The sequence below is a fragment of the Micromonospora aurantiaca ATCC 27029 genome (assembly GCF_000145235.1).
Classification (GTDB): Bacteria; Actinomycetota; Actinomycetes; order Mycobacteriales; family Micromonosporaceae; genus Micromonospora; species Micromonospora aurantiaca.
Window position 1 is genome coordinate 2550001 of the sequence record NC_014391.1, and the last position, 115343, is coordinate 2665343.

At 72.5% G+C, this 115343-nt stretch carries 63 protein-coding genes, 1 tRNA gene, 2 rRNA genes and 2 pseudogenes (2 of these 68 only partly in view); 48 read left to right on the plus strand and 20 right to left on the minus strand.

The window, feature by feature from the left end:
* A 23S ribosomal RNA gene (locus MICAU_RS11970) occupies positions 1-1569 on the plus strand; it begins 1541 nt to the left of the window's first position.
* A gap of 79 nt (positions 1570-1648) precedes the next feature.
* Positions 1649-1765, plus strand: a 5S ribosomal RNA gene (gene rrf, locus MICAU_RS11975).
* Between the two features lie 94 nt (positions 1766-1859).
* Here rrf and MICAU_RS32445 read toward each other — a convergent pair.
* Entirely contained in the window at positions 1860-3557 is a 1698-nt protein-coding gene (locus MICAU_RS32445; RefSeq protein WP_157547407.1) for a hypothetical protein, read from the minus strand.
* A gap of 57 nt (positions 3558-3614) precedes the next feature.
* Between MICAU_RS32445 and MICAU_RS32860 the strand changes: the two genes are divergently transcribed.
* Positions 3615-4577 carry a Replicase polyprotein 1ab gene (locus MICAU_RS32860; protein WP_218917886.1) on the plus strand — a complete coding sequence of 321 codons (963 nt, stop codon included), beginning with the start codon at positions 3615-3617 and terminating at the stop codon, positions 4575-4577.
* On the plus strand, positions 4574-5644 hold the full coding sequence (locus MICAU_RS11995; protein ID WP_013285575.1) for an HAD-IIA family hydrolase: 1071 nt from the start codon (positions 4574-4576) through the stop codon (positions 5642-5644). Before MICAU_RS32860 ends, MICAU_RS11995 begins: the two co-directional genes overlap by 4 nt.
* A gap of 13 nt (positions 5645-5657) precedes the next feature.
* Here the strand turns inward: MICAU_RS11995 and MICAU_RS12000 are convergent, their stop codons facing one another.
* On the minus strand, positions 5658-5993 hold the full coding sequence (locus tag MICAU_RS12000) for an SCP2 sterol-binding domain-containing protein (RefSeq protein ID WP_013285576.1): 336 nt from the start codon (positions 5991-5993) through the stop codon (positions 5658-5660).
* 111 nt (positions 5994-6104) lie between these two features.
* Between MICAU_RS12000 and MICAU_RS12005 the strand changes: the two genes are divergently transcribed.
* The 5 genes from MICAU_RS12005 to MICAU_RS12025 all read left to right on the plus strand — a co-directional run bounded on the left by MICAU_RS12005 (position 6105) and on the right by MICAU_RS12025 (position 12858).
* Entirely contained in the window at positions 6105-6686 is a 582-nt protein-coding gene (locus MICAU_RS12005; protein ID WP_013285577.1) for a phasin family protein, read from the plus strand.
* A complete protein-coding gene (locus tag MICAU_RS12010; protein WP_013285578.1) occupies positions 6683-6910 on the plus strand; it encodes a hypothetical protein in 228 nt (75 codons plus the stop codon). The genes MICAU_RS12005 and MICAU_RS12010 overlap by 4 nt, the downstream gene beginning before the upstream one ends.
* A gap of 21 nt (positions 6911-6931) precedes the next feature.
* Positions 6932-7780, plus strand: a complete 849-nt coding sequence (locus MICAU_RS12015) for a TlyA family RNA methyltransferase (protein ID WP_013285579.1) — start codon at positions 6932-6934, stop codon at positions 7778-7780.
* Positions 7777-8661 carry an NAD kinase gene (locus tag MICAU_RS12020; RefSeq protein ID WP_013285580.1) on the plus strand — a complete coding sequence of 295 codons (885 nt, stop codon included), beginning with the start codon at positions 7777-7779 and terminating at the stop codon, positions 8659-8661. Before MICAU_RS12015 ends, MICAU_RS12020 begins: the two co-directional genes overlap by 4 nt.
* Before the next feature lie 468 nt (positions 8662-9129).
* Positions 9130-12858, plus strand: coding sequence for a S8 family serine peptidase (locus MICAU_RS12025; protein ID WP_013285581.1), 3729 nt, complete (start codon positions 9130-9132; stop codon positions 12856-12858).
* A gap of 46 nt (positions 12859-12904) precedes the next feature.
* Here MICAU_RS12025 and MICAU_RS12030 read toward each other — a convergent pair whose 3' ends face one another.
* Positions 12905-13879: a helix-turn-helix domain-containing protein gene (locus tag MICAU_RS12030; protein ID WP_013285582.1), complete on the minus strand. Its 975-nt coding sequence runs from the start codon at positions 13877-13879 to the stop codon at positions 12905-12907.
* A gap of 79 nt (positions 13880-13958) precedes the next feature.
* On the opposite strand from MICAU_RS12030, the gene recN reads away from it, so the two are divergent.
* The 9 genes from recN to MICAU_RS12075 all read left to right on the plus strand — a co-directional run bounded on the left by recN (position 13959) and on the right by MICAU_RS12075 (position 27022).
* Positions 13959-15716, plus strand: coding sequence for a DNA repair protein RecN (gene recN, locus MICAU_RS12035; protein ID WP_013285583.1), 1758 nt, complete (start codon positions 13959-13961; stop codon positions 15714-15716).
* A 118-nt stretch (positions 15717-15834) separates the two neighbouring features.
* Positions 15835-17013: a putative cytokinetic ring protein SteA gene (steA, locus tag MICAU_RS12040; protein ID WP_013285584.1), complete on the plus strand. Its 1179-nt coding sequence runs from the start codon at positions 15835-15837 to the stop codon at positions 17011-17013.
* 27 nt (positions 17014-17040) lie between these two features.
* Positions 17041-17982: a copper transporter gene (locus MICAU_RS12045; RefSeq protein WP_013285585.1), complete on the plus strand. Its 942-nt coding sequence runs from the start codon at positions 17041-17043 to the stop codon at positions 17980-17982.
* A gap of 61 nt (positions 17983-18043) precedes the next feature.
* Positions 18044-18907, plus strand: coding sequence for a hypothetical protein (locus tag MICAU_RS12050; protein ID WP_013285586.1), 864 nt, complete (start codon positions 18044-18046; stop codon positions 18905-18907).
* Between the two features lies 1 nt (position 18908).
* A complete protein-coding gene (murJ, locus tag MICAU_RS12055; protein ID WP_013285587.1) occupies positions 18909-20606 on the plus strand; it encodes a murein biosynthesis integral membrane protein MurJ in 1698 nt (565 codons plus the stop codon).
* A complete protein-coding gene (locus MICAU_RS12060) occupies positions 20603-21736 on the plus strand; it encodes a glycosyltransferase family 4 protein (RefSeq protein ID WP_013285588.1) in 1134 nt (377 codons plus the stop codon). The genes murJ and MICAU_RS12060 overlap by 4 nt, the downstream gene beginning before the upstream one ends.
* Positions 21736-24285, plus strand: coding sequence for a hypothetical protein (locus MICAU_RS12065; protein ID WP_013285589.1), 2550 nt, complete (start codon positions 21736-21738; stop codon positions 24283-24285). The genes MICAU_RS12060 and MICAU_RS12065 overlap by 1 nt, the downstream gene beginning before the upstream one ends.
* Before the next feature lie 366 nt (positions 24286-24651).
* Complete coding sequence (gene pyrG / locus MICAU_RS12070) at positions 24652-26382, plus strand: CTP synthase (protein WP_013285590.1); 1731 nt, start codon at positions 24652-24654, stop codon at positions 26380-26382.
* Between the two features lie 34 nt (positions 26383-26416).
* Entirely contained in the window at positions 26417-27022 is a 606-nt protein-coding gene (locus tag MICAU_RS12075; protein ID WP_013285591.1) for an NUDIX domain-containing protein, read from the plus strand.
* Positions 27023-27085: 63 nt separating this feature from the next.
* Here the strand turns inward: MICAU_RS12075 and MICAU_RS12080 are convergent, their stop codons facing one another.
* Positions 27086-27337, minus strand: coding sequence for a TM2 domain-containing protein (locus MICAU_RS12080; protein WP_030274369.1), 252 nt, complete (start codon positions 27335-27337; stop codon positions 27086-27088).
* A gap of 288 nt (positions 27338-27625) precedes the next feature.
* Between MICAU_RS12080 and ald the strand changes: the two genes are divergently transcribed.
* From ald to MICAU_RS12125, 9 genes are all read left to right on the plus strand, one after another.
* Positions 27626-28741: an alanine dehydrogenase gene (ald, locus tag MICAU_RS12085; RefSeq protein ID WP_013285593.1), complete on the plus strand. Its 1116-nt coding sequence runs from the start codon at positions 27626-27628 to the stop codon at positions 28739-28741.
* Positions 28742-28752: 11 nt separating this feature from the next.
* Positions 28753-29724, plus strand: a complete 972-nt coding sequence (locus MICAU_RS12090; protein ID WP_013285594.1) for a site-specific tyrosine recombinase XerD — start codon at positions 28753-28755, stop codon at positions 29722-29724.
* Positions 29725-29918: 194 nt separating this feature from the next.
* A complete protein-coding gene (locus MICAU_RS12095) occupies positions 29919-30842 on the plus strand; it encodes a ParA family protein (protein WP_013285595.1) in 924 nt (307 codons plus the stop codon).
* Between the two features lie 41 nt (positions 30843-30883).
* Positions 30884-31972: a segregation and condensation protein A gene (locus MICAU_RS12100; protein ID WP_013285596.1), complete on the plus strand. Its 1089-nt coding sequence runs from the start codon at positions 30884-30886 to the stop codon at positions 31970-31972.
* Positions 31973-31976: 4 nt separating this feature from the next.
* Positions 31977-32978: an SMC-Scp complex subunit ScpB gene (gene scpB / locus MICAU_RS31895; protein WP_013285597.1), complete on the plus strand. Its 1002-nt coding sequence runs from the start codon at positions 31977-31979 to the stop codon at positions 32976-32978.
* The gene (locus MICAU_RS12110; RefSeq protein WP_013285598.1) at positions 32965-33735 is read left to right on the plus strand and encodes a pseudouridine synthase; all 771 of its coding nucleotides are present in this window, start codon (positions 32965-32967) and stop codon (positions 33733-33735) included. Before scpB ends, MICAU_RS12110 begins: the two co-directional genes overlap by 14 nt.
* 171 nt (positions 33736-33906) lie before the next feature.
* Positions 33907-34587 (plus strand): (d)CMP kinase, encoded by a 681-nt coding sequence (gene cmk, locus MICAU_RS12115; protein WP_013285599.1) that lies wholly within the window; start codon positions 33907-33909, stop codon positions 34585-34587.
* Positions 34584-35990 (plus strand): ribosome biogenesis GTPase Der, encoded by a 1407-nt coding sequence (gene der / locus MICAU_RS12120; protein ID WP_013285600.1) that lies wholly within the window; start codon positions 34584-34586, stop codon positions 35988-35990. The genes cmk and der overlap by 4 nt, the downstream gene beginning before the upstream one ends.
* A gap of 147 nt (positions 35991-36137) precedes the next feature.
* Positions 36138-36211, plus strand: a tRNA-Pro gene (locus MICAU_RS12125).
* 75 nt (positions 36212-36286) lie between these two features.
* On the opposite strand, the pseudogene MICAU_RS33570 reads toward MICAU_RS12125, so the two are convergent.
* Positions 36287-37212: pseudogene (locus MICAU_RS33570) on the minus strand (tyrosine-type recombinase/integrase); the annotation flags it as partial.
* On the opposite strand from MICAU_RS33570, the gene MICAU_RS31905 reads away from it, so the two are divergent.
* Complete coding sequence (locus MICAU_RS31905) at positions 37166-37807, plus strand: hypothetical protein (protein WP_174361707.1); 642 nt, start codon at positions 37166-37168, stop codon at positions 37805-37807. The pseudogene MICAU_RS33570 and the gene MICAU_RS31905 overlap by 47 nt on opposite strands.
* A 15-nt stretch (positions 37808-37822) precedes the next feature.
* Here MICAU_RS31905 and MICAU_RS33670 read toward each other — a convergent pair whose 3' ends face one another.
* Positions 37823-37891: a hypothetical protein gene (locus tag MICAU_RS33670; protein WP_143025388.1), complete on the minus strand. Its 69-nt coding sequence runs from the start codon at positions 37889-37891 to the stop codon at positions 37823-37825.
* A gap of 824 nt (positions 37892-38715) precedes the next feature.
* Here MICAU_RS33670 and MICAU_RS12140 point away from each other — a divergent pair.
* Positions 38716-39771: an IS110 family RNA-guided transposase gene (locus tag MICAU_RS12140; protein WP_013285601.1), complete on the plus strand. Its 1056-nt coding sequence runs from the start codon at positions 38716-38718 to the stop codon at positions 39769-39771.
* Positions 39772-39825: 54 nt separating this feature from the next.
* On the opposite strand, the gene MICAU_RS32455 is transcribed toward MICAU_RS12140, so the two are convergent.
* Positions 39826-42126, minus strand: coding sequence for a tetratricopeptide repeat protein (locus MICAU_RS32455; protein ID WP_167545739.1), 2301 nt, complete (start codon positions 42124-42126; stop codon positions 39826-39828).
* A gap of 417 nt (positions 42127-42543) precedes the next feature.
* On the opposite strand from MICAU_RS32455, the pseudogene MICAU_RS12145 reads away from it, so the two are divergent.
* From MICAU_RS12145 to MICAU_RS12155, 3 genes and pseudogenes are all read left to right on the plus strand, one after another.
* A pseudogene (locus tag MICAU_RS12145) lies at positions 42544-43927 on the plus strand (IS1380 family transposase).
* A 467-nt stretch (positions 43928-44394) separates the two neighbouring features.
* Complete coding sequence (locus MICAU_RS12150; RefSeq protein WP_013285603.1) at positions 44395-45777, plus strand: IS1380 family transposase; 1383 nt, start codon at positions 44395-44397, stop codon at positions 45775-45777.
* A gap of 212 nt (positions 45778-45989) precedes the next feature.
* On the plus strand, positions 45990-46652 hold the full coding sequence (locus MICAU_RS12155; RefSeq protein WP_041798974.1) for a hypothetical protein: 663 nt from the start codon (positions 45990-45992) through the stop codon (positions 46650-46652).
* A 731-nt stretch (positions 46653-47383) separates the two neighbouring features.
* Here MICAU_RS12155 and MICAU_RS12160 read toward each other — a convergent pair.
* Complete coding sequence (locus tag MICAU_RS12160; protein WP_013285605.1) at positions 47384-48334, minus strand: DUF6615 family protein; 951 nt, start codon at positions 48332-48334, stop codon at positions 47384-47386.
* 170 nt (positions 48335-48504) lie between these two features.
* Here MICAU_RS12160 and MICAU_RS32460 point away from each other — a divergent pair, with 170 nt between their 5' ends.
* From MICAU_RS32460 to MICAU_RS12175, 4 genes are all read left to right on the plus strand, one after another.
* Complete coding sequence (locus MICAU_RS32460) at positions 48505-51423, plus strand: hypothetical protein (protein WP_157547409.1); 2919 nt, start codon at positions 48505-48507, stop codon at positions 51421-51423.
* 1042 nt (positions 51424-52465) lie between these two features.
* A complete protein-coding gene (locus MICAU_RS12165) occupies positions 52466-52786 on the plus strand; it encodes a hypothetical protein (protein WP_244879749.1) in 321 nt (106 codons plus the stop codon).
* A gap of 472 nt (positions 52787-53258) precedes the next feature.
* Positions 53259-53618, plus strand: a complete 360-nt coding sequence (locus tag MICAU_RS12170; protein ID WP_083791297.1) for a transposase — start codon at positions 53259-53261, stop codon at positions 53616-53618.
* Positions 53615-54541, plus strand: a complete 927-nt coding sequence (locus MICAU_RS12175) for an IS3 family transposase (protein WP_013285608.1) — start codon at positions 53615-53617, stop codon at positions 54539-54541. The genes MICAU_RS12170 and MICAU_RS12175 overlap by 4 nt, the downstream gene beginning before the upstream one ends.
* Here MICAU_RS12175 and MICAU_RS12180 read toward each other — a convergent pair.
* The 3 genes from MICAU_RS12180 to MICAU_RS32945 form a co-directional block, all read right to left on the minus strand.
* Positions 54507-55169: an FAD-dependent monooxygenase gene (locus MICAU_RS12180; RefSeq protein WP_013285609.1), complete on the minus strand. Its 663-nt coding sequence runs from the start codon at positions 55167-55169 to the stop codon at positions 54507-54509. The genes MICAU_RS12175 and MICAU_RS12180 overlap by 35 nt on opposite strands.
* A 118-nt stretch (positions 55170-55287) precedes the next feature.
* On the minus strand, positions 55288-55437 hold the full coding sequence (locus tag MICAU_RS32940; RefSeq protein ID WP_218917881.1) for a hypothetical protein: 150 nt from the start codon (positions 55435-55437) through the stop codon (positions 55288-55290).
* Positions 55437-55583 carry a hypothetical protein gene (locus MICAU_RS32945; RefSeq protein ID WP_176921682.1) on the minus strand — a complete coding sequence of 49 codons (147 nt, stop codon included), beginning with the start codon at positions 55581-55583 and terminating at the stop codon, positions 55437-55439. The genes MICAU_RS32940 and MICAU_RS32945 overlap by 1 nt, the downstream gene beginning before the upstream one ends.
* A 298-nt stretch (positions 55584-55881) precedes the next feature.
* On the opposite strand from MICAU_RS32945, the gene MICAU_RS12185 reads away from it, so the two are divergent.
* The 3 genes from MICAU_RS12185 to MICAU_RS12195 all read left to right on the plus strand — a co-directional run bounded on the left by MICAU_RS12185 (position 55882) and on the right by MICAU_RS12195 (position 59525).
* Positions 55882-56496, plus strand: coding sequence for a TetR/AcrR family transcriptional regulator (locus tag MICAU_RS12185; protein ID WP_013285610.1), 615 nt, complete (start codon positions 55882-55884; stop codon positions 56494-56496).
* A gap of 301 nt (positions 56497-56797) precedes the next feature.
* On the plus strand, positions 56798-58210 hold the full coding sequence (locus tag MICAU_RS12190; protein WP_013285611.1) for a glycosyltransferase family 2 protein: 1413 nt from the start codon (positions 56798-56800) through the stop codon (positions 58208-58210).
* A 91-nt stretch (positions 58211-58301) separates the two neighbouring features.
* Entirely contained in the window at positions 58302-59525 is a 1224-nt protein-coding gene (locus tag MICAU_RS12195; RefSeq protein ID WP_013285612.1) for a glycosyltransferase, read from the plus strand.
* A 133-nt stretch (positions 59526-59658) separates the two neighbouring features.
* Here the strand turns inward: MICAU_RS12195 and MICAU_RS12200 are convergent, their stop codons facing one another.
* The 4 genes from MICAU_RS12200 to MICAU_RS12215 form a co-directional block, all read right to left on the minus strand.
* The gene (locus MICAU_RS12200; protein ID WP_013285613.1) at positions 59659-60219 is read right to left on the minus strand and encodes an NADPH-dependent FMN reductase; all 561 of its coding nucleotides are present in this window, start codon (positions 60217-60219) and stop codon (positions 59659-59661) included.
* A gap of 11 nt (positions 60220-60230) precedes the next feature.
* The gene (locus MICAU_RS12205) at positions 60231-61166 is read right to left on the minus strand and encodes an ROK family protein (protein ID WP_013285614.1); all 936 of its coding nucleotides are present in this window, start codon (positions 61164-61166) and stop codon (positions 60231-60233) included.
* A gap of 8 nt (positions 61167-61174) precedes the next feature.
* On the minus strand, positions 61175-61528 hold the full coding sequence (locus tag MICAU_RS12210; RefSeq protein ID WP_013285615.1) for a DoxX family protein: 354 nt from the start codon (positions 61526-61528) through the stop codon (positions 61175-61177).
* 91 nt (positions 61529-61619) lie between these two features.
* Entirely contained in the window at positions 61620-62051 is a 432-nt protein-coding gene (locus tag MICAU_RS12215; RefSeq protein WP_013285616.1) for a type II 3-dehydroquinate dehydratase, read from the minus strand.
* A 332-nt stretch (positions 62052-62383) separates the two neighbouring features.
* On the opposite strand from MICAU_RS12215, the gene MICAU_RS12220 reads away from it, so the two are divergent.
* The 3 genes from MICAU_RS12220 to MICAU_RS12230 are packed head-to-tail and all read left to right on the plus strand — an operon-like array spanning position 62384 to position 65406.
* On the plus strand, positions 62384-63547 hold the full coding sequence (locus MICAU_RS12220) for a DegT/DnrJ/EryC1/StrS family aminotransferase (RefSeq protein ID WP_013285617.1): 1164 nt from the start codon (positions 62384-62386) through the stop codon (positions 63545-63547).
* Positions 63544-64674, plus strand: coding sequence for a Gfo/Idh/MocA family protein (locus tag MICAU_RS12225; protein WP_013285618.1), 1131 nt, complete (start codon positions 63544-63546; stop codon positions 64672-64674). The genes MICAU_RS12220 and MICAU_RS12225 overlap by 4 nt, the downstream gene beginning before the upstream one ends.
* A 36-nt stretch (positions 64675-64710) precedes the next feature.
* Positions 64711-65406 carry an HAD-IA family hydrolase gene (locus tag MICAU_RS12230; protein ID WP_013285619.1) on the plus strand — a complete coding sequence of 232 codons (696 nt, stop codon included), beginning with the start codon at positions 64711-64713 and terminating at the stop codon, positions 65404-65406.
* Positions 65407-65493: 87 nt separating this feature from the next.
* Here MICAU_RS12230 and MICAU_RS12235 read toward each other — a convergent pair whose 3' ends face one another.
* Entirely contained in the window at positions 65494-69195 is a 3702-nt protein-coding gene (locus MICAU_RS12235) for a non-ribosomal peptide synthetase (protein WP_013285620.1), read from the minus strand.
* 127 nt (positions 69196-69322) lie between these two features.
* Positions 69323-72931, minus strand: coding sequence for a non-ribosomal peptide synthetase (locus tag MICAU_RS12240; protein WP_280512928.1), 3609 nt, complete (start codon positions 72929-72931; stop codon positions 69323-69325).
* A gap of 896 nt (positions 72932-73827) precedes the next feature.
* On the opposite strand from MICAU_RS12240, the gene MICAU_RS12245 reads away from it, so the two are divergent.
* Complete coding sequence (locus MICAU_RS12245; protein ID WP_013285622.1) at positions 73828-75018, plus strand: ATP-grasp domain-containing protein; 1191 nt, start codon at positions 73828-73830, stop codon at positions 75016-75018.
* A gap of 100 nt (positions 75019-75118) precedes the next feature.
* Here the strand turns inward: MICAU_RS12245 and MICAU_RS12250 are convergent, their stop codons facing one another.
* Complete coding sequence (locus MICAU_RS12250) at positions 75119-76159, minus strand: 3-dehydroquinate synthase family protein (RefSeq protein ID WP_013285623.1); 1041 nt, start codon at positions 76157-76159, stop codon at positions 75119-75121.
* Positions 76140-76973: a hypothetical protein gene (locus MICAU_RS12255; RefSeq protein WP_244879750.1), complete on the minus strand. Its 834-nt coding sequence runs from the start codon at positions 76971-76973 to the stop codon at positions 76140-76142. Before MICAU_RS12255 ends, MICAU_RS12250 begins: the two co-directional genes overlap by 20 nt.
* A gap of 224 nt (positions 76974-77197) precedes the next feature.
* Between MICAU_RS12255 and MICAU_RS12260 the strand changes: the two genes are divergently transcribed.
* The 3 genes from MICAU_RS12260 to MICAU_RS12270 all read left to right on the plus strand — a co-directional run bounded on the left by MICAU_RS12260 (position 77198) and on the right by MICAU_RS12270 (position 94588).
* Entirely contained in the window at positions 77198-92038 is a 14841-nt protein-coding gene (locus tag MICAU_RS12260; RefSeq protein WP_013285625.1) for a type I polyketide synthase, read from the plus strand.
* 70 nt (positions 92039-92108) lie between these two features.
* Positions 92109-93671, plus strand: a complete 1563-nt coding sequence (gene mhpA / locus MICAU_RS12265) for a bifunctional 3-(3-hydroxy-phenyl)propionate/3-hydroxycinnamic acid hydroxylase MhpA (RefSeq protein WP_013285626.1) — start codon at positions 92109-92111, stop codon at positions 93669-93671.
* A gap of 29 nt (positions 93672-93700) precedes the next feature.
* Entirely contained in the window at positions 93701-94588 is an 888-nt protein-coding gene (locus tag MICAU_RS12270; RefSeq protein WP_013285627.1) for a class I SAM-dependent methyltransferase, read from the plus strand.
* A 66-nt stretch (positions 94589-94654) separates the two neighbouring features.
* On the opposite strand, the gene MICAU_RS12275 is transcribed toward MICAU_RS12270, so the two are convergent.
* On the minus strand, positions 94655-95416 hold the full coding sequence (locus MICAU_RS12275; protein ID WP_013285628.1) for a thioesterase II family protein: 762 nt from the start codon (positions 95414-95416) through the stop codon (positions 94655-94657).
* 289 nt (positions 95417-95705) lie between these two features.
* On the opposite strand from MICAU_RS12275, the gene MICAU_RS12280 reads away from it, so the two are divergent.
* Positions 95706-101270, plus strand: a complete 5565-nt coding sequence (locus tag MICAU_RS12280) for a type I polyketide synthase (RefSeq protein WP_432205795.1) — start codon at positions 95706-95708, stop codon at positions 101268-101270.
* A gap of 44 nt (positions 101271-101314) precedes the next feature.
* On the plus strand, positions 101315-115343 hold the 5' portion of the coding sequence (locus MICAU_RS12285) for a type I polyketide synthase (RefSeq protein ID WP_013285630.1). It continues 5219 nt past the right edge of the window; only the first 14029 of its 19248 coding nucleotides appear in the window; its start codon is at positions 101315-101317; its stop codon lies beyond the right edge, outside the window.

The following is a 115343-nucleotide window of genomic DNA, read 5'->3' on the forward strand; positions in this document are numbered from 1 at the left end:
GAACCTCGTTGTGCTAACCACCCGAACTGCCGGCGGTCTTCGGACCAATGGTGGGGAGCGTGGGAACCTGGCGGGTAGTAGTCAAGCGATGGGGTGACGCAGGAAGGTAGCTGAGCCCGGCCGGTGGTTGTGCCGGGGTAAGCGTGTAGGCCGTGCCGTAGGCAAATCCGCGGCGCATATAGGCTGAGACGTGATGCCGAGCCGATTCAGGTGAAGTCAGTGATCCTGTGCTGCCGAGAAAAGCCTCTAGCGAGTTCTTAGCGGCCCGTACCCCAAACCGACACAGGTGGTCAGGTAGAGAATACCGAGGCGATCGGGCGAACTGTGGTTAAGGAACTCGGCAAATTGCCCCCGTAACTTAGGGAGAAGGGGGGCCGGAGACGTGAAGCCCCGCGCGGGTGGAGCGTTGTATGGCCGCAGAGAGCAGGGGGAAGCGACTGTTTACTAAAAACACAGGTCCATGCGAAGAAGTAATTCGATGTATATGGACTGACGCCTGCCCGGTGCTGGAACGTTAAGGGGACCTGTTAGCTCTCACGAGCGAAGCGGAGAACTTAAGCGCCAGTAAACGGCGGTGGTAACTATAACCATCCTAAGGTAGCGAAATTCCTTGTCGGGTAAGTTCCGACCTGCACGAATGGCGTAACGACTTCCCCACTGTCTCAACCACAGGCCCGGCGAAATTGCATTACGAGTAAAGATGCTCGTTACGCGCGGCAGGACGGAAAGACCCCGGGACCTTTACTATAGCTTGACATTGGTATCTGAATTAGCTTGTGTAGGATAGGTGGGAGCCGGTGAAGTCCATACGCCAGTATGGGTGGAGGCAATCTTGAAATACCACTCTGGTTGATTTGGGTATCTAACTTCGGACCGTTATCCGGTTCAGGGACAGTGTCTGGTGGGTAGTTTAACTGGGGCGGTTGCCTCCTAAAGGGTAACGGAGGCGCCCAAAGGTTCCCTCAGCCTGGTTGGCAATCAGGTGTTGAGTGCAAGTGCACAAGGGAGCTTGACTGTGAGACTGACAGGTCGAGCAGGGACGAAAGTCGGGACTAGTGATCCGGCACTGGCATGTGGAAGCGGTGTCGCTCAACGGATAAAAGGTACCCCGGGGATAACAGGCTGATCTTCCCCAAGAGTCCATATCGACGGGATGGTTTGGCACCTCGATGTCGGCTCGTCGCATCCTGGGGCTGTAGCAGGTCCCAAGGGTTGGGCTGTTCGCCCATTAAAGCGGTACGCGAGCTGGGTTTAGAACGTCGTGAGACAGTTCGGTCCCTATCCGCCGTGCGCGTAGGATACTTGAGAAGGGCTGTCCCTAGTACGAGAGGACCGGGACGGACGAACCTCTGGTGTGCCAGTTGTCCCGCCAGGGGCACGGCTGGTTAGCTACGTTCGGAAGGGATAACCGCTGAAAGCATCTAAGCGGGAAGCTCGCTTCAAGATGAGGTATCCCACCCACATTTGTGGGGTAAGGCCCCCAGCTAGACGACTGGGTTGATAGGCCGGAAATGTAAGCCCGGTAACGGGTTCAGTTGACCGGTACTAATAGGCCGAGGACTTGACTACTAAGCTGCTACGCGTCCACTGTGCAACTCTGAACAAACCACCACCCATGTTGTTGGGTTGGTTGACATGTTCATAGAGTTACGGCGGTCATGGCGGAGGGGAAACGCCCGGTCACATTCCGAACCCGGAAGCTAAGCCCTCCAGCGCCGATGGTACTGCACTCGGGAGGGTGTGGGAGAGTAGGACACCGCCGGACAATCTTCCAGTCGAGGGCCGCCCCAGCAGGGGCGGCCCTCGACTGCGTTAGCGTTCTCGGCGGAAACGCCATCAGGAAGGATGTACCTGTGAGCTCAGGACCCCAGGGCGGGGACCGCCCCCGTCGTTACGAGGATCGCGCCGACCGCGGCCAGGGGCGTGGTGACGCCGGCCGCGACGGCCGTCGCGATGACCGTCCCTCGTACCGGGGCGGCCGCGACGACCGCCCGGGTGGCTTCCGTGGTGGCGACCGTGACAGTGGCGCCCGCGGCGGTGACCGTCGTGAAGGCGGTTTCCGCGGTGGCGATCGCCGCGAGGGCGGTTTCCGCGGTGGCGACCGTGACGGCGGTTTCCGCGGTGGTGAGCGTCGCGAGGGCTTCCGTGGCGGTGACCGTCGTGAAGGCGGCTCCGGCGGCGGTGACCGGCGCGAGGGCGGCTTCCGTGGCGGCGACCGTGAGGGTGGCTTCCGGAGTGGAAGCCGTCCGGGCGGCGACCGTCGTGAAGGCGGCTTCCGGGGCGGCGACCGTGACGGCGGTTTCCGCGGTGGTGAGCGTCGAGAGGGTGGCTTCCGGGGCGGCGACCGCCGCGAAGCCGGCACCCGCGACGGCAGCTTCCGCAGTGGTGACCGCCGTGAGGGCGGCTTCGGCGGTGGTGACCGTCGTGAGGGCGGTTTCCGTGGTGGGGACCGTCGTGAGGGCGGCGCCCGTGACGGTGGCTTCCGGGGCGGCGACCGTCGTGAAGGTGGCTTCCGCGGTGGTGACCGTGAGGGCGGCTTCCGCGGTGGTGACCGGCGCGAGGGCGGTTTCCGTGGCGGTGACCGTGAGGGCGGCTTCCGCGGTGGCGACCGCCGTGAGGGCGGTTTCCGTGGTGGGGACCGTCGTGAGGGCGGCGCCCGCGAGGGTGGCTTCCGTGGCGGTGACCGTGAGGGCGGCTTCCGCGGTGGCGACCGCCGTGAGGGCGGCTTCGCCGGTGGCGACCGCCGTGAGGGTGGCTTCCGGGGCGGTGACCGCCGCGAGGGTGGCTTCCGTGGTGGGGATCGTCGTGAAGGCGGTGCCCGCGAGGGCGGTTTCCGCGGTGGCGACCGTGAGGGTGGCTTCCGTGGTGGGGATCGTCGTGAAGGCGGCGCCCGTGAGGGTGGTTTCCGTGGCGGTGACCGTCGTGAGGGCGGTTTCCGCGGTGGCGACCGCGACGGTGGTTTCCGTGGCGGTGACCGTCGTGAAGGCGGGTTCCGTGGTGGCGACCGTGAGGGTGGCTTCCGTGGTGGGGATCGTCGTGAAGGCGGCGCCCGTGAAGGTGGCTTCCGTGGCGGTGACCGTCGTGAAGGCGGTTTCCGCGGTGGCGACCGTGAGGGTGGCTTCCGTGGTGGGGATCGTCGTGAGGGCGGCGCCCGTGAGGGCGGTTTCCGGGGCGGCGACCGTCGCGAGGGCGGCTACCAGGGCGGCGACAACCGCCGGGAGAGCTACGCCGGCGGCGAGCGCCGCGACGGCGGCTTCCGCGGCGGCGACCGCGACCGTGGCTTCCGGCGCGACGACCGGCGCGATGACCGGCGGCCGGGCGGCTACCGGGGTGAGCGGGACGGTGAGCGCCGTGGCTACGGCGACCGGCCGGGCGGCGACGACCGCCGGACCGGCAACTACGGCCCGCAGCGGGAGCGCCAGGACGAGCGTGGCGAGGGGCGTACCGGTGAGGCGCCGGAGCTGCCGGACGACGTCGTCGCGAGCGACCTCGACTCGGCCGTCCGGGCGGAGCTTCTCTCCCTGGCCAAGCCGGTGGCGGAGACTGTCGCCCGGCACCTGGTCGCGACCGGTCTGCTGATCGACGAGGACCCGGTGCTGGCGCTGGCGCACGCCATGGCGGCCCGCAGGCTCGCGTCGCGGATCGCCGCCGTGCGGGAGGCCGTCGGGCTGGCCGCGTACCACGCGGGTGAGTGGCAGACCGCCATCGCCGAGCTGCGGACGTACCACCGGATGAGCGGCCTGCAGAGCCACCTGGCGGTGCTGGCGGACTGCGAGCGGGCGCTGGGCCGGCCCGAGCGGGCCATCGACCTGTTCCGCGGCGCGGACCGGGACAAGCTCGACCAGGCCGTCGCGATCGAGCTGCTGATCGTGGCCGCCGGGGCGCGCGGCGACCTCGGGCAGAAGGACGCCGCGGTGGCGATGCTCCAGGTGCGCGAGCTGACCGGCGACTCGACCGACCCGTGGGCGGCGCGGCTGCGCTACGCGTACGCGGACGCCCTGCTGGCGGTGGACCGGCGCGAGGAGGCGCGGGAGTGGTTCTCCCGGGCCGCCGACGTCGACTCCGAGGGGGAGACCGACGCCGCCGAGCGGCTGCTGGAGCTGGACGGCGTGGTCATCGAGGGCGACGACGAGCCGGAGGACGACACCGACGCGTCCGAGGCGTCGGCCGAGGACGTCCGCGACGACGACGAGGACGAGGACGACGATGACGACCTCGACGACGACGAGGACGACCTCGACGACGATGACGATGACGACGACGATGACGACGACCGGGATGACGACGCGCCGCTGAGCGGCGACGACGACACCTCGGGCGTCGACGGGGACGCGGCACGGGCCGGCTACCGGGACCGGGACGCCGGCGATCTGGCCGACGACGAGCTGACCGACACCGAGGCCGGCTCGCTCGCCGCCGACACCCCGACCACCACCGCCACGACCGAGGATCCGGCCACCGCACCGGCCGCCGACGCCCAGGCGCCGGCCGCCGACGTCACCCCGGCCGGCAAGGCCGACCGGCCCGCGCCCGATGACGCCGCGGACGGCGAGGGCGAGGCGGCGGACCGCCGATGACCGGGTACGCCGGTGACACCGCCTCCGGCGCGGATCGGGGCGAACCCGACCGCGCCGGGGCGGGCGGTCGGCTGGTCGACGCGTACTCGCTCGTCGTCTTCGACCTGGACGGCGTCATCTACCTGATCGACCGGCCCATTCCCGGCGCGGTCGAGGCGGTCGGCCGGCTGCACGCCGAGGGGCGCGCGGTCGCGTACGCGACCAACAACGCCTCCCGCCGCTCCAGCGAGGTGGCCGACCTGCTCACCGGCATGGGCGTCGCGGCCCGGCCGGCGGAGGTGCTCACCTCCGCGGCGGCCACCGCCGAACTGCTCCGCGACCGGCTGCCCGAGGGCGCACCCGTGCTCGTGGTCGGCGCGGAGGCGCTGCGCGCCGAGCTGCGCGCGGTGGGCCTGCGGCCGGTGTCCACTGCTGACGAGGAGCCCGCCGCGGTGGCCCAGGGCTACGGCCCGCAGGTCGGCTGGTCCGACCTGGCCGAGGCGTCCCTGGCGGTACGGGCGGGCGCGCCCTGGTACGCCACCAACACCGACCGCACGCTGCCCAGCCCGCGTGGCCCGCTGCCGGGCAACGGCTCGCTCGTCGCGGTGCTGCGGACCGCGCTCGGCCGCGACCCGGACGTGGTGGTGGGCAAGCCGGAGCCGGCGCTGTTCACCACCGCCGCGCGGCGGGCCGGGACCGGGCGCACGCTCGTGGTGGGCGACCGGCTGGACACCGACATCGAGGGCGCCCGCCGGGCCGGGCTGGACAGCCTGCTGGTGCTCACCGGGGTCAGCGACGCCGCCGAGCTGCTGGCCGCACCCGAGGAGCGCCGCCCCGCGTACGTCTCGTTCGACCTGGCGGGCCTGTTCGACCCGGCCGCAGTGGTGGCGGTGCCGGGCCGGGCCGCAGACGACGGCTGGTCGGTGACGGAGGCCGGCGCGGACCTCGTGCTCGACGGCGCGGGACCGCCGCTGGAGGCCCTCGCGGCGCTCTGCGCGGTGGCCTGGTCGACCGGGGCCGGGCCGCGCGTCCGGGCGCAGTCCACGGCGGCGGAGGAGGTCCTCGCCGCGTTCGGTCTGGACGACTGAGGCGCCGGGCCGCTCAGAGCAGCTTGCGGAGCTTCATCAGGTCGAACGGGTTCGCCTTGATCGACACCCGCCGGGAGGCCACCGCCGACATGACGTCGAGCCGGCCGTGCACCAGCGCGACGAGGTCGTCGCTGCCGGTGCTCAGCGCGATCTTGGCCTTCGGGTCGTCGCCGTCGGACAGGTCGACCAGCCGGCCACCCTCCAGCCGCCCGTGGAACGCGGTGCCGAGGTCGGTGATCCGGCAGGCCAGGGTGCGGTCGAGGTCGATGCGTCCCTGTGCCTCGGCGTTGCGGTCCAGCCGCGCGGCCAGGTCGTGCAACGCCTGCCGGCACTCGTCCACGCTGGCCACATCGTCTCCTCACCACGAACCACGCCGTTCCCGGCACCGTACCGCAATGGGGTGTCCGGGGTGCCCGGTAGCGTGGCACCTGCACACCTCGCCCCGCGGAAGGACTCAGGCATGCAGGACGCGTGGCGCGCCTACCTCGAGCTGGCCATGGGCCTGACGGAGGCGCCCCGGAAGAAGGCACAGGACGCGGTCATGCGCGTCGTCGGCCAGGGCGGCGCGACCGCCGCCCAGCTCCAGACGCTCGCCGAGGAACTGGTCGCGACCGGCCTGGCGAACCGGGAGTCGCTGACCAAGCTGGTCCGCTTCGAGGTGGACCGGGCGCTGGGCGCGGTCGGGCTGGCCACCGCCGACGAGGTCGCCGAGCTGACCCGCCGGGTGCACGACCTGGAGCGGCAGCTGCGCGAGGCGCGCGGCCACCTCGGGCCGGGCGACACGCCGCCCGCCGCCGCGCCGTCCGGGGCAGCCGAGCCGCCGAGGACCGGTTCGCCCGCCGCCGAGTCCTCCCCGGCGACGACGCCGGCCAAGGCCCCCGCGACGACGCCGACGAAGGCGGTGGCGAAGAAGACGGTGGCCAAGAAGGCGATCGCGAGGAAGCCGCCGGCCACCGTGGCCCGTACCCCCGCCGACGGCTCGCCCGCCGCGCCCGCCCGGCCGGCGAAGAAGGCCACCGGGCGCCGGGCGGCCGGCTCGTGACCGCGCCCCGGCCCGGCCCGCCGCCGGGTCCGCGGCCCGGACCGCCCCCGGGGGTACGCCCCGCGCCGGCCGAGGAGATCGGCGAGGCGCGGCACCCGGCGGTGGACGCGGCCGTACTCGGCATGGCCAACGCCGAGGCGCTCGCCCCGGCCGACCAGATCGCCCAGTACGAGGCGGCGTACGAGACGCTGCGCGAGACCCTCGCCACCATCGACCAGGCCTGAGCAGAGGCGGAGACACACCTGATGGCTCGTCGTACCCGGCTGGACGCCGAACTGGTCCGGCGCGGGCTGGCCCGCTCCCGGGAACAGGCCGCCGCGCTCGTGGAGGCCGGTCGCGTCCAGCTGCGTGGAGTGCAGGCGCGCAAGCCCGCGGCGATGGTCGACCCGGCCGACCCGCTGCTGGTCACCGGCGAGGACCCGGCACAGGAGTACGTCTCCCGGGGCGGCCACAAGCTGGCCGGCGCGCTCGCCGCGTTCGCCCCCGGCGGGCTGACCGTCACTGGCCGGCGCTGCCTGGACGCGGGCGCGTCGACAGGCGGTTTCACCGACGTGCTGCTGCGCGGCGGCGCCGCCGAGGTGGTCGCCGTGGACGTCGGCTACGGGCAGCTCGCCTGGTCGCTGCGGACCGACGAGCGGGTGCGGGTGTTCGAGCGCACGAACGTGCGTACCCTCACGCCGGAGGCGATCGGCGGCCCGGTCGACCTGACGGTGGCCGACCTGTCGTTCATCTCGCTGCGGCTGGTGCTGCCGGCGCTTGCGGCGTGCACCGGGCCCGGCGGTGACCTGGCGCTGATGGTGAAGCCGCAGTTCGAGGTCGGCAAGGAGCGCGTCGGCGCCGGCGGTGTGGTCCGCGATCCGGCGCTGCGCGCCGAGGCGGTGCTGGACGTGGCCGCTGCCGCCGCCGGGCTGGGCCTCGGCCTGGCCGGTGTCGCGGCCAGCCCGCTGCCCGGGCCGAGCGGCAACGTCGAGTTCTTCGTATGGTTGCGCGGGGACGCGCCCGCCGCGGATCCGGAGCGGGTCCGCGCGGTGGTGGCCGCCGGCCCGCAGGGCGCCGCCGAGACGGCGGCCACGACCGAGGAGGTGTCCGGGTGAGCCGTACCGCGCTGCTGGTCACGCACACCGGCCGTCGACGCAGCACCGAGCACGCCCGCGCGGTGGCAGCCGACCTGATCGCCGCCGGGTTCGAGGTGCGTGTGGTGGCCGAGGAGGCCGACGACCTGGACCTGCCGGGCGTGGTGCCGGTGACCGGCCCGGAGGCCGCCGAGGGCGCCGAGATCGTGTTCGCGCTCGGCGGGGACGGCACGTTCCTGCGCGCCGCCGAGCTGGCCCGCCCGGCCAAGGTGCCGCTGCTCGGGATCAACCTGGGCAAGGTCGGGTTCCTCGCCGAGGCGGAGATCGACGACCTGGACACCGCCGTGCGTGACGTGGTCGACCGCAACTACACGGTGGACGAACGGCTCACCCTGGACGTCACAGCCGAGTTCGAGGGCGGGCCGACCATCGAGTCGTGGGCGCTCAACGAGATCAGCGTGGAGAAGGGCGAACGCGCCCAGATGCTGGAGCTGCTCGTCGACGTGGACGGCCGGCCGCTGTCCCGGTACGGCTGCGACGGCGTGATCTGCGCGACCCCCACCGGCTCGACCGCGTACGCGTTCTCAGGCGGCGGGCCGGTGGTCTGGCCCGAGGTGGAGGCGCTGCTGCTGGTGCCGATCAGCGCGCACGCGTTGTTCAGCCGCCCGCTGGTGACCGCGCCCACGTCGACGTTCGTCATCACCGTCGACCCGTTCACCACACTGGCCGTGCTCTGCTGCGACGGGCGGCGCGTCTACGACCTGCCGCCGGGCGCCCGGGTGACTGTGCGCCGGGGCACGCTGCCGGTGCGCATCGTGCGGCTGCGGGCCCGCCCGTTCACCGACCGGCTGGTGGCCAAGTTCGACCTTCCCGTCCAGGGCTGGCGGGGCAACCGTCGCTGACCAGCGGCTCAGCGGAAATCTCCGTTCGGCCCACCGGTCCCGGCGCTCGCGCGCGTTACGGTGGGCGTACGGGCCGCGAAGAGGTGAGTCCGGGCGCGGCGGTGAGGCCCGCCGCTTCCCGGATGCGGCCCACCTGTCGCGGGCTCGGCCAGGGGGTGGTCGGGGCCGCGACGGTCGGGACGCCGGAGCGTCGTAGCCGGCCGCGGCGGGCGGACCGGCACGCCGTGTCCGGTCGGGTGTCGACCCCGGCCGGGCCGACAGGTCGCAGGGCCGCCGCCGGAGGAAGCGGCGGCACGCGAGCTGGGCGACACGGTCTCCGGCGTCCCGGCCTCCACTCCGTCGTGCTCGTGTCCACCTGGCGACATGTCGCCGGTGCGGCGGCCCGTACCCGGTGACCAGGTGGCGGACGCCGTCGCAGACTCCGATCGCCGGTCTCACGAGGCCGGCCTCGGAGTAGAGGAGCGTCACATGCACCGGTTCCCCCGCTGGCTCGCCGCCGGCGCGGCCGGGGCGTTGGTGGTCGGGCTCGCCGTACCGGCGTCCGCCGTACCGCCCGCCCGGCCCGCCGGCCCGCCCCCGGGCACATCCGCCCCGGGCGCGAAGCCCGCCCGCGTCACGCTGATCACCGGCGACCAGGTCGAGCTGGTCCAGGCCGCGCCGGGCCGGATCGCCGCCACTGTCCACCCCGGGCCGGGCCGGGACCGGATCGTCTTCCAGACCACGCAGGCCGACGGCGGGCTGCGGGTGCTCCCCGCCGACGTCGTGCCGTACGTGTCGGCGGGCGTGCTCGACCCGGACCTGTTCGACGTGCAGGAACTGGCCGAGCAGGGCTACGGCGACGCGGGCCTCACGGCGCTGCCGCTGATCGTGCGCTACCGGGAACCGGCCGCCGGGCGGGTGCGCCCCCTCGCCGTCGCCGCCGAGTCCCGTCCGCTGTCCAGCATCAACGGCGCCGCGCTGCGTGTCGACAAGGACGACCTGGGCGCGCTGTGGACGTCGCTGCGGGAGACGCCGCAGGCCCGCACCGCGGGTGCCGGACCGGTCCGGCTCGGCGCGGGCGTGGAGCGCGTGTGGCTGGACGGGCGGGCCCGGGTGGCGCTGGAGCACAGCGTCCCGCAGATCGGTGCGCCCGCCGCGTGGGCGGCCGGGCGCGACGGCGCCGGCGTGCGGGTCGCGGTGCTCGACACCGGCGTGGACGCCGACCACCCCGACCTGGCCGGCCGCGTCGCCGAGGCGCGCGACTTCACCGGCGGCGGCAGCGCCCGGGACGGCCACGGCCACGGCACCCACGTGGCGGCCACCGTCGCCGGCAGCGGCGCGGCCTCCGCAGGGCTGCGTAAGGGCGTCGCGCCCGGCGCGCGGCTGCTGGTCGGCAAGGTGCTCGACGACTCCGGCTCCGGCTACGACTCCGGCATCATCGCCGGCATGGAGTGGGCCGCGCGCTCCGGCGCCAAGGTGGTCAGCATGAGCCTCGGCGGCGCGCCCACCGACGGCACCGACCCCATGAGCCAGGCCGTGAACGATCTCACCGCCTCCACCGGCGCGCTGTTCGTGATCGCCGCCGGCAACGACGGTGAGCCGCGCAGCGTCGGCTCGCCCGGCGCGGCCACCGCCGCGCTCACCGTCGGCGCCGTCGACCGCGACGACGTGCTCGCCGACTTCTCCAGCCGTGGCCCGCGCCTGGGCGACAACGGCCTGAAGCCGGAGATCACCGCGCCGGGCGTCGGCATCGTCGCCGCCCGCGCCGCCGGCACCACCATGGGTACGCCTGTGGACGACGCCTACACCCGCGCCTCGGGCACCTCGATGGCCACGCCGCACGTCGCGGGCGCGGCCGCCGTACTCGCCCAGGAGCATCCCGGATGGACCGCCGCGCAACTGAAGGACGCGCTGGTCAGCACCACCCGGCCGAGCACCGGCGCGACGGTGTTCGAGCAGGGCGCCGGGCGGGTCGACGTGGCCCGTGCGCTGCGCCAGCGGGTGTACGGCACGGCCACCGCCGACTTCGGCCGGCTGACCACCGGCGGGCCGGCCGCGACCCGGACGGTGCGCTACGTCAACGGCACCGAAGCCGCGCAGACGCTGCGTCTGGCGCTGGAGCTGCGCAACCTGGACAGCGGCGCGGCCGAGACCGACGGCCTGACACTCGACGCCGGCACGGTGACGGTGCCGGCCGGCGGCGGTGTGGACGTGCCGCTGCGCGCCGACCCGGCCCGGCTGGACCGGGGCCCGCACGGCGGCTGGCTGGTCGCCACCGGCACGGACGGCGTGACGGTGCGTACCGCGGTCGGGCTCACGCTCAGCGGCCCGCAGCACACGGTGACGCTGCGCGCGCTGGACCTGGCCGGGCGGCCCGGATCGTCGCCGGTGGTGACGCTGTTCGGCGAGCACCCGGAGTCGGACGCGATGGGCTGGCTCGGCGTCGGCGACGAGTGGCGGATCCAGGTGGAGGAGGGGCCGTACCTGCTGCACGCGCTGATCGAGCACGGCGCGCCGCTGGACGAGCAGCTCACCCTGGTCACCGACCCGGAGCTGACAGTGGACCGGGACCTCACGGTGGTGCTCGACCCGCGGCGCGGCACGCCGGTACGGATCGAGACGCCGAAACCGTCCGAGCAGCGGGCCGTCCTGAGCTTCTACCAGCACCGGGTGTTCGGCAACGGCCGGCAGGTCGACCACGGCGTGATGACGTTCAGCACCGTGCAGCAGCTCAACGTCACCCCGACCCGGCAGGTGCGCCGCGGCGAGTTCGAGTTCTCCTCGCGCTGGCAGCTCGTCGCACCGATGGTCGACATCGACGTCAGCGGCGTGTCCGGCGCGCTGGACGTCAACCTGATGGGTCAGTCACCGGCCCCGGCCGGGCGGCAGCGGCTACGCCTGGTCGCCGCCGGCACCGGCGCACCCGGTGAGCTGGCCGGCGTGCGGGGCGCGGCGGCGCTGCTCACCGCGTCCGCGGACCGGTCCGAGGAGGAGCAGGTGGCCGCCGCGGCGGCGGCCGGCGCGAAGGCGGTGCTGATCGTCCGGCCGGCGGACCAGAGCGCGTGGACGGTGTGGCGTCCGACCGGGGAGCGGCTGCCGGCACCGGCGCTCGCGGTGGCGTACGACGACGGGCAGCGGATGCTCGCGGCGGCGCGTACCGGCCGGGCCCGGATGGACCTGACGCTCACCGTTGACAGCCCGTACCTCTACGACGTGTTCCAGGTGTCGAAGGGCCGGGTGCCGGAGCGGATCCTCCACCGGGTCACCGCCGCGAACACGGCCGAGGTGACCGCGCGCTACGGCGACACCGGCGGCCTGGACTGGGCCACCGAGCAGCGGTTCGGGTGGCGGCCCTGGCAGGAGTTCTCCTGGAACGACGACCAGCGGATGGTGCGTACCGGGACGACCCGGCGGGAGTACGTCAGCTCCGGTGACTCGTGGTGGCAGCACCGGGTGCTGCACCGGCTGATGTTCTCCACCATGGGGACGCTGACCGGCGGCCTGTCCGACCGGCCCCGGCGCTACGCGGCCACCGACCGGACCACCGAGTCGTGGCACACGCCGCTGGTGCGTCCCGCCGTGCCGGCCGGTGCGGCCGCGCCGAGCCGGACCGCTGACACGCTCGACCTGAGGGTGGCCGAGTTCGTCGACGCCGACGGTCACGCCGGCGTGGACAACCGGTCGGAGGAGCAGGACACGGTGACCCGCCGGGTCAGCCGGGACGGGCAGCCGATCGCCGACCTGTCCGCCGGCTGGGCGCCGGTGCCTGCCACCGCCGGTCCGGCCCGCTACCGCCTCGACGTGACGACGGCACGGTCGTCGGCGGAATGGCGGTGGGCGACCCGTACCGAGACGGCGTGGGAGTTCACCTCGGCCCGCCCGTCCGGTGACGCGGCCCGGCCGCTGCCGCTGCTCCAGGTCGACTACCGGGTGCCGGCCGACCTGCGCGGCGAGGTGCCCGGCAGGCGGAAGCACACCGTCGGGCTGACGCTGCGCCACCCGGCCGGCCTGCCTGCGCCGGCCGGCACGACGGTACGCGCCGAGGTGTCGTTCGACGGCGGACGCACCTGGCGTACGGCGCCGGTACGCGGCTCCGGCACCCGGTTCACCGCCGAGGTGCCGGCCGGGCGCGGCACGGTGTCGCTGCGCGTCTCGGCGCGGGACCGGTCCGGCAACACAGTGACGCAGACCGTGATCGACGCGTACGGGCTGCGATGAGACGCCGGGGCGGGGCGGTCCTGGGGCCGTCCCGCCCCGGCCCCGGTCAGATCCAGCCGCGCCGGGCGGCCTGGAACGCCAGCCCGGGCCGGGTGTCCACACCGGCGGCGGCCATCAGGTCGGCCAGCCGCCGCTGCACGGTACGCCGGCTCACCCCGAGCTGTGACGCGATCGACTTGTCCGGCACCCCGGCGACGAACAGCGACAGCAGCCGCGCCTCGTCGCCGTCGGGCTGGTAGCCGGTGGCGGCCCGGTCGGCGGGCGTGCCGAGCGGCGTCGCCATCAGCCAGTGGCTCTCGAAGAGCGCCAGCAGGGCGTCCAGCAACTGGCTGCGGCCGATCACCGCGGCTGTCGGCTCCCCGCCGTCGCGGTCGGGCACCAGCGGGCACACCGCGGTACGACCGTCCACCACGGCCAGTCGCACCGGCAGCCGGTCCAGCACCCGGGCCTGCTCCCCGGCGCGTACGCCCCGCTCCACGTCCGCGAGCGCGCCCGGCTCCAGCAGCATGGCCCGTTCGTAGATGGCCCGGTAGCGCACGCCGCGGGCGAGCGCGTCGAACTCCTCGACGTTCTCCGGTCCGGGCATCGCCAGCGGGTTCGCCCGGCAGAACCAGAGCACCTCCTCGCGCGCGCCGTTCTGCAGCTCGCGCAGCCGTTCCCGCAGCCCCCGCGCGCCGGTGACCACCTCGACCAGGTGCGCGGCGTCGTGGCGGCGCATCCCGGCCCGGTAGTCCTCGGCGAGCCGGCTGACAGCGGCGCGGGCCTCCTCCAGCGCTGACTGGCGGCGCAGCAGCGCCTCGCCCAACGGCACGTCCGGCGCGAGCGGCCGCAGCGGCGCGTCCGGTTCCGGCCCGGTCGGCAGCACGAGACCCTTGTCCCGCAAGGCGTCCAGCCGGGCGGCGACCTCCGCGCGGGGCCGTCCCAGCCGCTGTGCGAGCTCACCGGCCCGGGCCGTGTTCGCCCGTACCAGGCTGCGGTAGAGCTCCTCCTCGTCCGGGGTCAGGCCGATCTCCTCCAGCACGGGGCTGAACTGTACGGGTGCCTGCGGCTCGCCCTGCCGGCTGGTCAACTGTCACACGGCGGGGCTACTGTCGGGTGCTGTGCTGGAAGAGCTGCGCATCACCGGACTGGGCGTCATCGAGGACACCACGCTGCCGCTGGCCGCGGGGATGAACGTCATCACCGGCGAGACCGGCGCCGGCAAGACCATGGTGGTGACCGGCCTCGGCCTGCTCTTCGGCGGCCGCGCCGACGCCGGCCGGGTGCGCGCCCAGCCGGGCCGCGCGGCGGTGGAGGGCCGGCTGCGCCTGAGCGGCCGGGTGGCCGAGGCGGTGCACGCCCGCATCCTCGATGCAGGCGGCGAGCCCGACGAGGACGGTTCGCTGCTGCTCAGCCGCACCGTGACCATCGAGGGCCGCTCCCGGGCGCACCTGGGCGGGCGCGCCATGCCGGTGTCCACGCTCGGCGAGGTCGGCGAGCAGGTGCTCGCAGTGCACGGCCAGTCCGACCAGCTGCGGCTGCTGCGCCCGGCCGAGCAGCGTGCCTCGCTCGACCGGTTCGCCGGGCCCGAGCACGAGAAGCTGCTCGACGCGCTGCGCGAGACGTACGCCCGGTGGCGCACCGTCGTCGACGACCTGGCCGACCGGCGGCGCAACGCCCGCGAGCGCAACCAGGAGGCCGACCTGCTGCGCCTGGGCCTGGACGAGATCACCCGGGTCGACCCGCAGCCGGGGGAGGACGACGAGCTGAAGGCCGAGGCGCAGCGGCTGGAGCACGCCGAGGGGTTGCGTACCGCCGCGCAGGTGGCGCAGCAGTGCGTGGCCGGCGGTGTCGAGGCGACCGACGAGACGCCGGACGCGACGGTGTTGCTCGGCACCGCGCGGCGCACGCTGGAGGCGCAGGCCGGCACCGACCCGGCGCTGGGTGAGCTGGCGGCCCGGCTGGAGGAGGCGGCCACGCTCGTCACCGACGTGGCCGCGGAGCTGTCGGCCTACCTGGCCGCGCTGGACGCCGACCCGGCACGCCTCCAGACCGTCTACGAGCGGCGGGCCGCGCTGCGCGCGCTCACCCGCAAGTACGCCGACGACGTCGACGGCGTGGTGGCGTGGGCCGAACGGGCCCGCACGCGGCTGTCCGATCTGGACACCTCCGACGAGTTGCTGGACGAGCTGGACCGCGAGGCGACCCGGCTCGCCGGTGAGGTGGCCGACCTCGCCGGCCGGGTGTCGGCGTCCCGGCGGGAGGCGGCGGTCCGCTTCGCCGAGGAGGTGACAGTCGAGCTGGCCGGGCTGGCGATGCCGCACGCCCGCATCGAGGTGGCGGTGCTGCCGCGACCGGCGGGCCGGTCCGAGCCGAGCCTGCCTGTCAACGGCGTCGAGACCGGCGTCGGCGCGGACGGCGCCGACGAGGTGGAGCTGCGGCTGCTGGCGCACCCGGGCGCACCGGCGCTGCCGTTGCAGAAGGGCGCGTCCGGCGGTGAGCTGTCCCGGGTGATGCTCGCCATCGAGGTGGTCTTCGCCGGTTCCGGCGGCCCGCCCACGCTGGTGTTCGACGAGGTCGACGCCGGTGTCGGCGGCCAGGCCGCGGTGGAGATCGGCCGTCGGCTGGCCCGGCTGGCCCGCAGTCACCAGGTGCTCGTGGTCACGCACCTGCCGCAGGTCGCCGCGTTCGCCGACCGGCACCTGGTGGTGGCCAAGGACACCGGGGGAGCGGTCACCACGAGCGGGGTGCGGGTGGTGGAGGACACCGAGCGCGCCCGGGAACTGGCCCGGATGCTCGCCGGTTTGCCGGACTCGGATCTGGGTATCGCCCATGCCGAGGAGCTCCTGGCCGTGGCGGCCAAGGAAAGGCGTCCGTGATACCCCGATTGTGAGCGCAAGCACACCGGCGCGGGTTCCGGTGTGCTTCCCTGGGTAGGCGGCCCTGCTCAGGCATGTCGCGACAGCAAAACCTGCCTCACATGCCAGGATGGTCACGATGCGTCTACCCACACTGCGCCGGAGCCGGAACCCGGAGCCGGGCTCCATCGTCGGCACCGCGCGCCTCGACCGCCGGACGAAACGGCTGGTCGGGCGGCTGCGACCCGGCGACATCGCGGTCATCGACCACGTCGACCTGGACCGGGTGGCGGCCGACTCGCTCGTCGCGGTGGGTGTGGCGGCGGTCCTCAACGCCAAGCCGTCGGTCTCCGGCCGCTATCCCAACCTCGGCCCGGAGGTGCTGGTCTCGGCCGGCATCCCGCTGCTGGACGACCTCGGCGAGAGCGTCTTCGAGCAGGTCCGCGAGGGCGACCGGGTCCGCATCGAGGGCAACACCGTCTTCGCCGGCGACGATCCGGTCGCGCACGGCTCGTTGCAGGACGCCGAAACGGTGGCCAAGTCGATGGCCGACGCCCGGGAGGGCCTGTCGGTGCAGTTGGAGGCGTTCGCCGCCAACACGATGGACTACCTGCGCCAGGAACGCGACCTGCTGCTCGACGGCGTCGGCGTGCCGGAGATCCAAACCCAGATCCAGGGCCGGCACTGCCTGATCGTGGTGCGCGGCTACGACTACAAGGCCGACCTGGACGTGCTGCGCCCGTACATCCGGGAGTTCAAGCCGGTGCTCATCGGCGTGGACGGCGGCGCCGACGCGCTGGTCGAGGCGGGCTACACCCCGGACATGATCATCGGGGACATGGACTCGGTCACCGACGACGTGCTGCGCTGCGGCGCCGAGGTGATCGTGCACGCCTACCCGGACGGGCGGGCGCCGGGCCTGGCCCGGGTCAACGGGCTCGGCGTACCGGCGATCACCTTCCCGGCGGCGGCCACCAGCGAGGACCTGGCCATGCTGCTGGCCGACGAGAAGGGCGCGTCGCTGCTGGTGGCGGTCGGCACGCACGCCACCCTGGTGGAGTTCCTCGACAAGGGGCGCGGCGGCATGGCGTCGACGTTCCTGACCCGGCTGAAGGTCGGTGGCAAGCTGGTCGACGCCAAGGGCGTCAGCCGGCTCTACCGGCAGAGCATCTCCGGGTCGTCGCTGCTGCTGCTGGTCCTGTCGGCGGTGGCCGCGATGGCCTCCGCGGTGGCGGTCTCCACCGTCGGGAAGGCGTATCTGGGCGTGGTCTCCGAATGGTGGGACAATTTCGTGTTCCAGCTCGGCCAGCTCTTCTAGCTCCCCGACGATCAAGAGGCTGCAAGCGTGATCAACTTTCGCTACCACGTGGTGTCCCTGACCGCGGTGTTCCTGGCGCTGGCGATCGGCCTGGTGGTCGGCACAGCCGCCCTCAACGGGCCGGTCGCCGACTCGCTCCGGGAGAACGTCAACGGCCTGCGCAAGGACAACTCGCTGATGCGCCAGTCGGTCAACAGCATGCAGAAGCAGCTGGAGACCGAGGAGGACTTCGCCGCCGAGATGGCCCAGCTCGTCCTGCCCGGCAAGCTGACCGGCCGCCGGGTGCTGGTGCTCACCCTGCCCAGCGGCCGGGACCAGGCCGAGGGCGTGGTGAAGATGCTCCAGACCGCCGGCGCCGACGTCACCGGCCGCATCGACGTGCAGGACAAGTTCGTCAACCCGGACAGCAACAACAACCTGCTGGAGCTGGCGGTCACCGCCGCCCGCCCGAACAGCGCCCCCACCGGCAACCTGCCCGGTAACGGGCACGGCGTGGAGACCTCCAGCGCGTTGCTGGCCAACGTGCTGGTGGACCGCCCGGCCGGGAGCCCGCCGGTCAGCGACGCCGACCGGCGCGCCGTGCTGGAGCAGTACGCCACCGCCGGCTACCTCACCCCGGCGGACCGGATCTCCACCGCCGCCGAGGCGGTGGTGATGGTCACCGGCCAGCCGTACGTGGACAAGGACTCGGCGAAGAAGGACGAGTCGGTGGTGAAGATCGCCGAGCAGTTCGACCGGGCCGGCGCGCTCGTGGTCGCCGGCATGGGCTCGACCGGCGGCAACCTCGTCTCCGTGGTCCGCGGCGACCCGGTGCTGTCGCAGACCATCTCCACCGTCGACAACGCCAACACCGTGCAGGGCCAGCTGGTCACCAGCCTCGCCCTGGCGCAGCAGCTCACCGAGAAGAAGACCGGCCAGTACGGCGTGGGCGACAACGCCGCCGCCCGGGTGCCTACACTGCCCCGGTGACCGCTCCGGGCCGCCCGGTCCGTGCCCGCGTCGCGTTCGAAGTCCGGATCGAGGAGGTCCCGTGAGACTGGGTCGGCTGCTGGCCGTGGGCGCGGGAGCGCTGGCCGCCCGCTACGTGCTGCGTCAGACGCGTACGTCGCCGGGCGGGCCGGCGTTGGAGCGCACCAACTACCGGGGCCGCACGGTGACCCTGGCCGCCGGTCCGGCTTTGGCCGTCGGCGCGGCCACCGGGGCCGCGCTGGGCGCCGGTAGCGCCCCGGCCGGCGCCGCCGCGCTCGTCGCCGGGCTCGGCGCGGGCGCTGTCGGCCTCTACGACGACGTGGTCGGCGCCCGCCCCGAACAGAAGGCCGCGAAGGGGTTCGCCGGGCATCTCGCCGCGCTGCGCGAGGGTCAGGTCACCGCCGGGATGGTCAAGGTCGCCGGGGTGGGCGTGGCCGGGCTGGGCGCCGCCGCGCTGCTCGCCGCCGACCGGCGGGTCGCCGCGCACCCGCGCCGCCAGCGGGCCGGTGCGTTCGGCCGCGGGCTCGACGTGCTGCTCGGCGCCGGCGTGGTGGCCGGCACCGCCAATCTGGTCAACCTGCTCGACCTGCGGCCCGGCCGGGCGTTGAAGTCCGGCATGCTGCTCGGCGCGCCGCTGACCGCCGGCCCGTACGGCGGCCTCGCCGCGGGCGCCGTGGGCGCGTCGGCCGCGCTGGTCGGCGACGACCTCGGCGAGCGCGTCATGGTGGGCGACAGCGGCGCCAACGCGCTCGGCGCGCTGCTCGGCGTGAGCCTCGCCGCGCGTACGGGGCCGCTGGGCCGGGCCGGCGTGCTGGCCGTGCTCGCCGCGCTCACCGCGGCCAGCGAGAAGGTCAGCTTCACCCAGGTCATCGCGCGGACCCCGGGACTGCGGCACCTCGACGAGCTGGGCCGGCTCCCGGACTGACGTGACGAAACCGGCTCCTCTCGCCGCCGCCGGCCGGGTCGCCGGGGCGGCCGCCCTCATCGCCGTCCTCACCGTCCTCAGCCGGCTCGCCGGCTTCGGCCGTACCGCCGTGTTCACCTGGATGCTGGGCCCCACCGATCTCGGCGGCGCCTACCTGGTGGCCAACTACGTCCCGAACTTCATCTTCGAGATCGTCGCCGGTGGGGCGCTCGCCAGTCTCGTCGTACCGCTGCTGGCCGGCGCCGTCGAGGCGGGTGACCGGCGCGCGGTGGCCGCCACCACCGGCGCGCTGCTGACCTGGACGCTGAGCCTGCTGGTCCCGCTGGCGGTGCTGCTGGCGCTGTTCGCCGACCCGCTGCCGGGCCTGATCGGGAACGGTCTCAGCGAGGCCCAGCAGGCGTCCGGGGCGCGGATGCTGCGGGTCTTCGCGCCGCAGCTGCCGCTGTACGGCGTGGGGATCGTGCTGACCGGTGTGCTCCAGGCGCACCGCCGCTTCGCCTGGCCGGTGATCGCGCCGCTGCTGTCGAGCGTCACGGTCATCGCCGTCTACCTGGGCTTCACCGCGCAGCAGGGGCGGCTGGCCACGATCGGGGAGGCCGGGCGCGGCGGCGAGCTGCTGCTGTCCGCCGGCACCACGCTCGGCGTGGTGGTGCTCTCACTGTCGCTGCTGATCCCGGTGCGCCGCCTGCGGCTGCGGATCCGGCCGGGCTACCGCTTCCCCGCCGACGCCCGCGCCCGGGTCGGCGGTCTGGTGGTCGCCGGGGCGGTCACCGTGGCCGCCCAGCAGATCGCCCTGGTCGTCGCGCTCAACCAGGTCACCTACGGCCGGACCGCCGACGTCAGCGTCTACAACCTCGCCCAGACCGTCTACTTCCTGCCCTGGGCGGTGCTGGCCGTGCCGCTCGCGGTGGCCGCGTACCCGACGCTCGTCGCGGCCCGGGCCACCGGCGACGAGCGCGCCTACCGGGAGACCCTGGCCCCGGCGGTACGCGGGGTCGTGCTGCTCAGCCTGCTCGGCGCCGCCGCGCTCGTCGGCACCGCGATCCCGGTCGGGCACTTCTTCTTCTCCGATGCGCTCGACGCGCGTACCGCGGCGGCAGGGATCGCCGGTTTCGCGCCCGGCCTGGTCGGCTACGGCCTGTTCGCGGTGCTCACCCGCGCGCTGTACGCGCGGGGAGAGACCCGCGCGGCCACAGTGGCCACCGCGCTCGGCTGGCTCAGCGTGCCCGCGCTCGCCGTGGTGTCCGCGCAGGTGGCGCCGCTGGCCGACCGGGTGCTCGCGGTGACGCTGGCGACCTCGGCCGGCATGCTGCTTCTCGGCGTGCTGCTGATCGCCGCGGTCCGGCGGGCCGCCGGTGGCGAGGCGCTGGCCGGTGCCGGCCGGGCCGGTGCCGCCGGGCTGCTCGCGGCCGTCGTCGCCGGTGCCGGCGGAGCGGCCGTCTCGGCGGGACTCGCCGGGCTCGGTGACGGCACCCCGACGACACCGTGGGCCCTCGCGCAGGGCATGCTGTCCGGGGTCGTGGTCGGTGTCCTGTTCCTCGCCGTCGCCTGGCTGACCGACGCCCGCGACCTGCGGCCGCTGCTCGCGACCGTGACCCGCCGGCTGCGCCGGCGACGCCCGGCCGGCGGGGACGACGGCCCGCCGGCGCAGCAGCACCCCGGCGAGCGGGGTGACGGAAGGGAGACCGTTTCCTCATGACGGACGCCTCGCCGGCACCGCGCTGGCCCGGGTCGGTGGCCCTGGTGCTCGCCTCCAGCACCGGCGGGGTCGGGCAGCACGTGCGCTCGATCACCCGAGGGCTGACCGAGGCCGGCGCGTCCGTGCTGGTCTGCGGCCCGGCCGCCACCGAGGAACAGTTCGACTTCACCGGCGCCGGGGCCCGGTTCACGCCGGTGGAGATCCCGGCCAGCCCCACGCCGGGCGACGCGCGCGCGGTCACCGCGCTGCGCCGGGCGCTCGCTGACACACCCGTCGACGTGGTGCACGCGCACGGGCTGCGCGCCGGCCTGGTGGCCGCGCTCGCCCGTCCCGCCGCGCCGCTGGTCGTCACCTGGCACAACGCGGTCCTCGCCGGTGGCCTGCGCGGCGCGGTGTCCCGGCTGGTCGAGCGGGTCGTCGCCCGGTCCGTGCGGGTCGCGCTGGGCGCCTCCGCCGACCTTGTCGACCGCGCCGCCGCGCTCGGCGCCGCCGACGCCCGCCTGGCCCCGGTCGCCGCGCCGGCGCTGCCCGCGCCGCGGCGCCGCCGCACGGCGGTACGCGCCGAGTTCGCCGTCGCCGCCGACCAGCAGCTGATCCTCTCGGTGGGCCGGCTGCACCCGCAGAAGCGGTACGACGTGCTGATCGACGCCGCCGCCCGCTGGCGGACCCGTACTCCCGCCCCGCTCGTGGTGATCGCCGGCAGCGGTCCGGCGTACCTGCCGCTGGCCGCCCGGATCTCGGCCGCCCGCGCGCCGGTGACGCTGCTCGGGCACCGTACCGACGTGGCGGACCTGCTGGGCGCCGCCGACCTGGCGGTGGTGACGAGCGACTGGGAGGCTCGCCAGCTGTTCGCGCAGGAGGCGCTGCGGGCGGGCGTACCGCTCGTCGCGACCGCCGTCGGCGGGCTGCCGGACCTGGTCGGCGACGCGGCGGTGCTGGTGCCGCCGGGCGACGTGGACGCCGTCGACGCGGCCGTGCGCGACCTGCTCGACGACCCCGTACGCCGGGCCGATCTGGGCCGTCGCGGCCTGGCGCGGGCCGCGACCTGGCCCACCGAGGCGGACACCGTGGCCGCGCTCGCCGGCCTCTACGCCGAGCTGACACCCCAGCTCTCCACCGGGAACCGCTGATGCTGCGCAGACTGACCCCGGTGCTGCTGACGCTGGTCGTGGTGGCGCTGGGCATCACCGCGCTCTCCGCCCGCCCGGACGAGGGTGCGACCCGGCCCGGGGCCGACTTCGTGGTGCTCGTCGGCGCGGCGGGCCTGCGGTGGGACGACGTCGACCCGGAGAACACGCCGACGCTGTGGCGGATGGCCGAGCAGGGCGCGATCGGGTCGCTCTCGGTACGCTCCGCGCACCGCCCCACCTGCCCGGTCGACGGCTGGCTCACGCTCGGCGCGGGGAACTTCGCCGCCTGGCCCGGCGCCCGCCCGGGCGGTGGCTGCCCGGCCACCGGTGTGACAGTCGAGCGGCCCGACGGCATCGGCGCGAACCTGCCCGACCAGCCCAGCGCGGTGGCGCACAACCAGGAGCAGCTCTCCTGGGGCGCCACACCCGGCGCGCTGGCCGAGTCGGTGCGCTGCTCGGTGGCCGTCGGTCCGGGCGCCGCCGTGGCCGCCGCCCGCCCGTTCGGCCGGGTCGACAGGTACGCGCCCACGCTCCCGGAGAAGCCGGCGGAACTGCTCGGCTCCTGCGTGCTGAGCATCGTCGACGTCGGCACCGTCGACGACGACGACCCGGAGGTACGGGCCGCCCAGGCGCGGCAGGCCGACGCCCGGCTGGCCCGGGTGCTCGCCGCCCGGCCGCCGCGCTCGCTGGTGCTCGTCGCGGGCGTGTCCGACACCGACTCCCCGGCGCGGTTGCACGTCGCGATCGCCGACGGACCCGGCTGGGAGGGCGGCTGGCTGACCTCGCCCAGCACCGCCCGGTCCGGCTACCTGCAACTGATCGACCTGGCCCCGACCGTGCTCGCCGTGCTCGACAAGCCGATGCCGGAACGGGCGTTCCTCGGCCGGCCCGCAGTGACTGTCGACGACCGGCCGGACGACCTGCGGGCCGCGATCGAGGCGCCGGCCGACGCGGACCGGGAGGCAGCCGCCCAGCGCCGCGTCGCCGGCTGGTTCTTCACGCTGCTCGCCGCCGCCCAGCTCGCCCTCGCGGTGGCGGTGCTGCCGCTGCTGCGCCGCGCCCGCCGGCTCGCCGGACCGCACGGGCCGGAACCGGTGTCCCCGCGGATCGTGGCGGTGGTGGAGCTGCTGCTGATCGCCGCCGCGCTGGCAGTGCCCGCAGCGTTGCTCGCCGACGCCGTGCCCTGGTGGCGCGGCGACCACGCGGGCCTCTGGTACGCCTCGGTGACTGCGCTGCTCATCGTCGGCGGCACCGCCGCGGTCCGGTTCAGTCCCGGACACGAGCGCACGCTCGGTCCGCTCGGGGCGGTCGCCGGGCTGGCCACGCTCGTCGTCGGAGTGGACGTGCTCACCGGCTCCCGGTTGCAGCTCAACGGCGTGGTCGGCTACTCGGCGCTGGAGGGTGGCCGGTACGCCGGGCTCGGCACCGTCGGGCTGGGCGTGTTCATCGCCGGGGCGCTGCTGTGCGGCGGCTGGCTCGCCCAGCGGTTCCGCAAGGGCTGGCGGCCGATGGTGATGGTGACGGTCGGCGGGCTCGCCGTGGTGATAGTGGGCAGCCCGTACCTGGGGGCCGACTCGATCGGCGCGATCGCGCTCACCGCCGGGGTCAGCGTCGCGGCCGCGATCTGCAGCGGCGGCTGGCTGACAGTGAGCCGGCTGGCCTGGGCGACCATGGCCGCGCTGGCGGTCACCGTCGGCTTCGCCCTGGTCGACCTCGGCCGTCCCGCCGACGAGCGGGGCAGCCTGGGCCGGTTCCTGGCCGCTGTGGGCGACGGCACCGGCGGGCTCACCGTGCACCGGTCCAGCAGCTCCAACATCCAGACGCTGGTGAACAGCCCGCTGACCGTGCTGGCCCTGGCCGGGGCCGCGCTGGTCTGGCTCGCGCTGCTCCAGCCCTGGGGCGGGCTGATGCGGCTGTTCGGCATCTACCCGGCGATCCGGGCGGCGATGGCCGGCACCGGCGTGGCCGTCGGGCTGGGCGGCCTCCTCGGCGGGTCGGCGCTGGACGTGGCCGGCGCGGCGGCGGCCCTCGTGGTGCCCATGGCGGCCCTGGCGGCGCTGCGGGTGCTCGACCACTCCACCGACCGTACGGTGCCCGACAGCGGGCGTGGCGGCGGCGAGACGGGCGCGGTCCCACCGGGCGGACCGGACGACTCCTCCAGGGGCGGCGCGGCCGGCGGCCCGGCCGGCGACGGTGCGGGTGGCGACGGTGCGGGTGGTGGTCGGTCGGCTGCCGACGGCTCGGCCGGTGACGGTGCGGACGGCGACGGCGCGGCCGGCGACGGCGTGGCCGGCGACGGTGCCGGCGACCCGGGGGAGGCCGGGGAGCCGGCCGGACCGGACGGGCAGGACTCCTCAGGCACGGAGGCGCCGGACGGGCCGCGCCCCGCTGGCCCGGACGGGCCGCGCGCCGCTGGCACGGAGGCGCCGGACGGGCCGCGCGCCGCTGGCACGGGGGCGCCGGACGGGCCGCGCGCCGCTGGCACGGCCCGCGGGGCGCAGGTGCCCGCACAGCCGACCCCGGCGTCCTCGGACATCCCCGCCCGCTGACCCCGCCCGCGTGGCCCGCCAGGACTGCCGCCCGCCGGTTCGGGGAGGTGGCGGGGTCGAGGCCCGGTGGAAGGCACCACATCGGCGAGCTGGTGTCGATCAAGGGCCCGGACCCGGGCCGGACCCGGGCCGGACCCGGGCCGGACCCGGGCCGGACCCGGGCCGGAGGAGGGCCGGAGGAGGCCCGGGAGAGGGCCACGGGAGCGCCGGGGGAGGGCCGGCACCGGCCCCACGTGCGCCGACAGCGGGTGCGACGCCGGCTCACGGTCCGGATGGTGTTACCGTGGAATCCCGTGGATCGCGTGATCACTCTGCTGATCGGCACGGCGGTTCGCACGACCGCTACGGACGACACGGGAGCAGGCCTTGGCCCCAACAGCACGGACGACCAGGCACATTTTCGTCACCGGGGGCGTCGCCTCCTCGCTGGGTAAGGGCCTCACCGCCTCCAGCCTCGGCAGTCTGCTGACCGCGCGCGGACTGCGCGTGGTGATGCAGAAGCTCGACCCGTACCTGAACGTCGACCCCGGGACGATGAACCCGTTCCAGCACGGCGAGGTCTTCGTCACCGAGGACGGCGCCGAGACCGACCTCGACGTCGGCCACTACGAGCGGTTCCTCGACCGGGACCTCTCCGGCAAGGCGAACGTCACCACCGGCCAGATCTACTCGGCGGTGATCGCCAAGGAGCGGCGCGGGGAGTACCTCGGCGACACGGTGCAGGTCATCCCGCACATCACCAACGAGATCAAGGCCCGCATCCGCGGCATGGCGGACCCGGACGCCGACGGCCAGGTGCCCGACGTGGTGATCACCGAGGTCGGCGGCACTGTCGGCGACATCGAGTCGCTGCCGTTCCTGGAGTCGATCCGGCAGATCCGCCACGACCTGGGCCGGGACAACTGCTTCTACCTGCACGTGTCGCTGGTGCCGTACCTGGCGCCGTCGGGCGAGCTGAAGACCAAGCCGACCCAGCACTCGGTGGCGCAGCTGCGCAGCATCGGCATCCAGCCCGACGCGCTGGTGCTGCGCTGCGACCGGGAGATCCCGGAGAAGGTCAAGGAGAAGCTGTCGCTGTACTGCGACGTCGACCGGGAGGCGGTCACCGCCGCGCCGGACGCGCCGAGCATCTACGACATCCCGAAGGTGCTGCACCGCGAGGGCCTCGACGCGTACGTGGTGCGCCGGCTCGGCCTGTCGTTCCGCGACGTGGACTGGACCCGCTGGGACGACCTGCTGGAGCGGGTGCACCAGCCCCGGCACACGATCACCGTCGCGCTCGTCGGCAAGTACGTCGACCTGCCCGACGCGTACCTGTCGGTCAGCGAGGCGATCCGGGCGGCCGGGTTCGGCCACCGCGCCCGGGTGCAGCTCAAGTGGGTGCCCAGCGACGACTGCGTGACCCCGGCGGGTGCCGCCGCCGCGCTGTCCGGCGTCGACGGCATCGTGATCCCCGGCGGCTTCGGCGTCCGCGGCATCGAGGGCAAGGTCGGCACCGCCCGGTACGCGCGGGAGAACGGCATCCCGCTGCTGGGCCTCTGCCTCGGCCTCCAGTGCATGACCATCGAGGTGGCCCGGCACCTGGCCAACCTCGACGGGGCGAACTCGCTGGAGTTCGACGAGGAGGCCGTGCACCCGGTCATCGCCACCATGGCCGACCAGGAGGACATCGTCGCCGGGCGTGGCGACCTGGGCGGCACCATGCGGCTCGGGGCGTACCCGGCGAAGCTGGCCGAGGGCTCGATCGTCGCCGAGGCGTACGGCAGCACCGAGGTCAGCGAGCGGCACCGGCACCGGTACGAGGTGAACAACGCCTACCGCGACCAGCTCACCAAGGCCGGCCTGACCATCTCCGGCACGTCGCCGGACGGGCGGCTGGTCGAGTTCGTCGAGCTGGACCGCAACCTGCACCCCTTCTTCGTGGCCACCCAGGCGCACCCGGAGCTCAAGAGCCGCCCCACCCGGCCGCACCCGCTGTTCGCCGCGTTCGTCGGCGCCGCCGTGGCGTACTCGCAGGCCGACCAGCTGCCGGTGGACCTGGACGGCGCGTCGAAGAAGGCCGGCCGCGGCGGTGGCGCGAAGGCGTCCGCGAAGTGAGCGGCCGGTCCGCGCGGGCACGCGGGGAGGCGGCGTGAGCGGCGTCGAGCACCGGTACGAGGTGACCGGCCGCCGGGAGATCTGGTCCGGCCGGATCTTCTCCGTGGTCAGCGACGACGTCACCATGCCCGGCGGCGGCAGCGCGACCCGCGACTACGTGCGGCACGTCGGCGCGGTCGCCGTGGTGGCGCTCGACGACGCCGGTCAGGTGGTGCTGATCCGCCAGTACCGGCACCCGGTCGGCCGGCACCTGTGGGAGCTGCCCGCCGGGCTGATGGACGTCGGCGGCGAGGACCTGGCCGCCGCCGCGCTGCGGGAGCTGGCCGAGGAGGCGGACCTGACCGCCGGGCGCGTCGACGTGCTCGTCGACCTGCACAGCTCGCCCGGTTTCGCCGACGAGGTGGTGCGGGTGTTCCTGGCCCGCGACCTCGCCGACGTGCCGGCCGATCAGCGGCACGACCGGCACGACGAGGAGGCCGACCTCCAGGTGGTCCGCGTGGACCTGGACGAGGCGGTGCGGATGGTGCTGGCCGGCGAGATCACCAACGCGTCCTGCGTGGCCGGGCTGCTCGCCGCCGCCCGCGCCCGCGACACCGGCTTCACCGAGCTGCGCCGCCCGGAGGCGCCGCTGCCGCGCTGATCCGCAAACGACGAGGGGCCGCCCGGCGCACTGCGCCGGGCGGCCCCTTCCGTGCGCCTGTGGTCAGTCGCGCAGAGGGCGTCCCTGCCCGTCGACACCGCCGTTGACGAGGATCAGGATGCCGTCGACGAGGCCCCAGATCGCGCCGAAGCCGCACGTCACGAGCGTGACGATGAGCTGGATGACACCGGTCTTGGTGTCGCCCATGTAGAACCGGCCGATGCCGAAGCCGCCGAGCAGGATCTGAAGCACACCCGCGACGACCTTGCTCTTGTCCGAGACGCCCTGCGGGTACTGCTGATAAGGAGTGGTCATGAGCGGACACAATAGTGATCGGTTCACGTCCTGTCGGCCTCGCCGCTCAGCCGATGGGAAGATGTCATCGAACTTTGTCCTCTCGGCGGATGGCGTCTCCACCGGGCAGTCCGAGGCATGCCTGACACACCGTCAGGACCAGCGGGCACCGGATGTCACAGTGTCGCCGCCCGTGGGCTTCCCACGGGCCTAGACTGCCGCCGGCGGGACAGGCGGACCGCGCCGGCAACGGAGCCGGCGCGGCCGCGCAGTCGGGGGTGAGCCGCCCCGGAGGAAGGTGTCTGCATCGTGAAGGTCGGAATCCCCCGCGAGGTCAAGAACCACGAGTACCGGGTGGCGATCACGCCCGCCGGCGTCAACGAGTTCACCCGCCACGGCCACGAGGTCTTCGTGGAGGCAGGCGCCGGAGTCGGTTCCAGCATCACCGACGACGAGTTCGCCGCCGCCGGCGCGAAGATCCTGGCCACCGCCGACGAGGTGTGGGACACCGCCGATCTGGTGCTGAAGGTCAAGGAGCCGATCGCCGAGGAGTACCACCGGATGCGCGAGGGGCAGGTGCTGTTCACCTACCTGCACCTGGCCGCGTCCCGCGAGTGCACCGACGCGCTGGTCGACCGGAAGGTCACCGGCATCGCGTACGAGACGGTCGAGCTGCCCGACCGCTCGCTGCCGCTGCTCGCCCCGATGTCCGAGGTGGCCGGCCGCCTCGCCCCGCAGGTGGGCGCCTTCTACATGATGCGTACCGGCGGCGGGCGGGGCGTGCTGCCCGGCGGCGTCTCCGGTGTGTACGCGGCCAAGACCGTGGTCATCGGCGCGGGCGTGTCCGGCCTGAACGCCGCCGCCATCGCGCTCGGCCTGCAGTCCGAGGTGCTGCTGCTGGACAAGAACGTGGCCCGGCTGCGCCAGGCCGACGCCATCTACCGGGGCCACCTGCAGACCGTCGCCTCCAACGCGTACGAGATCGAGCGGGCCGTGCTCGACGCGGACCTGGTCATCGGCGCGGTGCTGGTGCCCGGCGCGAAGGCCCCGAAGCTCATCTCCAACGAGCTGGTCTCCCGGATGAAGCCGGGCAGCGTGCTCGTCGACATCGCCATCGACCAGGGCGGCTGCTTCGAGGACTCGCGCCCGACCACGCACGCCGACCCGGTCTACAAGGTCCACGACTCGATCTTCTACTGCGTGGCGAACATGCCCGGGGCGGTGCCGAACACCAGCACCTACGCGCTGACGAACGTCACCCTGCCGTACGCCCTCGAACTGGCGAACCAGGGCTGGCAGCAGGCGCTGCGCAACGACCCGGCGCTGGCCCTTGGTCTGAACACCCACGCCGGCAAGGTCGTCTACGGCCCGGTCGCCGAGGCGCACGGCATGGACGTGCTGCCGCTGGACGAGGTGCTGAGCTGACCGACGCCGCCGTGCGCAGGGCCGGCGCGGAACCCGCGCCGGCCCTGCGCCGTGCGGTCCGGACCTACCTGGACCACCTCACGGTCGAACGCGGGCTGTCCGCGAACACGCTCGCCTCGTACCGCCGCGACTTGGACCGCTACCTCGCCACATTGGCCGCGGCCGGGGTGGACGACCTGGCCGCCGCCGGGCCCGCGCAGGTCGAGGCCCACCTGGCCCGGCTGCGCGCCGGCGACGACGACCACCCGCCGCTCGCCGTCTCCTCCGCCGCCCGCGCGGCCAGCGCGGTCCGCGGCCTGCACCGCTTCGCGCTGCGCGAGGGACTCGCCGGCGCCGATCCCAGCCGCGACGTCCGCCCGCCCGCGCCGCCGCGACGGCTGCCCCGCGCGCTGCCCGTCGACGCGGTCCTGCGGCTGCTGGAGGCCGCCGGCACACCCGGCGCCACCGGCGACGCCGCCGCCCGCGCGCTGCGCGACCGGGCGCTGCTGGAATTCCTGTACGGCACCGGCGCGCGCATCTCCGAGGCGGTCGGCGCGGCCGTCGACGACCTCGACCTGGACGCCGGCACGGTGCTGCTGCGCGGCAAGGGCGGCCGGACCCGGCTGGTCCCGGTCGGCGGGTACGCGGCCGACGCGCTGCGCGCCTGGCTGGTCCGGGGCCGCCCGGCGCTGCTCGCCGCCGGGCGCGGCACCCACGCGGTGTTCGTGAACGCGCGTGGCGGCCCGCTCACCCGGCAGGGCGCCTGGGCCGTGCTGCGTACCGCCGCCGCACGTGCCGGCCTGCCGGTCGACGGGCCCGACGCGGTCTCCCCGCACACGCTGCGCCACTCGTACGCCACCCACCTGCTCGACGGCGGCGCGGACGTGCGGGTGGTGCAGGAACTGCTCGGCCACGCCTCGGTGACCACCACCCAGGTCTACACGCTGGTGACTGTGGAGCGGCTGCGCGAGGTGTACGCGACAGCCCACCCCCGCGCCCGCTGAGTGCCGACGTGGCCGGACCTGGCTGACGGGCGGCCGACACGCCGACCCGCTACCGAACGCGCTGCTGGCCGGTGGCGTACAGTCGGCATCGGCGCGGGCCTCCAGGTACGACGGACCGGGGGTGCGCAGCGGCGCCGCGAGGGACGTCGGACGGCTCCGACGCCGGGTGGTCGTCGGGAGGGGGCAACGAGGACATGGCAGGAAACGGTGACCGTGCCGAGACCTGGACGTCGGAGCTCCGTGAGCAGCAGGCGACGCTCGGTGCCGATCTCGGCCCCGCCGACCCGGCCGCGTACACCATGCGCAAGCCGATCCCCGAACCCATGCCGACCGACCGGCACGGCCCGGCGCGGATCATCGCGATGGCCAACCAGAAGGGCGGCGTCGGCAAGACCACGACGACCATCAACCTGGGCGCGGCCCTGGCCGAGTACGGCCGCAAGGTGCTGCTCGTCGACTTCGACCCGCAGGGCGCCCTCTCCGTCGGGCTGGGCGTCAACCCGCACAACCTGGACCTGTCGGTCTACAACCTGCTGATGCAGGACGACGTCACCGCCGAGGACGTCCTCATCAAGACCGACGTGGCCGGGCTGCACCTGCTGCCCGCCAACATCGACCTCTCCGCCGCCGAGATCCAGCTGGTCAACGAGGTCGCCCGGGAGATGGCCCTGGCGCGGGTGCTGCGGACCATCCGCAAGGAGTACGACTTCATCCTGATCGACTGCCAGCCCTCGCTGGGCCTGCTGGCGATCAACGCGCTGACCGTCGCGCACGGCGTGCTCATCCCGCTGGAGTGCGAGTTCTTCAGCCTGCGCGGTGTGGCGCTGCTGCTGGACACCATCGACAAGGTGCGCGAGCGGCTCAACTTCGACCTGGAACTCGAAGGCATCCTCGCCACCATGTACGACAGCCGCACCACCCACTGCCGCCAGGTGCTCCAGCGGGTGGTCGAGGCGTTCGGCGACAAGGTCTACCAGACCGTCATCACCAAGACGGTGAAGTTCCCCGAGTCCACGGTGGCCGGTGCGCCGATCACCACCCTCGACCCGGCCTCCTCCGGCGCGCGCAACTACCGGCAGCTCGCCCGGGAGGTCATCGCCGCCCAGGCGGACCGGTAGGGCGCACGCCGGCCGCCCGCCGCGTCGTCTACGGTTTCCCGGTGACCGCACCGCCCCTCGACCCGCCGCACGGCCCCGGCGACCCCGCCGTCGCCGCGGAGCTGGCCGCCGAGGTCGACGGTGTGGTGCCCGCCGAGCCGGGCACCGGCGAACAGACGAGTGGCTTCACGGTCCGGCTCGACAACTTCACCGGCCCGTTCGACCTGCTGCTCCAGCTGATCAGCAAGCACAAGCTGGACGTCACCGAGGTCGCGCTGCACAAGGTCACCGACGAGTTCATCGCGTACCTGCGCGCCATGGGCGACCAGTGGGACCTGGACGAGACGAGCGAGTTCCTGCTCGTCGCCGCGACACTGCTGGACCTGAAGGCGGCCCGGCTGCTGCCCTCGGCCGAGGTCGAGGACGAGGAGGACCTGGCGCTGCTGGAGGCGCGGGACCTGCTGTTCGCCCGGCTGCTGCAGTACAAGGCGTACAAGGAGGCCGCCGCGCACATCGCCGAGCTGGAGGCGGTCGGCGGCCGGCGCTACCCGCGGGCGGTCACACTCGAACCGCGGTACGCCGAGGCGCTGCCCGACCTGGTACTCGGCATCGGTCCCGAGCGGCTGCGCAAGCTCGCGGTCAAGGCGATGAGCCCGAAACCGGTACCCGAGGTCTCAATCGCCCACGTGCACATGGTCCGGGTCAGCGTCCGGGAACACGCCGGCATCATCGCCGACCGGCTGCGCCGCGCCGGGATCGCCACGTTCTCGCTGCTCTGCGCCGACTGCGAGATGACGCTCGAGGTGGTGGCCCGGTTCCTGGCGCTGCTGGAGCTGTACCGGCAGGGTCTCGTGGCGTTCGTGCAGGAGCAGGCGCTGGAGGAACTCACTGTCCGCTGGACCGGCCCGGCCGACGGCGATGCCGAGCTGACAGTCGACGAGTACGCCGGCAGCCCCGAACCCACGACCACGTCCGTCCCCGCCGCGCCGGCCGACGACTCGGCTGCTCCGGCCGAGGACGCTGCCGCGGTGGCCGGCGATGCCGCCGAATCCGCTGGCGCCACCGTGCCGGGCGACGTCGTCGCAGTTGCCGCATCCGACGCCGCCGTGCCCATCGAGCCGGCGGACGAACCCGCACCGACGCAGGAGTGAACGGATGAGCGACGAGGAACGGCGCGACTCCCTGGCCGACCAGGCCGCCGCCTGGGTGCCCCCGTGGGAGCGCCCGGCCCCGCCCCGGCCTGACCCGGACAACTCCGACGCGGCCGCCGAGCAGCCGGAACCCGAGATCGCGGACACCGCCGGTTACCGGGAAGCAGATCTCGACGCGACACCGGATTCCTCGGCGGATCTTGGAAGCGAAGGGCCCCCAGAGGGGCCCATTCCTTCCAAGATCGCCACAACCGGCCCAGCCACGCCGGATCTTGGTACGGGAGCGCCCTTTGAAGGGCGGGACCGTACCAAGATCTCGGGAGAGGTGGGGGACGACGCCGGCACGACGGCGCCGGTCGCCGCGGAGCAGCGGGCGGGTGGGGGAGCGGGGGCTGACGGCGTACCCCCTAAGCGGGGACGGCGGCGGGCCGTGCCGGAACCGGCGCCCGCGCCCGTCCTGGACGACGCGGAGCTGCGCGGCGCCCTGGAGGCGATCCTGCTCGTGGTGGACCAGCCGGTCAGCGAGCTGGTCCTGGCCGAGATCCTCGAACAGGCGCCGGAGCGGGTCGGCGCGATGCTCGACGAGATCGCCGCCGGATACACAGCGGCCGGGCACGGGTTCGACCTGCGCCGGGCCGCGGGTGGCTGGCGTCTCTACACCCGGCCGGAATACGCGACGTACGTGGAACGGTTCGTACTGGACGGGCAGTCCGTGCGGCTGACCCAGGCCGCGCTGGAGACCCTCGCCGTGGTCGCCTACCGGCAGCCGGTGACCCGTTCCCGCATCTCGGCCATCCGGGGTGTCAACTGCGACGGGGTGCTCCGTACCCTGGTGGGTCGCGGCCTGGTCGAGGAGTGCGGCACCGAAGCGGACAGCGGCGCCTACCTCTACCGGACCACCACCATGTTCCTGGAGAAGCTGGGGCTGAACTCGGTGGACGACCTGCCGCCGCTCGCCCCGTTCCTTCCCGACGACGTAGAAGAGCTTGCCGATGCGACGCGATGACCGTGCCCCGAAGCCCGACGCCCCCGTGTACGAGGGCGCCGAGCGCCTCCAGAAGGTGCTCGCCGCCGCGGGGGTGGGTTCCCGGCGCGCCTGTGAGGACCTGATCTTCCGGCGCCGGGTCACAGTCAACGGGCGGGTGGCGCAGCTCGGCGACAAGGCCGACCCGGCCCGCGACGTGATCGTCGTCGACGGGGAGCGGCTCCAGGCCGACGTCCGCCTGGTCTACGTGGCGATGAACAAGCCGCGCGGGGTGGTCACCACCATGGCCGACGAGAAGGGCCGCACCGAGCTCGCCGACTTCATCGGCGCGCGGCTGGAACAGCGGGTCTACCACGTCGGGCGGCTGGACGCCGACAGTGAGGGCCTGCTCCTGCTCACCAACGACGGCACCCTCGCCCACAAGCTCATGCACCCGTCGTACGAGGTACTCAAGACCTACCTCGCCGAGGTGGCCGGGCCGATCCCGCGCAACCTGGGCAAGCGGCTGACCGCCGGCGTCGAGCTGGAGGACGGGCCGGTGAAGGTCGACGGGTTCAAGGTGGTCGACACGCTTGGCAAAACCGCCCAGGTGGAGCTGACCCTGCACGAGGGGCGCAAGCACATCGTCCGGCGCCTGATGGCCGAGGTGGGACACCCGGTGAGCCGTCTGATCCGTACCTCGATCGGTCCGATCAAGCTCGGCGACCTGCGCACCGGGCGGATGCGGCGGCTGACCAACGCGGAGGTCGCCGCCCTGTTCAAGGCCGTGGGTGACTGACCCCGACGATCGGGGTACGGCTCCCGGTAGGCTTCGACGCGGTCCGCGGACCGGCACACGCCGGCCCGGTGGGACGCCCGCGCGGCGCGGGCACGATTCAAGACGGAACATCCGCTCAACGGCGCCCGACACACCGGGCGACCCGCGAGGTACGGGCTGAGGAGGACAACGGTGGAGGAAAACGTACCGGCCGGGCGATGCGTGGTCGCTGTGGACGGGCCGTCCGGTTCGGGTAAGTCCACCGTGTCGCGGCGACTGGCCACGGGCCTCGGCGCCCGCTACCTCGACACCGGCGCCATGTACCGGGCGCTGACCTGGGCGGTCCTGCGCTCCGGCGTGGAACTCACCGACGCCGAGTCGGTGGCCAAGGTCGCCGCCGAGGCCGACCTCCGCATCGGCACCGACCCCCAGGGGTACGCCGTGACAGTCGACGGCACCGACGTGTCCACCGCCATCCGCGGCGCCGAGGTGACCGGAGCCGTCTCCGCGGTGGCCGCCGTCGCCGCCGTACGCGAGCTGCTCGTGGACCGGCAGCGGCGGGTGATCGCCGACGCGGGCCGGATCGTGGTCGAAGGCCGGGACATCGGCTCGGTGGTCGCGCCGGACGCGGACCTGAAGGTGTACCTGACCGCCTCCGAGGCGGCGCGCGCGAAGCGGCGCAGCGCCGAGGACGCCGCCGACGTCGCGGCGACCGCCGCCGACCTGGCCCGCCGGGACCGGCTCGACTCGACCCGCAAGGTCAACCCGCTGCAGCAGGCCCCTGACGCGGTGGTGCTGGACACCACCGAGCTGGGCATCGACGAGGTCGTGGCGCGTCTGCGGGACATGCTCACCGAGCGGGGTGCCGCGTGAGCGAGGACTTCGAAGGCTGGGTGGAGTTGCGCGAGCCGGAGGCCGACTCCGGTGAGCCGACCGGCCCGCAGCCGGTGGTGGCAGTGGTCGGCCGCCCCAACGTCGGCAAGTCCACGCTCGTCAACCGCATCATCGGCCGTCGGCAGGCGGTCGTGGAGGACATCCCCGGCGTGACCCGGGACCGGGTGCCCTACGACGCGCAGTGGAACGGCCGGGCGTTCACAGTCGTGGACACCGGCGGCTGGGAACCCGACGCCAAGGACCGTGCCGCGGCCATCGCCGCCCAGGCCGAGATCGCGGTGGTCACCGCCGACGTGGTGCTGTTCGTGGTGGACGCCATGGTCGGCTCGACCGACGTGGACGAGGCCGCGGTGAAGATGCTGCGCCGCAGCGCCAAGCCGGTCATCCTGGTCGCGAACAAGGCCGACAACACCACCATCGAGATGGAGGCGACCTCGCTGTGGTCGCTCGGCCTCGGTGAGCCGTTCCCGGTGTCGGCGCTGCACGGCCGCGGCTCCGGCGACCTGCTCGACGCCATCCTGGACGCGCTACCCGAGGCGCCGAAGATCGTGGAGAACCGGCCGCGCGGCCCGCGCCGGGTAGCCCTGGTCGGCCGCCCCAACGTCGGCAAGTCCAGCCTGCTCAACCGCTTCTCCGGCGAGGAGCGGGCGGTCGTCGACTCGGTCGCGGGCACCACAGTCGACCCGGTCGACAGCCTGGTCGAGATCGGCGGCGAGACGTGGCAGCTGGTCGACACCGCCGGTCTACGCAAGCGGGTCGGCAAGGCCAGCGGCACCGAGTACTACGCCAGCCTGCGCACCGCCTCGGCGATCGAGGCGGCCGAGGTCGCCGTGGTGCTGATCGACTCCAGCGAGGTGATCAGCGAGCAGGACCAGCGGATCCTCACCATGGTCGTCGAGTCCGGCCGGGCGCTGGTCATCGCGTTCAACAAGTGGGACCTGGTCGACGGTGACCGCCGCTACTACCTGGACAAGGAGATCGACCGGGAGCTGCGACGCATCCCCTGGGCGATCCGGCTGAACCTGTCCGCGAAGACCGGCCGCGCCGTCGACAAGCTCGCGCCCGCGCTGCGCAAGGCCCTGGCTAGCTGGGAGACGCGCATCCCGACCGCGCAGCTCAACCAGTGGCTCACCGCGCTGGTCCAGGCCACCCCGCACCCGGTACGCGGCGGACGCGCGCCACGCATCCTGTTCGCCACCCAGGCCGGGGCGGCGCCGCCGCGGTTCGTGCTGTTCACCACCGGGCCGCTGGACGCCGGCTACCAGCGCTTCGTCGAGCGCAAGCTCCGCGAGGAGTTCGGCTACGAGGGCAGCCCGATCGAGATCTCGGTACGCCCGCGCAAGAAGCTCGGCCCCGGCGGCCGAGGCAAGGCCCACGGCTGACCCCTGGTCGCCGCTTGTTGCCGCACGCCACCCTCCTAGGACGCTCTAGGGGGTGTGGCGCGCGGCGCGGGAGGGGCCTCTGCGCACGGTGCGAAGATCCTGCGCTAAGCTGTACCGGCTGCCGCGGGGGAGACCTGGCGGGGGCATCGGGACGTGGCGCAGCTTGGTAGCGCACTTGACTGGGGGTCAAGGGGTCGTCGGTTCGAATCCGGCCGTCCCGACGCAGGTCAGAGGCCATTCGGGATCTTCCGGGTGGCCTTTTCTGATCTTGTACAGCAGCGAAGTACTGCAACGGCTCATTGATCGAGGCTCTGGCCGAGCTTCCGCAGGGCCTCCCGGGTCGCCTTCGAGGAGACCTGGCTGTAGATCTCCATCGTGATCGAGAAGTCGGCGTGCCGCAGGATCGCCATGGCGACCCGGGGATGCACGTCCAGGTCGACCAGGAGGGAGCCACAGGTCCGCCGCGCGTCGTGGACCGTGATTTTCGGGACATCGGCATTTTGCGATCCGGGCATCGTAGGAGCGGTTGAAGTTCCGCGGTTCGACCGGCAACCCGTAGCGGGTCGTGAAGATCATGCCGGTGTCGTGCCACGCCTCGCCCGCCTTCTCCCGGGCCGCCTCCTGTTGCCGGTAGCGGTGCCGCAGGGCGGTAACGCAAATGGCCGGCAAGCGGTAGGGGGGCGTCGGACTCCTCGGTCTTGGTGGCCCGGTGCAGGAGTCGCCCGCGTACCCGTTGGAGCTGCTTGTCAATGACGAGGCTGATGTCGTGGCCGTCCCGACAGTGCTCGCAGAATTCCTCCCCATGCGGAGCGCAGGGCTTGTCCCAGCCGCTCCACTCGATGTGGTCCCAGGTGAGCCCGAGGACTTCGCCCTTGCGCAGGCCGAGCACCAGGACCAGGACGTAGGCCGCGTAGAGGTAGTCGTCGCCGTCGCGGGACGCTTCCAGGAAGGTGCGGGCTTCCTCGCTGCTCCACGACTTCCCTTTGCGGGCGCGGATCGGCGGATGCTTGACCAGTGCCGCCACATTCTTGGCGACCAGCTCCTCCACGACGGCCTGCGAGAGGGCGGAGCGGAGGACGGCGCGGATTCCCTTGACCGTCCGGGGCGAGGGGAGATCCTGGCAGCACCGGCCGACAGCGCAGCATTTCCGGTTCTCCGGTGGCCGGCGTTCGTCCTTGCCCTGGGCGCAGCACTGGCAGGTCTTGGCGACCTTGTTGAGCCACGGCATCCGCATCAAAACCGTCCGGTCCCACCTGAGCGTCAACGACCTGGCCACCCTCGTTCGCCAGGGCGCCGTCCCAGCCGGACCCGCACCCCTGCCGCCGATCGAGGACGGCGACGCCATCGAGGTCGAACGCTGCGTCAACCGAGGCGGCGGGGTCTCGCTGGGCCAACACATCGTCCTGGCCGCAGAGATCCTCGCCGGCCGCCGCGTCGGCATCCGCATCGAACCGACCACCCTCATGTTCTACGACCTGGACACCCGCGAACTGCTCCGCACCCGCGCCAACCCACTCAGCCCGGAACAGATGAAACGCCTCCGCGGTGCCCGACCGGCAGGACCACCACCACGACCCTCCATCGAACCCGTTCGGGTGCAACGGAGGGCTTCCAACAGCGGGATCATCATGGTCGCTGGCCAGAAGGTCGCCCTCGGCCGGCTGCACCGGCATCAGACCGTCACCGTGACCGTCTCCGAAACGACCCTGGCCATCGAACTCACCGACGACGACACCAAGGTCATCCGACGCTCCACCACCCAACCAGTCCGTAGCATCAAAGGCCAGCGACCGCGGATCGCTACCCACGTTTCCTAGACCACCCGTCGCACATCACCTGACGGAGCTGCGTCGCACATCAGCTGACGGATCACAGGCGCAGCCGATGATCTGTTGCCGAATTGGCCTGTACTAGATCAAGGCGCTCCGCGCGGCGCGGGCCGGGGCGCGGCAAACGGCTCCTGCGGAGCCGCCGCCCCGGCGCCATGGCGCCGGGGCGCCGGGGCGGAAAGTCAGCCGGCCCGAACCCCACGCCCCGCCCCGCGCGTCACCCCTGGGTCAGTGAGGTGACCCGTTGACGAGTCCCGAAGAACGACCAGGGGCCAAGCGGACACGCTCATCCGTTCCCGACGATCCAGAGACCCACGAAGACCAGCGACCACCACCGGTGGACGGAGTTGCCGAACAACCGCGGTTGGCCGCTGGAGCCCAAGGAGGGGGAAGGGGTGGAGGTGGTGAAAGGGGTTGAAGGGTGAGGGAGGGCGGGGTTAGAGCTGTGCCTCCGGCGGGGGCCAGACGACTCCAGGATGGAGTTGCCGAACGGTTTCGGCGGGTGGGTGGTTGAGGTGGGATGCCGTCCCGCCAGCCACCGACCCAGGCAAGCCGAGCAGACCAGGGCCAGGGCGACAAGGTCGTACGTCCGGTAGGCGCTCCACCTTGTCACCCTGGCCCTGGCCCGCTCCACCAAAGTGTGGGTCGGCGGCAGACAGTGAGGATGGTGAGGTGGGTCGCCGGGTTGGTCTGACTCACCGGCAGACCGACGGTTGCTGTCCTGATCCCGATTCGTCGGCCGGCCCGGTGGCCTCGGAAGCTGCATGTCATCGGCCAGGCGTCCTGACTTGATAGGAGCCTGTGCGAGAGGCGCCCACCACTGTGTTGTCGGATCGCCTGGCCGGTGACGTGTCCACGTGTTCTCGACGCGACCGAGAAGGGCGGACCTCACCAGCATGGCAGCGAAGAAGCGATCGGTCATCGGTGGTGTCGACACCCACCGCGATACCCACCACGCGGCGATCATCGACAGCACCGGCGGGCTCCTGGCGGATGCAGAGTTCCCCGCGACCAGCGACGGCTACGCGGACCTGCTGGCCTGGATGCGGTCCTTCGGTCGCCTGGTAGCGGTCGGGGTCGAGGGCACTGGTAGCTACGGTGCTGGTCTCGCCCGTCACCTGGGCAGCCGCAAGGTACCCGTGGTCGAGGTAGACCGTCCGGACCGCAGGACCCGCCGGGCCAAGGGCAAGTCCGACCCCATCGACGCCATCGCCGCAGCCAGGGCCACCCTCGCCGGCACGGCCATGGGCATCCCGAAGACCCGTACCGGTCCGGTCGAGGCCATCCGCGCCCTACGGGTCGCCCGCCACGGCGCGGTCAAGGCCCGCACCGCCGCGATCAACCAGATGCGGGGCCTGGTCGCCGCTGCCCCGGAAGCACTCCGGGCTGAGCTGACCAAACTCAGCGCCGCTGTTCTGGTCAACCGCTGCGCCATCCTCACCACCGACATGAGCCGACTCCACGACCCGGAACAAGCCACCGCTACCGCGCTGGCCGGGCTCGCGCGACGAGTGAAGGCTCTGACCGAGGAGATCCATGCTCTCGACCGGCAACTGACACCGCTGGTCCGCCGGACCGCACCTCGCACCAGCGCCCTGTTCGGCGTCGGCACCGACGTCGCCGCCCAACTCCTGACCACTGCCGGCGACAACCCCGACCGGCTCCACTCCGAGGCCGCCCTCGCCCACCTCTGCGGAGCGGCACCCATCCCCGCCAGCTCCGGACGGGTGCGCCGCCACCGCCTCCACCGAGGAGGCGACCGCGGCGCCAACCACGCCCTGCACACCATCGCCCTCTGCCGCCTGCGCTACGACGAACGCACCCGCGCCTACCAGCGACGACGCATCACCGAAGGCCTCAGCAAACAAGAGATCCTGCGCTGCCTCAAGCGCTACATCGTCCGAGACGTCTACACCGCCCTCCGCGCAGACTTCGCCGCCCTGACCACTTGACCCCCATAGGAGCATCGGGATGGCGGGAAAGCCTAGGCGCGGTGCTTCCTGTCGTCAGTTGAAGTACTCCACTTCCATACCGTGATCCCGTATCTGCTCGAACTCAAGCCGGTCGCCATGCAATTCGAGCAGATCTTGGAGGTTTCGATATGACATGTAATCGCCCGACTTAACGACATCCTTGCAGGTTTCGATCGCTTCTGCAAACCGACCCTGTCGAGCCAGGAAATTTACGAGGGAAATGTCTGCCCGTTCTTCTGGGCGTCCATCGTTGCGTAAAATGCGCTCTGCCTCAGCCAAGTCACCTTCCTTCTCTAGCTGTCTGGCGAGCGAAGACGACACATATTGGATCTTTCCGAGGACGCCACGGAGGTATTCCTTGGCGCGCTCGGGATTGCCCGCCTCTAGGTAGTGGTCCGCGAGCATCCGACCGCAAGAGGCGCACCCCTGAGCGTAGCGATCATTCAAAAGCTCAATGGCCTCCGTCGTTCGCTTGGCGCTAAAGAGGAATCGGGCCAGATCTTCATGAATCGAAACGCTGTTGTCGCAAGCTTCTACGCCGCGCCTAAGCGCAGACTCTGCGGCGTCCGTGTCGCCAAGCGAGGAGTGGAGGCGCTCAAGAATGTAGTAGCTGTACCAACTGCTCCTGTATTCAGAATCGTTCTCTATGAGACTATGAACTTGCGAAACACCTCGGCGCAGGACGGTCAAACATTCTTCGTTTCTGCCTCGTTCCGCAAGGAATTCCGCGAGCATTAGAAAGACCTCTAGCTCGGAGGAGTCAAGCGACCCCCACATTACTGCTTCGGCCTCGTCGAGCCTCCCACGTTTGATCAATTCTCTAATCAGTCTCGATGGTTCAACATCGTCAGCTCTTACTCCTTGATATAGGACCTTTAGCATTTCTTCTTCATCGCCTTCGGCATTCCTCCGCTCCAGTGCCTCCGCCAAGTCCCCGAAAGCGTATTCGTCGCCAAGGGTTAGTGCTTCTCGCAGCAGTGCGATCGACTCATCAAGGCGGCCCCGCTCGGTAAGCATTGCGGCGAATCCGATCCTCGCCTCAGGGGCATTGGCCGCGACTGCAGCCAGGTAGAAGCGCTCTGCGGTAGCAAAGAGTGTGCGGTCCTTGGCGCTATGCGCCATTTCGAGGAGAGCGTCAGGATTAGTCGTGTTTCGAAGGTATATGTCCCACACGGCCTTCGGGGGAAGTGTGGAGCGGCGATAATTGGTGCCGTACTGCAGTAGATAATCCGCGACACTCACGGCGTTAAACTCGCCGGGAAGGCATTCGCTGCCCTCTGGCATTAGGGCCGATGTCGCTCCTAGTAGCAGCGCGGTGGCGTACTTGAGCGAATCTTCGAACCAACTCGGACTTGCTTGAGCTCTCTCCGAGCTGGTCAAGTAGGCCGGTGCAAGATCGCGCAAGAGATCTAGAGAGACAGGGCTAGGCGTACCGAGCCTGACTGCGTCGATCGCCGCTGTGATAAGCGCTGCTTTGTAAGAATCAGGGGCAGCCGTCCACCGGCGTACCAACTCAGGCGCGGCCGCCAAGAACTGAGTCATGCCGTAGTCTTTTTCCTCAAGCGCTAAAGCGATCCTTGAGTCAACTCCTGCAACCACCCCGGCCCGCCGCCGTTCCGCAGTGGATAATCTGTCTGGAACCTCGACTATCTCTGCCAGTCGTAGTACTTCCCGCTCTCGAATATGGCTGCCATAGTCCATTGGCGACTCGGTGTAAAGCGCGTAACGATCTGGCCAGATAGTTCCCACGAATATTGTTGGTCCTTCACCTCCCAGCAGCTTCCGTACCGTACTAGGGTCGAGTCCGTTCTCTCCGGACATGTAGTTCTGAATTTCGTCAAGCCATACGATCGTCTGCGGAAGCGAGATTCCTGCCTGTGCGAGCTCCTTCAGCGTTGTGGCGTCTGAGGGATGCAGGAGTCTCCAATCTTCTGCAGTGGCGCGAATCGCCTCGTATAGCAGCCTAGTCTTGCCGCTTGACGATCGGCCGATAACTAGGACGAAGGCACCTTGTTTCATTCCCGTCGATATGAGGGTGCGAATGTCAGCGTCTGCGTCTCGGGGAACGTATGCGGGTAGGCTCGTGGGAGCCGACGTGCCGTCCGGTAGGCTGATCGACGAGTGCACCCCTAATCTGCGTGGGTTGCATTGAGCGACAGTCGGAAGTGCTGCTCGCGCACCGCGTTCTGCTGCTAGTACATCTTCAGCCTTCGCTTTCCGTGCTTCAAGCAACTCGCGCCTTCTGGCTCTAGACGCTCTCTCTGTCTCCAGGAGCTTGGATACCTCAGGCGCAAGGGCGGTAGCGAGTGCGATGACCACGGTCGAGAGCCACACCGGCCACCCAGCGCCCGCCCGACCAGCTAGCGTGCTACCGACAGCCAAGATCACTAGGGCTGCGGCCATCGTCGCAAGCCTGGCACCCGACCTCCATCGAGACTGCATTGCTCTACAGTGCCCTAGCGAGCCGATCTCGCGTTGCAGGCGCTCCGATCGGTCGTGACGCCACTGACGCACCCTGAAGGTGCGGTGGTGCTCGTCAGCAAGAAGTCAGCGGCACGGTTAGGTCCGACTAGGGCTGGACGGTCGTGGCCGGCGGTCGGCTCGAAGCAGTCAGCACTAGCCTGGGTGATTCACCGTGATCGCCAAGATGCGCTGTTCGTCGGCGTGTAGATGAGCGGAAGTGCCTGCCCTGCAAGGGAAACTTGTGATTGCGACATCTACAGGTTTCTCTCTGGGGGAGGCACTTCCGAGGTGCAGCTTACGGCGTGGTCGCGGGATCTGCGGGTTACCGCGGGTGGTTCGGGTGTGGTGTCGCACGTCGGTGCGGCGTTGCTGCGGTTGCTGGCGGATCGGGCCGGGTTGACCGTGGCGTTGTCGGCGGGGCTGGCCCGGGCCGGCTGGTGGCCGGTGCATGATCGGGGTCGGGTGCTGGTCGACCTCGCGGTGATGATCGCTGACGGTGGGGAAGCGATCGCGGACATCGACGTGCTGCGCCACCAGCAGGAGGTGTTCGGGTCGGTGGCCTCGGACACCACGGTGTGGCGGGCCCTGGACGAGATCGGCGTGGTGCAGCTGCGGCGCATCGCCAAGGCCCGGGCGAAGGTACGCGCCCGGATGTGGCAACTGTTCGGCGGCCCACCGGCGGCACGGGCGGCGGGCCGGGACATCGGCACCGGCGTGGTGGTCCTCGATGTGGATTCCACGATCGTGATCGCGCACAGCGACAAGGAAGGCGCCGCGGCCACCTACAAGCACACCTACGGCTTCCACCCGATCCTGGTCACCTGCGACAACACCGCCGAGCTGCTCGCCATCACGCTGCGGCCGGGCAACGCCGGCGCGAACACGGCCGCCGATCACCTCGACGTGCTCGCCCCAAGCCGTCGCGCAGGTCCCCGCGAAACACCGCCGGCACCTGCTCATCCGCGGTGACTCCGCCGCAGCCACCCACGCCGTCCTTGACTGGCCCCACGAGCAGGACAGCAAACGCGGCCGGCGGGTCGAGTACTCCCTCGGCTGGTCGATCGGCGAACCCGAACGCACCGCCATCACCGCCCTACCCGCCTCGGCGTGGTCGCCGGCGATCAACGCTGATGGCGGTGTGCGTGATGGCGCCGCCGTCGCCGAACTGACCGGCCTGCTGCCCCTGCCAGGCTGGCCGGCCGGGATGCGGGTCATCGTCCGGCGGGAGCGCCCCCACCCCGGCGCCCAACTGACCCTGTTCGAGGACCGCGATGGCTGGCGCTACACCGCCTTCGCCACCAACACCCCGGTAGGTGTCTTGCAGTGGTTGGAGGCCCGTCACCGGGCCCACGCCCGCGTCGAGGACCGGATCCGCTGCGCCAAGGACACCGGCCTGGGGCGGCTACCCTCCCGCGAGTTCGCCATCAACCAGGCCTGGTGCATTGCCGCAGCGATCGCCGTCGACCTCATCGCGTGGCTGCAGCTCATCGGCCTCGACGGCGACCTGGCCAAGGCCGAACCGAAACGGCTGCGCTACCGGATCCTGCACACCGCCGCCCGCCTCGTGCACGGCCAACGCCGCCGCACGCTGCGCATCCCGTCCAGGTGGCCCTGGGCCGAACAGATCACCGCCGCGTTCAACCGGATCGCGGCCATCCCCGACCCCGGCTGACCAACACAGCCGCTGCCCCAACAACCCGGAGGACCCCAGGAGACCACGCCCACCGCCGCGACAGACGGCCCACCACCATGCCCGGAACCACACAATATCGATCAACAGCGATCAGGAGCGCCGGGCCGAAGGAGCCGGCGTCAGGCGCGAATCATCGAGGCTAGATAGCAACGGTTGCGGCGAGGCAGGAAACGCGGTTGGCGTTCACACCGGAGAGGCCGCTGGTTGATCCCAACAGTTGGTAGCGCCGCTAGGTGCCAGGGGCGGGGTTGGCCTGAGGGCCGGCACGCCCGAGCGGGCCCCGAGCCGGAGTACCCTAACGGATCTCCGCGCTAGCCTGGGTGATTCACCGTGATCGCCAAGATGCGCTGTTCGTCGGCGTGTAGATGAGCGGAAGTGCCTGCCCTGCAAGGGAAACTTGTGATTGCGACATCTACAGGTTTCTCTCTGGGGGAGGCACTTCCGAGGTGCAGCTTACGGCGTGGTCGCGGGATCTGCGGGTTACCGCGGGTGGTTCGGGTGTGGTGTCGCACGTCGGTGCGGCGTTGCTGCGGTTGCTGGCGGATCGGGCCGGGTTGACCGTGGCGTTGTCGGCGGGGCTGGCCCGGGCCGGCTGGTGGCCGGTGCATGATCGGGGTCGGGTGCTGGTCGACCTCGCGGTGATGATCGCTGACGGTGGGGAAGCGATCGCGGACATCGACGTGCTGCGCCACCAGCAGGAGGTGTTCGGGTCGGTGGCCTCGGACACCACGGTGTGGCGGGCCCTGGACGAGATCGGCGTGGTGCAGCTGCGGCGCATCGCCAAGGCCCGGGCGAAGGTACGCGCCCGGATGTGGCAACTGCTCGGCGGCCCACCGGCGGCACGGGCGGCGGGCCGGGACATCGGCACCGGCGTGGTGGTCCTCGATGTGGATTCCACGATCGTGATCGCGCACAGCGACAAGGAAGGCGCCGCGGCCACCTACAAGCACACCTACGGCTTCCACCCGATCCTGGTCACCTGCGACAACACCGCCGAGCTGCTCGCCATCACGCTGCGGCCGGGCAACGCCGGCGCGAACACGGCCGCCGATCACCTCGACGTGCTCGCCCAAGCCGTCGCGCAGGTCCCCGCGAAACACCGCCGGCACCTGCTCATCCGCGGTGACTCCGCCGCAGCCACCCACGCCGTCCTTGACTGGCCCCACGAGCAGGACAGCAAACGCGGCCGGCGGGTCGAGTACTCCCTCGGCTGGTCGATCGGCGAACCCGAACGCACCGCCATCACCGCCCTACCCGCCTCGGCGTGGTCGCCGGCGATCAACGCTGATGGCGGTGTGCGTGATGGCGCCGCCGTCGCCGAACTGACCGGCCTGCTGCCCCTGCCAGGCTGGCCGGCCGGGATGCGGGTCATCGTCCGGCGGGAGCGCCCCCACCCCGGCGCCCAACTGACCCTGTTCGAGGACCGCGATGGCTGGCGCTACACCGCCTTCGCCACCAACACCCCGGTAGGTGTCTTGCAGTGGTTGGAGGCCCGTCACCGGGCCCACGCCCGCGTCGAGGACCGGATCCGCTGCGCCAAGGACACCGGCCTGGGGCGGCTACCCTCCCGCGAGTTCGCCATCAACCAGGCCTGGTGCATTGCCGCAGCGATCGCCGTCGACCTCATCGCGTGGCTGCAGCTCATCGGCCTCGACGGCGACCTGGCCAAGGCCGAACCGAAACGGCTGCGCTACCGGATCCTGCACACCGCCGCCCGCCTCGTGCACGGCCAACGCCGCCGCACGCTGCGCATCCCGTCCAGGTGGCCCTGGGCCGAACAGATCACCGCCGCGTTCAACCGGATCGCGGCCATCCCCGACCCCGGCTGACCAACACAGCCGCTGCCCCAACAACCCGGAGGACCCCAGGAGACCACGCCCACCGCCGCGACAGACGGCCCACCACCATGCCCGGAACCACACAATATCGATCAACAGCGATCAGGAGCGCCGGGCCGAAGGAGCCGGCGTCAGGCGCGAATCATCGAGGCTAGAAGGGATACTCGCTTGAGTTATGGCTTCTACCCGCGTTCGCTCATCTCATGAGTGGCGAGGACTTCGACTGGCAGAACGCTCGGATAGGCGAGCTGTACCCACCAGTGGCGATCTTGGCGGAGATCGGCCGAGTGGCAATCGCGGCAGCACGAGTCGATCAGGAACTTGCTCTGGTGCTCGTCGCGCTCAAGGCACCCCAGCCGTTCGACGCGCTACTCAAGATCAATAGCTCTGGCCTCCACAAGAAGTTGATCGCGCGTGTCGGCGAGTTCTTCGAGGGGGAGCTTAGGGATTATGCGGAAGGAGTTCTTGCGACCGTCCGAGAGCGGCTTGAGGCTCGACATTCGGTTATGCACAGCATCTGGACGCCGGACGACAGACAGCGCCTGTTCGATGCAAAGGCATTGCAGGCCCTCGGATCCCAGGAGGACCTCGACGACCTGATTCGCCAGCGCGGCGAGACGGCCGCCTGGCGCACGCTCCATCCCAAGGCCAACGCGCCGGGTCCTCAGACGCTGGAGGAGCTCGAGAGGATCCGCATCGAGCTGGAGGAGGGACAGGACATGCTCACGGCCCTGCGCTTCACCCTTGCCGGCGCCCTTTTCGCTGGCAAGCCGGCCGGGGCTCGGAGAGTTCTGAACCCACGAGACCTGGAACAGGCGAACAGCTCGACCTTCGTGGGGGAGAACGGCCACCCAGAACCGCGGTAGAAATGCGGTGCGGACCAGGATGCACGGAGCCTGGCCGCACCTGAGCCCGGTTGAGTCACCGTGGGCGAAGGCCGCGGTGCGCCCGGAGAGCACGAGAAGGCAGCGTCAGCATTGCCAACAGCCGGCCAGACATACCAAGAACTAGCACGGCGGTCGTGGTTGAGGACGTGCGACACCACCAGATGCCAGCCGATGAATGCACCGCATCCGCGTTCGGGACGAAGCGTTCGGCGGGCTCCGGCTGGCCCTGCCTGCCCTGAAGCGGGAACCCAGCAGTACAGCAGCGGTGCACAGCAACCGCCGGAGCCGCAATAGCTACCAGGCGGCGACCAGGAGCTGTCCGACGTCGGTGACGGCCGTAGGAGATTGCATCGCCTGGAGCTACGGATGAGAAGGTTGCCTGACAGCCATCCGTACAGCCAAGCGGCCGACGGGCATGGCCGAGGGCGACGGAACGCGACACCGCGAGCAGGTCAGCGGCAGAGACCCACACCGACCGACCGCGGTCTTGATCTTTGTCAGGCAGAGGAGTGCGATCGCGCCCGTCGCGCGTCCAATGGACGGAGCCGAGGGCCAATCGGCGATCAGCCCCTGGCCGCGCCGGCCGGTACGGCTGCTGCGTCAGACGGGCGACCAAACGACCAACACCCATAGACAAATCGGTCGCAAGCAACCTGCGGTGCGGCGCCCCATGTCCACATATGAGGGTGGCCATCCCGACGAGGTGAGGCTCAGCAATACACAACGACTAGGCCGGCGACTCCATGGAACTCCTCCGGCGGCGGCTTGCCGTTAAGTACGTGCTGGACCGTGTCTGGAAGCCGGCGCCGAAGTCCGCGCATCACATATGGGTAGTAAGGGCGAGAAAAGTGACCGCTATCCAGCGGCAGGTCAGGGAAGATGATGTCGTCTTCAAGTTCGACGCGGTCGGCCACGGCGGCGCTGAGCTGGCCCATCCGCATCTCCGCCACCATGCGGAAAACCTCTTTGGCGACTAGCCGCGCTCCGACTTGTGGCGTGAGCAGAAGCCGCCGCAGCTCCATGTCGACATTGCAGAGGTTGAGATCCTGGATCGGTCGCGCAGCGAGGTCAGGATTTACGAGGTCCTCGAGCGGCTTCGAGTACAGGAACGTCCCAGTGGCTGCATCCCTCTGACTTGCGCCGAGCAACATCCCAGCCTGCAACGCGGTGATGACCGAGACGCTACGGCGCTTGCATGGGAGGCACTGAGACGTGTGGTCGTCCGCTTCGCAGCTGAGGCCGTAGCGGTGTTCGACGCCGCCGAAGTAGACGATGTATGCAGCCGGTACACCGAGGCGATCAGCAGTGCCAACCAGGCGGCGGAACTGCTCGCCATCGCCGTGCCCAAAGTCAAGCTGTGCATGCGGTTGTTGGGATTGACTGTGATGCAGTCGCTTTGCTTGCACCAGCAGCCCAAAGCATTCGCCGCTGCCGTCAACCCACCACCACAGCCAGTCTGCCCCTACCCGGTTCTCTTGCTTCCTACTGAAGTCGGCACATGAGATGTGAGGATGCGCATGGACCCAAAGCAGCTCCGAGACAGTCTCCTCGCGCCAGATGATGCCTGCGCGGTCTGCCCGGACCATATGATCTTCGACAGCCGAACGTGCATTCGCCAGGGCGGTAACGAGATCGGGACCTGGTGACTCGATCGGGATCATCATGCCATCCTGACAGGCCACCCAGCAGTCCAGCCAGTCCTGGAATTTGCCTGCTCGGCGCCTCTTGACTGCCTAGGCCAGTGTCCGGCTCAGCCAGCGCGATGCAACGTCGGCTAGAAGTATGTGTTCCCATGTAGTACCGGTAACCGAAACAAGCTAGGGTCGTATCAGTGACGCAGCGCTCCCGCTCCTTCGCCGCTTCAGGTGTGAACGCCATCTTCACCCGTCTTGTCGCTTTCGCGAAAGTTCTGGAATTCTTATATGCTTCGGTTCGTCGCAGAAGGAGCGCGGTGTCCGGGTGGGTTCGGGCAGAGCGAGTAGCGGCGCGGCCGTACCAGGCGAAACACTTCCTCAATACTTTGCGGTGGACTGAGTCCTGGTACCTCAGTTCTCTTCTCTTCGGTGCTGTTATTGTAGGTTCAACCGCCTTGCGGCAGCATTCCCCGGTATTTTTGGAAGACTGGGCTCCCTCGAATGCAGGTGAAGCCTTGGGCTTGGCCTGGCAGGTCCAGACGTCCATCGCTGCAATTGCATTCGCTGGGCTGGCGCTAATCATCCAGCTTGCGACAAACCCGCCCGTCGCAATCCGGAGCAGTCGGGAGGTCCTTTACCGGGAAACACTATTCCGCGGCTTGCTGCTGTTTGTGGGAATTAGTAATGTGACCCTCGGAATCGTTGGCACTTGGTTGGTTAGTGATGGTGCCCTGATCTTGTGTTTTGTGTTCTGCTTCGTGTTGCCCATCGGCTTCATCGGGTTCTCATACTTCCGGGCGGCGAGGTACTTTCTAGATGATCGAAAGGCTGCGGCCAGCGCCCTATCACTGCTTGAAGAAAAGCTTGCAAAGGGGCTTTATCTGCTCGACTTGCAAGCCGGGTCGAATGCTAGGCTAGGCGAGCTATTTCCGACGAGCAGTCCGATTAGGTTCGGTTCAAGGTTGCCTCATAATGTCCTCAGCGTAGACCTGGTGGTAGCTGAGAGCTTGGCCGTGATCGAAGACGTCGACTATCTCTCATTGAAGAGGGCTGGTTCCCGCATTCTGTCGCAGCTTCCAGCGTCGGAGCTTCCCGCAACTGAGGGTGGGGTGAGCCTTGTCAAGCCAGCGATCCATTCTGATGCTAACCAGTTGTTTCTGAGCCTCAACTATGCGATCGGCGAAACCGTTCACGCAGGCAGGCCAATCTTCAGTCTTGTATCCGGGGCTGCCATCAGTGACTCACGAGCGAGTTCCTTCGCCCGCGAGCTACGCCGCTGCGTCTCATTGAAAGAGGGCGGCAGGGAGGAGGATGGCCTCAGGGACGAATTGGTGACGCTGAAGGACAGCCTGCTCGTAGCGATTTCTGCCGGGACTACCGGGGCGCTTCGACGAGGGCTGGATGCGTACGAGAAATTGTTTGGACGGGTGATCGCAAGTCTTCACTCAAGTACCGAACCCACTACCCACTTCTTCTACGGGGCATACGGGCCATACTGGAGGTGGCTCCAACGAGATGTTCGCGAGGTCGCCTTGGCTGCTATTTCATCTTTGGGCGAGCGAGGGCTGTCCGTTGCGGTAGATAATGCGTACTCCTTGTGCCGCATGTCGTTTGAGGGTGGAGACTACGACGCCCTAAGGGAGTTTTTGTCGCTCTATCCCGCCTACTTGTACGCCGCCGAGGGTGCGGCCTCCATAGACTCGCCAGAGTACATAGCAGTTTCTCTGCAGAATCTTACTGACCTTTACATGCGAAGCAGGGTCGAGCGAAATCCGTCCGCCCAAGAGGTTGTAGACCGGCACGTGGCTGACGTATGGGCTGGAATGCTCCGCGTCTACGTCGATAGGCCGGATCCGGACTCTCTAAAACGTCTACTCGCCTACTTTGGCCATCCGATCTTATTCTCTTCGAACGTGAGGCGGTCCGGGGCGCGAGCGAAAGCGGCAACTCTGCTGGCCGTCTTTGGGTGGACGCTTTACCGTACACACAAACTTGGAGCCTCTGACGGGCTCAAGCAGATTGCGGCTGACTTGATTGAGTCGGTTCCTTCTCGCATGCTGTGGGAAGCGTACGCTGATGTGGTCGATGAGTCGGCTCGCATCCCACCATGGAGTAATTGGGAGATCTCGACCAAGGTCCCCCTTCAGTTTCACTTTGCGGAGTTTGACTCATATCTGGCAACTGGTGCGCTCCTGATGGCTGGACGAGTTGGTGCTTTCTGTGTCCCGACTGAGCCATCAACGGAAGATAGCGACCAGGCCGGCAGGTTGTTGGCTGGCTTTGACCTGGCCCGGACCCTCGGCGAGATTCTTCCCTCTTGTGCACTTGGTGACGGGCAAACGCTAAAGGATATCCTCAATGAAGTCATTGTGAAGCGCAGGGAGCGTGATAGGCAGTCGCTTCGGGTATCAACAATAGACAAAGAGAGGGTCCACCGATTTGTGGAAGCGATGAGATCCGCGCTTTTAGAGGAAAATACTAGAATCTCCTCGGTTTTTGCTGGTGAGGATTCAGTGGTGTCTGACGAGGATTCCTATGTCTACTTGAGTACGAGGATCCCAAAGGAGTACTTCGTATCAGTGCATGGAGAATCTGCGGATCCTGACTCGCTTGCTAGTAGCTATGCCCACGCCATTATCGCAGGCGAGAACAAATTCATCGTCAAGGCCATAGCTTCCCAGGTGCCATGGGAAGAGGGGACCGTCGATGCCATCGGGAGTGCAGTGGCCAGCCTCCGGTCTGAGGATGCACCGGAACTGTTTATTGTGGTTCTGAACTCCTGGACGCTTGCCGATGCGCTTGGTGTGGCAGATTGGTTCCCCGAAGGCAGTGCTCGTGCAGGCATTTTTCTCGATGTCGATGGACTTGGCGAGGGCTGTCTGGTGCTCGATCTTGCTCGTTCAAGGAACTTGATACGCCAGCCTCGTAAGCTGGACGGCTTGACCGATTGGGTAATTCTTCCAGACGTCGACGTCGCCGTTGCTGTTCGCGATGTTCAGGAAGATGTTGCGGATCCTGTTGTCGAAGTCGCCGTAGGCGTCGCACTCGAGTGGCTGGACCCGCCTGTCGGCGTTACGGCATTCCGTGTTCGTCCAACTCCTTCCGCGGACAACTAGTGGGCCACCTCGGAATTCCGGGCTGATTTTGCGGAGTCGTGCAGCGGCCCCTGGGGCCCGGCGACCTCAGTCCCGTTGCCCGCCAAGCAGGCCGACGGGGAGGGGTGCGGCCGCCATTGTGGGGCGGGATGTGCCAGGTGGATACGAGCCACGAGACCTCTGCCAGCACGTCACCCGATCCGGGGGTCTGCAGCCGCGGTGGCTTCTCCGGCAAGAAAGGCGGCGCCACGACCAAGGGCGATCGCTCGCTAGAAGGTCGGCGGTACAGCACTGCAGTACAGCAACCGACGGCACGAAGCAGGACCACGGTGACCGTCACCGAACCGTCGGCCAGCGGCGGGAGCCGTACCAGACCGCGTTGCCGATCTCTGGGGGTCAAGGGGTCGTCGGTTCGAATCCGGCCGTCCCGACGCAGGTCAGAGGGCTGATCCGGAAATCGGATCGGCTCTTTTCGCCGTTCCGGGGACCAAGATCAGTCAAGTTGAAGCGTGCCTAGCGCTGCTTGACCGTTGGTCAAGTTTCAGGTGCCTACCCGGGTCATTTGCCAAATTGCTCGTTCTCTGGATCAAGACGGCCCGCAAGTGGGCCGCGCCGGCTCGGCCTCGGCCTGTTGGCGGCGCAAGCGCCGGCATCGGCCGGCCACGCTGACGGAACCACCAAGGGCACAAGGGCTGAGGCGGGACGATCGGCGTCGGGCTTGCTCCCCGTTGAGGTTGGGGCGATCGGCTGCCGCGCTGCGGAGCTGCTTGCCCGCGGCCTCTCGTTGGTCGCCGCCTGCGGTTCAACGGCGGTGAGGACCAGGGCGTGACCCGTTCCCCCGGGTGCCCGATCCTCTACGCCGCCCGCCCGGCGCCAAGGGCGCTGCGCGTCGGCATGCCGGTGGCCTACGGCCACCCTTGACCCCGACCGGGCGCCGCAGTTCTTGGCACCTATCCGGGGGACGGGGGCAGACTGGCGGCTATCCGTCCGAGGACCTGGACGGTCTACGACAGCATGTTGATTCAGAGGGGCGGCCTTGGACGTGAATAGCGGCGAATCAACGGTGACCGTCCCGCTTGACCGGGCGATCGAGGTAGCTCGCTTGCTTGAGTGCCTCACCCGCTCGATTGACCGGATCGGTTCACGGGAGGCGAGCGGGACGGCAGACGCCGAGACCCTCGACCGGTTCATCACCGAGTGGCTGATCGGCCCTCAAGCGTCTCGGGCGCGAGGGGTCCTGTGGGATGCCATCAGCCAGGTAATCGGCGAGGAGGCGATAGAGGAAATCGCTGAAGCAGTGCCCAGTTTCCCGGACGCCCCTCCTGAGGAGGTGAGACGGCTTCGGCAGGAGATGTCGGCGCGGCAGAAGGTGCTCGGTGGGTAGCGTGGCGGCCAGCGGGGCAACGCAGGCCAAGCCAGGTGACTGCCAAGCAGCTTGCGGCTGTGTCCACACTTCCTAAAGCGTGCGCTGGTCATCGAGCGTGTCGGCGTCCCGGGGACCATGTAGGGACCACACGGCCTGCGCGATGGTGCGCGGTACGACGTCGGTCGAACGGCCTGATCTTGAGGATAGCGTGTGTGACGTGCGTGGACGTGTGGCGAATCGTCCTGGGGGTCAAGGGGTCGTCGGTTCGAATCCGGCCGTCCCGACCGGTTGACCTGGGGAGATGGAGATCTTCCCAGGTAACGGCGGTAACATCCGGTAACGAATGATCTTTGATGGCGGTAACCGTGCCGCGGGTTGAGGTCGTTCCCCCTCGGCGTTCACCGGCTTTGGCCTGCGGCTCCGCGCCAATGCCGGATGGGCCGGCATGTTGCCTCCTTGATTTCATATCGAGTGAGCTACCCCCGCTTTCATGGAGCTTCTTGATCATGGTCTGATGGCCGTGGGGAGGAAGTTGTCCGTGGCAGCACCGAAGAAGTACCCCGATGAGCTACGTCAGCGCGCTGTGCGTTTGTACCGCGAGTCGGATCCGAAGCCGGTGATCCGGCGCCTGGCCGAGCAGCTTGGTGTGCATCACGAGGCGTTGCGGAACTGGATCCGCCAAGCCGAGGCCGACGCCGACGAGCGTCACGACCGGCCGACCAGCGAGATGGCGGAGGAGAACCGCCGGCTGCGCAGGGAGGTCGCCGAGTTGCGGCGGGCGAACGAGATCCTGAAGGCCGCGAGCGCGTATTTCGCGGCGGAGCTCGACCCGACCCGGCGACGGTCATGAGGTTCATCCACGAACACCGTGACCAGTTCGCGGTCGCGCTCCTGCTACGGGTCCTCAACATCGGCGCCTCGACCTACTACGCGTGGGTGAAGCAGGTCGAGCAGCCCTGCGACCGCGACGTGGTCGACCTGGGTCTGGTCTCCAACATCCACGAGATCTGGGAGACATCGGGGCGCACCTACGGCGCTGACCGGGTCCACCGGCAGCTACGCCGTGACGGCATCCGCGTGGGCCGTAAGCGGGTCGAGCGGTTGATGGCGCAGCAGGGCTGGCAGGGCGCGTTCCTGCGTCGAGGCTGGCGCGGCGGCTCCACGAAGCAGGATCCCCGGCACACGCCGGCGCCGGATCTGGTCAACCGGCAGTTCACCGCCGACGGGCCGAACCGGCTCTGGGTCGCCGACGCCACCCGCATCCCCTGCGGTGAGGGCGTGTTCTGGTTGGCTGCGGTCCGCGATGCGTTCTCCCGCCGGATCGTTGGGTGGAAGACCTCCGACCGCTGCGACACCGACCTGATCCTCGCCGCCCTCGAATACGGCATCTGGTCGCGCGACGTCCGCGACGGCCAGTTGATCCACCACTCAGATCGCGGGTCGAACTACACGTCGTTTCGCTTCGCGGAACGCTTACAGGACAACGGGATCCTGCCCTCGATGGGATCCGTCGGCGACTCCTACGACAACGCGCTGATGGAGAACTTCTGGTCGACGTTGAAGATCGAACTCGTCTACCGCACGAGCTGGCGGACCCGCGACGAGGCCGAGAACGCGATCTTCGCCTACATCGACGGCTGGTACAACACCCGCCGCATCCAGAAGGAACTGGACTACCTCAGCCCGAACGAGTACGAGACCGCCTGGCACACCCGCCAGACGCAACCAGCCGAGCCACCTATCGCCACCCCTGCGCCAGCCGGCAGCAGGTAACCACCGCTCCATCAAAGCGGGGGGAACTCACGTCGAGATCGCCGTTGCCGAGCACGGTCACCGTGTCGGGCAGGGTGACCTGGGCCAGCCGGTTGACCTCCGGATAGGTGGTGCCGGGGAAGCCAATGCCAGCCCAGTCGCGGATGCGGCTGCGCGCGCCGTCGCAGCCCACCAGGTAGCGGGCGTTGATCCGGTACGGCCCGTCCGGGCCCCGCACCTCCACGGTCACCGCGGCCTCGTCCTGGCTTACCCCGATCACCTCGTGCCCACGTTGGACGTCGACACCGAGTTCGCCGGTGCGTTCATCGAGCAGCCGCTCCAGCAGCGGTTGCGGCAGCGGCAGGGCGTGCAGCGGGGGATCCGGCAGCTGGGTGAGGTCCAGGTGCACGCCGCCGAACGGGAACCGGGGGGCGAGGCCGGGGCCGGGGCAGGCGGCTTCGAAGCGTTCCAGTAAGCCCCGGTAGCGCAGCAGCTCCAGGATTTGCCCGCCGAGACCACCGGCCTTGGGGGTGTCCCGGCGCTGCGGCTGCCGCTCCAGCAGCAGCGGTCGCACACCGGCCAGACGCAGCTCAGCGGCTAGCATCAGCCCGGTCGGACCGGCGCCCACAATGACCACGTCGGCGTTCATCACTGGCGACTCCGTTCGTACGCTTCCGTCGCATCCCCGCGTGACCCGCACGCGGTCAACAGCACACGCACTTCGCTACTCCCCATTTCCGTGGATTCTGGCCTCGGTTGACGATTCCTCACCCAGCGGCGCGTTGCCGGGTGAAATCATGAAGATTCATCTCGACCGATCTTTGATCGTGTCGTCCCGCCGTGTGCGCGAGGATGGCGGCGACCAGTTCCTCGTGCGCCTCCGGCGGCAGCGTGTGGCTTATGCCGGCCACGATCATCAGCCGCGCTCCCGGGATCTGCTCGGGATGATCGTGCCGTGCCCCGGCTTGACCGGCTCGTGGCCGCCCTCGATGACCAGCGTGGGTGCCTTCACCTGGTGCAGCACCCCTACCGGCTCGAAGTCGGGCTTGGCCGCTGCGGCCATCCGGTGGTCGGCCGTCGCCGACAGGTTGCGGGCCGTCGGCGCACGGCCTTCTTCAACTCCTGGGCGTGGTCCTTCATCGCGGCCCGCTCCTCGGCCGCGAATCCTTCCTGCTCACTGTTTCCGGTGCTGCTCATGGCAGATCACTCCTTGCGGATTTGATGAGGCGCAATCCTGGGCCCGCGGGTGGCGACATGCCACCACGCTCCTCCATCGGCACGCACCGTGCCGATCGGGGCCTAATGTCGCACGCAGCCCGCTGCATTGTCAACGGCACGCCGTGTGCCGATAGGATCGCGGCATGACCGACACGCCTGCCACGCCACGGCGCCGAGGCGCTGCGCGCACTGAAGAACTGCTGCGAGTGACCCTCGATCTGGCCGCGGAGGTCGGTTACGCGGGACTGAGCATCGAGGCGGTCGCCAGGCGGGCCGGGGTCGGAAAGCACACGATCTACCGGCGTTGGCCGTCCATCGCGGCGCTGCTGCTCGACGCGCTCAGCCTCGTGTGGACCAGCGATCTGGACTACCGCAACGCCGGGGACGTCCGTGCGGATTTGCGCGAACAGTTCCTACGCTCAAGCCTGGCCCTATCCAGCCCGCCGATCGGCCCCGTCTACCGTGGAGTCATCGCCGAGGCGCAGGCCGATTCCACGCTACGGGCGACCCTGCACGAACGGTTCCTGGCCACCGTCGAGCAGAGCACCCTCGACCGGATCACCCGCGCTCAGCGCGCCGGTGAACTCGCCCCAGGAGCGGACCTGGAATTCGCCGCCGAGGTGCTATGCGGCACTCTCTACTACCGCTGGCTGCTGTCAACCCGCCCCATCGACGAGAACGCGGTCGACGGACTGCTGGACATGTTCATGGCCGCGTACGGCACATCAACTCGTTGCAGTGACCATGAGCGTTGTTGACGGCGTGGCCGCTACCGGCCATGGGCGCAGCAACTCACCACCGAACTCCTCGGCCGCGACAGCCGCAACCTGCCAGGCGTACGTGAGTTCGCCAGTCGAATCGGGTTGATCTAACCCTCTGCTTCCTATCGCGGCTGCTGCTCCTGCGCGTGGGTAGGTTCCGGTCAGGCGGCGACTGTCATGTCGGGACAGTGCACCCCTATAGACCCCTATTGATGCGTAAGGATGTCGTCGCGGAGCGTTATCGTCTGACGGTGTCGCCGCCCCCCGACGGCAAGATCGTCTGACGGAGAGGATCGCCATGTCGCTGCCCACCAACCCTCCGGCGCTGAGCGTGGTGATGCCGACCTACCAGGATCCGCAGTGCCTCGCGCTGACCCTCAGGGCGCTGACCCGGCAGACGCTGCCGCCGGAACGCTTCGAGGTGATCGTGGTCCGGGACGGTGGCTCGTCCGACGGGTACGCCGAGGCGCTCGCCGAGGGTGCCGGTCTCCGCCTGCGCGTGCTGGAACTCGCCGAGCGCAAGGGCCGCTCCGTCGCCCGCAACGAGGGGGCGCGCCGTGCCTGCGCATCTCTGCTGGTCTTCCTCGACGCCGACTCGTGGGCGGTGCCCGACCTGCTGGAGCGGCACCTCGCCTGGCACAGCGTGCCCGGCAACGCGGCGGTGCTGATCGGCCGGCGGGACGAGATCGGCCTCGCTGACCTGCCGGCAGTGCTGGCCGGGGAGTCGCACGCGGTCGCACGCGCCTTCCCGCACGGCGGCGACCTGCGGTTCGCCACGGGGCTTCCCGACGACGGGGGCGAGTGGCTCCGGGCCGGCTGGGTCATCGCCTACACGCACAACATCTCGCTGACCAGCGCTCACTTCGCGCAGGTCGGTGGTTACCGCGAGGCGTTCGGTCTGAGCTACGGCGTGGAGGACGTCGAGTTGTTCTACCGCGTCGACCGCAGCCTCCCCGACGGCGTCAACTTCGGCTACGACGACGACGCCCGGGTCGTCCACCTGCCGCACCACAAGAACATCACCCGCAACTGGATGGAGATGAAGGCCAACTTCCAGCAGGCGGCCCGGCTCTATCCGTGCCTGGAGTGGGAGTTCCTTACCGCCGTCATGGGGTACGAGGCGATCCGGCGCATCCTGCACTATCGCGCGCTCATCGACGAGTGCGTCGAGCGGTCGGCCTGCGCCATCGGGCCCGCCGCCGCGCGCCTCGCCGGCCAGGTGCGGGGGCACCGCACGCTCTGGATCGGCACCGGCCGCGCCGATTCCGGGTTGCCCACCTCGGCGTTGACCTACGACTACGCCGCACCCATCGGGCGGACCAACTTCCACCTGCTCGGCGTCGCCCCGCCCATGCCGCCGGGCAGCCTGGACGCGGTGATCAGCGTGGACTTCTGGCGGTACCTGCTGTGGCCGGAACTCTGCCAGTTCATCTCGGCCTCGCTGCTGCTGGCCGGCGAGGTCCACCTGGTCGCCACCGCCGACTCGACGCCGGGGATGTGCGCCGCCGACCCGCAGACGCTGGACTACCTGCGCCAGGCGCAGGCCGCGGCCTGCGCGGCCGAGCTGCGCGCGGTCGAGGGGCTCGGCCACGTACTGATCCTGCGGCCCCTCCGACCCGCGCCCGGCGCCGCGCGCCGGGTACCCGCTCAGACCGCCGCCAGAGCGCGACCCGCTGCCCTGGTGCCGGGGCGCTCCACGACGCGGGGATAGCAGATCGACGGTGCGGCCAGGCCCGACAACGCTGTCGGGCCTGGCCCAGCCGCGCCCGGATCCGGCGCAAAAAGACGGAAAGGCGAGTACCATGCGCGTACTGCTGTCGACTCTCGGGTCGCGCGGCGATGTCCAACCACTGGTGGCGCTCGCGTCGCGGTTGACGGCCCTCGGCCACCAGGTCCGCCTCTGCGCCCCGCCCGACTTCGCCCGCTGGGTGGCCAGCTTCAGGATTCCCTTCGTGCCCGTCGGCCCGCCCTGGCGCAGGTCGGCGGCGCCCAGGTCGCGGGCCGCCGTGCCAAAACCCTCGCCCGCGCAGGTACGCAAGCTCGCCGAGTCCTCCATCGGCATCCAGTTCGAGGTGCTGTCGGCCGCAGCCCGGGACTGTGACGTCCTCGTCGCGTCGACGGGCCTCCAGATCGCCGCCCGCACCGTGGCGGAGAAGCGCGGCATCCCGTACGTCTTCGCGGCGCTCTGCCCGGCGGCCCTTCCCTCACCCCACCACCCCCCGCTGCCGCTGCCGGTGTTCGGGGAGGTCCCGGCGCCCGCGTCGGCCGACAACAGCGACCTGTGGGCCGCCAACCTGCGGCACGTCAACGACACCTTCGCCGCGCCCCTCAACGCGCTGCGGTCGGCGGTGGGGTTGGGCACGGTCGACGACGTCAGCGACCACATCCACACCGACCGGCCGTGGCTGGCCACCGACCCGACCCTGGCACCCTGGCCGGACGTCGCCGATCCGGCCGTCTACCAACCGGGCGCCTGGCTCCTGCCCGACAAGCGGGCCCTGCCCGCCGAGCTGACGGCCTTCCTGGACGCCGGCGGGCCGTGCGTCTACGTCGGATTCGGCAGCGTCGCCGCACCCCCGGGCCTGCTGGAGACGGCCGTGCGGGCCGTGCGCGCGGTCGGTTGCCGGCTGGTCGTCTCCCGGGGCTGGGCGCCGCTCTCGCCGGTCGACCGGTCCCCCGACTGCCTGGTGGTCGGCGAAGTGAACCAGCAGGACCTGTTCCGGGAGGTGGCCGTGGTGGTCCACCATGGCGGCGCGGGCACCACGACCACGGCCGCGCGGGCCGGGACGCCGCAGGTCGTCGTACCGCAGGTGTACGACCAGCACTACTTCGCGCGCCGGGTGTCCGCGCTCGGCATCGGCACCGCACACCCCGGCTCCGTGCCGACCGTCGAGTCGCTGACCGAGGCTCTGGGCGCCGCGCTGCGGCCGGAGGTGGCCGCCCGCGCCCGCGAGTTCGCCGGCGTCGTACGCACCGACGCGGCGCAGGTCGCCGCGGAGCGGTTGGTCGTCGCACCGGGAGCCTGAGCGGGCAGCCCCACCCCCTGGCTCACGACCGGGCGGGGCCCGGCCACGACCCAGGCGACCGGTGCCGTGCCGAGCGGGCGGGTCGACGCTGGATGCCCGACCCCCGTCACCGGCCCGCGCAGCCGCAGCGGCGTCAGGCCCGGCGCAGCGTCCGCAGTGTGCCGGCCCAGGCGACCACCTCGTCGAGCATGGTGCCGAGGGCCTGCTCGTGGTGCGCGGCCGGCCGGAAGTCGCGGAAGTTGACGAAGTCGGTCGTCAGAGAGAGCGCGACCTGGGAGCGGACGTCGGCGACGCCGAGCTGCCCGAGCACCAGCCGCAGGTGCTCCGCCGCCCGGGTGCCGCCGTGCACGCCGTAGCTGACGAGGCCGGCGGCGGCGTGCTGCCACTCCTGGTAGAGGAAGTCGAGGGAATCCTTCAGTGCGCCCGGGATGGAGTGGTTGTACTCCGGCGTGACGAAGACGAAGCCGTCGAATCCGGCCACGGTCGTCGCCCAGCGGCGTACGGCGGGGCGTCGCGACGGCGCCATCGACGGTGGCAGCACCTCGTCGAAGTGTGGCAGGGCGTAGTCGGCGATGTCGACCAGCTCGACAGTGGCGTCGCCCCGCTTGGCGGCGACGTCGCGCACCCAGCGGGCCACGGCGTCGGCCTTGCGGCCGGGTCGCGTGCTGCCGACGATGACACCGATCCTGACCATGCTGCTCTCCTCTACGCGATGGGGGTGGGGCGCGCGGGAGCCGGCGTGCCGGTCAGGTCACGAGCCAGCTCCACCGCGCCGTGCAGGGACGACAGCCCGCCGAGGGCGGCGGGACGCACCGGTGGCGCCGGCCGGCCGGGTCGGCCGGCGCGGCGTGCCCGTTCCGCGACGAGCGGCACGAAGCCGGGCAGGCCGGCGGCGAACCCGCCGCCCACGATCGCCAGCGCCGGATCGAGGATCTCGCCGAGGCTCACCACCGCCGCCGCCAGCGCCCGGCAGCTCTCCTCGACCGCCGCCACCGCCCAGGGCTCGCGCCCGTCGAGTCCGGCCCGCAGGTCATCGAAGCCCACCTCGCCGCCCCGGCGGGCGGCAGCACGGCGCAGGGTGGCGGGGCCGGACGCGATGGACTGGAGGCAGCCATGCCGGTCGCAGTCGCAGCGCTCACCATCGAGAGCGACGACCACGTGACCGATCTCGGCGGAGGACCGGTCCGGCACCGGCCGGCCGGCCAGTACGACGCCACCGCCGATCCCGGTGCCGACGCCCAGGTAGACCACGTCGTCCGCGCCGGCGCAGCGCGCCTCTGCAAGGGCGGCGAGATCACCATCGTCGGCGACGGCGGTTGCCGCGTCGGGAAAGAGGCGGCGCAGCGCGCCGGTGAGGTCGAGGCCCACCCAGCCGGGGCGCCCGGGCCAGGTGGTGACGGTGCCACCGGTGTCAGTGGTCGCCGGCATGGCCACCCCGACCGCGTCCACCGGTCCCCACCGGTCGCGCAGCCGGTCCACCTCGACGGCCAGCACCGTCAGGTCGGCGGCCGGGTCGGCAGTCCGGGGCCAGCGGAATGTGCGGTCGTACGCCGGCTGCCCGGGCGCCTCCGCGCGCAACGCGACCTTGGTGCCGCCGACGTCGATGCCGAGGACGCCGCCGTGGCGCTGCGGACCGGACACGGCCGGCCTCAGCCCAGCCGCACGTGCAGGTAGACGAGCGCGAGGGCGGCCACGGCAAAGATCACCGGCGTCAGGATCGTCGCGGCCGGGTCCTTGGCCCGGGAGTGGTAGACGACCGCGCCCGCCATCTGCAGGGCGAGACCGATCGCCGCGGCGATGCCCAGGGGCGGCCAGAGCAGGCCGAGCAGCAGCCCGGCGACCGCGGCGAGTTCCAGCACCCCCAGCGCGCGTGTCAGCCCCGGCGAGACGCCGAGGTGGTCCATCCGCTCGCGCATCTGTGCCTGCCCGGTGAGCTTCGGCACGGCGGTGCCCACGAACACGGCGGCGAGGACGAGGGTCAGGACGAGGACGGAGATCTCCACGTGAGGTCCTTCGGGAAGAGTCGGAACGTGCGGACGACCGCGCTGCCGGCACGCCGGCGCCCACGGCACTGGACGGCGGGGTGCCCGGTCGTCATCGGACGGTCGCGGTGAGGGCGCGCGCGGCCAGCCGGTAGCCCAGCGCTCCGAGCCCGACGATCACCCCGCTGGCCAGCGGGGCGATCACCGAGTCGTGCCGGAAGCTCTCCCGCGCCCACACGTTGGACAGATGCACCTCGACGAAGGGCCGGGGGTAGTTGGCCAGCGCGTCGCGCAGGCTCCAGCCCGCGATCATCAGGGCGCCCGGGTTGACGATCGCGCCCACCGTGTCGTAGCTGTTCTGGATCGTGCGGATCAGCGCACCCTCGCAGTCGTGCTGCTCGGCGACCACACCCCAGCCCCGGGTGGCGACCTCCTCGCCGACGGCGCGTTGGATGTCGTCCAGGGTGTCGGTGCCGTAGATCTCCGGTTCCCGCCGGCCGAGAATGCCCAGGTTCGGGCCGTTCAGCAGCAGTACGTCCGACACGCTTCACCTCGTGGGGCACGGCCCTGGTCCCGCAGAGCCTGATGACTGGTCACCGCAGTCTTACTACGCCAACGGCTCCCGGCGAACCGGCGGCGCCCGAGGCGCGGGTGGACTAAGGGGTGGCTAGGGGCTGTTAGGGGCGGTGACCGCGTATCCGCGTCGGTTACCGTCCTCCCTGCTGAGCGACGCCGCCGGCTCCGGACGGAGGCGTCACGTACCGCGCGGCCATCCGGTGCTCCGCTGTGCCCGGACCGCGTACCGGCGGTCTCGGGTCGTCCCGCCCGATGGTCAGTCGAAGCCCCTGGTCTGCCCGAGTTGGGAAGTGGGAAGTCATGAGTGGTCAGCCCTCGACGGTGTCCGAGTTCCCCGAGTGGCCGCAGTACGGCGACGAGGAGCGAACCGGACTGATCCGCGCCCTCGAACAGGGTCAGTGGTGGCGGATGGGCGGCAGTGAGGTCGACTCCTTCGAGCGGGAGTTCGGTGACTACCACGGCAGCCCCCACGCGCTCGCCGTCACCAACGGCACCCACGCGCTGGAAGTCGCGCTGGAGGTGCTCGGCGTCGGCCCCGGTACGGAGGTGATCGTCCCGGCCTTCACGTTCATCTCGTCCTCGCTGGCCGCGCAGCGTCTCGGCGCGGTCGCCGTGCCGGTCGACGTCGACCTGGACACCTACTGCGTCGACCCCGCCGCCGTCGAGGCCGCGATCACCCCCCGTACCAAGGTGATCATGCCGGTGCACATGGCCGGGCAGTTCGCCGACATGGACGCGCTCGACAATCTCGCCGCCGACGCCGGGGTGGCTCTGCTGCAGGACGCGGCACACGCCCACGGCGCGCAGTGGCGGGGCCGGCGGGCCGGCGCGCTCGGCTCGGTGGCCGCCTTCAGCTTCCAGAACGGCAAGCTCATGACCGCCGGCGAGGGCGGAGCGGTCGTCTTCCCCGACGAGGAACTGCGCGAGCGGGCATTCCTCGTGCACAGCTGCGGCCGGCCCCGCACCGACCGCGAATACCTGCACAGCACCACCGGCTCGAACTACCGGATGAGCGAGTTCACCGCCGCTGTGCTACGCGCCCAGCTGACCCGCCTCGACGAGCAGATCGCGCTGCGCGAGCAGCGCTGGCCGCTGCTGTCGAGCCTGCTCGCCGAGATCCCGGGCGTCGTCCCGCAGGCGACCGACCCTCGCACCGACCGCAACCCGCACTACATGGCGATGTTCCGTATCCCCGGGATCGGCATCGAGCGCCGCCGTGCCGTGGTGGACGCGCTCATCGCCCGGGGCGTCCCGGCGTTCGTGGCGTTCCGCGCGATCTACCGGTGCGAGGGCTTCTGGATGGCCGGCGCGTCCGACGAGTCGGTAGAGGCGATCGCGGCCCGCTGCCCCAACACCGAGCAGATCCACTCCGACTGCGTCTGGCTGCACCACCGCACCCTGCTCGGCACGGAGCAGCAGATGCACGAGATCGCCGCCGTGCTCGCCGACGTCCTCGCCGGATGACGGCCCGGCCCCCGGCCGCGGCCGGCCGGCCGGTGCGGGTCGCGGTGGTCGGCCTCGGCTGGGCCGGGCGGGAGATCTGGCTGCCCCGGCTCGCCGCACACCCCGGCTTCGAGGTGGTCGCCGTGGTCGACCCGCAGCCCGTGGTGCGCGATCAGGCCCGCGACACCCACGCCGTCGCGTCCGCGTACGCCGACGTCGAGGACCTGCCCGCCGGAACGGTCGACCTGGCGGTGGTCGCCGTACCGAACCACCTGCACGCGGTCGTCGCCGTCCGGCTGCTGCGCCGGGGCGTACCGGTGTTCCTGGAGAAGCCGGTCTGCCTGACCTCCGCCGAGGCGGGCATCCTGGCCGACGCGGAGCGCGACGGCGGCGCGGTGCTGCTGGCCGGCAGCGCCGCCCGTTACCGGGCCGACATCCGGGCGCTGGTCGACGTGGCCGGCGGGCTGGGCCCGATCCGGCACGTCGATGTGGCCTGGGTTCGCGCCCGAGGGGTGCCCGACGCGGGCGGCTGGTTCACCCGCCGCGACCAGTCCGGCGGGGGCGCGCTGGTGGACCTCGGCTGGCACCTGCTCGACACGGTGCTGCCGCTGCTCGGCCCGGCCCGGGTCACTCACGCGATCGGCAGCGTCTCGGACGACTTCGTCAACGACAGCGCCGCCCACGCCGCCTGGCGCGGCGGGGCCGACACCGCAGGCCACGTTCCCGGCGACGTCGAGGACACCGCCCGTGGGTTCCTGCTCACCGACACCGGCGCCTCCGTCGCCCTGCACGCCTGCTGGGCCTCGCACGAGTCGCTGGACCGCACCACCGTCACCGTGCACGGCGCCGCGGGGTCGGCGACGCTGCGCTGCACGTTCGGCTTCAGTCCCAACCGGGAGCCCACGCCGGTGCTGACGCGTACCCGCGACGGCCGGACCGCGCGGCTGCCGCTGCCCGGGGAGCCGATCGGCGCGGAGTACGACCACCAGCTCGACGCCCTGCCCGGGCTGCTCGCCGACCCGGCCGCCCGGGGCGCGGCCGTCGCCGAGGCCCGCCGGACCATCGACATCATCGAACGGATCTACCAGTGCGCCCGGCCCACCCGGCCGGAGCGCCAGCACGCACTGGTGGGCCATCGCGCCGGGTGAGAACCACCCTCGGCCCCAACCCTTCCGGGAGCAGCCATGAGCCGTCCATCGTCCACAGTCGAGGTGACCCCGCCGTCGCCGGCGCGCGGCCCGATCCGCGCGGTCGTGTTCGACCTCGACGGCGTCATCGTCGACAGTTCGGCCGTCATGCGTGAGGCGTTCAGCATCGCGTACGCCGAGGTGGTGGGCGACGGGCCGGCACCGTTCGAGGAGTACAACCGGCACATGGGCCGGTACTTCCCGGACATCATGCGCCTGATGGGGCTGCCCCTGGAGATGGAGGAGCCGTTCGTCCGCGAGAGTTACCGGATGGCCCACCTCGTGCCGCTCTTCCCCGGCGTCCGGGAGACCCTGGAGACCCTGCACTCGCGTGGCATCCGAATGGGGATCGCCACCGGCAAGGCCGGCCCGCGGGCCCGCTCCCTGCTCGACCAGCTCGGCGTGCTGGGCCTGTTCGGCCAGGTGATCGGCTCCGACGAGGTGGCCCGTCCCAAGCCTGCCCCGGACATCGTGCTCCAGGCACTGCGCAACCTCGACGTGCCGCCGCACGAGGCCATGATGGTTGGCGACGCGGTGATCGACCTGCTCAGCGGCCGGGACGCCGGGGCGACGGCCGTCGCCACGACGTGGCACGGCGGGGACATCGCGGCGCTGCTCGCCGCCGGCCCCGACCTGGTCGTGCACGCCCCGGCGGAGTTGCTGGCGCACTGCCCGGCGGCCCTCGTCCACTGACCCGGACCGGAGCGCGCCGGGCTGCTCGCGCGGGCCGCACGGCGCGCTGCCGCCGAGCCTGCCGCCGAGCCTGCCGGCAAGCGGCGGTCAGCGGGTGTCGCTGACCGCCTCGGGGCCGGCTTCCAGGAAGCGCAGCATGCCGGTGGCCAGGATCTCGGCGACGGGGGCCGGGACCAGATCGGTACGGATGGTGACCCGCAGGAGGACACTCTCGTCGCCGGGCAGCACCTCGGCGACGCAGGCACCGGACCACTCCCGGGCGTACGGTTCGACGACCTCCTCGGTCCGGCAGCCGGGCAGGTCCAGCGGGAGGACGAGGTTGTCCTGGTAGGCGAACGAGGGCAGGCTGTTGATCACCTCGCGGGGCAGGTCGAGGACCGGGTCGTCGGTGACCATCTCCAGGAAGGAGACGTCCTGTGCGGCCATCAGGTCGTCCGCGGCCTGCTGGAGGCCCCGCATCAGGTGTTTCTCCGGGCCGCCGAACCGGACCCGGAGACAGTTGCTGCTGATCCTGCTCGTGAAGGCGGAGTCGAGGACGCGGCTGCCGCGCTGGGCGACGATCATCAGCAGGGCGATGTCGTCCTGCCCGTGGATGGCGCGTAGCGCCGAGGCGTAGGCGGCGGCGAAGTAGGTGGAACGGCTGAAGCGGTGTTCGACGGCGGCTCGGTCCCAGCGCCGCACCAGCTCGGGCGGGACGGCGACGATGTGCCCGGTCTTGGGGCCCCAGGTCGGGGTCTGTTCCAGGATCTCCTGCGGCCGGCCCTTGCCTTGGCGGGGCAGGTCGCGTAGTTGTTCGCGCCAGTAGGTTCGTTGGGTTTGCAGGTCGGCGGCGTCGCGTAGGCGGGTGTATTCGTCGTAGGACTGGTGCAGTGTGGGTGCGGGGTGTTGCCAGGTGGGTGTGTGGCCGGCTTGTCCTGCGGTGTAGGCGTGGCTGAGGTCTCGTACGAGTAGTCCGTATGACCAGCCGTCGAAGGCGATGTGGTGGATGCCGATGCCGAACAGGATTCGGTTGGTGGTTTTGTTTCGGATCAGGGCGGCGCGCCAGTTGCGGCCCTGGGTGTAGTCGAGTGGTTGCTGTACTGCTTCGGCGAGTTGGTCGAGGGCGTCGTGTTCGGTGGCGGCGTCGGCGAGTAGCCGTAGCTGGGGCATGCCGGGGTTGGGTGGGATGATTGCTGTTGGTGGGTCGGTGCGCCGGTAGCGGGCGTGCAGGGCCTGGTGGCGGTGGTGTAGGTCGCCGAGGGCGGCCATCAGGGCCCGTAGGTCCAGTTCACCCTCGATCCACCAGGTGGTCGGGCAGACCAGTTCGAAGGGGAGCACGACGCACTTCGCGACGGACGGGGTCAGCGGGACGGGCTTCGACGGGCCGGGACGGCCGGTGACGGACGGCGCCGGCTCGGCCCCGGGGCGGCGGGGGGCGGTGGCGAGCCAGCGGGCCAGCCCCTGCGGGGTGGGGGTGCGGTGGATCTGCGAGACGGGCACGGCGACGTCGGCGGCCTCGTCGAGGGCGACAGCGACGGCGGCGGACTGCAGGGAGGTGCCGCCGAGGTGGAAGAACCCGTCGAGTGCCCCGACCCGGTCCAGTCCGAGCACCGTCGCGAAGATCCCCGCGACGAGGCGTTCGGAGTCGGTGGCCGGTTCGGTGTATGGCACGTCGAGATCGGGACGGCGCGAGCCCGGCTCCGGTAGCGCCCGTCGGTCGATCTTGCCGGTGCCGCCGGTGGGGAACCGGTCCAGGACCATGATCACGGCGGGAACCATGTAGGGCGGGAGCACGGCGGCGGCGTGTGCCCGCAGGTCGGCGGTGACGGGGACGCGTCCGTCGCGTCCGGTGACGTAGCCGACGAGCCGGGCGGTGCCCTGGTCCTCGCGACGGGTGACGACGGCGGTGCCGACGTCCGGGTGTTGTTCGAGAGTCGCCTCGATCTCACCGAGTTCGATGCGGATGCCGTTGACCTTGACCTGGTGGTCCATCCGGCCGAGGATCTCCAGCGCTCCGGCGGCGTTCCACCGGCCGAGGTCGCCGGTGCGGTAGGCGGTCCCGCCGCCGTACGGGTCGGTGACGAACCGCTGGGCGGTCAGTTCGGGGCGGTTGAGGTAGCCGTCGGCGACGCCGGCGCCGGTGATGAGGATCTCGCCGGGGACGCCCATGGGGACGAGGTCGAGATTGGCGTCGACGACGCGGATCTGCCGGTTGGGCATGGGCCGGCCGATGGGCACGTACGCGCCGGGCCAGCCCTTGGACGCGTCGAACCAGGTGCAGGCGACGGAGGCCTCCGCGGGCCCGTACGCGTTGATCAGGCGGGCACCGGCGGCCGTCCAGCGTTGCGCCATGCGGGGCGGAATGGGTTCCCCGGCGAGGGTCACGCACGTCAGGCTGGGGCAGTCGGCGGGATCGACGGCGGCGAGGTTCGTGGGTGGGCAGAACGCGTGGGTGGCCTGCTCCTTGGCGATCAGCTCCGTCAACCGGCGGGCGTCGAGCAGGTCGTCGCGGGAGCTGACGACGACGCGGGCGCCGGAGGTCAGCGCGGTGTAGATCTCGCCGAGGGCCACGTCGAAGACGGGGGAGCAGGAATGGAGCATGCGGCTGTCCGGGCCGACCGCGCACTCCTCCCGCATCCAGGTGACGAAGTTCGTCAGGTGCTCGTGGGTCAGCACGACACCCTTCGGTGTCCCGGTCGAGCCGGACGTGTAGATCACGAACGCCGGCCGGGACGGGGCCACCACCGGCAGGTCGGCCGCCTCGGCCGCCGCAAGGGTGGGCCAGTCGACATCGAGGGCGACGACCCGTACGCCGTCAGGTCTGGGGACACGCGGGGCGACCTCGCCGACGGTGAGGACGACCCGAGCGCCGTGGTCGGCCAGCAGCATCCGCATCCGGTCCGCCGGCCAGGACACGTCCATCGGCGTGTACGCCGCCCCGGCGCGCAGCACCGCCAGGGTGGCGACGAGGGTCCACATGCTGCGGTCCAACGCCAGCGACACCACGTCCCCGGGCCGTACGCCCATCGACCGTAGCTGCGCGGCCAGCGCCCCCGAGCGACGGGCCAGCTCCGCGTACGTCAGCACCTCCCCGGCGGCGACTCCGGCCACCGCGTCCGGCGTGCGTCGCGCCCACTCGAGCACCAGCTCGTGCAGCGGCTCACCCGGCACCGGGCGGGCCGGGCCCCGGCCCCACGCGAGCAGCCGCTCGCGCTCGGTCGCGCCCAGCAGCGGCAGCGCGCCCAGCGGCACCCCGGGTTCGCGGACCCCGGCCGACAGCAACGACACGGTCTGGTCCACCAGACCCCGCACCCAGTCCGCCGAGAAGCCGTCGGCTGCGTAGTCCACCCGGAGCGCCGACCCGTCCCCCGCGACGGTCACCACGATGTCCACGTCCACCACGTCCGGCCCCACCTCGGCCACCGGGGCGTCCACCAGCCCGACCACCACCGGCCCCGCCGCGTCCGTGTCACGCGTGACCGGGCCGGTCAGCGCCGCGGCCACCCGCGACGTCAGCTCGCCGAAGCCCGGTTCATCCGCGACGTCGACCCGCAGCACGCCGCCCGACGACAGACCGACCGCCACCTCGGCCTGGCCGGTGTACCGGGCCAGCACCCCCAGCAGACCGGCCAGCAGCACCGCGCCGGGGGAGCGCGCCCCCGCCGGGACGGGCAGGTCGACCGGCCGGTACGCGGAGGCCGCCCGGGCCGGCCACGCGGCCGGCCGGCGCAGGTCCCCCATCAGGTCGAGGATCTCGAAGCCGGGCCCAGCGACATCCGTGGCCTGCGCACCGACGATTCCGACAGACATTGAGCCAGCCTCCGATCAGGGCCGGCGCCACCCAGAGGGGTGCGCCGGAGGGGACAACCACGAACTCTCGGGACAACGGGCCGCGTGCCACGCGACGACGAGCGGTCCGGTACGCAAAGGCGGACGGTCAGCCGGCGGTGGGTGTACCCGCCGGCCCGTCTTCGAGGAAGCGCAGCATGTGATGGTTCAGCTCCTCGGCGAAGCTGTACGGCAGGTAGTCGGTGCGGATGGTGACGCGCAGGAGAGCATGGTCGACGCGGGGCAGCACCTCGACCGTGAGCCCGTTGGGCACCTCCCGGGCGTACGGGTCGACGACCTCCTCGGCCCGGCAGCCGGGCAGCTCCAGCGGCACCACCACGTTGTCCTGGAACACGAACGTCGGCAGGCTCGCGACCACCTCGCCGGAGAGCCCGGCGGCGGGATCGTCGGCGGTCTCCGCGAAGGGAACGTCCTGGGCCCGCATGAGATCGCGGATCGTCTCGTCGACCCGCAGGACCAGCTTGTCGTCCTGCGGCCCGTCGAAGCGCACCCGCACGCAGTTGAGGTTGAGCCGGGTGGTGAAGGCGGAGTCGAGGACGCGGCTGCCGCGCTTGGCCACCACCATCAGCAGGGCGATGTCGTCCTGCTGATGGATGGCGCGCAGCGCCGAGGCGAAGGCCGCCACGAAGTAGCTGGAGCGGCTGAAGCGGTGGTCGCGGGCGGCCCGGTCCCAGCGGTCGAGCACCTCGGGGGTGACGGTGACGGTGTGGCCCGCCTTCGGTCCCCAGGCGAGGGCCTGTTCCAGGGGCGCGGTGGCCGGGCCCTTGCCTTGGCGGGGCAGGTCGCGTAGTTGTTCGCGCCAGTAGGTTCGTTGGGTTTGCAGGTCGGCGGCGTCGCGTAGGCGGGTGTATTCGTCGTAGGACTGGTGCAGTGTGGGTGCGGGGTGTTGCCAGGTGGGTGTGTGGCCGGCTTGTCGTGCGGTGTAGGCGTGGCTGAGGTCTCGTACGAGTAGTCCGTATGACCAGCCGTCGAAGGCGATGTGGTGGATGCCGATGCCGAACAGGATTCGGTTGGTGGTTTTGTTTCGGATCAGGGCGGCGCGCCAGTTGCGGCCCTGGGTGTAGTCGAGTGGTTGCTGTACTGCTTCGGCGAGTTGGTCGAGGGCGTCGTGTTCGGTGGTGGCGTCGGCGAGTAGCCGTAGCTGGGGCATGCCGGGGTTGGGTGGGATGATTGCTGTTGGTGGGTCGGTGCGCCGGTAGCGGGCGTGCAGGGCCTGGTGGCGGTGGTGTAGGTCGCCGAGGGCGGCCATCAGGGCCCGTAGGTCCAGCTCACCCTCGATCCACCAGGTGACCGGGACGACGACCTCCAGCGGCGACATCAGGCACTTCGCCACCTGCTGCGCGAGCGGGACCGGTCCCGGGCGCTGCCGGGTCTGTCCGGCGGTCGAGCCGGTGTCCGTACGGCGGGGGGCGGTGGCGAGCCACCGGGCCAGCTCGTGCGGGGTGGGGGTGCGGTGGATCTGCGAGACGGGCACGACCACGTCGGCGGCCTCGTCGATGCCTGTGGCGACGGCTGCGGACTGCAACGACGTGCCGCCGAGGTGGAAGAAGCTGTCGCGGGCGCCGACCCGCTCGATGCCGAGCACGCTCGCGAACACCTCCGCGACGAGGCGCTCGCCCTCGGTGGCCGGCTCGACGTACGGCACGCCGAGGTCGGGGCGTTGGGCGCCGGGTGCGGGAAGGGCATTCCGGTCGATCTTGCCGGTGCCGCCGAGGGGGAAGCGGTCGAGGGTGACGACGGCGGCGGGGACCATGTAGCTGGGCAGGTGGGCCGCGGCGTGGTCGCGCAGGTCGCCGGTGGCCGGGGTGCGGCCGTCGCGCCCGGTGACGTACGCGACGAGTCGGGCCACGCCCCGGTCCTCGCGGCGGACGACGACGGCGGTCTCCACCTCCGGGTGCTGGGCGAGGATGCTCTCGATCTCGCCCAGCTCGATGCGGATGCCGTTGACCTTCACCTGGTGGTCCATCCGGCCGAGGATCTCCAGTGCGCCGGCGCTGTTCCATCTCCCCAGGTCGCCGCTGCGGTAGGCGAGCCCGCCGCCGTACGGGTCGGTGACGAACCGCTGGGCGGTCAGTTCGGGACGGTTGAGGTAACCGTCGGCGACGCCGAAGCCGGCGATCAGGATCTCCCCGGGAACCCCGACCGGCATGAGGTCGAGGTTCGCGTCGACGACGCGGACCTGCCGGTTCGGCATCGGCCAGCCGATCGGTACGTACGCGCCACCCCACCCGGCCGACGCGTCGAACCAGGTGCACGCCACGGCGATCTCGGCCGGCCCGTACGCGTTGACCACCCGCGTGCCCGCCGTCAGCCACCGCTGGGCCAACCGCGGCGGGACGGCCTCGCCGCCGAAGATGATGCAGCGGAGGCCGGGACAGGCGGCCGGGTCGAGCGGGGCGATGTTGGTGGCCGGGCCGAACGTGTGCGTGACGCCGTGGCTGTTGACCAGATCGGTGAGCCGGCGCGCGTCGAGCAGATCGTCGCGCGGGCACACGACGACGCAACCCCCGCCGGTGAGCGCGGCGAACATCTCCCCGAACGCGGCGTCGAAGACCGGTGCCGCCGAGTGCAGCATCCGGCTGCCGGGGCCGATGGCGCACTCGTCGGTCATCCACGCCAGGAAGTTCGTCAGCCTCTCGTGCGACAGCACCACGCCCTTCGGCGTGCCTGTCGAACCCGACGTGTAGATGACGAACGCCGGAGCGTCCACCGGCACCACAGGCAGATCCGCCGCCGCACCGGCCGGTACCGCAGGCCAGCCGTCGTCCAGCGCCACCACCGTGACCCCGTCCCCGGCGGGGATCCGGGGCGCTACCGCACCGACCGTCAACACCACCCGCGCGCCGTGGTCGGCCAGCAGCACCCGCATCCGCTCCGCGGGCCACGACACGTCCATCGGCGTGTACGCGGCACCCGCCCGCAGCACGCCCATCGCGGCCACCAGCGACCACAACCCGCGCTCCAGCGCCACGGACACCACGTCACCGGCACGGACACCCACCGACCGCAGGTACGCCGCCAGCAGTCCTGACCGGCGATCCAGTTCCCCGTACGTCAGAACCTCGTCACCCGCGACACCCGCCACCGCCTCCGGCGACCGTTGCGCCCAGCCCAGCACGAGCTCGTGGATCGGCTCACCCGGGATCTCCCGCACCGGGCCGCGTCCCCACGTCAGCAACCGCTGCCGTTCCGCGGCGTCCAGCAACGGCAACCTCGACAGGGCTACCTGCGGCGCCGCCGTCCCGGCGGAGACGAGCACGACGACCTGATCCACGAGTCCCTGTACGAACTGCGCGGAGAATCCCTCCACCGCGTAGTCCACCCGCAGCACGGACCCGTCCGCCGCCACGCGTACCACCATGTCGACGTCCACCGCGGCCGGTCCCGTCTCCGCCACCGGGCCGTCGGCCAACTCCACCGCCACCGGGTCCGGCCGGTCCGGAACCGCCACCGCCACCGGCGCCGTCCACGCCAGTCCCACCCGCGCCGCCAACTCCCCGAATCCCGGGTCGCCCGAGACGTCCACCCGCACCACCACCCCGCCGGCCGGGGCCAGCCCGAGCACCACCTCGTCCTGGCCGGTCCAGCGGGCCAGGACCGCCACGAGCCCCGCCACCACGACGTGCCCGGCCGGTGTCATGCGCGACGGCCAGGCGGGCAGTACCCGGTGCACCGAGGCCGCCCGCGCGGGCCACACCGCCGGCCTCCGCAGGTCCCCCACGAGCTCCAGAGCAACCGCGCCGTCCGCGGCCTGGGCGCCATCGAACCCGACAGACAACAGCTCAACCTCCGATCGAAAGGGGACGACCGAAAGGCGCAGGGCCGCGACGATCGGTCAGCCGGGATGCCGCACGCCGGACGGCGGGGTTGGCGCGAGGCGCGTTGACGGGCGGCACCGCTCGCGGGCCACCCGATCCGGTGCGCTGAGAGTGGGAACGACGAGCCGATGGGGCCCGACCATACGAAGCGCTGTGGAGTGGCGTACACCCCTAGAGATCGGCACGTCGACCCCTAGCGCATCAGCCGGAGATCTCCTCCCCGGGCAGGCCTGGGACGTGTCGGCGGTGCCCGCCGGCCGCGTCGAGGCCGGTCCGGCGATGTGAGCTGGCAGGGGGCGTGGCCGTCCGGATCCGGGCACTCGACAGCGCGGGCTGCGACAGCGCCGTCCGGCGACTCCAGCCCTTCTGAAGAACAGCTTTTCGGTCAGCCCGAGTCGATGGCCCCGCTAGGAGTATCGGCGGCCTCGGCGGCGAAAGAGCCGTCCGCGTTCGCCTGTCTGGCCCATCCCGGGGCAATGCATAGTGACTATGATCTTTCGATCATGACGCCGGTCGGTGGCTGGAAACTCAGCCGCTGACCGGCGGTGTGCACCTCGCCGCCGCAACGCTGGCCATAAGCCAGCCGGCTTCCCGGCCGGTCCAGCTCACGACCGTCCGGTCGGTGCACGCGGCACGCCCGGCTCTCGCGGCCGAGCGGCCGGATCAGGACCGGGAGCGCACCCCTTCGGCCACGTTCTCCGCTGTTCGTGGCCGTGGCGCACCGGTTTCACCGCCACCCCGAGGCCCGCACCGGGCCGGCATGTCAGGAGACTAAATGCAGGTGCCCATCCAGGTACAGGTGTTCGCACACGACGGGGTGGTCCTGGCCCGGCCGCCCGACCCGTCGGCCACCGCCGACAGCCCCTATCTCGCCGGCGCGGGCGCCGCTCTCTACAACGGCCTGGACATGATCACGGGTCTGCACCTGACCCTTCCGCACCAGTCGGCGGCGATCTGCAGCACCGGCTCCAGCGCGGACAAGTCGCTGCGTCTGCTCAGCCGGAGTGGTCTGAAGACGCCCAGCGACCTGCGGGCATTCCGTTCCGGCGCGCAGGCGGTGCGGTACGCGCGGGAAGCCGTCGAGCGGGGCGAGATGCTGGAGTTCCAATTTCCTCCGCATGACCCGCGACTGCGGGCCGCTCGCGCCCGGGTGCCCGCAGATCTGCTCGCCCGCCTCAACAACAAGACCGTGCTGGAGACTCTGGTCGCGCCGGAGTACCTGCCCCGCCGGCAGGTCGCCACCCCCGCCGAAGTGCGCCGTATCGTGGCGCGCGACCGCCGGCCGGCGGTCATCAAACCGGCCGGGGTCGAGGTGTCCAGCGGAATTGCGATCTTCACCCGTCGGTTGCGGGACCGGCGGAACCGTTCCCTGTTCAACCAGTTGGAACAGGTGAGCGAGCAGTGGATCGTCGAAGAGGAGGTGCCCTTCCAGACCATCTGGGGTATCCAGTTCGGCGTGACCGACAGCGGAGCGGTGCACTACTTCGGTTCGTCCGTACACCTGCCGCAGCCCACCTCGACGTGGGTCGGTTGTGTGATGGACGACGACCAGCCCCCGGAGGAGCTGGTCGAAGCGCTGACCGTAGGGGTCCGGAAGGCCAGTGAGCTCGGGTACCGGGGCTACTGCTCCTTCGACGCCGGGATCGGCCGCGACGGCGCCCTGCGGGTCATCGACCCGAACTTCCGGGTCAGCGGGGCCACCACCTCGCTGCTGCACCGCGGTTCGCTGCTGGACCAGCATCCATGCGCCATGACCACGTTCTTCTCACTGGCCCCCGGCGTCGACGCCGAACCGATCCTCGCACCGTTCATCGACCGGGGGCAGTTCGTCGTGTTCATGCACCACGACCCGGCGGAGACGGACAACGGCCCGCTGCCGGCGACCATTGTCGGCATGGTCGGGGCCGCGGACCGGTACGCCTGCGGCGTGCTGGTGGCGCAGATCCAGCGGGCCCTGGGTAGCTGACGCGCCGATCCGGGGCTCGGCTCCGGCGGCTCGTCATCCGTTCGCCGGCCCGGCCGCCCCGCGGCGCCGGCCGGCGAACGGGCACCGGGCGGTGCCGGCCTCACATGCCGGCGAGTGCGGTACGCACAGCGACCTCGGGGACGTCGGCGACCAGTTCGACTCCGCCCGGTCCGTCCAGGACGAAGGACAGGCCCGAGGTGGCCTTCTTGTCCCGGCGCATCAGCGCGATCAGCTCGTCGTGGTCGACGCCGGCGGGCAGCGTGGTGTCGAGCCCGTAGCCCGCCACCACGTCGTGGTGCTCGGCCACCCGCTCGGCCGGTACCCGGCCGAGGACGCCGGCCAGCCGGCCCGCGAAGACCGTGCCGACGCCGACCGCCTCGCCGTGGCGCAGGCGGAAGTCGGTGGCCCGCTCCAACGCGTGCCCGAGCGTGTGGCCGTAGTTGAGGATGTGCCGCAGGCCGGAGTCCCGCTCGTCCGCGGCCACCACCCGGGCCTTCAACGCCACTGACGCGGCGATCTGCTCCGCCACCGGCCGGTCACGCAGATCGCCGGCGCCGATGAAGTGCGCCCGGGCGATCTCCCCGTACCCGTTGCGCCACTCCCGCTGCGGCAGCGTCCCCAGGTGCTCGGTGTCGCAGAGCACAGCCCGGGGCTGCCAGTACACGCCCACGAGGTTCTTGCCCTCCGGAAGGTTGACGGCGGTCTTCCCACCGACGCTGGCGTCCACCTGGGCCAGCAGCGAGGTCGGCAAGTGGATCACCGGGACGCCCCGGTGGTAGAGACCGGCGGCCAGCCCGACCACGTCCGTGGTGGTGCCGCCGCCGCAGGAGACCACCGCGTCCGTCCGGGTCAGCCCGAACTCGGCGAACGCTCGGCAGAGCTGTTCCACAGTGGTCAGGTTCTTGTCGTGCTCGCCGTCGCGGGCCGGCACCACCCGGTGCGGCACGCCCGGGTCGGGCGTCCACTCCGGTGGCCGGGCCGAGACCACCACGACCCGTCGGGCGCCGGTCCGCGCCACCTCCGCCGGGAGCCGGTGGCGCACGCCGGGACCGATCAGCACCGGGTACGACCGTTCCCCGAGCGCCACCTCGACGTGGGCCGGCTCGCCGGCGGCGGGACGGTCAGGTACCGGCGCGTGCATGTGGTTGCTGCCTCCTCTGCGGAACGCGGGCCGGCGCGGTCGCGGCCGGGCGGCCCCGCACCATCGACAGGCGCAGCGCCAGCGCGGCCAGCGAGTCGACCTCCGGCCGGATGCCCCACCGATCGTGGGTGAGCTGCGCGTGGTGCGCCAGCAGGAAACCGGACGGCGCCGTCGGGTGGTCGTGGCCCACCACGTCGGTCACCCGGTCCAGGTAGCGCTGCCACGCCACTGCCACATCCCCGCCCAGCGGGAGGTCACCGGCCGACAGGACGATCTTCTCCGCCCCGTCGTCGGCCTGCGCGGCCAGATCCCGCCGCTGTGCGCCGGTGAGCCGCTGGCTGCGCTCCTGCCAGTGCAGGAAGAGGAACGCCAGGCGGTCGGCCGCCGGCATCAGCCCGGTCAGGTGTCGCAGGTGCGCCACGGCCAGCGGCAGCTCGCCGCCGGCCAGCCAGGGCACGTCCCCGCCGAGCAGGGTGAGGGCCAGTTCGCTGCCCGCGAACGCGAGCGGGCCGCCCCGGGCGGGGTCGCGCACGACGCGCCGGTCGCTGGCGAGGGACGCTCCCGGGTCGTACGCGAGCAGCCCCGCCCGTACCGCGTCGAGCGCGGCGGGGACGGCATGGAAGCCGAGGCTCAGACGCTCGGCGGGGGAGCCCTCCGGGTCGAAGAACCAGTTCATGCCGGGATCGGCCCGGCGGGCGGCGGCGACCAGACCGGTCAGGACGGTGCCGACCAGCTCGGTCAGCCGCGTGCCCGGGCAGCCGTCGGCCGGTACGGCCGAACGGGCGAACAACCAGCAGCGTTCCAACGACGGCACCTCGGCTGACGGGCGGGTGGAGCACGGGACTCGACGGTCTGCGGGGTCGCCCCATCATCGGCCCGCGGGCCCGCTCCACCACCCGATCGGCGCTCCGAACTGGGGACGACTTAGGGGGTGACAGGGGTAGGACGTCGGCAGGGTGCTCGGAAGACTTGGGCCGCTACGGCGAGCGAGGTCTACGCCGCGGATGAGGAGTCTCGCCGACGGATGGATGTGGTGACATGCTTCGGAGCGACCTGATCCAGCCGTTGTCCGATCTGATCGAGGCGCACGCCGCCAGGTTGGGGAACAAGGTCGCATTCCGCGACGACCGCCGGGCGGTCGGATACGCCGACCTGGCGGCGCGGACCCGTCGGCTGGCCGGTCACCTGGCGGCGGCCGGGGTCGCCCGGGGCGACCGGGTGGCCTTCTGCCTCGGCAACCGCGTGGAGACGGTGGAGACCTGGCTGGCCGTCACGCGGGCCGCCGCTGTCGGCGTGCCGGTGAACCCGCACAGCACCGACGCGGAACTGGCCCATCTGCTGGACGACTCCGGTGCGGTGCTGGTGGTCACCGACCCGCGCCACCTCGACCAGATGCTGCGGCTGCGTACCTCCCGGCCGGCCCTGCGGATCGTGGTCACCGGGGACAGCCCGGTTCCGGACGAGGTCGTCGCCTGGCGCGACCTGGTCGATACCGAGCCGGCCGTGGGCGCCCGCGACGACCTGGGCCTCGACGAGGTGGCCTGGATGCTCTACACCTCCGGCACCACCGGCCGGCCCAAGGGTGTGCTCTCCACCCAGCGCACCTGCCTCTGGTCGGTCGCCGCCTGCTACGTGCCGATCCCCGGGCTCACCGCCGCCGACCGGGTGGTCTGGCCACTGCCGCTGTTCCACAGCCTCTCCCACATCGGGTGCGTGCTCAGCGTGACGGCGGTCGGGGCCACGGCCCGGCTCATCGACGGCTTCTCCGCCGACGACGTGCTGCGCGCGGTCGACGAGGACGAGGCCACAGTGCTCGCCGGTGTGCCGGCCATGTACCACCACCTGGTCACCGCCGCCCGGGAGACCGGCTTCCGCGCCCCGGCCCTGCGGGTCTGCCTGGTCGGCGGGGCGATCACCACCGGCGCGCTGCGGCGGGCGTTCGACGAGGTCTTCGACGCGCCGCTGCTCGACGCGTACGGCAGCACGGAGACCTGCGGCTCGATCGCCGTCACCCGGCCGGAGCAGCCCCGGGTCGAGGGCTCCTGTGGACGCGCGGTGCCTGGCGTCGAGGTGCGCCTGGTCAGCCCGCAGACGGGTCTGGACGTGCCGACCGGCGCCGAGGGGGAGGTCTGGGTCAGCGGTCCGAGCGTCATGCTCGGCTACCACAACCTGCCGGCGGTCACCGCCGCCGCCCTGCGCGACGGCTGGTACCGCACCGGCGACCTGGCCCGCCGCGACGCCGACGGCAACATCTTCGTCACCGGCCGCCACCAGGAGCTGATCATCCGGGGCGGGGAGAAGATCCACCCGGCCGAGGTGGAGGAGGTGCTGCGCGCGGTGCCCGGCGTCGCCGACGTGGCGGTGACCGGCCGGCCGCATGAGGTGCTCGGCGAGGTGCCGGTGGCGTTCGTGGTGCCGGGGCCGGAGGGCTTCGACCCCGCCGCGGGGTTCGCAGCCTGCCGGGAGAGGCTCAGCTACCACAAGGTTCCCGAAGCGCTGTACGAGATCGGGCAGGTGCCCCGCACCCCGTCCGGCAAGGTCACCCGCCGGCTCCTGTCCGACGGGCCGGCGCGGCTGCGGGCGGTCAACGGCAGCCACCACGAGGCGCTCAGCCTGCTCGCCTGGCTACCGCTGGACCTGGCCGCCGTACCGCAGGTGGCGGCGCCCGTTCCGGCGGCCGCGCAGGACGCCGCCGGCCCGGCCCGCCGCTGGGCGCTTGTCGGCGCCGGGAGCGAGCCGCTGGTGGAGCCGCTGCGCGCGGCGTCGCCGGGGGAGCGGTTCCGGGCCCACCGGGACCTGGTCACCCTGCGGGCGGCCCCCGACGCCCCCGACGTGACGGTGCTGCTGGCCGGGCCGGCCGACGCCGACGCGGCGGATCTCGCCGGCCGGCTGCGTGGCTGGCTCGACGACGACGGCTTCGCCGGCACCCGGCTGGTGCTCTTGACCGGCCCGGCCAGCGACGGGGCGACCCGGCCCGGCGCGCACGGCCTGTCCGGCGACGCGGCCACCGGGGCAGGCGACGCCGTCGGGTGGGCCGGGCCGGATCCGGCGGCCGGTGCCGTCTGGGCGGTCGGGCGCAGCCTGCAGGCCGCATACCCGGACCGGATCGTGCTGGTCGACCACGACGCTTCGGCCCGCTCGCTCGCCCTGCTGCCCGCCGTCGTGGACGCTGGTGCCGCGCAGGTCGCCCTGCGGGGCGGGGCAGCCCGGCACGCGGCCCTCGTGCCCGCACCGGCGACCGCGCCGGCACGGCCGGCGACCGTGGCCGACCCGGAGCGCCCGGTGCTGGTCACCGGTGCCGACGGACCGACCGGCGCCGCGCTGGCCCGGCACCTCGTCGCCGCGCACCGCGTCCGCCGGCTGCGGCTGCTGTCCACCGGCGCGACGCCCGCCCCGGCCGTGGCGGACCTGGCCGCCGAACTCACCGCCACCGGTGCGGAAGCCGTCGTGCTGCCCGCCGAGCGGGTGGGCGACGAGGCGTTCGGCGCGGTCTTCCTCAGCCCGTGCGGCGACGACCTGGCCGACGCCGAGGGCGCCGCCCGGCTGCTCCGGCTCGCCGCGACGCTGGACGCGGCGAGCCGGCACCCGGGGGCGACGTTCACCGTCCTCGTGCCGTCCGCCCTGCTGCTGGGCGCCGCGGGCCCGGAGCGGGCCGCCTCGGCCGTCGGGGCCCTGCACGCCCTGGTCGCCCGCCGTCGGGCCGCCGGTCATCCGGCCCGGCTCGTCGGCACGACCGGGCCCGCCGAGGGCGGGTCGTTGCCCGGCGTCCCGGCGGCGACCGGACCCGGAGCGGGCACCGTGCCGGCGGCCGTGCGCGCCGACCTCGCCGCGTTCGACGTGGCCCACGACGGCAACGACCTGGTCGTGCTCGCCCGCCCGGCGGGCCACGTCGACGCCGCCCACCCGGCCTGGCGTGGGCCCGTCGCGGAGCCCGGCGACGCCACGGACGACCGGGACGCCGCCGAGCTGCGCCGCCGGCTGGCCGGGCTCACCACCGCCGAGGGGGACCGGCTCCTGCTCGACCTGGTCCGCACCGCCACCGCCCAGGTGGCCGGGCTGCCCGGCCCGGCCGCGGTCCGCCCCGGCCGCGCGTTCAAGGAACTCGGCTTCACCTCGGTCGCCGCGGTCGCCCTGCGCGACCGGCTGGCCCGGGCCACCGGGGTACGGCTCTCCGCCACTGTCGCGTTCGACCGGCCCAGCCCGCAGGCCCTCGCCCGGCACCTCGCCGCCCGCCTGCGGGGTGCCGCCGCGCAGGCCGCTCCCACGACGGACCCGGCGGCGGTGCCGTCCACGGGGGACGACCCGGTGGTCGTCGTGGCCATGGCCTGCCGGCTCCCCGGCGGCGTCGCCTCCCCCGAGGAGCTGTGGGATCTGGTCGACCAGGGCCGGGAAGGACTCACGGAGTTCCCCACGGACCGGGGCTGGGACCTGGCGAACCTCTTCTCCGACGACCCCGACCGCCCCGGCACCTCGTACGCCCGGGTCGGTGGCTTCCTCACCGGCGCCGCGGAGTTCGACGCCACCCTGTTCGCGATCAGCCCGCGCGAGGCGCTCGCCATGGACCCGCAGCAGCGGCTGCTGCTGGAGACCGCCTGGGAGCTGTTCGAGCGGGCCGGCATCGACCCCACCTCGCTGCGTGGCAGCGCCACGGGCGTCTTCACCGGCGTCATGCACCACGACTACGCCGCGAACCTGCGCCAGGCGCCGCCCGGCACCGAGGGCTACCTCGGCGTCGGCACCGCCGGCAGCGTCGTCTCCGGCCGGGTCGCCTACGCGCTGGGGCTGGAGGGGCCGGCGGTCACCGTCGACACGGCGTGCTCCTCGTCGCTGGTGGCGCTGCACCTGGCGGCCCAGGCGCTGCGCGCCGGGGACTGCTCCCTCGCCGTGGCCGGCGGCGTGGCGGTGATGGGCACCCCGCAGGCGTTCGTGGAGTTCAGCCGGCAGCGCGGGCTCGCCCCGGACGGCCGGTGCAAGGCGTTCGCCGACGGCGCCGACGGCACCGGCTGGTCCGAGGGCGTCGCGGTGCTGCTGCTGGAACGGCTCTCCGACGCCCGCCGGCACGGGCACCCCGTCCTCGCCGTGCTGCGGGGCTCCGCCGTCAACTCCGACGGCGCGTCCAACGGGCTGACCGCCCCCAACGGGCCCGCCCAGGAGCGGGTCATCCGCCGGGCGCTGGAGGCGGCCGGGCTCTCCGCCGCCGACGTGGACGTGGTCGAGGCCCACGGCACCGGCACGTCGCTCGGCGACCCCATCGAGGCCCAGGCGCTGCTCGCCACGTACGGAGTGGGACGCGGCGACGCGGAACCGCTGCGGCTGGGCTCGCTGAAGTCCAACCTCGGCCACACCCAGGCCGCCGCCGGTGCCGCCGGGGTGATCAAGATGGTGCTCGCCATGCGGCACGGGACGCTGCCGCGCACCCTGCACGTGGACGCCCCGACGTCCGAGGTGGACTGGTCGGCCGGCGCGGTCGAGGTGCTCACCGAGGCCCGCTCGTGGCCCGAGGTACGCCGACCTCGCCGAGCCGGTATCTCGTCGTTCGGCATCAGCGGCACCAACGCGCACGTCATCGTCGAGGCGCCCGCCGACCCGCCGGCCACCGCCGGGGACGCCGCCGGGCCGCCGTCGCCCGGCACCGTCCGGCCGCCCGTGCCGTGGCTGCTCTCGGCGGGCTCCGACGAGGCGCTGCGTGGTCAGGCGGCCCGTTTGCTGGCGTGGTTCGACGGGCCGGGGGCGCACGCCGACCCGGTCGACGTCGGGCACGCCCTCGCCACCACGCGCGCGGCCCTCGAACACCGGGCCGTGGTGCTGGTCGGCGACGCGGAGTCCGCCCGGACGGGGCTCGGTGCGCTGGCCCGCCGCGGCCCGGACCTGGACCTGCCGAGCGTGTCGACCGGCCGGGTCGTCGACGGCCGACTCGGCCTGCTCTTCGGCGGGCAGGGCGGCCAGCGCGCCGGCATGGGCCGCGAGCTGTGCGCGGCGTACCCCGTCTTCGCCACCGCCTTCGACGCCGCCTGCGCCGAACTCGATCGCTGCCTGGCCGGCCACGCCCCGTACCCCGTCGCGGACGTCGTCCTCGCCGCCGAGGGCACCGAACCGGCCGGCCTGCTCGACGAGACCCTGTACACCCAGCCCGGGCTGTTCGCCTTCGAGGTGGCGCTCTACCGCCTCGTGGAGTCCTGGGAGGTGAGCCCCGATGCGGTGCTCGGCCACTCCGTCGGCGAGCTGGCCGCCGCGCACGTCGCCGGGGTGTTCTCCCTCGCCGACGCGGCGGCGCTGGTCGCCGCCCGTGCCCGGCTGATGCAGCAGCTGCCCGCCGGGGGCGCGATGGTCGCCGTCGAGGCCGACGAGGCCGAGGTCGCCGCGTACCTCACCGACCGGGTGGGCCTGGCCGCCGTCAACGGCCCCACCAGCGTCGTCCTCTCCGGCGACACCGACGCGGTGCTGGCCGTCGCGGACACGCTGCGCGCGGCCGGGCGCCGCACCAGCCGGCTGCGGGTGTCGCACGCGTTCCACTCGCCGCGCATGGACCCGATGCTCGACGAGTTCCGCGCGGTGGCCGCCGGCCTCACGTACCGCACCCCGCACCTGCCGGTGGTGTCCAACCTGACCGGTCACCCCGTCGACCCGGCCCGGCTCTGCTCGCCCGAGCACTGGGTGGCGCACGTGCGGGGCACCGTCCGCTTCCACGACGGGGTACGGGCCCTGCACGGGCAAGGCGTCACCACCTTCCTGGAGATCGGCCCGGCCGGCGTACTCACCGCCATGGCCCAGGACTGCCTCGTCGCCGAGGCCGACGAACTGGCCTTCGTCCCCGCCGTACGGGGCACCGCCGGGGAGGCCGAGGCGCTGCTCGCCGCCGTGGCGCGGCTGTACGTGCGGGGCGTCGCCGTGGACCGTGCCGTCCTCGCCGGCCCCGGCCCGCACCGCCGCGTCGACCTGCCCACGTACGCCTTCCAGCGCCGGCACTACTGGCTGCCCGCTCCCACCGGTGTCGGCGGTCCCGGCGGCGCTGGGCTGGCCGACGTCGGGCACCCGCTGCTCGGCGGGCTGCTGGCGGTCGCCGGCACCGCGCAGGTGGTCTGCACCGGGCAGGTGTCAACGGCCACCTCACCGTGGCTGGCCGCACCCGGCGACGGCACGGCCCCGCTGCTGCCCGCCACCGCCCTGCTGGACATGTTCGCCCACCTCGGCGACCAGCTCGGCGCCCCGAGCGTGCGGCGGCTGCACGTCCCCGAGCCGGTGCCGCTGCCCACCGAGGCGACCCTCGACGTGCAGATCGGTGTCGGCGCGCCGGACGGGCACGGACACCGGGTGGCGCACTGCCACGTCCGGGCCGGCGAGGGGCTGCCCTGGCGTGCGGTCGCCGAGGCCGTGCTCGCGCCCGTCGACCCGGGGAGCGGTCGGGGCGCCTTCGCCCCCGTCTGGCCGCCCACCGGGGCCCGGCCGGTGGATCTGAGCGCACCACAGCACCGCGCGCTGGCCGGGGAGCTGGTCCGGGGCGCCTGGGTCACCGCCGACCGGCTCTTCGTCGACGTACGCCTGCCGGAGGACGCCCGCGACCCGGACGCCGAGCGGTACGGCGTGCACCCGCTGGTGCTGGAGGCGGCGCTGCGCCTGCTCCCGCTCGCCGACTTCGCGCCCGTCGCCGACGCCGGGCCCACCGCTCGGCTGCTGCCCACCGAGTGGGCGGGCGTGCGCCGCCACGCCGTCGGAGCGCACGCGCTGCGTGTCTGCCTGGCCCCCGGCGGGGCGGACGCGGTGACGCTGAGCGCCGTCGACGACGCGGGCAGGCCCGTGCTCGATGCCGACCGGGTGGTGCTGCGGGCGGTGGACCTGCCGCCCGCCGGCCCGCCGACGACGGCGGCCACCCCCGCCGGACTGTATGTCGTCGACTGGCTGCCCGCGGCGTTCCCGGCGACCCCGGCGCCCTCCTGGACGATCGCCGACGACACGCCCCCGGACGGGCCGCTGCCGCCGCTGCTCGTGCTGCGGGTCGGCGACGGCGAGCCGGGCCGGCCGGTGCCCGACCGGGCGCACGCCGTGAGCCTCGCCGTGCTGGGCGTCCTCCAGACCTGGCTGGCCGACCCCCGCGCGGAGACCACCCGCCTGGCCCTCGCCCTGCGCGACGGCGACCCGGTGCACGCCCCGGTGGCCGGGCTGCTCCGCGTCGCCCAGGCCGAGCAACCCGACCGCTTCCTCCTGCTCAGCCTCGACACCACCGACGACGCCGCCATCCGCTCGGCGCTGGCCGCCGCCGAGGACGAACCCGAGGTGGCCGTCCGCGACGGGCGTGCGCTGCTGCCCCGCCTCCGCCCCGTGGCGCAGACCCCGGCCGGTACGCCGCGGGCGGCCCTGGCCGGTGGCACCGTACTCGTCACCGGCGGCACCGGCGGGGTCGGCCGGCAGGTCGCCACCCACCTCGCCACTGCGCACGGCGTCACCGAACTGGTGCTCGTCAGCCGCAGCGGCCGGTCCGGCGACTGGACGACAGCACTGACCGACGCCGGCGTCACAGTCCGGGTGGTCGCGGCCGACGTCGCCGACCGGGCGGCGCTCGCCGAGGTGATCGCCCCACTGGCCGGCCGGCTCGTCGCCGTCGTGCACGCAGCCGGGGCCACCGATGACGCCCTGATCACCGACCTCGACCCCGCCCGCTGGGCACGGACTCTGCGCTCCAAGGTGCACGGTGCCTGGCACCTGCACGAACTCACCGCCGGCCTCGACCTGGCCGCGTTCGTGCTCTTCTCCTCGGCCGCCGCCACCTTCGGCAGCCCCGGCCAGGGCAACTACGCCGCCGGCAACGCGTTCCTCGACGCGCTCGCCGCGCACCGCCGTGCCCAGGGCCTGCCGGGCAGCGCCCTGGCCTGGGGGCTGTGGGCCGCCCGGGACGGGATGGCGGGCCGGCTCAGCCCGGCCGACCTGGCCCGGCTCGCCCGCGGCGGCACCCGCCCCCTCGACACGGCTGCCGGACTGGCGCTGTTCGACGCCGCCCTGGACGTGGACCGGCCGGCGCTCGTGCCGATCGGGCTCGACCTGGCCGCCGTACGGACCTCCGGCGAGGTGCCCGCCCTGCTGCGGGCACTGCTGCCCCCGCCGCCCCGCCGGGCGGTCAACGCCGCCTCCGCGCCCGCCGCCGCGAAGGGCTTCGCCGACCGGCTGGCCGAACTCGCCGAGCCCGAGCGCGCCGAGCTGCTGCTGGACCTCGTCCGTACCCGGTGCGCCACAGTGGTCGGGCACGCCGGCCCCGAGCAGGTCGAGCCGCGCCGCCCGTTCAAGGACCTCGGCTTCGACTCGCTGATGGCCGTGGAGCTGAGCAACCGGCTCACCGCCGTCACCGGTGTCCGGCTCGCCCCGCACGCAGTGTTCAACCACCCCACTCCCGAGCTGCTCGCCGCGCACCTGCACGCCCGGCTGCTCGGCACCGCGGCCACCGGGGTCACCGACGCGAGCACCGTCGCCCTGGACGAGCCGGTCGCCGTCGTCGCGATGGCCTGCCGTTTCCCTGGCGGTATCGGCTCCCCGGAGGAGCTGTGGCGGCTGCTCGACGCGGGCGCCGACGTCATCGGCGACCTGCCCGACGACCGGGGCTGGCCGCTGGCCGACCTCTACGACCCGGTGCCCGGCACGCCCGGCCGGTCGTACGTGCGTTCCGGCGGGTTCCTCACCGGCATCGCCGACTTCGACGCCGAGTTCTTCGGCATCAGCCCCCGCGAGGCCCTCGCCATGGACCCGCAACACCGGCTGCTGCTGGAGACCTCCTGGGAGGCGCTGGAGCGCGGCGGCATCGACCCGGCCACCCTGCGGGGCAGCCGGACCGGTGTCTTCGCCGGCACCCACGGGCAGGACTACGCCGGCCGGGTCGCCCCCGGCGTCGTCTCCGACGACGGCGAGGTCACCGCCGACGAGGGGCACCTGCTCACCGGCACCGCCGGCAGCGTCCTCTCCGGCCGGGTCGCCTACGCGCTCGGGCTGGAGGGACCAGCCATCACCGTGGACACCGCCTGCTCCGCCTCCCTGGTGGCGCTGCACCTGGCCGTGCAGGCGCTGCGCCAGGGCGACTGCGACCTGGCCCTGGCCGGTGGCGTGTCCGTGATGGCCACCCCGGCCGGGCTGACCGGTTTCAGCCGCCAGCGGGGCCTCGCCGCCGACGGGCGGTGCAAGGCGTTCGCCGAGGACGCCGACGGCTTCGGCATGTCCGAGGGCGTGGGGATGCTGGTGGTCGAGCGGCTCTCCGACGCCCGCCGCCGGGGCCACCCGGTCCTGGCCGTCGTACGCGGCTCGGCGGTCAACTCCGACGGCGCGTCCAACGGGCTGACCGCTCCGAACGGGCCGTCCCAGGAGCGGGTCATCCGGGCCGCGCTCGCCGCCGCCGGGCTGACCGCCGCCGAGGTGGACGTGGTGGAGGCCCACGGCACCGGCACGTCGCTCGGCGACCCCATCGAGGCCGAGGCGATCCTCGCCACGTACGGGCAGCGTCCGCCCGGCGCACCGCCGGTGCTGCTCGGCTCGGTCAAGTCCAACCTCGGGCACACCCAGGCCGCGGCCGGCGTCGCCGGCGTGCTCAAGATGGTCATGGCGATGCGTCACGGCGTCCTGCCGCGCACCCTGCACGCCGAGCGCCGCAGCTCGCGGATCGACTGGGACTCGGGCGCGGTGGAGCTGCTCACCGAGGCCCGCCCGTGGCCGGCGGCGGACCGGCCGGTGCGCGCCGGCGTCTCGTCGTTCGGCATCAGCGGCACCAACGCCCACGTGATCGTCGAGTCGGTCGCCGAAACGATGCCGGAGGCCGCCGGATCCGAGCCGCCGCAGGAGCGTGCGCTGCCATGGCTGCTGTCGGCGCGTACCCCGCAGGCGCTCATCGGCCAGGCGCGCCGGCTGCGGGCGCACCTCGCCGCCCGGCCCGGCCGGCGGCCCCTCGACGTGGCCTGGTCGCTGGCCACCACCCGAGGCACCTTCGACTCCCGGGCGGTGCTGGTCGCCGCTTCGGCGCAGCGGGCCGCCGACGCCCTCGACGCGCTCGTCGAGGGCCGGCCCGACCCGGCGGTCACGCGCGGCGAGGCCCGTCCCGCGGGCCGCTGCGTGTTCGTCTTCCCCGGGCAGGGCGCACAGTGGCTCGGCATGGGGTTGGACCTGCTCGACCAGGCCCCCGTGTTCGCCGAACGCATGGCGGCCTGCGACGCGGCGCTGCGACCGTACCTGGACTGGTCGCTGGTGGACGTGCTGCGCCAGGCGCCCGGCGCGCCCGGCCTCGACGAGGTCGACGTCGTGCAGCCCGCCCTGTTCGCGATGATGGTGTCGCTGGCCGAGCTGTGGCGCTCGTACGGTGTGCAGCCGGCCGCCGTAGTCGGCCACTCCCAGGGCGAGATCGCCGCCGCCTGCGTCGCGGGGGTGCTGTCCCTGCCCGACGCGGCCCGGGTGGTGGCGCTGCGCAGCCGCGCGCTGCGGGCTCTGGCCGGGCACGGGGCGATGGCCTCCGTCGCGCTGCCCGCCGACACGGTCCGCGACCGGATCGCCCGTTTCGGCGAGCGGATCTCGGTCGCCGCCGTGAACGGGCCGGCCGCCGTCGTGGTGTCCGGCGAGCCGGAAGCGGTCGAGGAGCTGCTCGCCGAGTTGGCCGGCGAGCAGACCCGGGTGCGTCGGATCGCCGTCGACTACGCCTCCCACTCCGCCCAGGTGGAACGCATCCGCGACGAGCTGGCCGAGGTGCTGGCCGGCATCACCCCCGGTCCGGCCGCCGTGCCGCTGTTCTCCACCACCGACCTGCGCTGGCTCGACGGCGAGGAGATGGGGCCCGACTACTGGTACCGCAACCTGCGCCGGCCCGTCGAGCTGGAACGGGCGATCCGCTCGCTGGCCGCCGAGGGCCACGACGCGTACGTCGAGTGCAGCCCGCACCCGGTGCTCACCGTCGGCGTCGAGGAGACCCTCGCCGACCACGACGGCGATGCCGTGGTGGTCGGCTCGGTGCAACGCGACCAGGGCGGCCTTGAGCGGTTCCTGCTCTCCCTGGCCCAGCTCCACGTGTCCGGGGTCGCGGTGGACTGGCGGCCCGCACTGGCCGGCGGCCGGCGCGTCGACCTGCCCACCTACGCGTTCGCCCACCGCCGCTACTGGCCCCGGCCGATCTCCGGCCCCGGCGACGTCGGCGCCGCCGGTCTGGACACCGCCGGTCATCCGCTGCTCGGCGCGTCGGTCGCGCTGGCCGAGACGAGGGGCCACCTGTTCACCGGGCGGCTGTCGGCCGACGCGCAGCCGTGGCTGGCCGATCACCGGGTCACCGGCAGCGTGCTGGTGCCCGGCACCGGCCTGGTGGAGTTCTGCCTGCGCGCCGGCGACGAGGTCGGCCACCCGTTCCTCGACGAGATGGTCATCGAGGCGCCGCTGACCCTGCCCGCCGGCGGAGCGACGCAGGTGCAGGTGGTGGTCGGCGCGGGCGCCGGCGACGGACGCCGCCCGGTGACCGTGCACTCCCGGCCCGCCGACGCGCCGGCGGGACAGCCGTGGACCCGGCACGCCAGCGCCACCCTCCGCGCCGATCAGCCCGCGGTGTCTCCGCAGTTCACCGTCTGGCCGCCGCCCGACACCCGGCCCGTGGACCTGACCGGCTTCTACGCCGGCCTGGAAGCCGACGGGTACGAGTACGGGCCGGCGTTCCAGGGCCTGCGCGCGGTGTGGACCAGCGGCGATGAGGTCTACGCCGAGGTGGAGTTGCCGGCGGCCCAGCGGGTCGACGCCGACCGGTACGGCCTGCATCCCGCCCTGCTCGACGCCGCCCTGCACGCCGCGCACTTCGGCGGGCTCGCCGGGGCCGGGGCCGGCCAGCTCCTGCTGCCGTTCGCCTGGAGCGGCGTGAGCCTGCACGCCACCGGGGCGACCGCCCTGCGGGTACGGCTGAACCGGGTCGGGCCGCACGCCATCGCGCTGACCGTCGCCGATCCGACCGGCGCCCCGGTGGCCGAGGTGGCCGCCCTGACGATGCGCCCGATCTCCGCCACCGAGCTGGCCGTCGCCGACGACCCCGCCACCCGCGACGCCCTGTTCCGCGTCGACTGGACGCCGCTGCCGCCCGTCGAGTCGGCCACTCCGGTCGACGCCGTGACCGTCGCCCCCGGCCTGGAGGGGTTCCCGCTGCACCACGGGTTGGACGGGCTCGCCGACGCCGTGGACGCGGGCCTGGCTCTGCCCGCGGCGGTGCTCGTGCCGCTCGACGCGGACCCCGCGCAGCCCGCCGCCCGCGCGGCACGCCATGCCGCCGTACAGGCCCTCGACCTGGTCCGGCGTTGGCTCACCGAGCCCCGCTGGGTGGCGTCGCGGCTGCTGCTGGTGACCCGAGGCGCGGTGGCCGTGCACCACGCCGGCGAGGTGACCGACCCGGCCGCCGCGGCGGCGTGGGGTCTGGTGCGCTCCGCCCAGTCGGAGAACCCGGGCCAGATCGTCGTCGTCGACGTCGACCACGACGGGATCGGCCCCGATGAGGTGGCCGCCCTGCTGGCGGCGGACGAGCCGCAGGCCGCGATCCGGGTCGGCGCGGCGTACGTGCCGCGGTTGGCGCGGGCCGGGTCGGCCGGTGAGCTGCCCGCACCACCCGCCGCCGCGTGGCGGCTGGACGCGCCGGTGCGGGGCAGCCTGGAGAACCTCACTCTGGTCGCCACCGACGCCGCCGACGCCGCGCTCGGCCCCCGCGAGGTCCGGGTACGCGTCCGCGCCGCCGGCCTCAACTTCCGCGACGTGCTCAACGCACTCGGCCTCTACCCTGGCGACGCGGGACCGCTCGGCGGCGAGGGCGCCGGCGAGGTCGTCGAGGTGGGCGCCGAGGTGACCGACCTGCGGCCCGGCGACCACGTGTTCGGGGTCTTCGTGGGCTGCTTCGGGCCCGTCGCGGTCACCGACCGCCGCCTGCTGGCCCCGATGCCGGTCGGCTGGTCGTATGTGGAGGCCGCCTCCGTGCCGGTGGTCTTCCTGACCGCCTACCACGGGCTGATCAACCTGGCCGGGCTCACCCGCGGCGAGTCGGTGCTGGTGCACGCGGCGGCCGGTGGCGTCGGCATGGCCGCCGTGCAGCTCGCCCGCCACCTCGGGGCCGAGGTGTACGCCACCGCCAGTCCCGCCAAGTGGGGCGCCCTGCGCGCGCTCGGTCTCGACGACGAACACCTGGCCTCGTCCCGGACCCTCGACTTCGAGACCCGCTTCGCCGCCGCCACCGGCGGCCGGGGTGTCGACGTCGTCCTGGACTCGCTGGCCCGCGAGTTCGTCGACGCCTCGCTGCGGCTGCTGCCGCGCGGCGGGCGGTTCGTCGAGATGGGCAAGACCGACATCCGCGATGCCGACCGCGTCGCCGCCGACCACCCGGGGGTGGCCTACACCGCCTTCGACCTGACCTTGGAGGAGCCCGACGAGGTGCAGCGCATGCTCGTCGTGCTGCTGGAGCTCTTCGAACGCGGGGTACTCACCCCGCTGCCCACCCAGGTGTGGGACGTCCGCCAGGCACCGGAGGCGTTCCGGCACGTCAGCCAGGCCCGGCACGTCGGCAAGGTGGTGCTCACCATGCCCCGGGAGTGGGATCCCGACGGCACGGTGCTGCTGACCGGAGGTACCGGAACCCTGGGCCGGCTGGTCGCCCGGCGGCTGGTCGAGACGCACGGCGTCCGGCGGCTGCTGCTGGTCAGCCGCCGCGGCGAGCGGGCCCCCGGTGCGGCCGAGGCGGTCGACGAGCTGCGGGCTCTGGGTGCCGAGGCCACGGTGGTGGCAGCCGACGTGTCCGACCGGGACGACCTCGCCGGGGTGCTGGCGGCGGTACCGGACCGGCACCCGTTGACCGCCGTCGTGCACCTCGCCGGAGTGCTCGACGACGGGGTGGTCACCGCCCTCACCCCGCAGCGCGTCGACACGGTCTTCGCGCCGAAGCTCGACGCCGCGTGGCACCTGCACGAGCTCACCCGTCACCTCGACCTCGCCGGGTTCGTGCTCTTCTCCTCCGGCGCCGGCGTCTTCGGCGTACCCGGTCAGGCGAACTACGCCGCGGCGAACGCGTTCCTCGACGCGCTCGCCCTGGCCCGCCGCGCCGAGGGGCTGCCGGGCCGGTCGTTCGCCTGGGGGCTGTGGGAGCAGGCCAGTGAGATGACCGCCAAGCTGGACCGCACCGATCCCCGGATCACCGCCCGCGACGGGCAGCTCGCCATCCCGTCCGAGCTGGGGATGGCCCTGTTCGACGCGGGCCTGCGGCTGGCCGAGCCGGTGCTGGTGCCGACGAGGATCGACGTCGCCGCGCTCGGCGAGCGGGTCGAGCGGCCACCGGCGCTGCTGCGTGGGCTGCTGCGCCGGGAACGGCCGACCGCGCGGGCGGCCACCCCGACCGGCGGCGGGCGTACGCTCGCCGACCAGCTGGCGGCGCTGGACGGGCCTGAGCGCCACACCCTGGTGGTCGACCTGGTACGCGAGCAGGCGGCGAGCGTGCTCGGGCACGGCAGCCGGGCGGCGGTGGCCCCGGGCCGGGCGTTCAGTCAGATCGGCTTCGACTCGCTGACCGCCGTCGAGCTGCGCAACCGGCTGACCACGGCCACCGGCCTGCGCCTGCCGGCCACGCTGATCTTCGACTACCCGGACCCGAACGAGCTGGCCACGTACCTGGTGTCCGAGCTGGCGCCGGACACCGGACCGGCGGTCCCGCCGGTCCTCGCGGACCTGGAGAACCTGGAGCGCTCGCTGACCGAGGCCACTGTGGAACCGGAGCTGCACGACCAGATCGGGTCCCGCCTGGAGGTGCTGATCGCCAAGTGGCGGACGATGCGCGCCGGCTCGGGCGGCGATCCCGACCTCGACCTCGAACTGGCCAGCGACGACGACCTGTTCGACCTCATCGACTCCGAACTCGGTATCTGATGGCCGTCCGGCCGCCCCGCACGCCACAAGCCGACCCCGTGTCCGACCGACCCCCGAGGAACCGATACCGATGCTGACGACCGACGTCCTGATCGTGGGCTACGGCCCCGTCGGTGAGATGCTCACGATCCTGCTGGCGCAGCGAGGGCTCACCGTCACGGCGGTCGAGCGGTGGGCCACCCCGTACAACTTCCCCCGCGCGGTGTCGTACGACGGGGAGGCGAGCCGTGTCCTGGCCGCCGCCGGCGTCGCCGACCGCCTCGGCCCGGTGGTGGAGTCGTCGGGCGAGTACACCTTCAAGAACGGCTTCGGCCGGACCCTGCTGCACGTCAAGGTCACCGGCGACGGGCCGATGGGCTGGCCCGACTCGGTCTCCTTCTACCAGCCGGGACTGGAGGCGCTGCTCGCCGAGCGGGGCGCGGAGTTGCCGGGTGTCACGGTGCTGCGCCCGTACCAGGTGACGGGCCTGGTCGAGCACGACGACGGGGTCGAGGTGGCCATCGCCGGCCCGGACGGCGAGGAGGTCCGCGCGGCCCGCTGGGTCATCGGCTGCGACGGGGCCAACAGCTTCGTGCGGGAGCACCTGGGCAGCGGCGTCACCGACCTCGGCTTCACGTACGACTGGCTGGTCTGCGACGTGGTCCCGCACGAGGCCCGCGAGTTCAAGCCGAACAACCTGCAGGTCTGCGACCCGGCGCGGCCCCGCACGGCCGTGTCGGCCGGCCCGGGGCACCGGCGGTGGGAGTTCATGCGGGTGCCGGGGGAGAGCCGGGAGGAGTTCGAGAGCGCCGGGAGTGTGTGGCGGCTGCTCGGCCTCTTCGACATCACCCCGGACAACGCCACCCTGGAGCGGTACGGCGTCTACACGACCCAGGCATGCTCGGCCGAGCGCTGGCGTTCCGGGCGGATCCTGCTCGCCGGCGACGCGGCGCACGTGATGCCGCCGTTCATGGGGCAGGGGATGAGTTCGGGCTTCCGCGACGCCCTCAACCTCGCCTGGAAGCTCGACCTGGTGCACCGCGGCCTCGCCGACGAGGCTCTGCTGGACACCTACCAGGAGGAGCGCTGCGCGCACGTGCAGCACGCCATCCGGATGTCCATCGACTCGGGCACGGTGATCTGCGAGACCGACCGCGCCGCCGCGGCCGGCCGCGACGCCGCGATGCTCGCCGAGCTGCGCCGGCGTACCGCCCGCCCGCGCACCCGGTCCCTGCTGGAGCCCCTGTCCGGCGGGGTCCGGCACAGCGGCTGCGAGGCCGCCGGCGCCCCGATGCCGCAGGGTCGCGTCGAGGTCGACGGCCGCGCCGGGCTCTTCGACGAGGTCGTCGGCACCGGCTTCGTCCTGCTCTGCGCCGAGGACCCCGACGACCTGCTCGACGCCGACGCCCGGACCTTCCTGGACGCGCTCGGCGCGCGGGTCGTCCGGATCGTTCCCGCCGGTGCGCCCGCACCCGGATCCGGCGCCGCGCCGACCGCCTTCGACCTCGACGACGTGTACCTGGCCCACCTCAAGCGGTACGACGCGGTGGCGGTCCTCGTCCGGCCCGACTTCTACGTCTTCGGCACCGCCGCCGACCCGGCCGCTGTGCCCGCGCTCGTCGAGGATCTGCGCCGGCAGATCCGGCGCGGCTGATCGGCATCCACCCACCGGAAGGAACCGACATGTTCGAGAACCTGAAGATCGCCGGCCGGGCGATCCGCACGGTCTTCACCGCCGACCCCATCACCCGGGTCCGGCGCTTCTACGAGATCCAGTCACCCGACGTGGAGTTCGCGGCCCGCCGTACCCACTACATGAACGTGGGCTACTGGTCCGACGGGGTCACCGACATCGACACGGCCGCCGACGCGCTGGCCGACAAGCTGGCCGACGCCGCCGGGCTCAAGCCGGACGACACCGTGCTCGACGTCGGCTTCGGCTACGGGGACCAGGACTTCAAGTGGCTGCGCGAGCGCCAGGTCGCCAAGGTGTACGGCCTGAACATCACCCCGCACCACGTCGAGGCGGCGCAGCGCCGGGCGCAGGAGGAGGGGCTCGCCGACCGGACCGACTTCCGGCTCGGCAGCGCCACCGAACTGCCCTTCGAGGACAACACCTTCGACCGGGTCGTCGCCCTGGAGTCCGCCTTCCACTTCTACCCGCGCAGCGCGTTCTTCGCCGAGGCGCTGCGGGTGCTGCGCCCGGGCGGCGTGCTCGCCACTGCCGACATCATCCCGGTCAGCGGCGACGTCGTCCGCGCGGCCATCCAGTCCGGCCCGCTGAGTTTCGTCAAGTTCAGCATTCCCAAGGAGAACTGGCACGACCGGGACACGTACCGGCAGGAGCTGGTCGAGGCCGGCTTCGCCAACCCGGAGGTCCGCTCGATCAAGGACCGGACGTGGGAGGGCTGGCGGGCGTACATGGCCGAGCGGACCAACGACCCCGCGTTCCGGGCCGTCGTCAAGCCGGCCGTCCGCAAGAGCATGGCGGCCCACTGGAAGAACCAGGACCTCATGAAGCGTGAGCTGGCGCAGCTCGACTACGTGATCGCGGTCGGCCACAAGCGGTGACAGCGCGTACCGAGGGGCCCGTCCACCGGTCGTCACGACCGGTGGACGGCCCCCGTCGGCGTGAGATCAGACCGCCGGTGCCGCGCTCAGGGTTGCCGAGACGGCCCGCAGGATCGCCGGCTGGTGCTCGGCCAGGAAGAAGTGCCCGCCCGGGTAGACCTTCAGGTCGAACGCTCCAGTGGTGTGGTCCGACCACGCCCGAGCCTCGTCGACAGTCGTCTTCGGGTCGTCGTCGCCGGTGAGGACGGTGATCGGGCAGCTCAGCGGCGGCCCCGGCCGGTAGGTGTACCGCTCGGCGGCCCGGTAGTCGTTGCGGATCGCCGGCAACGCGGCGCGCAGCATCTCCGGGTCCCCGAGGACGGCGGAGTTGGTGCCGCTCAGCTTCCGGACGTCGGCCAGCAGCCCCTCGTCGTCGAGCAGGTGCACCGTCTCGTGCCGTGCCTTCGACGGCGCCCGGCGCCCGGACGCGAACAGATGCGCGACGCTGCCGCCGTCCTGCTCGATGAGCCGGGCGAGTTCGAAGCCGAGGCTGGCCCCCATGCTGTGCCCGAAGATGGCCAGCGGCTCGTCCCGCCAGGGCCGCAGCACGGTGAACACCTCGCGCGCGAGGTCGTGGATGTCGCCGATGCACTTCTCGTGGCGCCGGTCCTGCCGCCCCGGGTACTGGATCGACAGCACCTCCACCGCGGGGGAGAGACCGCGGGACACCGGGAAGTAGAAGCTTGCCGACCCGCCGGCGTGGGGCAGGCACACCAGGCGCCTCGCGCCGCCCGGGGCGGGGTGGAAGCGTCGCACCCACAAGCCGTTGTCGGTTTCTGGCGTGGTCATCCTCTGGTGGTCCTTCCGGCGGCTGCGGTTGCCGACCGGATCGGGCGTGGACCCGGTCGAGGCGACGCTAGTGCGGCGGGTCGGGACCGGACACCCCTAGCTGGTCGGTTGCCTGGTTAGGGGTTGTCCGCGCTCGCGCGTAACCAATAACTTCTCCCGGCAGATGGGGATCTGCGTGGCTCTCGGCCGAGCGAGCCGAACGACAGATACAGGTGTCGCCTGAGAACTCTGCGCATTCGTACCGTCGCTTACGTCGAGTCTCCGCCGTGAATCGCGATGGGCTGGGATGATGGACACCGAAGAGAAGCTCCGGGAGTACCTCAAGAGAGTCACCGCCGACCTGCGGCGGACCCGGCAACGGCTCCGGGACGTCGAGGCCGACGCGCAGCAGCCCATCGCGATCGTCGGTATCGGCTGCCGGTTCCCCGGCGGGGTGCGCACGGCCGAGGAACTGTGGGACCTCGTCTCGTCCGGCGGTGACGCGATCGCCTCCTTCCCCACCGACCGTGGCTGGGACCTCAACGCGCTCTACGACCCGGAGCGGTCCCGGCCGGGCACCTCCTCGGTCCGCGAGGGCGGATTCGTGGCCGACGCCGCCGAGTTCGACTCCCGGCTGTTCGAGGTCTCGCCGCGTGAGGCGCTCGCCATGGACCCGCAGCAGCGGCTGCTGCTGGAGACCTCGTGGGAGGCCGTCGAGTCGGCGGGAATCGACCCCACCAGCCTGAAGAACGCCCGGGCCGGAGTCTTCGCCGGCATGACCCACAGCGGGTACGCGCATCCGCCGCAGACCCCGCCGGCGGGCGTGGAGGACTACCTCGGTCTCGGCAACGCGGGCAGCATCGCCTCGGGCCGGGTGGCGTATTCGTTCGGGTTCGAGGGTCCGGCGGTGACCGTGGACACGGCGTGTTCGTCGTCGCTGGTGGCGTTGCATCTGGCGGTGCAGGCGCTGCGGTCCGGGGAGTGCGATCTCGCGCTGGCCGGCGGCGTCACGGTCATGCCCACCCCTGCGGTGTTCATCGATTTCACCAGGCAGGGAAACCTGTCCCCGGTGGCCCGGTGCCGGGCGTTCGCCGACGCGGCGGACGGCACAGCGCTCGCCGAGGGTGTCGGGATGTTGCTGGTGCAGCGGTTGTCGGATGCGCGGCGTGAGGGGCGTCGGGTGTTGGCGGTGGTGCGGGGATCGGCGGTGAATCAGGATGGTGCGTCGAATGGTTTGACGGCGCCGAACGGTCCGTCGCAGCAGCGGGTGATCCGGCAGGCGCTCGCCAACGCGGGTTTGGGTGTGGCGGACGTCGACGTGGTGGAGGCGCACGGTACGGGTACGACGTTGGGTGATCCGATCGAGGCTCAGGCGTTGTTGGCGACGTATGGGCAGGGTCGGGATGTGCCGTTGTTGTTGGGGTCGGTGAAGTCGAACATCGGTCATACGCAGGCCGCCGCGGGGGTGGCCGGCATCATCAAGATGATTTTGGCGATGCGGCATGGTGTGGTGCCGGCGTCTTTGCATGTGGATGTGCCGTCGTCGCATGTGGACTGGTCGTCGGGTGCGGTGGAGTTGGTGACGGCCTCGCGGCAGTGGCCGGGCGTGGGGCGTCCTCGGCGGGCGGGTGTGTCGTCGTTCGGTATCTCGGGGACGAACGCGCACGTGATCCTGGAGCAGCCGGAGGCTGAAACCGGGGCCGACCTCGAGGGCGGGGTGGCGCCGGTCGGGTTGCCGGTGCCGTGGGTGGTGTCGGGTCGTTCGGAGCGGGGTCTGGTGGGTCAGGCCGGGCGGTTGGCGTCGTTCGTGCGCGATCGTGGTCTGTCGCCGGTGGACGTGTCGTGGTCGTTGGCGACGACCCGGGCTGCGTTGGAGCATCGCGCGGTGGTGTGGGGTTCGTCGGTGGACGAGTTGGTTGCTGGTCTGTCGGCGGTGGCCGAGGGCCGGTCGGCGGGTGTGGTGTCGGCGGGTCGTCGGGCGGTGTTGTTCACGGGTCAGGGTTCGCAGCGTGCGGGTATGGGCCGGGAGCTGTACGACGCGTTTCCGGTGTTCGCGGCGTCGTTCGACGAGGTGTGCGCCTGTTTCGATGGTTTGTTGCCGCGTGCGTTGCGCGAGGTGGTGTTCGCCGAGCCGGGTTCGGAGACCGCGGCTCTGTTGGATCAGACCGTGTTCGCGCAGGCGGGGTTGTTCGCGGTCGAGGTGGCGTTGTGGGAGTTGTTGTCGTCGTGGGGTGTGCGGGCGGATTTCCTGGCGGGTCATTCGATCGGTGAGGTGACGGCCGCGTACGTGTCCGGGATGTTGTCGCTGGCGGATGCGTGCACGTTGGTGGCGGCGCGGGGTCGGTTGATGCAGGCCCTGCCCAGCGGTGGGGTGATGGCGGCGGTGGGTGCGTCGGAGGAGGCTGTCGCCGAGCTGATCGGCGTGACCGGCGCGGCGGTGGACGTGGCGGCGGTGAACGGTCCGGCGTCGGTGGTGGTGTCGGGTGCCGTCGGCGAGGTGGCTTCGGTGGTGGCGGCCTCGCGTGAGCGGGGTTGGCGGGTCAAGGAGTTGTCGGTCAGTCACGCGTTCCACTCGCGGTTGATGGATCCGATGTCGGATGAGTTCGCGTCGGTGGTGTCCGGGTTGGATTGGCGGGTGCCGCGGGTGCCGGTCGTGTCGAACGTGACGGGCGCGGTGGCGGAGGCGGAGGAACTCACCGACCCGGGCTACTGGGTCCGGCACGTACGCCAGCCCGTGCGGTTCGCCGACGCGGTGCGCACGCTCCACCAGCAGGACGTCGTGCAGTTCCTCGAGATCGGCCCCGACGCCGTACTCACCGCCATGGCGCAGGACTGTGTGGAGGCGGCCGGCGACGTGCGGTACGTCGCCACGATGCGTGCCGGCCATTCCGAGGCCGACACGCTGCGCGCCGCCCTCGCCGAGTGGTACGTCACCGGCGGCCACGTCGACTGGACCGGATACCTCACCGCCCTCGACGGGTCCGGCCCCGAGCGGGCGGCCGGGGCGCGTCCCCGCACCATCGCCCTGCCCACGTACGCCTTCGACCATCAGCGCTACTGGCTCAACACCACTACGGGGGCTGAGGCGGCGCCCGGGCTCGGCGTCCGCCCCGTCGACCACACGCTGCTCGACGCCGCCGTACGCGTGGCCGACGACGACGTACGGGTCTTCGGCACCCAACTCTCCGTACTGACACACCCGTGGCTCGCCGAACATGTCGTCTGGGACTCGGTGGTGGTGCCCGGCGCCGCCCTGGTCGAGATGGTCCTGCACGCGGGCGCGCAGGTCGGCTGCGACACCCTCGACGAGCTGACCCTCCAGGCCCCGCTGGCGCTCGCCGAGGACGGCACCCGGGCGGTGCAGGTGAAGCTGGGCGCGGTGGACGAGGACGGTCGCCGGACGGTCACCATCCACTCCCGAGCCGCCGCCGACGCGGACGGCGAGTGGGACCGTCACGCGGCGGGCATCCTCGCCCCGGCCGTACCGCAGCCCGACAGGTCCGATCCGGCGCCGTGGCCGCCCAGCGCCGCCACCGCCGTCGCGGTCGACGGCATCTACACCGAACTGTCCCGTCTGGGCGTCGAGTACGGTCCGCTCTTCCGTGGCCTGCGCGCCGTCTGGCGCACCGACGACGAGGTGTACGCCGAGGTGGCGGTGCCCGACGGCACCGAGGTCGCCGGCTTCGGCCTGCATCCCGCCCTGCTGGACGCGGCGCTGCACATCGTCGGTCTGCTCGACTCCGACGAGGAGGATGCCTCCGGCGTACGCCTGCCCTTCGCCTGGACCGGCGTCACCCTCTCGGCGGTCGGCGCGACCGCGCTGCGGGTACGCGCCCGGCGCAGCGGCGGCGGCGTGACCCTGACCCTGACCGACCCGGCCGGCGCACCCGTCGCCCGGATAGACTCCCTGGTCTCTCGCCCCGTCACCGCCGACCAGGTGCGCGCCAGTGACTCCGCCGCCGACTCGCTGTACGCCGTCAGCTGGCAGAGCGTGCGGCCGGGCACCCCGGCGACCGTCCGGGTGGTGCTCCTCGGCGACGCACCGTCCGACCTGTCCGAGATCGCCAGGTACAGGCTCGCCGAGCTGGCGGAGGCGGTCGACTCCGGCCGGATCGACCCTGAACTGGTGCTGCTCGCCGCGTACGCCGACGACGAGCACGCCCCGGTCCCCGCCGCGACGCGCAGCCGGCTCACCGCAGTGCTGACCGCCGTCCAGGGCTGGCTCGCCGACGACCGGCTGGCGGCGCGGCGGCTGGTCGTGCTGACCCGCGGGGCCGTCTCCGCCGGCGACACCTGCCGTGCGGGCGACCTGCCCGGCGCGGCGGTCTGGGGCCTGCTGCGTTCGGCCCAGGCCGAGCACCCCGACCGCTTCGTGCTCGTGGACCTCGACGAGGCGCGGCAGCCGGAGTCCTGCACGGTGGACCTGGTGGCCCGTGCGGTCGCCACCGGCGAACCCCAACTGGCGGTCCGGGGCGAGCAGGTGCTGACGCCCCGGCTCGCGCCAGCCGTCCTCGACCCGGCGCCGGCCGCCGGCCTCGACCCCGACGGGACGGTCCTGGTCACCGGAGCCACCGGCGCCCTCGGCGGTCTGCTGGCCCGGCACCTGGTCAGTACGCACAAGGTGCGCCATCTGCTGCTGGTCAGCCGCCGCGGAACCGACGCCCCCGGCGCCGCGGAACTGCTCGCCGAGCTGACCGCGCTGGGTGCGCAGGCCCGCCTGGTCGCCGCCGACGTGGCGGACCGGGACCGCCTGGCCGCGGTGCTGGACGACGTTCCCGCCGAGCACCCGCTCACCGGCGTGGTGCACGCCGCCGGCGTCCTCGACGACGCGGTGATCTCGGCGCTGACCCCCGGCCGGCTGTCAGCCGTCCTCTCCGCCAAGGCCGACGCCGCCTGGCACCTGCACGAGCTGACCCGATCGCGGCCGCTGGCGATGTTCGTCCTCTTCTCGTCGGTCGCCGGCGTCCTCGGCGGCCCCGGGCAGGGCAACTACGCCGCCGCGAACGCGTTCCTCGACGGCCTCGCCGGGCACCGGCACGCCTCCGGCCTCGCCGCCACGTCCCTGGCCTGGGGCCTCTGGGCCGCGGACAGCGGGATGACGGGCGCACTCGACGCCGCCCAGCGGCAGCGGATGAGCCGCAACGGCCTCAGCCCACTCGACACCGGCCAGGCGCTGCGCCTCTTCGACGCCGGCCTGCACGGTGGACGCCCCCACCTGGTGCCGGCGCTGCTCGACCTCGCCGCGCTGCGCCGCCAGGCCGACGCAGGCCAGCTCCCGGCGCCGCTGCGCGGCCTGGTCCGGGCCCGGCGGCGCGTCGTCGAGGGCGGCGGCGACGGCGGTCCGTCCTTCGCGCAGCGCCTCGCCGGCACGCCCGAGGCGGAACGCGGCCGGCTGGTGGAGGAACTCGTCAAGACGCAGGTCATCGAGGTGCTCGGCTACCCGCCGGCCACCGTCGTACCGTCCGGGCAGACGTTCACCGGCCTCGGCTTCGACTCGCTGACGGCCGTGGAGCTGCGCAACCGGCTGACCGCCCTCACCGGCATCCGGCTGCCGGCGAGCCTGATCTTCGACTGCCCCACGCCCGCCGCCCTCGCCGACTTCCTGCTGGTCGACGCCGTCCCGCCGAAGCCCGAACCGGGCCTGCTCGCCGAGCTGGACCGGCTGGAGGCCGCGTTCGCCGCGACCGCGCCGGAAGAGCTGGAGCGGCTGGCCGCCGACGACGAGACGCGTACCGCCGTGGCGGTCCGCCTCCGGACGCTGGTCACCCGGTGGAGCGACGCCACCGCCCGGCCCGACGACGTCAGCCAGGCCCTCGATGACGCCTCGGACGACGAGCTGTTCGACTTCATCGATCAGAAGTTCGGCCGATCCTGAGCCCGAGTCCGCCGCTTGCCCCTTAGCGACAGGTGATCAACCCGATGGCGAACGAAGCCAAGCTCCGCGAGTACCTCAAGCGCGTCACCGCTGACCTGCACGAGACCAGCGAACGCCTGCGGGCCGTCGACGAGCAGAACCACGAGCCGATCGCGATCGTGGGGATGGGCTGCCGCTACCCGGGCGGGGTGCGGACTCCGGAGGCGCTGTGGCGGCTGGTCGAGTCCGGCGTCGACGCCGTCACACCCTTCCCGGCGGACCGGGGCTGGGACGTGGAGAACCTCTACGACCCCGACCCGGACGCGCACGGCAAGTCGTACACCCGCGAGGGCGGCTTCCTGCACGACGCCGGCGAGTTCGACGGCGGGTTCTTCGGCATCTCGCCCCGCGAGGCGCTGGCCATGGACCCGCAGCAGCGCCTCCTGCTGGAGGTCGCCTGGGAGACGGTCGAGCGGGCCGGCCTCGCCGTGGACTCGCTCAAGGGCAGCCGCACCGGCGTCTTCACCGGCGTCATGTACCACGACTACGTCTCCCGGCTCAACGGCGTCCCGCAGGAGGTGGAGGCGTTCGTCGGCACGGGCAACCACGGCAGCGTCGTCTCCGGCCGGATCTCGTACACCTTCGGGTTCGAGGGCCCGGCCGTCACCGTCGACACCGCCTGCTCGTCCTCACTGGTGGCGCTGCACCTCGCCGTGCAGGCGCTGCGCTCCGGCGAGTGCACCCTCGCGTTGGCCGGCGGCGTCACCGTCATGTCCAGCCCCGACACGTTCATCGGCTTCAGCCGCCAGCGCGGCCTGTCCCCGGACGGGCGGTGCAAGTCCTTCGCGGCCACCGCCGACGGCACCGGCTGGAGCGAGGGTGCCGGGCTGCTGCTGCTGGAGCGGCTCTCCGACGCCCAGCGCAACGGCCACCGGGTGCTCGCCGTGGTGCGCGGCAGCGCGGTCAACCAGGACGGCGCCTCCAACGGCCTCACCGCGCCGCACGGCCCGTCGCAGCAACGCGTGATCCGCCAGGCCCTCGCCAACGCCCGGCTCGCCCCGGCTGACGTGGACGCCGTCGAGGCCCACGGCACCGGCACCCGCCTCGGCGATCCCATCGAGGCGCAGGCCCTGCTCGCCACGTACGGCCGGGACCGAGCCGACGACCAGCCCTTGTGGCTCGGGTCGATCAAGTCGAACCTCGGGCACACCCAGGCCGCCGCCGGCGTCGCCGGCGTCATCAAGATGGTCATGGCGATGCGTCACGGCGTCCTGCCGCGCACCCTGCACGTCGACGAGCCGTCCCCGCACGTCGACTGGTCGGCCGGCGCGGTGAGCCTGCTCCGCGAGCCGCGCCCGTGGCCGAGCGCGACGAGGCCCATGCGCGCCGGCGTCTCCTCGTTCGGCGTCAGTGGCACCAACGCCCACGTCATCGTCGAGGCCGCCCCGCCCGCTCCGCAGCCGGCCACCGACGCCGTCACCGGCCCCGACCCGCTGCCGTGGGTCGTCTCCGCGCGCAGCGCCGCAGCGCTCGGTGCCCAGGCCGACCGGCTGCGCTCCTGGCTCGCCGAGCACCCCGATGCCACGCCGGCCGCCGTGGGCCGGGCCCTGGCCACCGGCCGGTCCGTCCTGGAACACCGGGCGGTGCTGCTCGGTGCCGACCGGGACGAGCTGCTCGCCGGGCTCGGCGCGCTGGCCGACGGGATCCCGGCGGCGTCCGTGCGGCGCGGGATCGCCGGCCCCACCCGCGTCGCGGTGCTCTGCACCGGCCAGGGCGCCCAGCGCGTCGGCATGGGCCAGCGGTTGTACGCCGCCTTCCCGGTCTTCGCCGAGGCCTTCGACGCCGCCTGCGCAGAGTTGGACAAGCACCTCGACCGGCCGCTGCGCGGCGTGCTCGACGGCCCCGCCGACGTTCTCGACCGCACCGGGTACGCCCAGGCGGCGCTCTTCGCCGTCGAGGTCGCCGCCTACCGGCTCGTCGAGTCCTGGGGTGTCGTGCCGGACTTCGTGGCCGGGCACTCGGTCGGCGAGGTGGCCGCCGCGCACATCGCCGGCGTCCTGTCGCTGCCCGACGCCGCCCGCCTGGTGGCCGCCCGGGGCACCCTGATGCAGGCGCTGCCCACCGGTGGCGCCATGGTGTCGATCCGTGCCACCGAGGCGGAGGTGCACGCGCACCTGGCCACCGTCGCCGGGACGGCCGGCGCCCGGCTGGCCGCCGTCAACGGCCCGGAGTCCGTCGTCGTCTCCGGCGACGAGGACGCCGTGCTGGCGGTCGCCGCACACTTCGCGGCCCTCGGCCGCAGCACCAGGCGGCTGCGGGTCAGCCACGCGTTCCACTCCGCCCGCATGGACCCGATGCTCGACGCGTTCGGCGACGTGCTCGGGCAACTGGCCTTCGCCGCGCCCCGCATCCCCGTGGTCTCCACGGTGACCGGAGCGGTGCTCGACCCCGAAGAGGTGTGCTCCCCGGCGTACTGGCTGCGCAACGTCCGCGACACGGTCCGCTTCGACGCCGCCGTGACCACCCTGCGTGAGCTGGGTGTGGGCGCGTACGTCGAGGTGGGACCGGGCGGGGTGCTCTGCGCGCTCACCCAGGAGATCGTCGGCGCGGACCAGGCGGTCTGCGTCCCCGTGCTGCGCGCCGAGCACGACGAGGCGACGAGCGCCCTGGCCGCCGCGGCCACCCTGTGGACCCGGGGCGTGCCGGTGAACTGGGCGGCCCTGTTCGCCGGCCCGCCCGTGCCGGTCGACCTGCCCACGTACGCGTTCCAACGCGAACGCTACTGGCTGCTGCCCCTGCCGCAGCCCGCCGACGTGACCGCCGCCGGGCTGACCCCGACCGGCCACCCGCTGCTCGGCGCGGTGTTCCGCTCGGCCGACGGCGACGAGGTGACGCTCACCGGCAGGTTGTCCGTGGAGACCCAGCCCTGGCTGGCCGACCACGCCCTGCGCGACGTCGTGCTCCTCCCCGGCACCGGGTTCGTGGAGCTGGCGCTGCAGGCCGGCGCGGAGGTCGGCGCCGAACGGCTCGCCGAGCTGACCCTCCAGGCGCCGCTGGTGCTGCCCGAGACCGGCGGCGTCGACGTGCAGGTCGCCGCCGAACGCGCCGGTGGCGGAGCGTGGCAGCTCACCGTCCACGCCCGCCGCGCCGGCACCGACGACATCTGGGTGCGACACGCCACCGGCCTGCTCACCCCGGAGCCGGATGAGGACACCGGCACGCCGGCGCAGTGGCCGCCGAGCGACGCCACCTCCCTGGACGTGTCGGAGCTGGCCGGGCGGGCGGCGCGGGCCGGTTTCGCGTACGGCCCGGCCTTCTCCGGGCTGCGCGCCGCCTGGCGGGTCGGCACCGACGTGTACGCCGAGGTGGCGCTGCCCGACCCGGCGGCCGGCGACGCCGGTGGGTACGGGCTGCACCCGGCGCTGCTCGACGCCGCCGTGCAGGCGGTCGGGTTCGGCATCGTCGACCCCGGCGAGGCCCGGATGCCGTTCGCCTGGTCCGACGTGACCCTGTCCGCCCACGGTGCCGACACGCTGCGGGTACGGCTGACCCCCACCGGTGCGGACACGGTGTCCATGCTGGTCGCCGACGCGACCGGTGCGCCCGTCGCCCGGATCGGCTCCCTGGTGCTGCGGCCCCTGCCGGCGGGGGAGCTCACCGCCGGCGGATCCCCGTGGCGCCGCGCGCTGTTCCGCCTCGACTGGCCCCGGCACGCCGGCGGCGTGGGCGCGCCCGACCGCACGACCTGGGCGGTGCTCGGCGACCGCCCCACGCCGCTGCCGACCGGCGTGACCGCCGACCGGCACGCCGACCTCGCCGCGCTCTGCGACGCGGGGGTGCCCGACGTCGTGCTGTACCAGGCGGCCGGCGCTGCCGCGACCGGCCCCGGCCCGGTCCACGACCTGCTCGCCGAGGTCCTCGCCGTGCTCCAGGGCTGGCTCGCCGCCGAGCGCCACACCGGTGGGTCCCGGCTGGTGGTCCTCACCCGCGGCGCCGTCGCCGTGGACGCCGACGCCGACGTGGCCGACCTGGCCGGCGCCGCCGTGTGGGGCCTGCTCCGGTCCGCCCAGGCCGAACACCCCGGCCGGTTCCTCGTCGTCGACCTCGACGACGAGGAGAGTTCCGCCTCCGCCCTCGCCGGCCTGCTGTCGGCCGACGAGCCGCAAGCGGCGGTGCGCGACGGCGTGGTCCGGGTGCCCCGGCTCGTCGCCGCCCCGGAACCCGACGCGCCGGCGCCGCCGCTGGACCCGGACGGCACGGTGCTGGTCACCGGCGGCACCGGTGCCCTGGGCGCGCTCGTCGCCCGTCACCTCGTCACCCGGCACGGGGTCCGCCACCTGGTGCTGACCAACAGGCGCGGGCCCGCCGCGGCCGGCGCCGCCGACCTGCTCGCCGACCTCGCCGACCTGGGCGCCACCGCGACGGTCGAGGCGTGCGACGCCGCCGACCCCGACGCCCTCGCCGCGCTGCTGGACCGGATCGACCCGGCGCACCCGCTCACCGGCGTGGTGCACACCGCCGGCGTACTGGCCGACCGCACCCTGACCTCGCTCACCCCCGAGTCCCTCGACGAGGTTCTCCGGCCGAAGGTGGACGCCGCCGCGAACCTGCACGACCTGACCGCCGGCAGCCGCCTCGCGCTCTTTGTCACCTACTCGTCGGCGGCGGGCGTGACCGGCAGCCCCGGCCAGGCCAACTACGCGGCGGCCAACGCCTTCCTGGACGCACTCGCCCACCGGCGGCGGGCCGCGGGCCTCCCCGCGCACTCGCTGGCCTGGGGACCGTGGGCCGAGTCGGGCGGCGGCATGACAGCCGGCCTCGACCGGGCCGACACCGACCGGCTGGCCCGCGCGGGCGTACGGCCGCTTCCCGAGGCGGACGGCCTGGCGCTCCTCGACGCCGCGCTGCTCACCGGCCTGCCCGCGACGGTGCCGATGGTGCTGGACGGCCCGGCGCTGCGCGCCCAGGCCGAGGCCGGCACCCTGCCGTCGGTCCTGCGCGGCCTGGTCCGCGCGCCCCGGCGCCGCGCCGCGCGCTCCGGCCCGGCGGAGACCGCCGCCCTGACCGAGCGGCTCGCCGGGCTCGACCGCGAGGAGCGCGCCGCGGCCCTGCTGAGGCTCGTCCTCGACCAGGTCGCGACGGTCCTGGGGTACGCCGACGCCGCCGCCGTCGAGGCCGGACGCCCGTTCACCGAGCTGGGCTTCGACTCGCTGACCGCCGTCGAGCTGCGCAACCGGCTGGGCGCGGTCACCGGCCTGCGCCTGCCGGCGACCCTGGTCTTCGACCACCCGACCCCGCTCGCCCTCGCCGACCACCTGGACGCCGAGACCGGAACCGGGGCCGACGCCCAGGCGACCCCGGTCGCCGCCGTCGCGGCGCTCGACGAGCCGATCGCGATCGTCGGCATGAGCTGCCGCTACCCCGGCGGCGTGCGCAGCCCCGAGCAGTTGTGGGACCTCCTCGTCTCCGGTGGCGACGGCATCACCGGTTTCCCCGCCGACCGGGGCTGGGACGTCGCCGACCTGTACGACCCGTCCGGCGCGCGCCGGGGCAGCAGCTACGCTCGCGAGGGCGGCTTCCTGGCCGACGCCGGCGACTTCGACGCCACCCTGTTCAAGATCTCGCCGCACGAGGCGCTCGCCATGGACCCGCAGCAGCGGCTGCTGCTGGAGACCGCGTGGGAGGCCATCGAGGACGCCCGGATCGACCCGCTCGCCCTGCGGGGCCGCCCTGTCGGCGTGTTCGCCGGCATGATGTACCACAACCACGCCGCCGGGCTGGCCGACGTCCCGGAGGCCCTCGACGGCTACCTCGGCGTCGGCACCGCCAGCAGCGTGTTGTCGGGCCGGGTGGCGTACTCGTTCGGGTTCGAGGGTCCGGCGGTGACTGTGGACACGGCGTGTTCGTCGTCGCTTGTGGCGTTGCATCTGGCGGTGCAGGCGCTGCGGTCGGGCGAGTGCGACCTCGCGCTGGCCGGCGGCGTCACCGTGATGGCGACGCCCGAGACGTTCATCGACTTCTCCCGCCAGCGGGGCATGGCCCCCGACGGCCGGTGCAAGTCGTTCTCCGACGCGGCGGACGGCACGGGCTGGTCCGAGGGCGTCGGCGTGCTGCTGGTGCAGCGGCTGTCGGACGCGCGGCGCGACGGGCGCCGGGTCCTCGCGGTCGTGCGGGGCACGGCCGTCAACCAGGACGGCGCGTCGAACGGGTTGACGGCGCCGAACGGCCCCTCGCAGCAGCGGGTGATCCGCCAGGCCCTCGCGAACGCCCGGCTGGGCGTCGCCGACGTCGACGTCGTGGAGGCGCACGGCACGGGCACGACGCTGGGCGACCCCATCGAGGCCCAGGCGCTGCTCGCCACGTACGGGCAGGACCGCGACGACCGGGACGCGCTGCTGCTGGGGTCGGTGAAGTCGAACATCGGCCACACGCAGGCCGCCGCCGGGGTGGCGGGCGTCATCAAGATGGTCTTGGCAATGCGGTACGGGACCGTGCCGGCGACGCTGCACGTGGACGAGCCCTCGTCGCATGTGGACTGGTCGTCGGGTGCGGTGGAGCTGGTGACCCAGGCGCGCGAGTGGCCGGGTGCGGGCCGCGCACGCAGGGCTGCCGTGTCGTCGTTCGGCATCTCCGGCACGAACGCCCACGTGATCATCGAACAGGCGGAGCCGGAGCACGCCGCGGCGTCTGCCGCGCCCGTCGGGTTGCCGGTGCCGTGGATGCTGTCGGGGCGCTCCGAGCGGGGTCTGGCGGGTCAGGCGGCTCGGTTGGCGTCGTTCGTGCGGGATCGGTCCGGCCTTGCGGTGGCGGACGTGTCGTGGTCGTTGGCGACGACCCGGGCTGCGTTGGAGCATCGGGCGGTGGTGTGGGGATCGGACGTGGACGAGCTGGCGGCGGGCCTTGCGGCGGTGGCCGAGGGCCGGTCTGCGGGTGTGGTGTCGGCGGGTCGTCGGGCGGTGTTGTTCACGGGTCAGGGTTCGCAGCGTGTGGGCATGGGCCGGGAGCTGTACGACGCGTTTCCGGTGTTCGCGTCGGCGTTCGACGAGGTGTGCGCCCGTTTCGATGGCTTGTTGCCGCGTGCGTTGCGCGACGTGGTGTTCGCGGAGACGGGTTCGGAGACTGCGGCTCTGTTGGATCAGACCGTGTTCGCGCAGGCGGGGTTGTTCGCGGTCGAGGTGGCGTTGTGGGAGTTGTTGTCGTCGTGGGGTGTGCGGGCGGATTTCCTGGCGGGTCATTCGATCGGTGAGGTGACGGCCGCGTACGTGTCCGGGGTGTTGTCGTTGGCTGATGCGTGCACTTTGGTGGCGGCGCGGGGCCGGTTGATGCAGGCGCTGCCGGCCGGTGGGGTGATGGCGGCGGTGGGTGCGCCCGAGTCCGCGGTGCGGGGGATCATCGATGCTGCGGAAGCGGCGGTCGACGTCGCGGCGGTGAACGGTCCGGCGTCGGTGGTGGTGTCGGGTGCCGCCGATGAGGTTGCGGTGGTGGTGGGGACTTCTCGCGAGCGGGGTTGGCGGGTCAAGGAACTGGCGGTCAGTCACGCGTTCCACTCGCGGTTGATGGAGCCGATGCTGGAGGAGTTCCGGTCGGTGGTGGCGGGGCTCGACTGGCGGTCGCCGAGGATCCCGATCGTGTCGAACGTGACCGGCGCGGTGGCGGACGCCGTAGAGATCACCGAGCCCGGCTACTGGGTGCGGCACGTGCGGCAGCCGGTGCGCTTCGCCGACGGTGTGGCGGCGTTGCGGGCGCTGGGGGTGGACACCTTCCTGGAGGTGGGGCCGGATGCGACGTTGACGGCGATGGTGGCGGAGATCGTCGCGGATGCGGGGGTGCGACGGGTTCCGGCGTCGCGGCGGGACCAGTCGGAGCTCGCTGCGGTGACGGCGGCGTTGGGGCAGTTGTGGGTGGCGGGTGTGCCGGTCGACTGGGCCGCCTACCACGGTCAGACCGGCGCCCGGCCGGGCGTGGTCGACCTGCCCACGTACGCCTTCGACCATCGACGTTACTGGATCAATGCCGCGACGCGGTCCTACCGTCCCCCCGCCGCCCGGCGTACCGCCGCCGACGAGGACTTCTGGCGGGCGATCGAGGCGGAGGACCTGACGACCCTCGCCGAGAGCCTGGCCGTCGACGCCGACGCCCCGCTCGCGGACGTGCTGCCGGCGCTGTCCACCTGGCGACGCCGCCGGGACGCCGAGGCGGCCCTCGACTCCTGGCGCTACCGGGTGGCCTGGCAGCCGCTCACGGACGACGCCGCCCGCGCCGAGGCGACCGACTTCCTGCTCGTCGTACCGGCCGACGCCGACGCGGCCGTGACGGACTGGGCCGCCGCCCTCGGCGCCGTCGGTTGGCGGATCGTCGAGGTCGACGCCACGTGCGACCGCAAGCGCCTCGCCCACGACCTCGCCGAGGCGTCGACCGGCCGCGACGGGGACGTGCTGCCCGTACTCTCCCTGCTGGCCCTCGACACCCGGCCGTACGCCGGAGCCGCCTCCGTGCCGACGGGCCTCGCCGGCACGGTCGCGCTCGCGCAGGCGCTCGGCGACGCCGGGATCGCCGCCCGGCTCTGGATCGTCACCCGCGGCGCGGTCTCCGTCGGATCCCGCGACCGGCACGTCGACCCCGTGCAGGCCATGGCGTGGGGCTTCGGCAGCGTGCTGCGCGCCGAGCACCCGCACCGGTGGGGCGGGCTCGTCGACCTCCCCGAGCAGCCCGACCAGGACATCGTGCGCATGCTCCGGACGCTGATCGCCGGCACCGGCCAGGAGGACGAGATCGCCCTGCGCGGCACCGGCGGCCACGCCCGCCGGCTCGTTCGTGCGACGTACGGCGACACCGGTGCGCGCGGTTCCTGGACGCCGCGCGGCACGGTGCTGATCACCGGCGGCACCGGGGCACTCGGGGGACACGTCGCCCGCGCGCTGGCCGCCGAAGGAGCCGAACACCTCCTCCTGGTCAGCCGGCGGGGTGGCGAGGCGCCCGGCGCGACCGCCCTCGCCGAGGAACTTGCCGGGCTCGGCACCCGGGTCACCCTCGCGTCCTGCGACGTGGCCGACCGGGCCGCGCTCGCGACGCTGCTCGACTCGATCCCCGCTGAGCTTCCGCTGAGCGCGGTCGTGCACACCGCCGCGGCCCTCGACGACAACGTCGTCGACGCCGTGAGTGTCGACCAGCTGGCCACCGCCCTGCGGGCGAAGGTCGACGCCGCGCGCAACCTGGACGAGCTGACCCGGGGCAGCGACCTCTCCGCCTTCGTCCTCTTCTCCTCCCTCGCCGGCCTCATGGGTGCCGCCGGCCAGGCCACGTATGCGCCGGGCAACGCGTTCCTCGACGCCCTGGCGCAGCGCCGCCGCGCCGAGGGGCTGCCGGCGACCTCGCTCGCCTGGGGCCTGTGGGCCGACGGCGGGGTGAGCGCGGGCGACTTCGAACAGCGGCTCAGCCGCACCGGTTTCGGCGCGATGGCGCCGGAGACAGCCGTGCGCGCCTTCAGCCGGGCGCTGGACCACGACGAGACGTACCTCGTGGTGGCCGACATCGACTGGGCCCGGGTGGCCGCCACCGGTCCTCGGCGCGCCCACCCGCTGGTCCGCGACCTGCTGGCCGAGGCCGGCGCGGCGGTGCCCGCCGACGCCCCAGTGCCGGCGGCCGACCTGCGCCTGCGCCTGGCGGAAATGTCCGGTGCGGAGCAGCTGCGCGCCCTCGGCGAACTCGTGCGTGCCGAGGTCGCGGCCGTCCTGGGCCACGAGTCCGCCGAGCGGGTGGCGCCGGACCGGGCGTTCCAGGACCTCGGCTTCACGTCACTGGCGGCGGTCGAGCTGCGCAACCGGCTCGACGCGGCGACCGGCCTCGCGCTGCCGACCACGCTCGCCTTCGACTACCCGAACTCCGCCGCCCTGGCCGGCCACATCCACGCCGAGCTGCTCGGCGGGCAGGCGCTGCCCGTCCCCGCCGCCACCGGCCCCGTCGTGGGCGACGACCCGATTGTCATCGTCGGCATGGGCTGCCGTTTCCCGGCCGGAGCCGAGTCCCCGGAGGGGCTCTGGGACCTGCTGACGGCCGGTGCCGACGCGATGTCGGACTTCCCGGCCAACCGGCACTGGGACCTGGAGTCGCTGGCCGGCACCGACTCCTACGTCTCGCGGGGGGCGTTCCTGGCCGACGCGGGCGGCTTCGACGCGGAGTTCTTCGGCATCTCGCCGCGGGAGGCGCTCGCCATGGACCCGCAGCAGCGGCTGCTGCTGGAGGTCTCCTGGGAGGCGTTCGAAGACGCCCGGATCGAACCCCTCGCGCTGCGCGGCAGCCGCGTCGGGGTGTTCGCCGGCACCAACGGCCAGGACTACGAGACCGTCGTACGCCAGGCCGGGGAGGCGCTCGCCGGATTCGGCGCGACCGGCGCCTCCGCGAGCGTGTTGTCGGGCCGGGTGGCGTACTCGTTCGGTTTCGAGGGGCCGGCGGTGACTGTGGACACGGCGTGTTCGTCGTCGCTGGTGGCGTTGCACCTGGCGGTGCAGGCGCTGCGGTCGGGCGAGTGCGACCTCGCGCTGGCCGGCGGCGTCACCGTGATGTCCACCCCGGGTGCCTTCATCGAGTTCTCCCGCCAGGGCGGGCTGTCGGCGGACGGCCGCTGCAAGGCCTTCGCCGAGTCTGCGGACGGCACCGCGTGGGGCGAAGGCGTCGGGGTGCTCGTGGTGCAGCGGCTGTCGGATGCGCAACGTGACGGGCGTCGGGTATTGGCGGTGGTGCGGGGCACGGCGGTGAATCAGGACGGTGCGTCGAATGGTTTGACGGCGCCGAACGGTCCGTCGCAGCAGCGGGTGATCCGGCAGGCTCTGGCGTTTGCGGGTTTGTCGGCGGCTGATGTGGATGTGGTGGAGGCGCATGGTACGGGTACGTCGTTGGGTGATCCGATTGAGGCGCAGGCGTTGTTGGCGACGTATGGGCAGGGTCGGGATGTGCCGTTGTTGCTGGGGTCGGTGAAGTCGAACATCGGTCATACGCAGGCGGCTGCGGGGGTGGCCGGGATCATCAAGATGGTCTTGGCGATGCGGCATGGGGTGGTGCCGGCGTCGTTGCACGTGGATGCGCCGTCGTCGCATGTGGACTGGTCGTCGGGTGCGGTGGAGTTGGCGACCGAGTCGCGGCAGTGGCCGGGCGTGGAGCGTCCCCGGCGGGCGGGTGTGTCGTCGTTCGGTATTTCGGGGACGAACGCGCACGTGATTCTGGAGCAGCCGGAGCCCGAGGCCGTCTCCGAGGTCGCGGCGGAGCCGGAGTCTGCCCCGGCGTCTGCCGAGGGCGCTTCCGTGGCTCTGCCGGTGCCGTGGGTGGTGTCGGGTCGTTCGGAGCGAGGTCTGGCGGGTCAGGCCGGGCGGTTGGCGTCGTTCGTGCGTGGTCGTGGCCTGTCGCCGGTGGACGTGTCGTGGTCGTTGGCGACGACCCGTGCCGCGTTGGAGCATCGCGCGGTGGTGTGGGGCTCGGACGTCGACGAGCTGGCGGCGGGCCTCGCGACGGTGGCCGAGGGCCGGGTCTCGGGTGTGGTGTCGGCGGGTCGTCGGGCGGTGTTGTTCACGGGTCAGGGTTCGCAGCGCGTGGGCATGGGCCGGGACCTGTACGACGCGTTTCCGGTGTTCGCGTCGACGTTCGACGAGGTGTGCGCCCGTTTCGACGGCTTGTTGCCGCGTGCGTTGCGCGAGGTGGTGTTCGCCGAGCCGGGTTCGGAGACTGCGGCTCTGTTGGATCAGACGGTGTTTGCGCAGGCGGGGTTGTTCGCGGTCGAGGTGGCGTTGTGGGAGTTGCTCGCGTCGTGGGGTGTGCGGGCCGATTTTGTGGCGGGTCATTCGATCGGTGAGGTGACGGCCGCGTACGTGTCGGGGATGTTGTCGTTGGCGGATGCGTGCACGTTGGTGGCGGCGCGGGGCCGGTTGATGCAGGCCCTGCCCAGCGGCGGTGTGATGGCGGCGGTGGGCGCGTCGGAGGAGGCTGTCGCCGAGTTGATCGGCGTGACCGGCGCGGCGGTGGACGTGGCGGCGGTGAACGGTCCGGCGTCGGTGGTGGTGTCGGGTGCCGCCGATGAGGTTGCGGTGGTGGTGGGGACTTCTCGTGAGCGGGGTTGGCGGGTCAAGGAACTGGCGGTCAGTCACGCGTTCCACTCGCGGTTGATGGATCCGATGTTGGAAGAGTTCGCGTCGGTGGTGGCGGGGCTGGACTGGCGGGTGCCGCGGGTGCCGATCGTGTCGAACGTGACCGGCGCGGTCGCGGAGCCGCTGGAGTTGGTTGACCCGGAGTACTGGGTGCGGCATGTGCGGCAGCCCGTGCGGTTCGCCGACGGGGTGGCTGCTCTGCGGGGGCAGGGCGTGGACACGTTCCTGGAGATCGGCCCGGATGCGACGTTGACGGCGATGGTGGCGGAGATCGTCGCTGATGCCGGGGTGCGGTGTGTCGCGGCGTCGCGGCGGGATCAGCCGGAGGTCGGCGTGTTGACGTCGGCGCTGGGGCAGTTGTGGGTGGCGGGTGTGCCGGTGGACTGGGCTGCCTACCACGGTCAGACCGGTGCCCGGCCGGGCGTGGTCGACCTGCCCACGTACGCCTTCGACCACACCTGGTACTGGCCCGAGGCGGCGCCCGCGGCCCGCCGGGACGCGCACGGCGAAGCTCTCGACGGGCGGTTCTGGGCGGCCGTGGAGTCCGGCGACCCCGACCTGGTCGGCGGCGAGCTGGGCGTCGGCGCGGACGAACCGTTCAGCGCGGTCCTGCCGAAGCTCGCGCAGTGGCGGCGGGCCGCACAGCAGCGGTCGACTGTGGACTCCTGGCGCTACCGCGTGGTCTGGCGGCGCCAGGACGTGACCGGGAACGAGAACCTGACCGGCTCCTGGCTGGTGCTGATGGTCCCCGGCCAGGAGGACCACCCGTTGCTGGCCGGGCTGGCGGAGCGGGGCGCCGAGATGATCCCCGTGGTGCTGGACGAGCTCGACCGGGACGGGATCGCGCGTCGGCTGTCCGCCGCCTCGGCGGCCGCAGGACCGGTCGCCGGGATGATCTCGCTGATGTCGCTGGCCGGTGCCGGTGTCGTCGAGGCACTGGCGGTCGCGCAGGCGCTTGCAGTCACCGAGGTCGAGGGGCGGCTGTGGTGGTTGACCAGCGGTGCCGTCTCCGTGGACGACTCCGAGCCTCTGACCGACCTGGACGGTGGTGCGGTGTGGGGTTTGGGTCGGGTGGTGGGTTTGGAGGTGCCGTTGCGGTGGGGTGGTTTGGTGGATTTGCCGGGTGTGTTGGGTGGGGGTGTGTGGGGTCGGTTGTGTGGGGTGTTGTCGTCGGGGGTTGAGGATCAGGTGGCGTTGCGGTCGTCGGGTGTGTTTGTGCGGCGTTTGGTGCGTGCGGGTGCGGGTGCGGGTGCGGGTGTTGGTGGTGGTTTTCGGTTGTCGGGGACGGTGTTGGTGACGGGTGGTACGGGGGCGTTGGGTGCGCGGGTGGCGTTGTGGGCGGTGGGTGTGGGTGCGGAGCATGTGGTGTTGGTGAGTCGGGGTGGTGGTGGTGCGCCGGGTGTGGGTGAGTTGGTGGGGCGGTTGGAGGGTTTGGGTGTGCGGGTGTCGGTGGTGGGTTGTGATGTGGCGGATCGTGGTGCGGTGGCGGGGTTGTTGGGGGATTTGGTGGGTCGGGGTGAGCGGTTGCGGGCGGTGGTGCATGCGGCTGGTGTGGCGCAGTTGACGCCGTTGGGTGAGGTGGGTGTGGGTGAGGTGGAGGAGGTGTTGCGGGCGAAGGTTGGTGGTGCGGTGGTGTTGGATGAGTTGACTGCTGGTTTGGATTTGGATGCGTTTGTGGTTTTTTCGTCGATTGCGGGGGTGTGGGGTTCTGCGGGTCAGGTGGGGTATGCGGCGGCGAATGCGTTTGTGGATGGGTTGGTGGTGTCGCGGCGTGGGCGTGGGTTGGTGGGGACGTCGGTGGCGTGGGGGCCGTGGGCTGAGGCGGGTATGGCGGTGGGGGTGGCGGGGGAGCAGTTGAGTCGGCGTGGTTTGCCGGGGATGGCTCCGGAGTTGGCGGTGGTGGCGTTGCAGCGGGCGTTGGATGGTGGTGAGGGGCAGGTGGTGGTGGCGGATGTGCGGT

Bases quoted from the DNA above. Each gene is read 5' to 3' on its own strand.
- scpB (WP_013285597.1), top strand. From the start codon at position 31,977: ATGAGCGACGAGGAACGGCGCGACTCCCTGGCCGACCAGGCCGCCGCC.
- MICAU_RS32860 (WP_218917886.1), top strand. From the start codon at position 3,615: ATGGCGGCCCGCAGGCTCGCGTCGCGGATCGCCGCCGTGCGGGAGGCC.
- MICAU_RS12250 (WP_013285623.1), bottom strand. From the start codon at position 76,159: ATGCACGCGCCGGTACCTGACCGTCCCGCCGCCGGCGAGCCGGCCCAC.
- MICAU_RS12110 (WP_013285598.1), top strand. From the start codon at position 32,965: ATGCGACGCGATGACCGTGCCCCGAAGCCCGACGCCCCCGTGTACGAG.
- MICAU_RS32940 (WP_218917881.1), bottom strand. From the start codon at position 55,437: ATGATCGTGGCCGGCATAAGCCACACGCTGCCGCCGGAGGCGCACGAG.
- MICAU_RS12005 (WP_013285577.1), top strand. From the start codon at position 6,105: ATGCAGGACGCGTGGCGCGCCTACCTCGAGCTGGCCATGGGCCTGACG.
- MICAU_RS12245 (WP_013285622.1), top strand. From the start codon at position 73,828: ATGCAGGTGCCCATCCAGGTACAGGTGTTCGCACACGACGGGGTGGTC.
- MICAU_RS12160 (WP_013285605.1), bottom strand. From the start codon at position 48,334: ATGATCCCGATCGAGTCACCAGGTCCCGATCTCGTTACCGCCCTGGCG.
- MICAU_RS12060 (WP_013285588.1), top strand. From the start codon at position 20,603: ATGACGGACGCCTCGCCGGCACCGCGCTGGCCCGGGTCGGTGGCCCTG.
- MICAU_RS12080 (WP_030274369.1), bottom strand. From the start codon at position 27,337: ATGACCACTCCTTATCAGCAGTACCCGCAGGGCGTCTCGGACAAGAGC.
- MICAU_RS12280 (WP_432205795.1), top strand. From the start codon at position 95,706: ATGGACACCGAAGAGAAGCTCCGGGAGTACCTCAAGAGAGTCACCGCC.
- MICAU_RS12155 (WP_041798974.1), top strand. From the start codon at position 45,990: ATGAGTGGCGAGGACTTCGACTGGCAGAACGCTCGGATAGGCGAGCTG.
- MICAU_RS12180 (WP_013285609.1), bottom strand. From the start codon at position 55,169: ATGAACGCCGACGTGGTCATTGTGGGCGCCGGTCCGACCGGGCTGATG.
- MICAU_RS12095 (WP_013285595.1), top strand. From the start codon at position 29,919: ATGGCAGGAAACGGTGACCGTGCCGAGACCTGGACGTCGGAGCTCCGT.
- MICAU_RS12230 (WP_013285619.1), top strand. From the start codon at position 64,711: ATGAGCCGTCCATCGTCCACAGTCGAGGTGACCCCGCCGTCGCCGGCG.
- MICAU_RS12140 (WP_013285601.1), top strand. From the start codon at position 38,716: ATGGCAGCGAAGAAGCGATCGGTCATCGGTGGTGTCGACACCCACCGC.
- MICAU_RS12065 (WP_013285589.1), top strand. From the start codon at position 21,736: ATGCTGCGCAGACTGACCCCGGTGCTGCTGACGCTGGTCGTGGTGGCG.
- steA (WP_013285584.1), top strand. From the start codon at position 15,835: ATGCGTCTACCCACACTGCGCCGGAGCCGGAACCCGGAGCCGGGCTCC.
- MICAU_RS12270 (WP_013285627.1), top strand. From the start codon at position 93,701: ATGTTCGAGAACCTGAAGATCGCCGGCCGGGCGATCCGCACGGTCTTC.
- MICAU_RS12025 (WP_013285581.1), top strand. From the start codon at position 9,130: ATGCACCGGTTCCCCCGCTGGCTCGCCGCCGGCGCGGCCGGGGCGTTG.
- mhpA (WP_013285626.1), top strand. From the start codon at position 92,109: ATGCTGACGACCGACGTCCTGATCGTGGGCTACGGCCCCGTCGGTGAG.
- MICAU_RS12195 (WP_013285612.1), top strand. From the start codon at position 58,302: ATGCGCGTACTGCTGTCGACTCTCGGGTCGCGCGGCGATGTCCAACCA.
- MICAU_RS12015 (WP_013285579.1), top strand. From the start codon at position 6,932: ATGGCTCGTCGTACCCGGCTGGACGCCGAACTGGTCCGGCGCGGGCTG.
- MICAU_RS12220 (WP_013285617.1), top strand. From the start codon at position 62,384: ATGAGTGGTCAGCCCTCGACGGTGTCCGAGTTCCCCGAGTGGCCGCAG.
- MICAU_RS11995 (WP_013285575.1), top strand. From the start codon at position 4,574: ATGACCGGGTACGCCGGTGACACCGCCTCCGGCGCGGATCGGGGCGAA.
- MICAU_RS12260 (WP_013285625.1), top strand. From the start codon at position 77,198: ATGCTTCGGAGCGACCTGATCCAGCCGTTGTCCGATCTGATCGAGGCG.
- MICAU_RS12185 (WP_013285610.1), top strand. From the start codon at position 55,882: ATGACCGACACGCCTGCCACGCCACGGCGCCGAGGCGCTGCGCGCACT.
- MICAU_RS12225 (WP_013285618.1), top strand. From the start codon at position 63,544: ATGACGGCCCGGCCCCCGGCCGCGGCCGGCCGGCCGGTGCGGGTCGCG.
- MICAU_RS12175 (WP_013285608.1), top strand. From the start codon at position 53,615: ATGAGGTTCATCCACGAACACCGTGACCAGTTCGCGGTCGCGCTCCTG.
- MICAU_RS12235 (WP_013285620.1), bottom strand. From the start codon at position 69,195: ATGTCTGTCGGAATCGTCGGTGCGCAGGCCACGGATGTCGCTGGGCCC.
- MICAU_RS12190 (WP_013285611.1), top strand. From the start codon at position 56,798: ATGTCGCTGCCCACCAACCCTCCGGCGCTGAGCGTGGTGATGCCGACC.
- MICAU_RS12170 (WP_083791297.1), top strand. From the start codon at position 53,259: ATGGAGCTTCTTGATCATGGTCTGATGGCCGTGGGGAGGAAGTTGTCC.
- MICAU_RS32945 (WP_176921682.1), bottom strand. From the start codon at position 55,583: ATGGCCGCAGCGGCCAAGCCCGACTTCGAGCCGGTAGGGGTGCTGCAC.
- MICAU_RS12200 (WP_013285613.1), bottom strand. From the start codon at position 60,219: ATGGTCAGGATCGGTGTCATCGTCGGCAGCACGCGACCCGGCCGCAAG.
- MICAU_RS12275 (WP_013285628.1), bottom strand. From the start codon at position 95,416: ATGACCACGCCAGAAACCGACAACGGCTTGTGGGTGCGACGCTTCCAC.